Genomic DNA, 115,343 nt, shown 5'->3' on the forward strand with positions numbered 1-115,343 from the left:
CTGGGGGCGGCAGCCCCCAGAAGCGGGGTCGAAGGGGCGGCAGCCCCTGGGGACGGGACGGGTAGGGGCGGCGGGGGCGAGACCGGCTCACGGCGTGTCCGACGGCCCCGGCAAAGGCTCGGTCGGCAGGAAGTCGTACGGCTCGAACGTCCCGTCGCCCTGCTCACGCAGCGGCCCGTACACATCGTCGTCCTGGTCATAGGGCACGGCCGGCCCACCGACAGCCACCTCCGCCTCCCCTGGCGCCTCGGTCCCGCCCCCTCGCTGAATCCCCAGCCACGCCCCCACCGAGCCCACCAGCCCCCACCCCCGACGCCACCCACTCCCCACCCGGTCCGCCCCGGACGCCTCCGCCACGGACGCCCCCACCCCCGGCATCTCCGGCTCCGGCAGTTCGCCCCTCGGCTCCACAACCCGCACCCCGCGCCCACCCCGCCGCTCCCGGCACCGCCACCCCCGCACCCCCACCGCGACAGGCACCGCAGTCACCACGATCCACATCACCGCCGCACCCCCCACCTCCCACCACACCGGCCCGAACCGGGCCAGCGCCGCAACCCCGAGCCGCCCACCCGCCAACGCGGCCAGCACAGCAACCCCCACCGCACAGAACACCCCGGCCACCCCGGCCACACCAGCGGTCGCACCGTGAGACCAGCCTCCCCCCGCAGCCCCGTCCCCCTCACCGGCCGCACCCCCGAGCCCAACTCCCGACCGCCCCACAAACCACCCCACCGTCACCCCAGCCATCACCGGCACCACCCCCGCAGCCCAGTTGACCCACCCCTGGCTCCCGGCCTCCGGCACAGCCGCCAGCAGCGGAAACGGGGGCAGCAGGGGAGCCGGTGCCGAGGACAGCGGTGCCACCACATGCCCGGCCCCGAGCACGAACCCGGGCCCCAGCGCGTACGACGCCCCCCACACCGCCGCGTTCGGCACCAGCGCCACGCACAGCATCAGTACCGCGAACCGCCCCGACCACCCCTCCGTCAGCTGCAGAAAGGACCCCCGCGCCGCCCCGCCGTGCCACAGCAGCGAGGCCCCCACCAGTACCGCCCCACCCCCGACGAGCACCGCGACCCCGGCCCCCGCCGCCCGCGCGGCAACACCGATCCGGGCCTGCGGCTCCGCCCCGAGAGCCATCCGCCGCAGCCCCGCCGGCAGCAGCACCAGCACCCCGTCCAGGGCCTCGCGCGGACGCCCGTACGCCGTCCACACCCCCACCCCCGCCGCGCCCATGACCAGCACCGGCAGACACACCCCGGTCCACGCCCAGTCGGGCCGCAGCTCACCCCCGGACGCGTACAGCGCCGCGGCCGAGCCGACGCCGAGATAGCCGAGGACGACGCCCGTCCAGGCGGTCCACCCGGAAGCCCCCACCGGCTCCCCCTCCCCGCCCCCGTCCACCGCGTCCCGCGCCGCCCGATGCACCAGCCACACCGGAACCACCGGAAGCAGCAACGGCGTCACACCCACCGGCGCGGGGTGGCCGGACAACGTGTCGGTGCGGACCAGTTCGGCACCGTGCGCCAGCAGCCACAGGGCCGCCGCGACATGCAGCCCGCCCCCGGGCCCGCTGTCGGGATACGGCGAACTGATCCACAGCACCATCACGAGCACGGCGAACGACCCGAGCCCCAGCCCGGCGGCCACCGCGCCCCCCAGAAGGCCGGCAGCCAGTCCGGGCGAACGGTCGCGCAGACGGCTGAGCAGGGACGACAACGGCGGTCGACGAGCGGTCATCTGGATCACGCCCGTCATGCTCCCAACGACACACGCTTTCTCGTCGTAACAGGCGAACTTACGAAGTGTCGCCCAATATATGGTTATGTACTTTTTCGTACGAAGGGGCGACCAGTGACGCAGCCTCAGGAACGGGAGCAGTCGACACCCCTGACGCCCGCTCAGGCCTTCGACGCGCTCTACGCGTTCTGCGCCCCCGCCCTCGTACGGCAGACCTACCTGCTCACCGGCCGCCGCGAACTCGCCCGCGAGTCGGTCGAGCGGGCCTTCCAACTCGCCTGGCAGCGCTGGCCCGAGGTGGCCGTGGACCGCGACCCCGCCGGCTGGGTGCGGGCGACGGCGTACGACTGCGCCCTCTCCCCCTGGCACCGCTTCCGCCCCCGCTACCGCCGTCCCGAACCCCCGCCGGCCGACGCCCCCGACCGCGCCCTGCTCGCCGCCCTCCTCGGGCTCCCGCCGCCGTACCGCCGCACGGTCGTCCTCTACGACGGTGTGGGCCTCGGCCTGCCGGAGACCGCGGCGGAGACGGAGGCCAGCACCCCGGCCGCGGCGGGCCGCCTGCTGCACGCCCGTGAGGCCATCGTCGCGCGCGTCCCGGAGCTGGCCGATCCGGCCGAACTGCATCGGCGACTGGCGGCACTCGCCTCCGCGGAGCGGCTGCGGGCGGCGAGGCCGCCGGCCGTGCGGGTGGAGGGTGAGCGCAGGACGCGGTTCTGGACGCGGGCCGCCATCGCCTGCACGGTCGCGCTCATCGGGACGACGGCTGTCGCCGTGCGGATGGCTCCGACACACTACGAGCCGCCGGTGGCGCCCGGAGGGGCGGTCCAGGGGCTCCCGCCCCGGTTGGTGCGGGGGGCGCTGTCGGAGGCGGAGGCGGCGCTCCGGGCGAAGCTGCACCGGGAGGCCCAGCACGGTCCCGAGAGACTCGTGCCGCAGCTGCCGTAGAAGACAGCGGTGGCCCGCTCCCACCCAGGGGAACGGGCCACCAACTACCAGCTGGGAAGCCGCTGTTGCCGTTCAGCCGGCGAGGCTGTACTCAGTTGCCGAGAATGGCCCGGGCCAGCTTCGCCGTCTCGGTCGGGGTCTTGCCGACCTTGACGCCGGCGGCCTCGAGGGCCTCCTTCTTGGCGGCGGCCGTGCCGGAGGAGCCGGAGACGATGGCGCCGGCGTGGCCCATGGTCTTGCCCTCGGGCGCGGTGAAGCCCGCGACGTAGCCGACGACCGGCTTCTTCACGTTCTCCTTGATGAAGGCCGCGGCCCGCTCCTCGGCGTCGCCGCCGATCTCACCGATCATCACGATCAGGTCGGTGTCGGGGTCGGCCTCGAACGCGGCGAGCGCGTCGATGTGGGTGGTGCCGATGACCGGGTCGCCACCGATGCCGACGGCGGAGGAGAAGCCGATGTCACGCAGTTCGTACATCATCTGGTACGTCAGCGTGCCGGACTTCGAGACCAGGCCGATACGGCCCGGCTTGGTGATGTCGCCCGGGATGATGCCGGCGTTCGACTGGCCCGGGGTGATGAGACCGGGGCAGTTCGGGCCGATGATCCGGGTCTTGTTGCCCTGGGACACGGCGTACGCGTAGAACGCGGCCGAGTCGTGGACCGCGATGCCCTCGGTGATGACGACCGCGAGCGGGATCTCGGCGTCGATCGCCTCGACCACGGCGGCCTTGGCGAAGGCCGGCGGGACGAAGAGGACGGATACGTTCGCGCCCGTCTTCTCGATCGCCTCGGCGACCGTGCCGAAGACCGGGATCTCGTTGCCGTCGATGTCGACGGTCGTGCCCGCCTTGCGCGGGTTCACGCCACCGACGATGTTGGTGCCGTCGGCGAGCATGAGCTTGGTGTGCTTCATGCCCGTGGAGCCGGTCATGCCCTGGACGATGACCTTGCTGTCCTTGTTGAGGAAGATAGCCATGGCTGTCTGAGTCCCTCTTCCTTACTTCGCAGCCGCGAGCTCGGCGGCCTTGTCGGCCGCGCCGTCCATGGTGTCGACGCGCTGCACCAGCGGGTGGTTGGCGTCGGTGAGGATCTGGCGACCCAGTTCGGCGTTGTTGCCGTCGAGACGGACGACGAGCGGCTTGGTGACGTCCTCACCGCGGTCCGCCAGGAGCTTCAGCGCCTGCACGATGCCGTTGGCGACCTCGTCGCACGCGGTGATGCCGCCGAAGACGTTCACGAACACGGACTTGACGTCCGGGTCGCCCAGGATGATCTCCAGGCCGTTCGCCATGACCTGCGCGGAGGCGCCGCCGCCGATGTCGAGGAAGTTGGCGGGCTTGACGCCACCGTGCGCCTCACCTGCGTACGCGACGACGTCCAGGGTGCTCATGACGAGACCCGCGCCGTTGCCGATGATGCCGACCTCGCCGTCGAGCTTGACGTAGTTGAGGTTCTTCTCCTTGGCGGCGGCCTCGAGCGGGTTGGCCGCGTCCTTGTCCTGGAGGGCCTCGTGCCCCGGCTGACGGAACTCGGCGTTCTCGTCCAGGGAGACCTTGCCGTCCAGGGCGATGACGTCACCGGAGGCGACCTTGGCCAGCGGGTTGACCTCGACGAGGAGCGCGTCCTCTTCGATGAAGGTCTTCCACAGGGTGACCAGGACGTTCGCGACCTTGTCGGCGACCTCGGCCGGGAAGTTCGCGGCCTCGACGATCTCGCGGGCCTTCTCGGGGGTCACACCCTCGTTGGCGTCGATCGGCGTCTTGGCGACGGCCTCGGGGCGGGTCTCCGCCACCTCCTCGATCTCCATGCCGCCCTCGACGGACGCGATGGAGAGGAAGGTGCGGTTGGCACGGTCGAGGAGGAAGGAGACGTAGTACTCCTCCAGGATCTCCGGAGCCGTCTCGGCGATCATCACCTTGTGGACCGTGTGGCCCTTGATGTCCATGCCGAGGATGTCCGTCGCGCGGGCGACGGCCTCGTCCGGGGTGGCGGCGAGCTTCACGCCACCGGCCTTGCCACGGCCGCCGACCTTCACCTGAGCCTTGACGACAGACTTGCCACCGAGGCGCTCGGTGGCTGCGCGGGCCGCCTCAGGCGTGTCGATGACTTCACCGGCCAGCACCGGTACATCGTGCTTGGCGAAGAGGTCCCTCGCCTGGTACTCGAACAGGTCCACGCGCTTCCGTCCCTATCAGTGATCTCGCGGTTCGTTGGATGCGTGGGCGTGCCGCGAAGGGCAACGTGACGTCCGCCGGTCACAAGGGAGGCGCACACGGTGTCCGAGCGCGCGGCATGTCCGTCTCGCAGGTTATCGCTGGTTGTGGAGGGCCCCTAAATCGAGGGTCACACCTGAGCGGTGATACCTGTCACATGATGCCGCGCTCACTGGCACGGCGTGCCGGATGTGAGGCGCCGCCAGGTCGTCGGCGGGAGCCGGAGGAGCCGGGGAGAGGGCGAGGAGGAGGCGGGGAGACCCCGGGAAGGAGCCCCCGGAGCAGCCGGGAATCGGCCAAGGTGGACGGGAAGGCCGAGGCGGGCCTCACCGGGCTGGGGTTGGCCCGGTGAGGCCCCTTGTACGGCCCCGAAGCCCCTCGAAAGGGCCACACCACGGGGCCTGGCCGGGCGGTCCCCACCCCAATGGGGACCGCCCGGCCCGTTCCGTGGGACATCAGCCGGACGGACCGACGGCTTTCGGCCGTCCGGGTCCTGCGTCCTCACGGAGCCGGTCGTTCGCCGCGGACATCGGCGTCCGCATCCGCGTCCAGCCGTCGGGTGCACTCATTGCGTGCACCAGGCGGGTGCACTCAGTGCGTGCACCAGGCGGGTGCGTCGCCGCGGCGATCGGTCAGTGGGTCTGATCGGTCAGTGGGTCTGATCGGTCAGTGGGTCTGATCGGTCAGTGGGTCTGATCGGTCAGTGGGTCTGATCGGCCAGTCGGTCTGATCGGCCAGTCGGTCGTGGTACGGCGGCTCCGCCAGGGGGCCGTCGGACCGCACCGGGGCCGGCGGCGCGGTCAGGCGCTGTACGAGGTGGCGTACCGCACGTCCCGCACATAGCCCGGCGTGGTCGACTCGGCGACGCCCTCGACACCGGTGACGGCGTGTCCGGCGAGGGGGCCGGCCGTCGAGCGGACGGTGCCGGTCAGGTCACCGGCGAAGGGCTCGACCTGGCCGCCGACGCCGTACGCGAACGGGTCGACCTCGCCGACGACCCCGCCCGCGAAGCGGGTGACATCGCCCGTGACGCCGTACGCCGACGTCGTCGCGCTGCCGGCGACGCTCTGCACGACCGGCTCGACGAGATCGACGACGGGCTGCGCGGCCCCGGTCACCCCGTACGCGAACTGCGGCACCTCACCGGCGACGCCGTACGCGAGACCGGTCGCGTGACCACCGACGCCCTGCGCGAGCGGCGGTACGTCCCCGACGACGCCGCCGGCGAAGGGCGCGAGGTCACCGACGACGCCGTACGCCGGCCCGCCCGCGTCCGTGACGGCCTGCCCGGCGACGGGCAGCGCGCCGTGCACGGCGGTGCCCGCCACCGGCGGCAGCACGGTGCCCGCGACGTCCTGGCCGACCTGCCCGACGAGCCCGGTGGCGTAGGGCGGAACACCGGCGACGGCACCGCCGACGACGGGCTGCACGCCGGACACGACTCCGTGGGCCAGTGCCGTCGGGGCGTCGACCGCGTGTCCGGCGGTCTGCCGCACCCCGGCCACAGCGCCACCGGCGACCGGCACGACGCCGTCCACCGCCCCCGTGGCGACCGGCACCACACCGTCCACCAGGTGGCCGGCCGTGGGCAGGACCCCGGCCACGGTCTGTCCGGCGACCGGGACGACGCCCGTCACCGTCCGGTCGGCGATCGGGGTCACCCCGCGTACGGCGGAGGTCGCGAGCGGCGGGACGGTCGATGCGGCGGTCTCCTCGACGATGGGGGTGACCGTGCCGGGGACGTTCTTGACCGTGCCGACGACCTTCTGCCCGACTCCGCCGACCGTGCCGGTGACATGGCCCGGGACGGCGAAAACGGAGGTCTCGGCGGCGGATGTGACGGCGCCCGCCTCGCCCTGTGCCATGGCGGTCACGGCGGCGGTGCGGCCCTGCGCGGTGCCGGTCGCCGTCTGCACCGCGCCCGTGGCACCCGCCGCGGTGCGGCCCGCGCCGGCCACGGTCCGCTGCGCCTTCGTCCGTACGACGCCGTCGACGCCCTGCGTGCGGGAACGCGCCGCCGACTGCACACCCTGCAGCTTCGTCTGCGCGCCGGCGAGCGCCTCCTCGACCTCGGGAGCGAAGACGGAGAGCGGGCCGAAGAGGTAGTCGACCCCGCCCTGCGGGGAGTGGGTCGTGGCGTCGGAGACGGTCGCGGCCGCCTTGTCGGCGGTGGCCTGAGTCCGCGCCTGCGCGGCGCGGGCGGCCCTCGCTCCCTGGATGGCCGCGGCGCCCTTGATCTTGCCGGCCTTGGACGTCGCGGACGGCGTGGAGATCTTCGGCGTGGTGACCTCGCGGGTCTGCCCGGCCGTGTCGGTCGCCGTCCTCTGCGCGCCGGCGACGGTGTCCGTGGCGCCGGGCACGTCGGCCGTGGCCTTGGACGCCGCGCCGTCCACGGTCCCGGTCACGCCGGAGACGGTGTTCGTCACGCCGGTCACGACGCCGTCGACCGTGCCGGTGACGGTGTCGGTCAGGGTGCCGAGGGTGCTGTCGGTGTCGGTGGTGGTGTCCGAGGTGGAGAGCGAGGAGGAGGGCAGCTCGTCCGCGCTGGCGACGGCGGAACCGAGCGCCCATGCGCCGGTCACCCCGGCGGCTATGACGATCGAGCGGCGGATGTTCTTGTTCATGGTGTGCGACAGATCCTTTGGATCTCGGGAAGCGCGGTCACAGAACTTCCGGGAGTTCCGGGAGTTCCGGGAGTTCCGGGAGTTCCGGGGCTTCCGCGGAAGGCTTGAGGACATTTCCGGCGCCGGTTCCGGCCGTGGTCCTCGCAGTCGGGACCGGCGGAGCCGGCGGCCTGCGTCCGGAGCACGGAGGTGTCCGGACGAGGGGCAGACCTGTTCCACCCCCGCGCGACAGGTCTGCGGCGGGGGGTGGGTCTGTCCTAGGCGGGGGAAACCGGAATGTCCGGGTGCCTGTCCCGGGTCGCGTCCGCGTCGCTGCGCGCGGCGGCGCCGAGCAACAGGCTCAGCGGCACCCGCCAGCCGAGGGCGACCGCGTGCGCGTCACCGTGCCGGGGCGTGCCGTTGTCGACGGCGGAACGGTTGCCCAGCGCGCCGTTCGGGTCGCCGCCGGGCGCCTGCCGGGCCGGGGCGTACCCGGCACCGACGGCCCGGCGCTCGTCGCCCCGCGCCGAGGCGTGACCGGCGGCGCCGACCTCACCGAGCCGCGGGCCGTACGTCGCTCCGGTCGCCGCGCCGTCGGCAGCCGCCGCGGAACGCTTCTCGGCCGAGCCCCCGTCCGCGCCCGCCGACTGCCCCGGCGCGTCCGGCTGCGTCACGGGCAACGTCTGCCCCGGAACAGCGGGCAGGCCGGGCAGCGAGGGCACCGACGGCACACCGGGCAGGGTCGGCAACGACGACAGCGGCGGTATCTGCGCGGTCGCCTCGGCCAACTCGTCCGTCACCGTCTTCACCAGCCCACCGACCGGCGCCAGAACCCCGTGGTCCACGGACTGGACGACCTGCCCGACCAGCGGACCGAGGACGGGGTCGACCGTGTCCGGCGGCGAGAGGATCTCGGTGACCGGGTGGGTGCGGTGTTCCGTCGTACTGACGGGGGTGCCCGGGGCAGGGGTGCGGGCCGCAGGGCCGGCGGGGTCTGCTTCGGTGAGGGGTGGCTCGGCGGGGGCCGCCGGAGTGGGCTCGGTCGAGCCTGTCGGCTTCGGCTTGGCCGTGTCCGTCGGCCTGGCCGGGGTGGGCGACTGACCCTTGGCCGGGGCCTCGGGTCCGAGCTGGGCCGGAGGCGCCGCCCGGTCGCCGGCGGAGGCGGGCGGAGACTTCACGAGCCCACCGACCGTGTCCTTCACCAATGACCCGACGCCGTCCGCAGCAGCCGACACCGGAGCCACCGCCCCGACCACCGGCGAGGACGCCACCGGCGCCCCCTCCGCCGCATGCGCCTGCTCCCCGCAGAGGAACCCGAGCGCGAACAACCCGCCCACGAGCACCACCACCTGCAGCGCACGCCGACCGGCCGCCGTGCGCATCACGCGCAACGCGGCAGCGGGCAGGGCAGCGGGCCAGGTCAAGAGGGCTGGTTCCTCTCGTGCGGCGGAACGGTTCGGGCGAACTGCGCGTGACGAGCCGGGAGTTGGCACAACGCGGTCGGGGCGAGCGGAGCGACAGCACACCGCGGATGAGGCGTCGATCCTCGCACGCCCCTCCCGCGGTTGCGCAAGCCCTCCGTTACCGATGGGTAGCCATGTCCGTTTTGCTGGGCCAAGTCGGACGACGATGCATCGACAAATCGTCAGTGAACCCACCACACCTGACTCGCGTTCAAACCGCCTCCGGTATCGGCAGCGGCCGCTTCTCGATCGCCGCCGCCATCACCTCCGGGAACAGATCGGGCGTACAGGCGAAGGCCGGCGCCCCCAGCGCGGCGAGCGCGGCCGCGTGCTCCCGGTCGTACGCGGGCGCTCCTTCGTCCGACAGCGCGAGCAGCGCCACGAACTGCACCCCGGACGCCTTCATCGCGGCGACCCGCTTGAGCATCTCGTCGCGTATGCCGCCCTCGTAGAGGTCGCTGATCAGCACGACCACCGTCTCGGCGGGCCGGGTGATCTGCGACTGGCAGTAGGCGAGCGCCCGGTTGATGTCCGTACCGCCGCCGAGCTGGGTGCCGAACAGGACGTCGACCGGGTCGTCGAGCTGGTCGGTGAGGTCGACGACCGCGGTGTCGAAGACGACGAGCCGGGTGTCGATCGACCGCATGGACGCGAGCACCGCCCCGAACACCGAGGCGTAGACGACGGACGCCGCCATCGACCCCGACTGGTCGATGCAGAGCACGACCTCCTTCTTCACCGACTGGGACGCCCGCCCGTAACCGATGAGCCGCTCCGGCACGATCGTCCGGTACTCGGGCAGGTAGTGCTTGAGGTTGGCCGCGATGGTGCGGTTCCAGTCGATGTCGTGGTGGCGCGGCCGGTTGATACGGGCGCTGCGGTCGAGGGCGCCGGTGAGCGTGGCCCGGGTGCGGGTGGCGAGCCGCTTCTCGAGGTCCTCGACGACCTTGCGCACGACCGCGCGCGCCGTCTCCTTCGTGGTCTCCGGCATCGCCTTGTTGAGGGAGAGCAGCGTGCCGACGAGGTGCACGTCGGCCTCCACCGCCTCCAGCATCTCCGGCTCCAGGAGCAGCGTGGACAGCCCGAGCCGGTCGATGGCGTCCCGCTGCATGACCTGGACGACGGAGGAGGGGAAGTACGTCCGGATGTCCCCGAGCCAGCGCGCCACGGACGGCGCCGACGCCCCGAGCCCCGCCGAGCGGTCCTTCCCCTGCTGCCCCTGCCGCTCCGCCTTCCCGTACAGCGCGGCCAACGCCCCGTCCATCGCGGCGTCCTCCCCCGACAGCGCGCACCCGGTGCCGTCCGCCGCATCGCCCCCCAGCACCAGCCGCCAACGCCGCAGCCGCTCCCGCGCGGGGTCCGTCACGTCCGTCGTATCCGTCGTCATGGCTTCGGCTTTCATCGGCGCACCCCCGTACGGGGCCGCTCCCACAGCGGGACGACCACGACGGTCGCCTTCGGGCGATCGGCCACCGCGACGGCCGCCGCCGCGCCTCCCTGCGCCGAGCGTCCGTGCCCCAGCCGTCGGTCGTACCGGAGCCGCTGCCCGTGTCGGCCACGCATTCCTACGGCATCCAGCACGCCGCCCCCTTGCCTGGTTTCCCTCGTGTGCCCGTCAGTCCTCATCCCGCCACCCCCACAGGGTCGTTGTCGACGCCCTTCTCCACTCCGCCGGGGCCGCCCGGCCCCTCCAGCCCGAGCAGCAGCCGCACCACAGGCAGTACGGCGTCCGCACGCCCGTCGTCGAGCTCGGCCGCGAACCCGGGTATGCCGGAGCCGGCCGCCACCGCGCTCCCCCGCTGCCCCGGCCCCCGCCGGACCAGCTCGCCGAGCGTGCGCCGCACTCCGGGCTCGTACGCCGAGAACGTCCGCCGCAGCAGCGGCAGTACGTCGGTGAAGGCCTCGGCCGGCACTCCGGTCAGCCAGTCGTCGACCAGCCCGAGCAGCCGCTCGTCGTGCAGGAGCAGCATCCCGCCGCCCGAGCCACCGCCGACGAAGCCCTCGATCCACGCGGCCGCGTCCCCGGGTGGAGTCCCCGGCGACAGCACGAGCCCCATGAGCCGCTCGGCCTCGTCCTGCCCCAACTCCCCGTCGTCCAGCAGCAACCGCACGACCCGCCCACGGACCACACCGGGCACGGTGTCCCGCACGGACAGGGTGTGCAGCACGGAGTGCCAGCGGCCGCGCAGGTCGGGGTGGGCCGATGCGACAGCCGGGCCCGAGCGGTCTCTCGTGCCGAGCCCGGGCGCCGGGCCGTCGGCCGGGACGGGCTCCAGGCCGTCGCCCGGTGGAGGCGCGGAGCGGTCGCGCGGCGCCGCCTCCGCGAGGGTGTCGCCCGTGGACCGGCCCGTCCGGCGCGCAGGTCCGGTCACGTCGCCCAGCAGCCCCACCGCCCCGTGGACCGCGTCCACATGGCGTCGCATCTCCTCGGCCGCGTCGGCGTCCAGGGCGGCGCAGGCCGGGGGCAGACCGACGAATATCCGCTCGGCGAGACCCGCGGCGACATCCGCCAGCGCCCCGGTGTCCGTGCCCCGTACGTCGCCGTAGCGGAGGGAGCGGACCAGGGCCGGCAGGGCCTGGGCGAGATGGCCGACGTCCGCGTCGAGCGCGGCCCGGTCGGCGAGAACCTGCATCACCACCGGCAGCGCTTCCGGCAGTTCGGCCAGCAGGCAGTGCTCGGCGAGGCCGGTGACGTCGGCGAGCCCCCGCGCGGCGACGGCGTCCGCCTCCGCCTTGGCCGTCGCGGCGGCGAGCACGGTCGTGCCCCACACCCCGGCCTCCGCGACCCGCACCGCGAGCTCCGGCTCCCACCGCAGCCGCCATGTCTCCCGGAACGTGCCCGTGCTCCCCCGCGAGGCCACCGGCTCGCCCCACGCGACGCCGAGCAGCCGCAGCCGGTGCAGCAGCCTGCTGCGCCCGGCATCGGTCTCCTTGCGCAGGTCCAGCTCCAACTCCCGCTCCAGCGCCTCCGGTTTGAGCCGCAACCGGCGCTGGATCCGGTCCAGGTCCCGCTGCAACGGCACCGCCGGCGCCGACCGCGGCACCTCCCCCAACACGTCCCCGACGACCAGCCGGTCGTGCACCAGCGCCAGCGGCACGTCCGAGCCCTCGCACATCACCGCGCGTACGGCGTCGGTCGTCTCACCGAGCCCCGGCAGCGGACGGCCGCGCATCGCGGCGAGCGTCTCGGCCAGCCGTACCGCCTCGATGACGTGCGCGGAGGAGACGAGCCGGTCCTCTTCCCTCAGCAGCCCGGCGACCTTGGTCAGCCACCGTTCGACCGGCCGGTCCGGCGCGCTGAACAGATGCCCGTACCAGCCCGGCGAGTCGATCCCGGCCCCGTACCCGCTGACCCGGGCCAGCCGCCGGTGCGTCCACGGCACCCACGTCATGTCCGCCTTCACCTTGGGCAGCCCCTTCAGCAGCGCCCGGTCGGCGGCGACAGCCGTCTTCTGCCGCAACGCCGGCACATGCCAGGCACCGCAGACCACGGCCACCTCGTCCCCGAACTCCCGCTGCGCCGCCCGCACTTGGAGCCGCATGTACGCCTCCCGCACGAGATCCCGCTCATGTCCCCCGCTCCCGTACGCCTCCCGCAAGACCCCCATGGCCTCCTCGAGCACGCCGAACGGCGCGAACGCGTCCCCGTCCCCCACCCCCCGGTGCTCGACGACGTCCTCCCACCACCGCTCGGGATCGTCGTAACCGGCGGCTTCGGCGAGCACGGCGAGGGGGTCGATACGGACATCCGCTTCGACGGCCGGAGCGGAGGCGGGAACAGGGAGGTGAGGGGGCGTGGAACCCGGAGCGGGCGTGGAACCCGGAGCGGGCGCCGAACCTGGAGCAGGGGTGGTGGCGAGCACAGCCACGAGGTCCCCGCCTCCTGCTGCCGCGGGCCCGCCGACGCTCTCGGCCGCAGGCGCGCCGGCCTGCGTGTCCGACGACCGGTCGCCCGCGTCTCCAGCGGTCACGGCCCCCGTCCCGGCCTCGTCGCTCCCCGCCGGAACGGCCTCGCCCCTCCCCTCGCTCGTCGGCTCCTCGGCCCCGTCCCTCCCCCACGCCAGCGTGTGTGTCGCCGGCAGGTCGATGAAGCGGGCCGGGACTTCGTGCTCCAGCGCCCACCGGATCGCCACCCACTCCGGGGAGAACTCGGCGAGCGGCCAGAAGGCCGAGCGGCCGGGCTCGTCCACGGCGTGGGCGAGGAGCGCGACCGGCGGCCGCATGTCCTCCTCGGCGGCCAGCGGAATCAGTGTGTCGGCCTCGGGCGGCCCCTCGATCAGCACGACCCGCGGCCGGGCCGCGTCCAACGCCGCCCGCACGGCCTTGGCCGACCCGGGCCCGTGATGCCGCACGCCGAGCAGCAGCGGCCCGCCGTCGAAGGTCCGACTTCCGTCCCCTTCAAGCCTCGTCACACCGTCCCCCTCGTCATCGCGACCATCGACCCTCACCACACGACGCCCCGGCATCCGCCCCACCCCTGTACTCGCCCGCGCGGTCCGCCCCGCACCGCCGCCCCTCTCGTCACGTCGACTGCCGCTTGCCGCCGCCCGACGCCCCGTAGGTGCCCTCGCCACCACCGCCCCCGGCGATCAGGCCGCCTTCGTCCGTCAGGCTCGTCGAGCCACCCGAACTCCCGGTCCCGCCCGACCCCTTGGTGCCACCGTTCCCGCCCGGTCGCCCCCAGCCCAGATCGGTCACGCGCTGACCTCCCGGCAGGCCCGGTAGAAGTCCGTCCAGCCGTCGCGCTCCCGGACCACCGCCTCCAGGTACTCCTGCCAGATGACACGGTCGGCCGCCGGGTCGCGGACGACGGCGCCGAGGATGCCCGCGGCGACGTCGCCGGCCCCCAGGACGCCGTCGCCGAAGTGGGCTGCCAGGGCAAGGCCGTTGGTGACGACGGAGATGGCCTCGGCCGTCGACAGCGTGCCGCTCGGCGACTTGAGCTTCGTACGCCCGTCCGAGGTGACCCCGTCGCGGAGCTCGCGGAAGACCGTCACGACACGGCGGATCTCGTCGACGCCGTCGGGCACGGCCGGCAGCTCGAGCGAGCGGCCGATCTGGTCGACGCGCCGCGAGACGATGTCGACCTCGGCCTCCACGCTCTCCGGCAGCGGCAGCACCACCGTGTTGAAGCGGCGGCGCAGGGCGCTGGAGAGGTCGTTGACCCCGCGGTCGCGGTCGTTGGCCGTGGCGATCAGGTTGAAGCCGCGGACCGCCTGCACCTCCTGCCCCAACTCCGGTATCGGCAGCGTCTTTTCGGACAGGATGGTGATGAGGGTGTCCTGCACGTCGGCCGGGATGCGCGTCAGTTCCTCCACCCGCGCCGTCATCCCCTCCGCCATTGCCCGCATGACGGGGCTGGGCACCAGGGCGTCCCGGCTCGGGCCGTGCGCCAGCAGCTGCGCATAGTTCCAGCCGTATCGGATCGCCTCCTCCGGCGTGCCCGCCGTGCCCTGCACGAGCAGCGTCGAGTCACCGCTGACCGCCGCGGCCAGGTGCTCGGACACCCAGGTCTTGGCCGTACCCGGCACGCCGAGCAGCAGCAGGGCCCGGTCCGTGGCGAGGGTGGTGACGGCGACCTCGACGATGCGGCGCGGCCCCACGTACTTCGGCGTGATCACCGTCCCGTCCGGCAGGGTGCCGCCGAGCAGATACGTCGCCACCGCCCACGGCGACAGCTTCCAACGGGCCGGACGCGGACGGTCGTCCTGCGCGGCCAGCGCGGCGAGTTCACCGGCGAAGGCGTCCTCGGCATGCGGCCGCAACGCCTCGGCAGGCTCCTGCGCGAGTACTTCCACAGACGACGGTTCAACGGACACAGACATGGCTGAGGCCCCCTCCAGCTCGGCCGGTTCGGATCTGGCACCAACGTTGCACCACGCCACTGACAATGCGATGTGACCTGCGAAAACGTCCTCGCAGGGCCGCTCGCCGGACCGCAGCCCGGACCGATTGTCAGTGGTGGGATCTACCGTCGAGGACATGACTCAGCAGGGGGTGCGCTGGAGCGCGGACCAGGTGCTGGCGCTGGCGCCTGACGCCGCGTCACGCAAAGCGGGCAGCAAACTCGGCGCGGCGGGGCCGTGGTCCGAGGCGGGCAGTTCTGACGAGGGGACGGTGTGGGGACTGTGCAAGGGCAGTGGCAGCAAGCCGTATCAGACGGTCGTGGACATCGCGGACGCCGCGGGCCCGGCGTACAAGTGCAGTTGTCCGAGCCGCAAGTTCCCGTGCAAACACGCGCTCGGGCTACTGCTGCTGTGGGCGGGCGAGGACGGGGCGGTGCCGGCGGGCCAGGCGCCGGACTGGGCGGAGCAGTGGTTGGAGGGGAGAAGGAAGCGGACCGAGGAGAAGCGGGCCGCCACGGCTTCCCCGTCGGCCTCCGCTGATCCGGAAGGGGCCCGGCGGCGGGCCGAGCGCCGGGCCGAGCGGGTCACCGTGGGGGCGACCGAGCTGGAACAGCGCCTGGCGGACCTGCTGCGCGGCGGCCTCGCGGGCGCGGAACAGACGGGGTACGGGCTGTGGGAGGAGACGGCCGCCCGCATGGTCGACGCCCAGGCACCCGGACTGGCCGCGCGGGTGCGGGAGTTGGGGGCGATCCCGTCGTCCGGGCCCGGCTGGCCGGTGCGGCTGCTGGAGGAGTGCGCGCTGCTCCACCTCCTCGACCAGGGCTGGCTGCGCCGCGAGCAGCTGCCGGACGGCCTGGCGGCGACGGTCCGTTCCCGTATCGGACTGCCCGGCACGGCGGACGGCCCGCCGCAGCGCGACCGCTGGCTGGTCCTCGCCCAGTACGACACGGCGGACACCCGTCTGACGACCCGACGGATCTGGCTCCACGGCGCCGACTCGGACCGCACGGTGCTGCTCCTCTCCTACGGCGCGGCGGGCCGCGCCCCGGAGCTCGCGCTGCCCGTGGGACTGGCCCTGGACGCAGAGGTCTCGGCCCACCCCGGCGCCGGCCGGCTGCGGGCGTCCCTGGGCGAACAGTTCGCGCCCCCGGCGCCCGCGGCGATACGCCCACGAGGAACGACGACATCACAGGCCGCCGCCCGTTACGGCACGGCACTGCGGGACGACCCCTGGCTGGATTCGATCCCCGTGACGCTCGACCGGGTCGTCCCGACCCCGGACGGCGACTCCTGGCAACTCGCGGACGCCGACGAGGACACCGCGCTGCCGCTCACCCCGGCGGCCCGCTCCCGCCCCGGGCTCTGGCGCCTGGTCGCCCTCTCGGGCGGCGCCCCCGTCAAGGTCTTCGGCGAGTGCGGCCACCGCGGCTTCACCCCGCTGACTGCCTGGCCGGAGGGAGCGGGCGAGGCGGTGCAGCTGTGCTGAGCCGGACCGCCGGGATGCCCCGCCGGACAGCTCCGGGGCACTCACCACACGCTCCCTGCACGAGGCACGTCAGGAGCCTTCGGCAACTCCCCGGCGCCCCACGGAAGGGAACCGCATGAAGAACCGGACATCCACATCTGTGGACACTCCCGCGCCGGACGCCTGGGAGGAGCTCGTCACGGCGGCGCTGCTCGGCACGGAGCGCCGTACTCCGCCGGGCGCTGCTTCGGGACGGGAGGCGCCGGTGGCGTTGCTGGACGCGGCGGCCGTGCAGACCGTACGGCGGCGGGCCGGGCTGCGCCCCGCCCAGGCGGCGGGGCGGCCGGAACCGGCCGCCGAGGATCCGCGCCCGGCGCTGCCCGCCGCGGCGGCCCGCAGACTCGCGCTGCTGCTCGCGGACCGGCCCGGCACGGGCGGCGGTGGCCGCAGAGGCACGGCGCCGGACCTGATGGAGCTGCTGCCCCAGTGGCTCGCGACGGCGAACGCCCGCGGCTTCGCGGCACCTCCGCAGACGCTGCCCGCGCTGCTGGACGCGGCCCGTGGGCGTACGGACCTGCGGCCGGCGGCGCTGACGTTCGCGGGACCGCGCGCGGTGTGGCTCGCCCGGCTCAACCCGGACTGGCGGTTCGCCCTGCGTGCGACGCCGGGCGGGGGCGCGACGCTGCCGCACCCGGAGGACGAGGAGCAGACCCGCCGACTCTGGCAGGAGGGCCTGTTCGCGGAACGGGTCGCCCTCCTCGCCGCCCTGCGCGCCCGGGAACCCGCCGCCGCGCGGGAGCTGCTCACGACTACCTGGCCGACGGAGCGGGCCGAGGACCGTCTGATGTTCCTCGACTCGCTGCGGACGGGCCTCGGCCCTCAGGACGAGCCGTTCCTGGAACAGGCGCTGTCCGACCGCAGCCGCAATGTACGGGCGACGGCGGCGGAGCTGCTCTCCGCGCTGCCGGAATCCGCGCTCGCCGCCCGGATGGCGGCCAGAGCCGGTGCCTGCGTGGCCGTGGACCACGTTCACCGCACCCCGACGATCACCGTCGAGGCACCGCACGAGTGCGACTCGAGCATGGAGCGCGACGGTGTCGTGTCCAAGGCTCCGGCGGGACGGGGTGAACGGTCATGGTGGTTCGGCCAGTTGGCGGAGGCGACGCCGCTCGGGACATGGTCCGGCCGGCTCGGCGGGCGTACGCCCGAGGAGATCGTGGCCCTGCCGGTCGCCGACGACTGGCAGAGCGAACTGCACGCGGCGTGGTGCCGGGCCGCCGTGCGACAACGGGACCCCGAGTGGGCCCGGGCCCTGCTCGGCACCCCCTCGATCCCGGAGGCGGGCGGCCCCGGAGCGGTGTCCCTGGCCGAACGCGCCAAGCTCCTCGGCACCCTGGACGCCGTCGAACGGGCAGACTGGGTGGCCGGTTTCATAGCGGCGCACGGACTGTCGGAGGCGTTTCAGCTGCTCGGCGTATGCGCGGTCCCCTGGGCCGCACCGCTCGGCCGGGCTGTGGTCGACGCGCTCAACATCGCGCGGGACGCGGGGAGTTATCCATGGAGCTTCAGCGGAGTAATGGGCCTGGCCGAACGATGCCTCGCCCCCTCGGAGGCCGGCCGCCTCGACGGCCTGCTGGCCGTCCCGGACGAGCCGGAGGACGCGTCGCCGGGGGCGGGCGGGTACTGGGCGGAGGCGTTCCAGCGCCTGGTCACGACGTTGCGGTTGCGTGCGGCGATGGCGGAGGAACTGGGGGCGTAGAAGGGCACCTCTTCGGCCCGGGCCGGGCAATGTCAGCCTGTCCCGCGTTCGAGGACGAGGCCCTTCGGGCCGAACGGGGGTCCGGGGGTGGAGCCCCCAGGGCCGTCAGCCCCCACCCACCCGCACCGCACAACGGCCCGAGCGCCGCAGGCCTACGCCCCGGCCGGCTGCCTCACATTGGCCCGAACCCAGTCCACGATCGACTGAGTGGTCGCCCCCGGCGTAAAGATCTCCGCGACCCCATTCTCCTTCAGCGGAGGAATGTCCGCCTCAGGAATGATCCCGCCGCCGAACACCAGGATGTCCTCCGCCTCCCGCTGCTTCAGCAGCTCGATCACCGCGGCGAACAACGTGTTGTGGGCGCCGGACAGGATGGACAGCCCGATCGCGTCGGCGTCCTCCTGGATCGCCGTGTCGACGATCTGCTCGGGCGTCTGGTGGAGCCCCGTGTAGATGACCTCCATACCGGCGTCACGCAGCGCCCGCGCGATCACCTTGGCCCCTCGATCGTGACCGTCGAGCCCCGGCTTGGCCACCACCACGCGGATCGGACCGGCTGCCACACCCATCACTGCCTCCATGAAGCGACTGCGTCCATCCCCACCGACAAGTACACCGACAAGTACACCGAGATGCACTTCGGTACCCGGACCGGCCCGGGAAGTGAACGAACGTTATCGCCAGCATCCCGCAACCGGCAGTTTCGTGGTGCGCACCGAGGGGGAAATCACACGGTGGGACACGTTCGCAGCGCACCGTTCCGAGTCTTTGCGGCACAATGGCCGCAACGGGAGCAGGCGCAACGGGAGCCGCAACGAGGTCGCCGTACCACCGCGCCGCAGGCCGCGCGCCGTGGCGGTGCGGTGCGTCGATGGTGCCTGATGGGCGCCGTCGACCCCTTGGCCGCGACTTCCCACGAGGGCACACGGGGGACGGAGCCGTTCTCCTGCGTGCCGACAGGAGGTCGGCCATGAAGGTCACCTGGGCTGTGCAGCCCCTTCTTCCGCTCTGCCGACGACTGCTCCCCGTCAGGCTGGCGGGACTCTCCGTGGCTCTGGTGAAGGCGACCGCCCTGGAACTCGCGATCCTCGCGGGACACCTCCTCCTGTATCCCTCCGGTATCGCCCAGGAGCGCCGAGGACCGGCGCCGCTGCCCGCACCGGACGGCGCGGCCCAGCTGCCGACCGAGACGAAACCCCCGGTCGTGCTGTTGCACGGCTTCATCGACAACCGCTCGGTCTTCGTGCTGCTGCGCCGCAGTCTCGCCCAGCACGGCAGGCAGCAGGTCGAGTCACTCAACTACTCGCCGCTGACCTGCGACATCCGCACGGCCGCCGAGCTGCTCGGTCGGCACATAGAGGAGATCTGCGAGCGCACCGGCAGCCGGCAGGTCGATGTCGTCGGACACAGTCTCGGCGGACTGATAGCCCGCTACTACGTGCAGCGGCTCGGCGGCGACCTCCGCGTCCGCACACTGGTCACACTGGGCACCCCGCACTCCGGTACCCGCGTGGTGCCGCTGGCCAACGCCCACCCGATCGTCCGCCAGATGCGCCCCGGCTCGGAGCTGCTGAAGGAGCTGAGCCGGCCGGCACCAGGCTGCCGTACGCACTTCGTCAGCTTCTGGAGCGACCTCGACCACCTGATGGACCCGCTGGAGACCGCCTGTATCGACCACCCCGACCTGATGGTGCAGAACGTACAGGTGAGCGGGATCGGACATCTCGCCCTGCCCGTGCATCCGGCCGTCGCGACCGGCATATGCCAGGCACTCGACGCCCCACGGACAGGAGCCGAAGCCGCCACCCGCACCGACGGCCTGACAGTGGCCTGACGACGACGCACACAGTCGGCGTACGGCCCGCTGACAGCCGCACAACATCGAACACTCTTCGAACACAAAGCCAAACCCGCGCCCGCACTCCCCCGAAACACGGCCGAATGCCCGTTTCCCGTGGGCCCGAAACCAGTTGAAGATTGTCGCGCCCGCATACCGCCGGGTACAGTCACCGCACTGCTCTGGCAGCCCCTGTTGTCGAGGCGAAAGAGAAGTTGGTGAACGATCGTCACCCGTCGGGGACCATGACCACCCCGGCCGCGGCTTCCGACGCCGCCTCGGCGCACCACGCGTCGTACGGCACGCAGGAGGCCCAGTACGGCGACTTCACCACGTACGGCGTCTACGAGACCGGCGCTTTCGCGACCGGCGCGCACAGCACGACGACCTTCGCCGCCGACCCTCTCTTCGGCAGCCTCCCCGCCGACGCCACCGGCTCGTACGACAGCGGGTGGGGGTCCCCCCTCTGGGAGACGACCACCGGCGGCCAGCAGACCCTGAACTACGACGCGTACGCGGCCCAGCACCACGCCGCCTACGACACCGGCGCCTACGAGACGTCCGCCTGGAGCGCCGGCCACCAGCAGCTCTCCGCCATCCCTTCGCAGTCCACCGGGTACGACGCGTCCGGCCACTGGGACGCGAGCGCCTGGCTCCAGCCCGACCGGTCCGGCGGCACGGCCGACCAGACCCAGCACTGGGAATGGGGCACGCAGACCTTCGAAACCGGCACGTACGACGCCACGCAGTGGAACTCCGACGGCGACGCGGCCGTGGGAGGCGAACCGTTCGACCAGCAGGCGACCTCGGTCTTCGAGCAGGTCGACCAGGTCGAGCAGGATGTGTACGAGGAACATGCCGAGGGCGACGGCGAGTCGGCCGTCACCAGTGAGCTGCCTGCCGTGACGCCACTGCTGGACGAGCAGGAAGAGGTGACGCCGGCGCCGGCCTCACGCGCCGCCGCCCGCAACGCGTCCCGCTCCCGCCGCCGTACGCCCGCCAAGCGCTCCGCGCTGCTGACGATCGCCGTTCCCTCGGCCTGCGTCATGGGAGTCGCCGGTATCGCGGCGGCCTCCGTCGGCACCTTCTCCTCCGACGGCACCTCGACGACCGCCTCGGACGCGCAGTCGGTGAAACCGTCCGCCGCCAACAACAAGCTGGACACCCAGATCGAGAGTCTCTCCGCCGGCGCGGACGACTTCGCGGACCGGGCCAGCCGGACGCAGGAGCGCATCGACCTCAAGACCCAGCAGGAGGCCGAGAAGAAGAAGGCGGCGGCGGAGGCGGCCCGCAAGGAGCGGCTGCGTCCGAAGTACGTCCTGCCGGTAACCCAGAAGGGGCTCAGCGCCTACTTCGGCCAGGCCGGCGTCAACTGGATGTCCGTGCACACCGGCATCGACTTCCCGGTCTCGTACGGCACGACGGTGATGGCCGCGACCGACGGCACCGTGCGGACGCAGTGGAACAGCGCCTACGGCAACATGATGATCGTGACCGCGAAGGACGGCACGGAGACGTGGTACTGCCACCTCTCCAGCTACCGCGTCGCTTCCGGTACGACCGTGAAGGCCGGCACGCCGATCGCGTACTCCGGCAACTCGGGCAACTCGACCGGCCCGCACCTGCACTTCGAGGTCAGGCCGAACGGGGGGTCGGCCATCGACCCGCTGCCGTGGCTGCGCAGCCACGGGCTGGACCCGACGTAGGCCCCACGACTTGCTTGTTGTGAGCCCCCGCTGTTCAGCGGGGGCTCACTGACTCCGTCAGAGCTTCTCCACCGGCGCGTACCGCAGCAGCAACCGCTTCGGCTTCGCGTCCCCGAAGTCGATCGTCGCCTCCGCGTTCCCGCCCGTGCCCTTCACCGCCACGACCGTGCCGAGTCCGAACTGGTCGTGGGTGACCCGGTCGCCGACGGCCAGCGAGACCACCGGCTTCTCGGAGGTCCGGCGGGTGGCGAAGCCCGACGCGCCCGACGCCGAGGAGCGCGAGCGGGAGGACGACAGGGAGGCGGCCACGCCGGACACCGGGCCGGAGGAGACCGGGGCCGTGGCGCCCGTCCGCTTCCAGTCGACGTGGTGGGCCGGGATCTCCTCCAGGAAGCGGGAGGGCGGGTTGTACGACGGCTGGCCCCAGGCGCTGCGCAGCGAGGACCGGGTGAGATACAGGCGCTCACGCGCGCGCGTGATGCCGACGTACGCGAGCCTGCGCTCCTCCTCCAGCTCCTTGGCCTGGCCGAGGGCGCGCATGTGCGGGAAGACGCCGTCCTCCATGCCCGTGAGGAAGACGACCGGGAACTCCAGGCCCTTGGCGGTGTGCAGGGTCATCAGGGTGATAACCCCCGAGCCGTCCTCCTCCTCGTCCGGGATCTGGTCGGAGTCGGCGACCAGGGCGACCCGCTCCAGGAAGTCGGCGAGCCCGCCGGATGCCTCGCCCTCGCCGGTCTCCTGCTCGAACTCCAGCGCCACTGCGGCGAGTTCCTGGAGGTTCTCGATCCGGGTCTCGTCCTGCGGGTCGGTGGAGGCCTGCAACTCGGCCAGATAGCCGGTGCGTTCGAGCACCGCCTCCAGGACGGTCGCCGGGCCCGCGCCGGACTCGACGACCGTACGGAGGTCCTCCATCAGCGTGTTGAACTTCCTGACGGCGTTGGTGGAGCGCGCCGCCATGCCGTACGCCTCGTCGACGCGGCGCAGCGCCTGGGGGAAGCTGATCTTCTCGCGCTGGGAGAGGGCGTCGATCATCGCCTCCGCGCGCTCGCCGATGCCGCGCTTGGGCACGTTGAGGATGCGGCGCAGTGGCACCGAGTCCTCCGGGTTGGCCAGCACCCTCAGGTAGGCCAGGACGTCCCGGACCTCCTTGCGCTCGTAGAAGCGGACGCCACCGACGACCTTGTAGGGCAGGCCGACGCGGATGAAGACCTCTTCGAAGACACGGGACTGCGCGTTCGTACGGTAGAAGACGGCGACGTCGCCGGCCTTCGCCTCGCCCGCGTCCGTCAGTCGGTCTATCTCCTCGGCGACGAACTGCGCCTCGTCGTGCTCGGTGTCGGCGACATAGCCGGTGATGCGCGCGCCCGCGCCCGCGTTGGTCCACAGGTTCTTGGGGCGGCGGGACTCGTTGCGCTCGATGACCGCGTTGGCGGCGGAGAGGATCGTCTGGGTGGAGCGGTAGTTCTGCTCCAGGAGGATCGTCGTCGCCTCCGGGTAGTCCTCCTCGAACTGGAGGATGTTGCGGATCGTCGCGCCCCGGAAGGCGTAGATCGACTGGTCGGCGTCGCCGACGACACAGAGTTCGGCGGGCGGGACGTCGTACTCGTTCGGGGGTACGTCGACGGGGTGCTCGCTCGTCCCCACCAACTCGCGCACGAGCGCGTACTGGGCGTGGTTGGTGTCCTGGTACTCGTCGACCAGGACGTGCCGGAAACGGCGGCGGTAGTGCTCGGCGACGTCCGGGAAGGCGCGGAGCAGATTGACCGTGGTCATGATCAGGTCGTCGAAGTCGAGGGCGTTCGCCTCGCGCAGCCGCGACTGGTACATGGCGTAGGCCTGGGCGAGGGTCTTCTCGAAGCCGTCAGTGGCCTGGGCGGCGAAGTCCTCCTCGTCGATCAGCTCGTTCTTCAGGTTGCTGATCTTGGCGCTGAAGGACTTCGGCGGGAAGCGCTTGGGGTCGAGGTCCAGGTCGCGGCAGACGAGTGCCATCAGCCGCTTGGAGTCGGCGGCGTCGTAGATCGAGAAGGACGACGTGAACCCGAGCTTCTTGCTTTCCCTCCTCAGGATGCGCACGCACGCGCTGTGGAAGGTCATCACCCACATCGCGTTCGCGCGTGGGCCGACGAGTTGCTCGACTCGCTCCTTCATCTCGCCGGCGGCCTTGTTGGTGAAGGTGATCGCGAGGATCTGGCCCGGGTGCACGTTCCGCTCGGCCAGGAGGTGGGCGATGCGGTGGGTGAGGACGCGGGTCTTGCCGGAGCCGGCGCCGGCCACGATGAGCAGCGGGGTGCCGGCGTGGACGACGGCCGCGCGCTGGTTCTCGTTCAGCCCGTCCAGGAGCGCGGCCGCGTCGAGCACCGGGCGGGGCGCGCCGTCGCGGTAGTAGGCGTCCCGGTCCGGCGGCGCGTCGAACTTCCCGCCGAACAGATCGTCCGGAACGGGCTCCGGCACATGATCGTCCTCGGGCGGTGGCGGGGGTTCCTCCTCGTGCCCGCGAGGGGTCTGGAGGTCCGCCAGGAAGCTGTCGTCAAAGAGGCTGCTCATCGCTCTCCGAGTCTAGGCCGCCCCACTGACAGCCCGCCGCCGCCCTGAGAACATCCACCGAATCACCGTCCGCGGCCATCCCATCGCGCCACGTGACCAGCGCGGATGCTCTGACCACAGGTCACGAAAATGTATCGGGCATATCGAACATCAACCTTCACACGGGCCGCACGAGTTGGCTACCGTTCCGAGCAGGCCGTACGACCCCCACCGGCGAACCTCGCCGGGCCGTGCGGCCTCCGCCGAGTCCGGGGCGCCGCCGCGCAGCCGGAGCCGGGGACCCACACCGACCTTGGGGTGAATCGGCCCACCTCCCCTTCGGGGCACGGGCCGTAGGGCAACCCTTCCGAACCACCCGCCCGAACCCGACAGCTAACTCGGTAGGCGGAACATGGAAGGAGTCGCCTCCTTTGGCGTCGCACCGCAAGTCGCGCCCCGCGGGTACGCGCGTAGCAGGCATACGCACCCCCGCTCTCGCCACGGCCGCCCTCACCTCCGTGGCTCTGCTGTCCCAGACGGCCAACGCCACCCCCTCGACGGACGGCAACCCGAGCCTCGAGGAAGTCGAGAAGAAGGTCGACGACCTCTACCGACAGGCCGAGTCGGCCACCGAGAACTACAACGCGGCGAAGGAAAAGACCACCAAGCAGCGCAAGCGCGTCGACACCCTCCTCGACGACGTCGCCAAGCGCGCCCAGAAGCTCAACGAACAGCGGGAGCGGCTGGGTTCCTTCGCCGCCGCCCAGTATCGGACCGGTGCCGCGGAGCCGGACACGGCGACCTTCCTGCTCGCCGACTCCCCGCAGGACTACTTCGACCAGACGCAGCTGATGGGGCGGCTGACCTCCCGTCAGAAGAGCGCGGTCGACGACTACTTCGCCGAGCAGTCCGCGACGATGAAGAAGCGCGAGGAGGCGTCCAAGAGCCTCGAGACGCTCACCAAGTCGCAGAGCGACCTGCAGACCGCCAAGGCCACGGTGCAGAAGAAGCTCACCGACGCGCGCGAGTTGCTGTCGAAGCTGGACGCCGAGGAGAAGGCGCGGCTCGCGGAGATCGAGAAGCAGAAGCAGGAGGAGGCCAACCGCAAGGCCGCGGAGCTGGCGAAACAGCAGGCGGCGGAGCAGAAGGCCCAGGAGGCCGCGTCCCAGGAGAGCGGCTCCTCGTCCGGCACCGGCACCTCGGACTCCACCTACTCCACCAAGGCCGCCAAGGCCCTCGCCTTCGCCCGCGCGCAGATCGGCAAGCCGTACGTCTGGGGCGCCACCGGCCCCGGCTCCTACGACTGCTCAGGCCTCACCCAGGCCGCCTGGAAGGCCGCCGGCGTCACCCTCCCGCGCACCACCTACGACCAGGTGAACGCCGGCACGACCGTCTCCCTCGCCGACGCCCAGCCCGGCGACCTGATCTTCTTCTACGACGACATCAGCCACGTCGGCATCTACATCGGCAACGGCATGATGATCCACGCCCCCAAGCCGGGCGCGTACGTCCGCGAGGAGTCGATCTACTACGGCGGCGAGTCGATCATCCACAGCGTGGTGCGACCGGCCTGAGCCGCCGTCCTGCCCGTCGGGCAACGCCGCCCGACGGGGCCGTGGGGCACGCGCGCGTGGAAGGTGCAGGCGGGCATGAGTGTGTACCCGCCGCCTGTCTCCGGTGCACGCGCGCGGGGCGGAGCGGTTCGTGAGAGGCACGCACGCGTGGTGTCTGCCTCCGACAGCTCTGCGGCAGGGGCGCACTCTGTGCTCTGGCCGCGCTCGGTGGTGGATGGGCGCGGGCGCGTGTCCTGATGCGGTGGCGCGCGAAGCCGACCTCGCGCGGGGCGCGTGACAGCTGCCGCGCGCCCCACTCACGTGCCCTGCGCCCGCGCGAATTTCCTCGCGCCCGCGTGTATGCCCCGCCGCCACCCCGTCCCGCGCTTCTTGGCAACGGCGCATGTCCGGCCTCCCCCACTCGCCCGGACTCCCCCGCCCCGCGCCCTCCCCTCCTGGTGGGCGCAGTTGTCCGTCGCCGCCGCCCTCGACATCCCGTGGTGCGAGGGGCCCGGTCAGGCGCTGCTGTGGATCACGGTGGCGGCGTGGCCGGCCGTCGCCGCGGGGGCCGTGGCGGCGGCCCGGGCGGACATCAGGTCCACAGCACCGCGATGAAGATGTTCGCGGTGGTGAGCGCGCCGACCAGCCCGAACATGCTCTTGTCCACGGTCTCCTCGTCCCGCTTCACATAGACCAGTCCGAGGATCACGACCAGCAGAGCCAGCTTCACGCCGATCTTGATGTTGTTGACGTGATGGTCGTCGGCCTGGTTGAGGCCGACCAGGATCGCGCCGGTGACCAGCATGGTCAGCGCCCCGTGCAGCATCCCGGGGACGAAACGGGCCGTGCCCTGGCCCATCGCCTTCATCTGGGTGAGGAAGCCGCCGAGGAGCGCGGCGATGCCGACGATGTGCAGGCCGACGAAGAGATGGATGAGTACGTCCATGAGGCCGGAGCTTAGACAGGGGCGCCCGGGGCGTCCGACACCGGCCCACTCCTTACGCGTGGATCTTGCATATATGCGGCCCATAGCAGTCCATCACCCACACGCGCCCCCGAAACCGTCACTTCGGTCAGCGCACTACGCGAACCCGACGGCCCGGCGCCTGGATCACGGTCGTTTACGGTCACCCGGCGGTCTGCTCGCGGCACTTCCGTACATGGCGTCACCGAGCCGACACAGACAGGTTTAGCGTCCTCCACCAGGTGACCGGCTCCCCACCGCCGCCCGGGCCAGGGGCGGCAGCCGATCACCACCGCCGAGAAGGTCCGGCGGTGGCCCGCTCCCCCTGTGTGGGCCGCCGCCGGACGCGTAAGCCGCCTCGGACGGGGCGGTCGTACGAAAGGACGTGCAGTCCACGTGGCAGCGCACCGCAAGCCCGGTCGGCGAACAGCACTCGGCGGCAGCACCGCCCGTACCGCCTTCACGATCGCCCTGGCGGGCGCCGCGACCGCGACGGCCTTCGACGGGACCGGACAGGCCGAGCCGAATCTCACCCCGGCGCAGGTCAAGGCGCAGGTGGACAAGCTGTACCAGGAGGCGGAGGTCGCCACCGAGAAGTACGACGGTGCGAAGGAGAAGGCCGCCGCCGCCGAGCGACGGCTGTCGACGCTGCGGGACGAGGCGGCGCGCAAGACGGACAGGCTCAACTCGGCGCGGGACGCGCTGGGTTCGACGGCCGCCGCACAGTACCGCGGCGGCGGCGTCGACCCTGCGCTGCAGCTCGTCCTCTCCAGCAACCCCGACCAGTACCTGGACAGCGCCGAGTTCGTCGACCGCATCGGCACCCGGCAGGCCGCGGCGGTCGCCGACGTACGCCAACAGCTGCGCGGCATCGAGCAGTTGCGCGGCGCCGCACGCATCGAGCTGGCCTCGCTGCAGGCGCGGCAGGCGGAGCTGCAGCGGGAGAAGAAGACGATCACCGGAAAGCTGGACGCGGCACGGCAGTTGCTCTCCCGGCTGTCGCCCGAGGAGCGCGCGCGGCTCGGCGTGGACGAGGGCGACACGGGCCGCGCCTCACGCTCCGGCTCGGACGGGCGGGTCGGCCTGGAGGCCCCCGGCTCGGCCACGGACACGGCACCCGACACCCGTGCCGCCGCGGCCGTCTCGTACGCCTACTCCAAGCTCGGCAGCCCCTATGTGTGGGGCGCCACCGGCCCGAGCGCCTTCGACTGCTCCGGCCTCGTGCAGGCCGCCTACCGCTCCGTCGGCGTCTCCCTGCCCCGCACCACGTACGCGCAGATCGACGCCGGCCGCCGGGTCTCCCGATCCGAACTGCTCCCGGGCGACCTGGTGTTCTTCTACTCCGGCATCAGCCACGTCGGCATCTACATCGGCAACGGCCAGATGATCCACGCCCCGAACCCGTCGGCCCCGGTGCGGGTCGCACCGATCGACGAGATGCCCTTCGCCGGGGCGACACGGGTGGTGTGAACCACCCCTGGGACGGCTCCCCCCTGGTACGGCTCACCCCTGATACGGCTCTGGCGCGGTCACACCAGTCGTCGCGCCGTCGCCCACCGGGTCAGCTCGTGGCGGTTCGACAGCTGCAACTTCCGCAGCACCGCCGAGACATGGGACTCGACCGTCTTCACGGAGATGAACAGCTGCTTGGCGATCTCCTTGTACGCGTACCCCCGGGCGATCAGCCGCAGCACCTCGCGCTCGCGCTGGGTGAGCCGGTCCAGGTCCTCGTCGACCGGCGGGGCGTCGGTGGAGGCGAAGGCGTCCAGGACGAAGCCGGCCAGGCGCGGGGAGAAGACGGCGTCGCCCTCCTGGACACGGAAGACGGAGTTCACCAGGTCCGTGCCGGTGATCGTCTTGGTGACATAGCCGCGGGCGCCGCCGCGGATCACGCCGATCACGTCCTCCGCCGCGTCCGACACGGACAGGGCGAGGAAGCGGACCGGCTGCTCGGCGTCGGCCATCAACGCGGCGCAGCGGCGCAGGACTTCGACCCCGCCGCCACCCGGCAGGTGCACGTCGAGAAGAACCACTTCGGGTCGGGTCGCGGTGATGACCGTGACCGCCTGGTCGACGTCCGCGGCCTCGCCGACGACCTCGACACCGGTCTCGTCGGTCCGGCCGATCTCGGCCTGTACTCCCGTACGGAACATGCGGTGGTCGTCGACGAGGACCACGCGCACATGCCGCTCGCCGGCACTCCCGCCGGTCGACTCCACGGGCTCGTTCGCCTCGGTCGGGTCGCTCATGACGTCTTCTCCGCCCTCTCCATCTCCAGCTCGACCTCCGTGCCGCCGTCCGGCACCGCGCGCAGCCGCGCCGTGCCGCCGTGGCGCTCCATGCGGCCGATGATCGATTCTCTGACGCCCATGCGGTCGGCGGGTATCGAGTCGAGGTCGAAGCCGGGACCGCGGTCCCGCACCGACACGAAGACCGTCCTCCCCTCCACTTCGGCGTAGACCTGCACCGCGCCGCCCTCGCCACCGTACTTGGCCGCGTTGACCATCGCCTCGCGCGCGGCCTGCATCTGTGCGCCGATCTTCTCGTCGAGCGGGCAGTCGCCGACTATGACGACCTCTATGGGGACGCCGTGCTTGTCCTCCACCTCCGCGGCGCTCCGCCGCACCGCGTCGGCGAGGTCGGTGGGTTCGTCGGCCTCGTCCTTGCCGGTGCCCTCGGGTTTGTAGAGCCAGGTGCGCAGGTCGCGCTCCTGGGCGCGGGCGAGGCGGCGGACCTCGTTCGCGTTCTCCGCGTTGCGCTGGATCAGGGTCAGGGTGTGCAGCACGGAGTCGTGGACATGGGCGGCGACCTCGGCGCGCTCCTGGGCGCGGATGCGCATCAGGCGCTCCTCGGAGAGGTCCTGGGTCATACGGACGAGGTACGGCCCCGCGAGGAGCGTTATCCCGACGAGGACGGCGAGGGCCGCCTGCAGGACGGAGCCGAGGTGGGCGGCGGAGCCCTGCAGGACGAAGACGCCGGAGACACCGGCGGTGACGAGCAGGACACCGCCGGCGGCGCGCAGCAGGGTGAGGGTGCGCCGGCGGCTGCCGACCTCGACCCAGCGGGCCCGGCGGGCGTTGTCCGCCTGGCGCCAGACAAGGGCGACGCCCGCGCCGACGAGGACGACGGGCCAGAGGTAGGCCTTGGCACCGCCGCTCAGATTCACGTTGCCCACGAAGACCATGGCCAGCACGACCATGAGCAGCAGGGCGACGATCTGGCCCCGGTCCGGCCTGCGGGTCACCAGCCTGCGGCGGCCGTCCGGCGAGGTCTCGGTGCTGACGAAAGCCGGCGGCTTCTGTCCCCCTACACCACCGACGCCGAGCGGCACGAAGAACCAGAACGCGGCATACAGCAGCGCGCCCAGGCCGTCCGCCATGAACAGGCCGACGAAGACCAGCCGGACCCAGATGACGGGCAACCCGAGATGCCCGGCGAGCCCCCGCGCCACACCACCCAGCCAGCGACCGTCGCTGCTGCGGTAGAGCTTGCGCGGCGGCCGCGGTTCGACGAGGGGCGCTGCGGCGGCTTCCGGCATGCCACCGATACTCACACGGTCGGCGGGCACGGGCATCAGGGTCGACCCCCGAGACTCCCCTGATCTTCGACCGCCGGGCCCGTCGAACGCTTCCCCGGCCCCGGCTCAGGGGCGATATCAGGGTCCGGCCAGGGTCATGCCGACTCCCGCCGGGGCGGCCCGGCCGTCACCATGGACACATGACAGATCACGAGCGCGCCGCGACGGGTCCGGGACCCGGCTCCGGCCCACGCCCCGCCCAGGGCGCCGGGCCGCAGGACGCCGCGCCCGCCGCGGATGCCGCCGGGGCGGGAGCCGACGCGGGCTCCGGTGCGGCGGCAGGCGCCGGCGCCCAGGCCGACGCGGGCTCCCGCACACACGCGAGCGCGGGCGCGCACGGGCAGGCGGGCGCGCGGGGAGAAAGGGGTGAGGGGGCCGCCGCGGGCAGGCAGGGAGACAGCAGCGCGGAAGCCGGCAATGGCATGCGGGACGGAGGCCGCGCGGGCACCGCGACCGGCGTGCGGGAAGCACCCTCGGTCGGAGAGGCCGACGTCGACGAGGCCGCCGCGCCCCGCAAGTTCCGGCGGGACCGGCGGTACAAGATGCTCGCCGGGGTCTGCTCCGGGCTCGGGCGGCAGTGCGACATGGACCCGGTGATCTTCCGGATCACCCTGGTCGTGCTCTCCGCGACCGGCGGTATCGGTCTGATCTTCTACGGCTTCGTCTGGCTCCTGGTCCCCTTCGAGGACGACGAGGAGAACGAGGTCCGCAAGCTGCTGACGGGCCGTGTCGACGGCCAGGCGCTGACCGCGGTGCTGTTCGCGCTGGTCGGCTGCGGGGTGTTCCTGACGATGTTGAAGAACGGCAGCGTGCTGGCCTTCGCCGTCGTCCTCTCCCTCCTCCTCGCGGGCGCCGGGTACTGGTCGCGCCAGCGCGGCGCCCCCGACCCCGACCCGCTGGCCGCCCAGGCGGTCGCCGACGCCCCGCCGGAGGCCCAGGCACCGCCGGTCCCCGCCTCCTACCCCTCCTGGTGGCGCGACCCGATAGTCAAGGACGGCACCCACGTCGGCGGCACCGGCTATCTGTGGGGCCCCCAGGACTCCCGCGACCGGGACATCGCCGCTGCGGTCAACATCAGCCTGGGCAACTCCTGGATCAACCGCGTGGACGTCCGCGCCCAGCAGCACCGCCCGGCCCCGAGGCCGCGCGGCCCCCGCTGGATCGGCGGCTGGATCTTCCTGCTCGCCCTGCTGGCGGGCGGCGTCGGCACCGCCGCGACGTGGGGCGACCACACGCTCGGAACCAGCCTGCAGACCGGTCTGGCGGGTGCGCTGATCGTCTTCGGACTGGGTATCGCGGTCAGCTCGTTCCTGGGGCGTACGGGGGCGGGATCGATCTTCCTGGCCGTCGTCACGGCGGCGCTGCTCGCCTCGTCGGCCGCCCTGCCGAAGGACATCAGCACGCACTGGATACGCACGACCTGGCAGCCGGCCGCGATGGCGGACGTACAGGAGAAGTACGACCTCGGCAGCGGCGTCGGCACCCTGGACCTGAGTCTGCTGGACCTGAAGAAGGGGCAGACGGTGAGCGCGGGAGCCGAGGTCGGGGCGGGCCGGCTGAGGGTGATCGTGCCGAAGGACGTGACCGTGAGGCTGAGCATCGACGTGGGGGTGGGCGACATCCAGTTGCCGGGCGACAAGCAGAAGGACGTGGACGTGGAGCCGGGCAAGCACAAGGACGTGACCCTGACGCCGGTCGGCGGCGGCAAGAACACCGGCACGCTCGACCTCGACCTCCGGGTCGGCCTCGGGCAGGCGGAGGTGGACCGTGCTGCGTCATGAGTTCCAGCCCGGAAGGCTGGTAGCCGGGGGCTTCCTCGCCCTCGCGGGTGTCATCTACGTCGGGGACGCGGGCGGGGCGTGGGAGACGCCGTGGTTCGCGGTGATACCGGTCGTCCTCGTCGGGCTCTGCCTGGCCGGTGCGGTGGGGTTGGTGAGCCGGGGCATACGCCGGCGCCGGTCGGTGACGGCGCGGAAGGAGACGGCGACGGCGGAAGGCCGGTCGGACGCGTCGGGATGACGCCTCACGTACCGGCCCGATGACCTCGTGTCTGATGGATGGTGGCGGCTCTCCGGGGCACCCCGGCATCCGCCACCGGTAGCCCCCGCCGACCAGGAGCTACCGGTAACCTCCCGCCCGCCGGTTGCGCCGCGCGCGGAGGGCGGCGTCCAGGGAGAACATGGGGGCGCCCGCGAGGACGAGGGGGAGCCAGGCCATCAGGTAGGCGAGGTCGTTGCCGTAGTAGTACGGGCTGTTGGCCCAACTGACCGTCATCCAGAGGCTGAAGGAGATCAGCGCGCCGCCGAGCGCGGCGAGGCGGGCGAGCAGGCCGATCAGGGTGCCGATGCCGACGGCCAGTTCACCGAAGGCGATGGCGTAGCCGAAGCCGACGGGGTTCTTCAGGGCCAGGTCGACCAGGGCCGGGATGGCCGAGGAGTTGCGGACGGCGTGCATCGTCTCGCCGATCGAGCCCGCGCCGGAGGACTTCATGAAGGTGCTGCTCGTGATCTTGTCCAGGCCGGCGTAGATGAAGGTGACGCCGAGGAAGACGCGGAGCGGAAGGAGGGCGTAGCGGGCGAGGTTGTCGCGCCAGCCACGGTCGTTGTCGAGGTGGGGGGTGTACGTGTCCGTGCGCATGCCGTGAGTCATCACTGTCGCCTCTCGCCCGCCGTGCCGGGACCCCTTGACAGACCATACGTACGAGAGGGAGGGACCGCTCAATGTGTTCGTGCCGTTTTCCGTCCAGGACGGACCGAGTCGGCCGAACCCTCCGGAGTGAACCTCTCCCCACTAATCCATCACATCAATCGCATAGCGGTTCGTCTCAACCCCCGCCGCTGTCACCACCTGCACCTCCACCCGCCCCGGCTCCACATCCGCCGGTACCGGCACGGTCAGCACCGCGTCGGTCGGATTACTGAAGCCGCCCGTCACCGGAACGAGGGGAACGTGGACGTTCACCGCACCGATCCGCACGACCATCCGGGAGAGCCGGTCGGCGCCCTGTGCCCCCGATGGGACGAAGCCCGCGCCGCGGATCTCGATGTCGTCGCCGGTGCGGATGGGTCCGTCGAGGTCGCCTGCCTCTCGGGCGCGGACCACCGAGAGGATGACCGGGCGGCCGCCCTCGGCGTACTTGCCGGCCAGGTAGGTCGCCGCCGAGACCAGGACCACCACCGCGAGCCCCCAGGGCAGGTCGGGGAGTTGGTCCGGGCGGCGGGCCAGGCGTACCGCCGAGAAGAGAAGGGCGACGGCGCTGATCGCGACGTACTGGATGTCGGCGAAGGTGCCCCGGCCCGAGTCGTCGGTCAGCAGGTCGGCCGCCCTGGGCCGGTCCGCCCGTACCTTCTGCAGCCGTTGGCCGAGGACCCGCAGTCCGACCACGCGCCGGACCAGCACGGCGATGCCGCACACCACGGCGAGGACGGTCACCACGCCCGCGCCCCGGGCGAGTTCGAGGCCGGAGATCAGGGCGTCGCGCTCGGCGTGGTCGGAGGCGGCGGCCAGACGGCCGACCAGGACGAGGGCCGCGTAGGCGACGAAGAGGACCCAGGCCGCGGCGACCGTGCGCGAGGTGGAGAGGCGGTTGTCGTCGCCGATCACCGGGGCGAGCGCGCCACCGCGGGCCCGGTGGAACCAGGAGGCGGCCGTCAGCGCGCCGCCCACCAGCAGGGCGGCCAGGAGTCCGGCGGTGCGCGCGGAGGTCCAGCCCGCGCCGATCGCCGTCAGGGACTGCGCCAGGAGCAGCACGACGACCAGTGCCCCCACGGCGATCGCCGTACGGCGCCACAGGCGGGCCAGCCAGGCCTCGCCCTCGGCGCGGCCGCGCTCGGCGACGAGTTCCGCCGACTGGGTGAGTTCCTCCGAGACCCACTGGCGGGACGCCTGGGCCGAGTGGGCCACCGCCGCCGGTACGCCCTCTCCGGCCGCGAACCCGTCGCGCAGGAGCAGGAACTCGGCGACCGCCCGCCGATGTCCCTCGCGCGCCCCGTGCGGGCAGTCCCCGCAGGTGCAGCCACCCGCGTGCGCCCCACCACCGGGCGCACCTGTCTCCGCGCCCCCTCTCGCCTCCTGCACCGCCACGCCCGACGCCTGCCTTCCCCACGACCCATCGACTACCGACGGTCGACTGTCGACCACCGACCGGCGCCCCTGCCCAGCAGTCGTCCGCCGCCCCGCGACTCCCGCGTGATGACAGCGAATTGTGCCCTACGCCACCGCACTCCCGTCCGCCAGGTCTGGTCAGCGCGGGTGAGGAGGGGGCCGCCGTGTTGACCCGGCTGCGAGAATTTCCCTATGGCCGAGATCATCCAGCGGGACGGGACCTGGGCCTTCGACGGCACCACGGTCAGGATCACGCCGGGCCTGCACCGCTCCGTGCCGCTGTTCCGGCAGACGTACGGGGAGGTCGCCGTCCCCCTCGAAGCGATCGCCGGTGTGGTCTTCGAGCCCGAGCGGAAGCGGGGGCGGCTGCGGATGCGGCTGCGTGAGGGTGCCGATCCGCTGCTGCAGGCGACCGGCGGGAGACTGCCCGATCCGGCGGATCCGTACCGGCTGGTGGTGGACGTGGACCGGGCGGGGGTCGCCGAGTACGTCGCCGAGGAGATCCGGCGGGCCCTGCTGCTGGACCAGGTCCCCAAGGAGCCGACGAAGGCGTATCTGCTGCCGGGGCCGCCGGTGCCGGTCTCGGTCCGGTCCTCCGACGGCACCGTCTCCTTCGACGGCACCCAGGTGCGGATCGACTGGGCGGACACCTCGGACCGGGTCAAGCGGGCGACCGGGCCGCGGATCATCGCCGTAGGGGATCTGATGCAGGTGGAGTGGCTGCCCAACTCCGGTTACGAGGACGGGTTCCTGCGGTTCGTGACGCGGGAGGGGGTGTTCTCCAAACTGCCGCCGGAGAAGGACCCGTACGCCCTGGATCTGTGGGGCAGTTCCCGGCGCGATCTGCTCACCGCGCTGGTCGCCACCGCGGTCACCGCACGTCTGCCGCACCCGTCCACCCGCGACGGCGAGAAGTACGCGGACCGGCGCGCGCCCACCGGTGCGGTGCCGCCGTCGGCCGACCATCACGACGTACTCCTGCGCAGGCTGCGGGAGTTGGGCGACCTGCATCGGGACGGGGTGCTGACGGACGAGGAGTTCGCGATGACGAAGGCGGCCGTGCTGAGGGGGTTCTGAAAACCGTCAGCTCAGCAGATCCGGTTCGCTGCGGCTGATGTCCTGCCACATGGGCTGGTAGTTGATCCACGCCACCAGGTCGCCGCCGAGCTGTTCGCGGGTCGCCACCGCGAGCTTGTGGTCGATCAGGAGGGGGCGGCCGGCCGCCTTGGCGGTCAGCTGGACCTGGGCGGAGCGTTCCATGGACAGGAACCACCAGGCCGCCGCGTCCACCGAGTCGCCGACGGTCAGCAGGCCGTGGTTGCGCAGGACGAGCGCCTTGCGGGTGCCGAGCGCGGTGGCGATACGGCGGCCCTCATCGGCGTCGACCGCGACGCCGGTGTAGGCGTCGTAGAGGGCGTGGTCCTCGTAGAAGGCGCAGCTCTCCTGGGTGAGGGGGTCCAGGAGGTCGCCCAGCGCGGACAGCGCGCGGCCGTGCACCGAGTGGCAGTGGGCGACGGCGACGACGTCCGGGCGGGCGGCGTGGACCTGGACGTGGACGGTGAAGGCGGCCTGGTTGACGTGGTAGCGGCCCTCGATGACCTGGCCGTCGGAGTTGGCGAGCACCAGGTCGCTCACGGTGACGTGCTTGAAGGGCATCCCGAAGGGGTTCACCCAGAAGCAGTCGGAGTACTCGGGATCGCGTGCCGTGATGTGCCCCGAGACCCCGTCCTCGAAGCCCAGCCGTCCGAAGATCCGCAACGCGCCCGCGAGCCGCTCCTTGCGATGCCGGCGCTCCTCGTCGACCGAGTCGTGCATCGGCGGCATGGCGAACTGCAGCCGGTCGGTGGGCAGGGGCATCGGCGGAGTCGGCCCGTGCATGTGTTCCTCCAGCACTGGGTTTGCTGTACGAGGCGGAAGTTACCGTCGGTCAGCACAAGAGAACAGAGGTGTTTTGTAAAGATGACGCACGTAGTCGATACACGACAGAAGATGTCCGGTATCGGCACGAGACTCGACGTATGGCATGGAACTGGGCGGCCTTCGGCGCCGCCGAACCCGAACTGGCGAAGACGGTCGAGGAGCGCTTCGGCGCCTTCACCCATCATGTGCTGGCCACCCTCCGCAAGGACGGCTCCCCGCGCACCACGGGCCTGGAGGTCCGTTTCCTGAACGGCGAGCTGTGGCTGGGCATGATGCCGGACTCGCTCAAGGCCCTCGACCTGCGGCGCGACCCGCGGTTCGCGTTGCAGGCGAACCCCGGGGAGGGACAGAGCATGGGCGGCGGGGATGTGCGGATCGCCGGGCGGGCGGTCGAGGTCGAGGACGCCGGGATGAAGGGCGCGTACGGGGAAGAGGTGGAACCGCCGGAGCCGTTCCACCTCTTCCGCACCGAGCTGACGGAGGTCGTGCGGATCCACGTCGAGGACGAGACGTACCTGGTCGCCCAGGTCTGGAAGCCCGGAGAGCCGGTGCGGACCCTCAAACGGACCTGACCATCAGGAGGGGATGCCTACTCCCACTCGATCGTGCCCGGGGGCTTCGAGGTGACGTCCAGGACGACGCGGTTGACGTCCCGCACCTCGTTGGTGATCCGGGTGGAGATCTTCGCAAGCACCTCGTACGGGAGACGGGACCAGTCGGCCGTCATCGCGTCCTCGCTCGACACCGGGCGCAGGACGATCGGGTGGCCGTAGGTGCGGCCGTCGCCCTGGACGCCGACGGAGCGGACGTCCGCGAGCAGGACCACCGGGCACTGCCAGATGTCCCGGTCGAGGCCGGCCGCGGTCAGCTCCTCGCGGGCGATGGCGTCGGCCTCGCGGAGCAGGTCGAGACGGTCCTTGGTGACCTCGCCGACGATCCGGATGCCGAGACCCGGGCCCGGGAAGGGCTGGCGCTGGACGATCTCGTCCGGCAGGCCGAGCTCCTGGCCGACCATCCGGACCTCGTCCTTGAACAGCTTGCGGAGGGGCTCGATCAGCTGGAACTCGAGGTCCTCGGGGAGGCCGCCGACGTTGTGGTGGGACTTGATGTTGGCGGTGCCGGTGCCGCCACCGGACTCGACCACGTCCGGATAGAGCGTGCCCTGTACGAGGAACTCCACCGCCGGACCCTCGTCCGCGATGATCTCCGCCTGCGCCTGCTCGAAGACCCGGATGAACTCGCGGCCGATGATCTTCCGCTTCTGCTCCGGGTCGGAGACACCGGCAAGGGCGTCGAGGAAGCGGGCCTCCGCGTCCACGACCTTCAACTGCACGCCGGTCGCGGCCACGAAGTCCTTCTCGACCTGCTCGGTCTCGCCCTTGCGCATCAGGCCGTGGTCGACGTACACGCAGGTCAGCTGGGAGCCGATGGCCTTCTGGACCAGGGCCGCCGCCACCGCGGAGTCGACGCCGCCGGACAGGCCGCAGATGGCGCGCCTGTCGCCGACCTGCTCGCGGATCGCCGCGACCTGCTCCTCGATCACGTTCCCGGTGGTCCAGGAGGGGGTCAGGCCCGCGCCCCGGTACAGGAAGTGCTCCAGGACCTGCTGGCCGTGCGTCGAGTGCATGACCTCCGGGTGGTACTGGACGCCGTAGAGCTTCTTCTCGTCGTTCTCGAAGGCGGCGACCGGGACGACGTCCGTGGAGGCCGTGACGGAGAAGCCCTCGGGGGCGGCGGAGCAGGCGTCGCCGTGGGACATCCACACGTGCTGCTCGGCAGGGGTGCCCTCGAAGAGGGTGGAGGACGACTTCGACACGTGCAGATCCGTACGGCCGTACTCGCGGGCGCCGGTGTTGTCGACCGTGCCGCCGAGGGACTGGGCCATCAGCTGGAAGCCGTAGCACATGCCGAAGACGGGGACGCCGGCGTCGAAGAGCGCGCGGTCGATACGGGGGGCGCCCTCCTCGTACACGGACGAGGGGCCGCCGGAGAGGATGATCGCCGCCGGGTTCTTGGCGAGCATCTCCGTGACCGGCATGGTGCTCGGCACGATCTCGCTGTAGACCCGGGCCTCACGGACGCGACGGGCGATGAGCTGGGCGTACTGCGCGCCGAAGTCGACGACCAGGACGGTGTCGGGGGCGGAGGCTTGTGACACGGGGGCCTTCCGGCGGTTGGGCGGGGGTCAGTGGTGCCGATTCTACCGGGGTGGCCGCGGGGCCGGTCCCGCCTGCTGGCGGCTGCCGCCCCCGGACCCCCGCTCCGGCCCTGAGCGGGCCTCGTCCTCGAACGCCGGACGGGCTGGTTTATAGTGTCCGCATGCTTGAGAAGGCGACCTTCCTCTTTACCTATGGCAACCGGCCCACCGGCTGCCATGGTCGTGCTGCTTGAGCAACTGACAAGCGACTTCCCAGGCGCCCCGGGCCGACAAGGTCCGGGGCGCCTGGTGTTTCTCCGGATCCTGTCGCTTCGGGGCGCCGCCTCACCGAGGAGCCCGACATGACCACTACACCGGAAGCGACCATCGCGGACGCCCGCGAACGCATCGACGCGCTCGACGACCGGATCATCGGTCTCATCCAGGAACGGATGGCCGTCTCCGCCGTCGTGCAGCAGACCCGTATCGCCTCCGGCGGCAGGCGTGTGCACCTCTCCCGCGAGATGGAGATCCTCGACCGCTACCGGGAGGCCCTGGGCAAGCCGGGTACGTCCCTCGCGATGACGCTGCTCGAACTGTCCCGCGGTCGCATCTGAGTTCGGCCCCCTTCTCACCCGTACGGCGCGTGACCGCCCCGCGAACCGTCTCGTTGGTGGGGTGTCCGTGCCAGCCAGGGGCGGGCCCGAAAGAACCACGCGTGGCTTGCTGGAGCGATGAGGCGTACGGGTCGTGCCGTGCGTCGTGGGACCTCGTTCCAGGGTTGTGACCGGACGGCAGGGGACAGCAGCCCGGTCACCCAAGTAAACGGTCGGCTCCGGGGACGCTCGGGGCCGACCGGCGGAAAATGCAAAAATGCACAACCCTGGGTCAAACGGTTGCGGAGGCCGCGCCCATCCAGCACGATGCGTAGAAAGCCCCCAAGTCCCGTCGCAGACAACTGCATTGTCGGCCTTCCGTAGTGCCAGAGGTCCAGACCATCCGCGCGCCCCCAGTGCGCCGGGGCGGCGACCCACGGCACACAGAGAGCACACGAGACCAGCGGCGCAACCCCCCGGCGCCGCTACCAGGCACCGGCGCTGCCCTGACGTCGGTGCTGACGGAGAAGGGCCCCGCGGCCAAGTCCCGCGGGGCCCTTCGCATGCCTGCAGACCGACGGGTCAGACTCGGGACACCGTCCCGCAGCCCTTCGTACGGTCGTCGTCGATGCCCTTGCTGCGGTCGTACGGGTCCGTCGTCGGGCCGGTCGGGGGCGCGCTGGTCGGGGCGTCGGCGTTGAACTGCGGGTGCAGATAACCGTCGTAGACGTCGCAGGCGGTGTTGCCGACCTCCTGGTCGTAGCGGACGACGGCGATCTTGCCCCGGGTGACGGTGTACTTGGCCGGGTCGGACATCTCGATGTCGAGGACGCGGCGCACGATGGTGCGGGTGACCTCCTTCGAGTCGCCGGTCCTGACCACCGGGTAGACGAAGGTGTAGTCGGCGTGGATGGCGACGGAGGCCTGCTCGCCGGCCTTGAAGGTCATACGGCCACGGGTCTTGACCACGTCACCGACCAGCTCGACCTCGGAGGGGTCGAAGCGGCTGAACATCGCCAGCGGGTCGTGCTTCTTGTCCGGCTTCCTCAACGACGTGTTCAGCCGGGCCAGCAGGTCCTTCTGCTGAGGCTCGATCACCCCCAGGGCGGTGGCGGGGCGTTCGCCGCGCAGGGTGGCCGCGTTGAGGTTCGCGTCGGTCAGGAGCGTACGGGTCAGCTGCAGGGCCTGCTCGACCTGCGCCTTGGTGAGGCTGCCGACAGGGGTCGCCTTCGGCAGGACGATGCCCGCCTCGCCGTCGGCCCACTGCGCGGCCGGGGAGCCCGCGAACGGGTGGGCCCGCGTGGGGGTTCGGGGGTCCGCGGAAGAGGGCGGGGCCGTGGGGGCGGCGGTCTCGACGGGGAGGGGGGAGGCCGCGGCCGGGTCGGACGTGCCGGTGCCGAAGGGGTCGCCCGGAAGCAGCGACGGCTTCATGGCCACGACGGCCACCGCGCCGGCGACGAGTACACCGAGCACCGCCCACACCTTGCGGCGCCGGCCCGCACGCCCGTTCGTCTCCTGCCAGGCGGGGCCGGTGCGCCAGCCCTCCGGCTCCTTGCCCTTCGCGTCCTGCTGCCGCAGCCGCTCGGTGACCATCCGGGCGCGCGCGGAAGGCTCCTTGGGCGGCGCGGAGCCGTGGTCCTCGAGGAACTTCTTCCATACGTCGTCGGGTATGGACGGTTCCTCGCCGGAACCGGGTCTCGGCTCTTCGGACGGTTTGTCGGCCACGGCGCCGGCACCTTTCTGCGTCACTCGAATTTCTGCGTCACTCGAACTGTGGGACGTCTGTCGAGCAGCAGAGCGTACGTGATGCAGGGCACATAAAAAATCTGTGAGGCCCAGTACAACCCTTCACAGGTTTCACTGATCCAACCAGGCGAACCAAGGGCCACACCCGCGCCCCACACGCGGAGCCCTCCACACTGGACTCCCTTGAGGTTTTTCAATGAAGCTTCGCCGTGCCATGGGTGTGGCAGCCGCGACCGCGGTCCTCGCTCCCCTCACGCTGATGTCCGCGCCGGCCGCGTTCGCCGACGACACGACCACGACGTCGGCCACACCCTCGGACACCACGAGCGAGACGACGTCCGCGTCGCCGTCGGACACGACGTCCTCCACCCCGACCGACACCGGCGTGCCGACCGACACCGCGCCCGCGCCGACCGACTCGACGCCGGCGACCTCGACGCCGAGCGGCACCCCGAGCGAGTCGACCACGCCCGAGCCCTCCGAGTCGGCCGACCCGAGCGAGGACCCGAGCGACCCGGACGTGCCCTTCTGCGAGGACGTCGACAAGGACTACGCCGGCGCCAAGGTCTCCGCGGACATCAAGGGCCTGCCGGGCAAGATCGTCGCGGGCGACGGGTTCCACAAGTTCAAGCTGACCGTCACCAACGACGCGAAGACCACCGTCGAGGGCGTCGCCTTCTACGCCGAGGTGGAGAACTACGAGCTCGACGAGGCCAAGTTCCTGAGCCCGTACGTCGACCTGGAGTTCAAGAACCCCGAGTCCGGCTCCTGGGACCGCATCGGCTCCGACGACTGGGCCGGTGACTACTTCTTCTACGTCGACAAGCTGAAGGCCGGCCAGAGCGAGACCGTCGACCTGCGCGTCAGCATCAGCTCCAAGGCCCCGGCCGGCGACGCCTACTCCTTCGGCTCCGGCGCCTACCTCGACAACGTCGACGGGCAGGACTGCATCGCCGAGGGATGGGCACAGTACGACTTCGAGGTGCTGAAGGCCGGTTCGGCCAACCCCGACCCGGGCTCCGCCACCCCGAGCGACAACGGCAGCAAGGAGTCGGTGAAGAAGCCGCAGGGCGAGGTCTCCGACCTGCCGACCGGCAACCTCGCCGAGACCGGCTCCAGCTCCGCGCTCCCGGTGATCGGCCTCGTCGGTGGTGTCGCCGTCGTCGCCGGTGCGGGTGCGGTGTTCGCGGTGCGGCGGCGCAGGGCCGGCTCGAACGCGTAACGCTCCGCGGCCGTAAGGCTCGTAGAAGAGACATCACGCAAGAAGGAGAAGGACCCGCACTCGGAGGGGGGTGCGGGTCCTTCTCGTACGTTCAGGGGGCGGGGTCACTTCTTCGGCGGCACCGTCGGCATCCCCAGGAACGGCAGCTTCAGCGCGCCGAACGCCTCCGCGGGGACGGCCGGGGTCTTCGGCTCGACGGGAGCGAGGCGTTCGTAGGCCGCTCCCTGCGCCGGACGCGGGTCCTCCTCGCCCTTGTTGGGCCAGAACGACATCGCCCGCTCGGCCTGGGCGGTGATCGTGAGGGACGGGTTCACGCCCAGGTTGGCCGAGACCGCGGCGCCGTCGACGACCGAGATGCCGGGGTGGCCGTAGAGACGGTGGTACGGGTCGATGACGCCGGTCTCGCGGGAGGCGCCGATGGGGCAGCCGCCGAGGAAGTGGGCGGTGAGGGGCGTGCCCATGAGTTCGCCGACGTTGGAGCCGGCGAAGCCGTTGATGTCGGCGGCGATGGCCGACGCGCTCTCCGAAGCGGCCCTGATCTGTTTGGGGTTGGGGGCACCGTGGCCCTGGCGGGCCGTGAGCAGGCCCTTGCCGACACCGTCCGGTTTCAGGTACGTCGTCAGGGAGTTGTCCAGCGACTGCATCACCAGGCCGATGATGGTCCGCTCCGACCAGCGGCGGTTGGAGAGGGAGCGGAGCACGAGGGTGGGGTGGCGGGCGGCGTTGGCCAGCCACCCCATGACCCTCGACGAGCCCTCCGCGTACGGCACTTGCAGGATCGACAGGCCGCCCATCGAGTTGGACCCCTTGCCGTAGCGGACCGGCTCGATGTGGGTGTTCTCGTCCGGGTGGATCGAGGACGTGATGGCGACTCCGCGCGTGAAGTCGACCTTCGCCTCACCGGTGGCCTTGCGGTAGCGCCGGTCGTTGGTCTGGGCGCCGACCAGGGCCTCCGAGTTGGTGCGGGTCAGTTCGCCCAGCTTGTCGGAGACGTGCGGGAGTTGACCGTTCGCCTTCATGCGGTGCAGCAGGGTCTGGGTGCCGTAGGTGCCGGCGGCCAGGACCACCTTGCGGGCCTTGAAGGTGCGGCCCGTCGAGGACTTGCGGCGGTCGTCGGTGGGGAGGGTGGCGACGGCGTAGCCGCCCTGGGAGTCGTCCGTGACCGAGACGACCGTCGTCATCGGGTGGACGACCGCGCCCGCCTTCTCGGCGAGGTGGAGGTAGTTCTCGTTGAGGGTGTTCTTGGCGCCGTGGCGGCAGCCGGTCATGCACTCGCCGCACTCGGTGCAGGCCTTGCGGGACGGGCCCGCGCCGCCGAAGTAGGGGTCGGCGACCTCGGCGCCGGGTGACGCCTTCGCCGTCCCCCCGGCGTCCTTGCCGTCGCCGAAGAAGACGCCGACCGGGGCCATGTGGAAGGTGTCGCCCACGCCCATCTTCTCGGCCGCCGACTTCAGGTGGACGTCGGACGGGGTCATCGTCGGGTTGAGCCGTACGCCGAGCATGCGCTGCGCCTGGTCGTAGTACGGCTTCAACTCCTCCTGCCAGTCCGTGATGTCACGCCACTGAGGGTCGTCGAAGAACGGCTTCGGCGGTACGTAGAGGGTGTTGGCGTAGTTGAGGGAGCCGCCGCCGACTCCCGCGCCGGCCAGGACCATGACGTTGCCCAGCAGGTGGATGCGCTGGATGCCGAACAGGCCGAGCCTGGGGGCCCAGAGGTAGTTCTTCAGGTCCCAGGAGTTCTTGGGGAGGGAGTCGCGGGTGAAGCGGCGACCGGCTTCCAGGACACCGACTTTGTAGCCTTTTTCCGTCAGGCGGAGGGCGGTTACGGAGCCGCCGAAGCCTGAGCCGACGACTAGTACGTCGTAATCGTAGGTGTCCTGGGGCACGGGTGCTCCTCGTCGAGTTTCGCGTGCAGGTGCGTTGTGGCTGGTCGCGCGGTTCCCCGCGCCCCGTGGGCCTCTATCGGAACCGGAATGCCTTCATGAGCCGCAGGCTTCGGCTCATGAAGGCGGCGTACTTCTCGTCGTCCATCCCCAGCGACGGCGCCATCGGCAGCAGCCGCTGCTGGGCCACCGTCTGGGCCTCCGTGTACTTGAGGATGCCCTCCGAGCCGTGGCGGCGGCCGAGGCCGGAGTCCTTCATGCCGCCCATCGGGGACTGGACGCTGCCGTAGGCGGGGGCGTAGCCCTCGTTGACGTTGACCGTGCCGGTGCGCAGGCGGGCGGCGACCGCGCGGCCGCGGGCGCCGTTCTTCGTCCAGACCGAGGAATTGAGGCCGTAGGCCGTGGAGTTGGCCTGCTCGATCGCCTCGTCCTCGGTCTTGAAACGGTAGATGGAGACGACCGGGCCGAAGGTCTCCTCGGCGCAGACCGCCATGGGCTCGGTGACACCGTCGAGGATCGTGGGCTCGAAGAAGTACGGGCCGATGTCGGGTCGGGCGACACCGCCGGCGACGAGCGTGGCGCCCTTGGCGACCGCCTCGTCGACATGCCGGGTGACCGTCTCCAGTTGGCGCTCCCCCACCAGCGAGCCCATGTCGGCGCCGTAGGCGAGGGACGTGCCGAGCCGCATCGACTTCGTACGGGCGGCGAAGCGCTCCAGGAAGGCGTCGGCGATGGACTCGTGGACGTACAACCGCTCGATGGAGATGCAGAGTTGGCCCGCGGAGGAGAAGCAGGCGCGGACCGCGCCCGCCGCCGCCTTCTCGATGTCGGCGTCCTCCAGGACCACCATGGCGTTCTTGCCACCGAGTTCGAGGGAGACGCCGACGAGACGGGCGGCGGCGCCCTGGGCGACCTCGCGACCGGTGCGGGTCGAGCCGGTGAAGGAGACGTAGTCGGCATGCCGGACGACCTCGGGACCGACCACGGGACCGTCGCCGAGGACGACCTGGAAGACGTCGGCGGGGAGGCCCGCCTCGATGAGGAGGTCGCGGGCCCAGAGGGCGGTGAGGCAGGTCTCCGTGTCCGGCTTCATGACGACGGCGTTGCCCGCCACGAAAGCCGGCAGCGCGTCGCCGACCGACAGCTCCAACGGGTAGTTCCAGGGGGCGATCTGGCCGACCACACCGCGCGGATGGCGCAGCTCGGTGACCTTGGTCAGGGTCGGGACGGCGCCGGTGTGCCCCTTCGGCTTCAGATAGGAGGGGGCCTTGCGGCCGTAGTGACGGGCCGCGACGGCGACGGCCTGGACCTCCTCGTGCGCGTGCAGCCGGGCCTTGCCGGTCTCCAGCTGGATGAGGTCCAGGACCTCGGCCTGGCGCTCCAGGATCAGGTCGTGGAAGCGGAGCAGGACCGCCGCCCGCTGCCGTACCGGCGTCTGCGCCCACACCGCCTGTGCCCTGCGGGCCGCCTCGTAGGCCTTCGCCACGTCCTCGGGCGTCGACTCCGGCAGATCGGCCAGCTTCTCGCCGGTGAACGGCGTGTGGTTGGCGGTGCGGCCGGAGCCCACCACACCCTTGGTCAGCTGGGCGACCAGCTCGGGGGTGACCACGTCCGCGGCGGTACGGGCGCCCTCCGGGGCGGGGGCGAGGGGGTTGGTGCCGGTCTTGGCCTGGGCATGCGCTTCCGTCATGAGGCGCAGGGTATGCCGGAGCGGAGCCTTTGGGTACCCGTCGGTAACGCGGCTTCACCGACTGCACACACGCCGCCAGTGGTCACTGGCAAGGTTTGCGCTGATCAGGGGGTTGGGCGGGGACGGGTCGGGGTGGTTCAGCTTTTTCCGATCACCAGGCGGTCACGCGCGCCCTTGAAGAGGGCGGTCCCCCGCTTCTCGTCCGGGGTGCCCTTGGGCATCTGCACCTGGAGCTGGTACATCCGGTCGTCGGAGGTGCGCACGACGAGTTGGAGCACACGGACCGGCTTGTCGTGCGGGTCGTAGGTGACGTCGGACAAGACGGCCTTGTCGCCGTCGAAGGTGGTGGCGGTGTACTGGCCCTTGGTCCGCTTGTGCCCCTCCATACCGATCACGTTCTCCTTCGCCTCGGCCAGCGGAGCGGAAGGGGCCTTGCCCCACCCGATGAACGTGACCGCGATGGTCTCGTCGGTGCCGTCGTTGTAGACGCTCAGGCCGGTGGCGTTGCTGGACCCGTCCGTCTGGTAGAGCATCCGGTACCGCCTGGGCAGATAGAGAACGGCGTCCATGCCTGGCTGCCGGTGCGCGGTCCAGCCCGCGGTGCTGGGAGTGGCGCTCCCTTCGCGGGCCGGCGCCTCCGTGAGGGTGGCCGTCTGCTCGGTGGCCGCGCTGTTCTCGGTGTCGCCGAAGTAGGAGGCGGCGAACCAGGTACCGCCGACGAGGAGGACGGCGGTCGCGGCCAGGGCGGCGCGGCGGCGGAGGGCGGGGCGCCTGGGGGTCGGGGCCGGGTGGGGCGCGGTGGTGGCGGCGGGTTCGGCCGACGGCTCCGCCTCGGATTCCCGTACGACCCCGGAGGCCGCCCCCAGCCGAACAGTCCCCGCGTCGTCGCCGAACTCCCGCAGATGTGACACATCCTGAGGTTCTGTCCCACTCCCGCGGGCGGCGACCTCCGGCACCGGCCACCCCTCGGCCACCGCCTCCAGTACGGCCTCCACCTCCTCCGCACCCGGCCGTTGTTCGGGATCCTTCGCCAACAGCGCGGAGATCAACGGCCCGAGGGGTCCCGCCTGTCGGGGCTCGGGCGGATCGGAGGCGATGACCGCGGCGAGGGTGGACTCCACCGTCGTACGGCGAAACGGCGAAGCCCCTTCCACGGCCGCGTACAAGAGGACGCCCAGGGACCACAGGTCGGAGGACGGCCCGGCACCGCGCCCCGACATCCGCTCCGGCGCGACGAACTCCAGTGAGCCGACGAACTCCCCGCTCATGGTGAGGGATTCCTCGCCCTGGACATGGGCGATGCCGAAGTCGGTGAGGACCACGCGGTCGTGGGCGCCCAGCAGGACGTTGGCGGGCTTGACGTCCCGGTGGACGATCCCGACGGCGTGCGCGGCGCGCAGGGCGCCGAGGACGGCGTGGCCGATACGGGCGGCTTCCCGGGCCTCCAGCGGACCGCGCCGGAGCACCTCGTGCAGGGACTCACCGCGGATCAACTCCATGACGATCCACGGGAGTCCGTCCTCCTCCACCACCACGTCATGGATGGAGACGGCGGCCGGATGGTCGACGCGGGCGGCGGCGCGGGCCTCGCGGTAGAGGCGGTGGGCGGCCCGCTGCCGGTGCTCGTCCTCCGGATCGCCGGGCAGCCGGGGCTCCTTGACGGCGACGTCCCGCTCCACGAGCTCGTCGTAGGCCTGCCACACGGTGCCCATGCCGCCGGAGCCGATGCGCTCGGTCAGCCGGTAGCGCCCGCCGAGCAACCGACCTACGCGCGTATGTTCGCCGCCTTCGCTCATGCCCCATGCCTACCGTGCGGGGCGTCGCCTTGTCGACGCGGGGCGGGTGTTGCGGGGGTTACGGCGCCGTCAGAGCTTGTCGAACTCGATGTTCCCGATCGCCGCCTTCGCCACCTCGCGCCCGCGTGCCAGGAAGTCGCCCTTGCCCGGATAGACGACCGTCAGCTTGTACATGTCGCCCGCCCCGGACTTGTAGTAGAAGATCTTCACCTCGCGCGGGAGCGGGTTCTGGGAGTCGTCGGTGTCGTAGGTGACCGTGGTCTCGGCGGCCTTCCTGCCGTGGTACGGGACGGTGGGTTCCGTGTCGGTCTTCGCACCCTCGGGCATCTGGAGGGCGTAGTCGCCGGACTGTTTGAACGTGCCGTTGTCGTCGTACATCTGCGCCGCGGCCGAGTCCTTGATGGTGTCCGAGGTGTCCTCGGCCTTGCGCGTCACCGTCAGGCCGATGGAGATGGCACCGCTCGGGTCGGTGAACGCCACCCAGTGGGCGTTGTCCGTCTTCCGGTCCGGCACGGTTCTGCGGTACTCGGGCGGGACGGCGAGGGTCGCGGTGACATCCTGCTCATGCCGCTTCTTCCAGCCGTCGGGCAACGGGCCCGCGAACGGGTTCGCGATCAGCACATACGCCAGCGCGGCCGCGACCACCGCGGCCACACCTCCGCCGAACAGCGTCCTGCGGCCGAGTCTGAGCGTGATGCCGCCCTGGGCACCGCCGTTCACGTACCGCATGGGCTGTGTCGGCTCCGGGACGGGCGGGTTCGCGGCCGCCTCCAGCAGGGCGCGGACCCTCGCGGCGTTCGGCCGACGCGCCGGGTCCTTCTCCAACAGGCCCGTGATCAGCTCGGCGAGCGGGCCGGACGCCGTGGCCGGCGCGGCCGGGGTCGCGTTGAGGACCGACTGAAGCGTGGCCGGTGTGTTGCTGCGGCGGAACGGGGAGACGCCCTCGGTCGCCGCGTACAACACCACGCCCAGCGACCAGAGGTCCGACGCCGGGCCCGGACGCTGACCCAACACCCGTTCCGGCGCGATGTATTCGGGCGAGCCGACGAAGCCGCCGGTGTCCGTCAGGTTGGTCTCGCCCTCGATCTGGGCGATGCCGAAGTCGGTGAGGACGACGCGGTCGTAGCGGCCGAGAAGGACGTTGTCCGGTTTGACGTCACGGTGCAGGATGCCCGCCGCGTGCGCGGCCTCCAGCGCGCCGAGCACCTCCAGGCCGATCCGGGCCGCCTCGCGCGCGTCGAGCGTGCCCTCCTGCAGCGCGCTGCCCAGCGAACGGCCCTGCACCAGCTCCATCACGATCCACGGCCGGCCGTCCACGACGGCGACATCGTGCACATTGACCACGGCCGGGTGGTCGAGGCGGGCCGCGGCGCGTGCCTCCCGCCGCATGCGCTCGAAGGCGTTGGCGCGTTCCCGCTCGGGAAGGTGGTCGGGGACGCGGGGTTCCTTGACGGCGACCTCCCGGTCGACCGTCTCGTCCTTCGCCCGCCACACCGTGCCCATACCGCCGTGCCCGAGCTTGCTCAACAGGCGGTAGCGGCCTGCGATCAGCCGTCCGACGCCGGCGTCCTCGGCCGGGGCCGCCGGGGCGGGCACCGCATAAGGGTTGCCGGGCACCGGACCGGCCGCAGGCGGGCTCGGCGGTTGCAGAACGAAACTCGTCGGCTCGTCGGACCCGTGCGGGGCTCCCCCGTTGCTGCTCATGGGTCCATCCATATCGCGCCAACCGCTCCCGTATCCACAGGGAACGCTTTCCGGTCACAGACCCGTGACCATCGTGACCGTCCCTAGGTGGCCACGAACGTGTCCAGCGCCACGTCGAAGTACTCCTTCGCCTCCCGCACCTTCCCGACCGGCGCCGACACCCACACGTCGTACATCCGCCCGCCCTCCTCCCAGCACAGGTCGTAGGTGTGCCGGGGACCCTCCGCCGTGCTGAAGCCGTTCCAGCTGAACTCCCAGAGGGCGGCGGGGTGTCCGTCGTGCGTGGTGGAGGTGACCTTGCCGTCGTGGTAGCCGGGGTTGGTGTCCGGGCCCTCGGCGGCCGAGCGTTTCATCACCGCGAGCGGGCCGTCCGGATCCGGGTCGACGACCTTGATGCCGAGGCGGAAGGTCCCGCCCGGCGACAGGTAGAAGACGCGCTCGCCCTGGGGCTTGCGGCTGAAGTCCTGCGGTACGGCGAGGGAGAAACCGGCGGGGTCGTCGGCGACGCGGTAGCCGGAGGGCGCCGAGGGGCCGGTCGGGGTGGAGGCGGGCGGCGCCGAGGTCGCCGTACCGGACGGGCTGGATGGACCGGATGTTCCGGACGGGCCGGATGTTCCGGATGCCGTCGTGCTCACCGACGTCCGCGGCGCCGAGCTCCCCGGCGTACCACCGCCGTCGCCCCCGTCCCGGTTCATCAGCAGCGCGGCCGCCGACACACCCGCCCCGGCCATCGCGGCGACCAGCAGCGCGGACACCAGCACGCCCCGGGTGGAGCGCCGGGTCTCGACGGTCGGGGCCGGAGCGGGAGTTGGAGTTGGGGCCGGAGCCGGAGGAGGAGGCGGACGGGGCACGTTCCGCTGGGTCGGTGTGTAGCCGGACGGCGGCACCTTTGGGGTGACACCCGTCTCACGGAAGGCACGCAGCATCCGCTCGGCCTGCTCCGCGTCCAGCCGCCGGTCCGGATCGCGCTCCAACAGGCCCCGTACGACGGGCAGGAGGGGCTCGGCCTGTGCGGGCGGCCGGATCTCGTCGAAGACGACGGCGTGCAGGATGCCGCCCAACGAGTCGCGCCGGAAAGGGGACTCACCGCTCAGGACCGTGCACAGCAGCGCGCCGAGCGACCACAGGTCGGACTCCGGGCCGGTCCGGGCACCGGACATCCGCTCCGGGGCCGTGTACTCGGGCGAGCCGACGAAGGAGCCGGTCTCGGTGAGCGTCGTGGCGCCCGCGACCTGCGCGATGCCGAAGTCGGTGAGGACGACCCGGTCGGTGCCGGACTCCAGCAGGACGTTGGCCGGCTTGATGTCCCGGTGCAGTACGCCGGCCGCGTGGGCGGTACGCAGCGCGCTCAGCAGGCCGACGCCGATCCGGGCGGTCTCGCGCGCGTCGAGCGGGCCGCGTGCCGAGATGCGGTCGGCGAGCGAGCCGCCGTCGATCAACTCCATGACGATGTACGGGCGTTCGTCGTGCTCGACCACGTCGTGGACGACGATGATGTGCGGGTGGCGCAGCTGGGCCACGGCACGCGCCTCACGCAGGGTGCGGTCGCGCTGGCGCCGGGCCTCCTCCTCGGAGAGCGTGTCGTCGAGGTCGAGCGGTATCTCCTTGACGGCGACCTGCCGGCCGAGCAGCTTGTCGGTCGCCCGCCACACCACGCCCATACCGCCGCGCCCGAGCCGTGCCTCGAGCCGATACCGGCCCGCGATGACACGGACGCCTGCCCCCTCGGTCCCCATGCGCCCCATCATGCCGCACCGGACGCCCCGGCTCCGGGGCGCCGACCGGCCAACCCGGCCGGATCCCGGCCCGTTACCGCGTGGTCTTCTCCTGCCAGCCCTGCAGCACCGACTTGAACTGCTTGCTGGTCTTCGCCCAGTCGTCGGCCGGCGAGGCCATGTACAGCGCGTACTCGGTGCCCTCCGGCGAGAAGTACGTCTCCTCGATCGCGCGCCACGGCCCGGGGAACTTGGTGCCGTTGGCCGGCGCGGTCCAGGTGGCGTCCCACAGGGAGCCGGGGCGGTCGCGGTAGGTGTTCTCCTCCATCCGCACGGTCTTGAAGTCGGCGAACCGCTGCTTGAGCTGCTGCTCCAGGCTCTTCTGGTGGTCGTAGGCGTTGGTGAAGTCGGGTGAGGTGTCGATGGCGATGCGGAGGAAGTGCTTCTCGTTGTCCGGCGTGTAGTCGACCTGCCGCAGGTCGCCGTCGATACCGACGACCCTCCGCGTCCACCCCTTGGGCAGGTAGACGGTGAAGCCCCAGGGGTCGTCGTACGCCTGCCAGTTGGCGGGAAGGGTTCCGTGGGCACTCCCGGTCGGCGAGCCGCTCGGCGACGGACTCCCCGACGCGGAGGAGGTCCCGGTGCCACCGTCCGACCTGCTGTTCTGGTCCCACTGCTGCAGCGCCACGGCTCCGCCACCGCCGACGATCGCCGCGAGAGCCACCACCAGGAGGAAGGTGCGCAGGCGCCGGCGCTTGCGGGCGGGCTGCGGTGCGGCGACAGGTCCGGTGCCTCCCGGCTGCCCCGGGCCCATGCCGGTCGGGCCGATCGAGGTCGGCCCGGTGACCGGCGGATACGGCGTGTTGCCGAACGTCTGCGGGCCCGTTCCGGTGGCCCCCGTGTCGTAGCCCACGGCGCCATGCCGGGTGTGCACATACGCCTGGGCCGCGTTCGAGCGCCGCCCCTCCACCACCTCGGCGAGCATCTGCTCGGCCTCGGCCGCGGAGGGCCGTGCGGCGGGGTCCTTGGCCAGCAGCGCGGCCATGACGGGCCCGAGCGGACCGGCGTACTGCGGCTCGGCGGCGTCCTCCTCGACGACCGCCTGCATCGTGCCGAGCGGTGAGGTGCGGCGGAACGGCGACCTGCCCTCCACCGCCGTGTACAGCGTCGCGCCGAGGGCCCACAGGTCGGAGGCGGGGCCCGGGTCATGGCCGCGGACGCGCTCGGGGGCGAGGTAGTCGACGGAGCCGACGACCTCGCCGGTGCGGGTGATCGTCGTGTCGCCCTCGATCTGGGCGATGCCGAAGTCGGTGAGCAGGACGCGCCCGTCGTGTCCGATGAGGACGTTGCCCGGCTTCACATCGCGGTGCAGGACGCCGGCGGAGTGCGCGGCGTGCAGCGCCCGCAGCACCCACAGCCCGATCCGCGCGGCCTCGGCGGGCTCGACGCGCCCGCGTTCCTTCACCGCGTCGGCGAGCGAGTACCCCTCGACGAGCTCCATGACGATCCACGGCCGACCGTCGTGTTCGAGCACATCATGGACGGTGACGACGGCGGAGTGGTTGATCCGGGCAGCCGCCCGCGCCTCGGCGCGCGTACGCGCGAGCAACCGCTCCTGATCGCTCTCGGACACATAGAGCGCCGCGGTCAGCTCCTTGATCGCGACGGCCCGGTGCAGCACTTCGTCGTGCGCACGCCACACGCGGCCCATGCCGCCGCTGCCGATCGAGTCGGCGAGCCGGTAGCGGCCCGCGACAAGCTGGCCCTGCATCTGATTCACGTTGCCCCGCAATGCTCTTGACAGGGTCAGACTAAGGACTGGACCACCCTCAGGGAACAAGCGGGGTCCCAAGGACACAGCACTGTGACGGTTGTCGCTTCGGACGCCGACCGGGAACTGTTCGAGGGACGGCACTCAGCGTGAGGGGAAGGTCTCAGCCGGTACAGGGGATCGTCTCAGCCGGTATAGGTGTAGGTCGAGGACGCCTGCTCGTAGAGCCTGGTCACCTCGTCCCGCTGGGACTCGGGCCCCCGCACCTGTACGACGTGATAGCGCCCGTTGATGAGGATCGCGAGGTTGCGTACGTACAGGTCGCGCCCGCTGCCGTCCGTCCAGGTGAACTGTCCCTCGGCCATGACCCGCGTCCCCACCGTGATGGTCCGCAGGCCGGTCGCGGTGGCCCAGCTGGAGCTGCGGTACGGCTGCAGCTCGTGCTCCTCGTCGCGCTGGTACGCCATGGGGTCGCTGCCGTAGGTGACGGCGCCGTCCCGCCCGGCGACAATGATCAGCTGGTAGTCACCCTTCGAGAAAACCACCTGGTTCCAGGCGTTCTTGCCCGCCCGCGACCACCCCTTGGCCACGGCGACCTGGAACCCCTCGGGGTCCTTGCGCAGGGTGAACCCCGAGGCGGGGTCGGTGGTCTGCGTCTCGGTGGCCCCGGCGGACGAGGAGGGGCTCTCCGTGGGACTGGGCGAGGACTGCCCGTGCGACGGCTTACTGCTGGCACTCCCCTTGTCGGACTGCACGGGCGCGGGACTCACGGCCCCGTTGGCCCCGGTCCGCTCACTGCTGCCGGCCGCGCCGTCCTCCCCCGCCTTCGGCATGAACAGCATGGCGTACGCGATCGCGCCGCCCAGCAGGAGCAGGATCAGCAGAAGCAGGGTCCGGCCGAGCCGGCGCGGCGAACCCGCCTGCTCCTTGGCCCGCTTGTGCCGCCCGTGCGGGGTGGTGGCGGGCAGCCCGGCCCGTCGCCGACGTACGAGTTCCCCACGCCGCCGGACGATGGGCAGCCGGCTGGGGTCGGCGGGCGGCGCGGCGACGACATGCGCGCCGGCCTCCGGCTCGGGCGCCGACCGCACGAGCGACCGCAGCCACCCTCGCAACTCCTCGAAGTCGAGCCGCTCGGTGGGGTCCTGGCGCAACAAGGACTCGACCACAGGCCGCAACGGCCCGCACTCCTCGGCGAAGGCGGGCGGCTCGGCACACACCATCTGCACAAGCTCGGCGGTCGACTCCTCGGGATACGGCGCATGCCCCTGCACGGCCCGGAACAACAACGCCCCGAGTGCCCACAGATCCGTCGCGGGCCCGATCGGCGCCGCCAACTGCCAGTTCTCATGCACCGGACCGGCCTGCTCAGGTGCCCACCGCTCGGTCACGGGCCCGACGACAGCCATACGCGCCTGCCGGGCCCGCTCGGCGGCGAGCGCGGTGGCGGGGCCACGGGGTGGACCGGGGGTACCGGCCACCAAGTCGGTCCAGCGGGTGGGGGGTTGGGGGGTGGGGGCGGATTGGCGAGAGCCGGGGTAGGGGGTTGCGGAGGCGCCGGGCGCGGGGGCCGGGGCAATGGGTGCGCCGGGGTGAGAGGGCGCGGGGGCGCCCGCGTATGGGGTCGCGGAGGCGCCGGGCGCGGGGGCCGGGGCGCCAGGGTACGGGTGGGCGGAGGCGGGTGGGCCAGGCGCGGGCGCGTCCAAGGCAGGGGCGTTGGAGGCAGGTGGGAGGGAGGCGGAAGGGTGGGAGTCGGAAGGGTGGGACGCGCCGAGATCCGGGGCCGGCACACCGCCCGCGGGGCGAGCGCCGAAGCCTGAGGCCGAACCGCCGGGTGCCGACGGCGCCCCCTGGGAGGCCGAACCGCCGGGTGTCGGAGAGGCGCCGAAGCCTGAGGCCGACCCACGGCTTTCCGGCGCCGCGCCGAACCCCGGGGCGTTCGGCAGCCCCGCCGGGGGAGCCGTGCCGAGACCGGGTGCGGGGACGCCGGACGTGGCCGGGTCGCCCATGTCCTGCGGGATGCCGGGGTGCGCGAAATCGGCGCCGGCGCCGCCTCGGCCGCCGAAGCTGTCGCTGCCGGGAGGCAGTGCTGTCGGACCGCCTTGCCGCCCGGGAACACCTTGCCCTGCGGGACTCTGTCCTGCCGGGCCACCCTGCGCTGCGGGACCGTGTCCTGCGGTTTCGCTCTGCGCCGCAGCCCCGTCGCCCACACCGCCTCGCGGCGTCGCCCCGTGCCAGGAGGCACCGCCCACGCCATAGGGGTCGGCTATTCGGCCCGGCGGCGCGGTGGTACCGGGCATGCTCTCGACGCCCTCGCCGGAGGCATACGGCTGTGCTGTGCCGTTGGGGTGCACTGCGGGCCCGCTGCCGTCGGCGGGGTACGGCTGGGCCGCGCCCACGCCACCGTCGCCCGGGTACGGCTGTGCCGACCCGTTGGCCAGGGCGGCCGGGTCGTCGCCCGGGTACGACTGCCCCGCACCCCCGGGATGCGTCGCCTCCAGATCCCCGCCCGCCGGGTACGGCTGTGCCGACCCGTTCGCCAACGCGGCCGGGCCGTCGGGTGTCGGGCGGGCCCCGGGGAGCGCTGCCCTGCCGTTCTGTGCCTCCTGGACCCGGGCGGCGGCGCGGGCGCCCGCCCGATACGCGGCGATCGCCCCGGCCCGCGCGGCCCTGACGTCCCCGCCGCTCTCGAGCGCCTTGGGCGCGAACGCCCCGCTCCCGTCACTGCCGTTGGCGGTGTCCGCCTCGGTCCCGGGCAGCCCTCCGGCTGTACGCGCCCTGATGGCCGCACTCCGCGCGGCCACGGGATCGACAGCACCGACGCCGCTCTGCGCGACCAGGCCACCGGGCGAGCCGGACCCGCCCTGCCCTCCGGCCGCACCGAGACCGCCGGCGCCGACAGGCCCGCCGCCGGCGCCTCCTTGGGGCCCCTGGCCCCCGCGAGTCCCCGGCCCGCCCTGCACACCGGGCGCGCCAACCCCACCCTGACCACTCCGAGTTACATGCCCGCCCTGGAAACCCGGCCCACCCGGGCCCCCGCTCGCACCGATCCCCCCGTCACCGTCCTCCACCGGCACCGGGTCATACCCGCACAGCGCCTCCTCCGCCGCCCCCACCGCGAGGCCGGTCAGCATCACGCGGCCGTCGTCGCAGACGAGCACCGTACGGGCGGTGATGTTCCGGTGGACCCAGCCGTGGGCGTGCAGCACGCGCAACGCCATGAGGACGTCGGAGGCGACCTCGGCCGCGCGATACGGCGTCAGCGGCTTGTCGGCGAGCAGCGTCGCGAGCGACCGCGCGGCCACCACCTCGCTCACGATCCACAGCGACCCGCCCTCGGCGAACACGTCGAAGACCTGGTCGAGCCGCGGATGGTCGGGTATTCGAGCGGCGGCCTGGGCGGCCTCGACCGCCCGCCGCACGGCAGGATCGGTCGGCCGCCGTGTCCCCGGCCGTGCCGCAGGCCTGCGTGCCGTGAACCCGTCGGGCAGCCCCTCCGCGTCGAGCACCTCCGCCTCGACGACCTCCGGCAACGGCACCTGCCGGACCAGGACTTCCTGCCCGCTGTACGTGTCGAAGGCGCGGGTCTCGGTGAGTTCGTACTCGTCGGAGGGCGGCAGCGGCAGGCGGTAGCGGTCGGCGAGAACCCGACCCGCATAGTCGTCCACGTTGCCTCCCTCAGCCGCCCGGTTGGTCAATTCCGTTCGCCTTGCGCACCGTTGTGAACGCATACCCGGATGCGTACGGTCCGCAAGCCTTCACGATACGTGCCGGAGGCAACTGGCAAAGTGGGCTTGCCGGATCTCAGGGTCCCAACACGGGAACAGTCTCTTTACGACTTCGGTTCGAACGTCTTCGCGAGCGTCTTCCACGTGTCCTTACGCAGGCCACTGTCCCAATTGTCAGCCTTCGCGGTGTACATCAGCGCATACCCGAGATGGCCGTTCACGACGAACCCCCGGTCGATCGTCCGGTACTTCGTCCCGCTCTCCACATAGGTGAATTCCCAGTCGGCCGTGTTCCAGCCGCGGTAGTCCACCGACTCTATTCTGATCTTCGTGTACTGGGAGCGCGTCATGTAGCGCTCCTGGTTCTTCCAGTCGGCCACCGGGTCACCCTTGGGCGTGGATGTCCAGGCGACGAGCAGCTTCTGCCCGTCGGGCCCGGTGAACCGGTCCCCCGCGGCCCCCGTCGACTGATAGCTCCAGCCCTTGGGCAACCCGATCGAGTACCCCTGGCTCCCCTTGTACGTCTTCGCCACCGCGCCGTCGCCCCCGGACGAACCGCCCGCCTCGGCACCGCTGCCGCCGGACGCGCTCGGGCTGTTGCTGGGCGTGCCCTCGTCCGCGGAGGCCGCCGAGGACTGCGTCGAACCCCCGCCCGTCCGGGTGCCGCCGCTCTTGTCCTCCTTGGTGTCGGCACCCGAGGACGAACTCGCCACGACCTTGCCGCCACCGCTCTTGGCACCGTTGTCGGAACTGCCGTCGTCGCCCAGCGTCAGCGCCAGCACGATGCCGAGCACCACGACCAGGACACCCACCACGATGATCACCAGCGTGCGCTTCGGCACCACATCGGTGATCGGCGCCCGGGGCACGGGCCGCGGCGGCAGATCCGGCGGCGTCATCACGGGCCACCCCGAACTCGGCTTGCCCGCCTGCGCGTTCGCCCCCGGCGTCGTGCGTTCCTGCCCCGCGGAGCCGCCAGGAACAGAACCCGAAGAAGCCGAGGCGGCCGAGGAACCCGAGGAGGCCTCGGCCCCCGAAGCGGCCCTCCCGCCGGACGAAGCCGCCGCTGAGGACGAGGACGACGCCGAGGACGACGGCGACGAAACGGACGGCGCAGAAGGCCGAGGCCCAGCAGAGGAAGCCGGGGGAGCCGGGGGAGCCGGGGGAGCCGGGGGAACAGGAGGAGCGGCAGAAGCAGACGGAGTCGGAGTCGCCGTACCCGACGCCCCGCCGGACCCGGCCTTGTCCGACGCGGACGTGGAACCCGCGGTCCCCGAACCCGCCGTACCACTCCCCGGCTTGCCACGGGACGCGGACGCCGATCCGGCCGCCACAGCCTTCTTCCGCACGGAGCGCAGCGCCCCGCGCAGTTTCTCCGCCGCCTCCTCGCCGCGCTTGCCGCCGGAACCGCCCTTGCCCGACGACCGGTCGGGCTGCACCGGGATCGGCACGACCTTCGTCGCGTCCGTCGGCTCCGGCTCGCTCTCCTTATGGTCGGGCGCGTGGATCACGGCGTTGAACATGGCCCGCGCACCGGCGTCGTCGAGCCGCTTCGCCGGGTCCTTGGTGAGCAGCCCGTAGATGACGTCCTTCAGCGGCCCGGCGTTCTTCGGCTCCTCCAACGGCTCCGTCATCACCGCGGTCAGCGTCGCGATCGCGGAACCCTTGTCGTACGGCGGCACACCCTCGACCGCCGCGTACAGCAGCCCGCCGAGCGACCACAGGTCGGCCGCGGGACCCGGCTTGTGCCCGCGGGCCCGCTCCGGGGAGATGTAGGAGGGCGCGCCGACGAGCATGCCGGTCGAGGTGATGGACGGGTCGCCCTCGACCTGGGCGATACCGAAGTCGGTGAGCACGACCCGCTCGGTGTCGTGCTCCAGCAGGACGTTGGACGGCTTCACATCACGGTGCAGGATGCCCTCGCGGTGCGCCGAACGCAGCACGTCGAGAATGGCCAGCCCCACCTCGGCCGCCCGCTTCGGCTCCAGCAGACCGTCCTCCCGGATGACCTCGGCGAGCGACTTGCCCTCGACGAGCTCCATCACGATCCACGGCCGGTCGTCCTCCTCGACGACGTCGAAGACCGTCACCGCACTGTTGTTGCGGATCCGCGCGATCGCCTTGGCCTCGCGCAGCGTCCGCGTGATCAGCCGGCGCTTCTCCTCCTCGTCGATGTTCGACGGGAACCGCAGCTCCTTGACGGCGACCGTCCGGCCCAGGGTCTCGTCCTCGGCCCGCCACACCGTGCCCATGCCGCCTCGGCCGAGCACTCCTCCCAGCCGGTACCGCCCGGCGAGGAGACGCTCGCTCTTGTCCTGACGAGTGTCCTGACGAGATGTGCCCGCCCGCTCCGCCTCCGACATGCGTCCCCTCATGCAACCTGCCCTGACAGAGCCTCCATTGTCCCTCACCCGACAAGTGCCCGACGCCCAGGGTGCCCCTGGCCCCGCGCCGGGCCCCGTACGCCGGTTCGACGGCTCCGCTGCCTCCCGTCCGACCCGACGGATCCCGCACAACTGCCTCAAAGCCCCCGCTCAGCATCCGGACCCGGATGAACCGCCCCTCCTTGCGCCCTGCATGATGGCCCGCGACAAGGAAGGACCCCCGCGATGCCGCCACTGACGACACTGCTGGCCCTGCCCGTGTCCCTCGCGCTGCTCGCCCTGGCCCCGGCCTCCTCCGCACCCGCGGCACCGACCCCCGACACACTCCTCCCCCTGCTGGTCACCCACGGTGGCGCGCCTGCCGCCGCGTTGCTCGCCCGCGACGGTTCCGGCACCCACTACGCCCAGGCCGGCCACGGCATCGCCCGCTCCGACCACTTCCGCGCCGGCAGCGTCACGAAGACCTTCATCGCGACCCTCGTCCTCCAACTGGCCGCCGAGCACCGGCTGTCACTGTCCGACACGGTCGAGCAGTACCTGCCCGGCCTGGTGCGCGGCGCGGGCAACGACGGCCGCACGATGACCCTGCGCTCGCTGCTCACCCACACCAGCGGCCTGAACGACTTCACCCTGGACACCAGGGGCATGGTCCCCGTCACCCCGCTTCAGGCCGTACGCATCGCACTCACCCACCCTCCGGCCGACCCCGGCCGCTTCTCCTACTCGAACACCGACTACGTGCTGCTCGGCATGGTCATCCAGCAGGTCACCGGCGACTCCTACGCCGCCGAGGCCGAGCGGCGCATCATCGCTCCACTGGGGCTGACGGGCACCTCCTTCCCCGGCTCGCGCACATCCCTCCCCTCCCCGCACGGCCGCGCCTACACCGCCGACGGAACCGATGTCACCGAGCTCGACCCGCGGGTGGCCGGAGCCGCGGGCGAGCTGGTGACCACGCTCGCCGACCTGGACCGCTTCTACGCGGCGCTGCTCGGCGGGCGACTGCTCCCCTCGCGCTGGCTGCGCGAGATGCGCGACACCCGTACCGCACACGGCCTGTACGGCATGGGCCTGTTTCCCGAGAAGCTGTCGTGCGGGATCACGGTGTGGGGGCACAACGGCCGCATCATCGGCAGCTACGTGCGCACCGCAGCCACCGTCGACGGCCGACGCGTCCTCACCTTCCGTGTGAACACGACGGCGATCACAGACCCCGACCTCGAACCGGCCTTGCTCGCCGCCGAGTTCTGCCCTCGCACTCCGTAGAACGGCCGGGTTCCGAACGAAGATCCCGGTTCACGACACTCGTTCGGGTGATCTCGGGACCACCGCCCGAAAATGCCTCACAGCGGCACGATGTCCGGCGCCCCAAGCCTCGCCGCGTCCGCCGTCAGATCGTCGGGCTGCCGCTGCGACTCCCGCTCGGCCTCCACCCGCTTCTCGTAGTGCTCGACCTCGCGCTCGATCTGGTCCTTGTCCCAGCCCAGCACGGGCGCCATCAGCTCGGCCGCCTCCCGCGCACTGCGCGTCCCCCGGTCGAAGGTCTCGATGGAGATACGCGTCCGCCGGGTCAGGACGTCGTCCAGGTGCCGGGCGCCCTCGTGCGAGGCGGCGTAGACGATCTCGGCGCGCAGATAGTCGTCGGCCGCCGGCATGGGCTCACCGAGCGACGAGTCGGCGACGATGAGGTCCAGAACTTCTTCCGCCATCGCGCCGTATCGATTCAGCAGGTGCTCCACGCGCACCGTGTGCAGGCCGGTCCGCGCCGCGATCCGCGCCCGCGCGTTCCACAGCGCCCGGTACCCCTCGGCGCCGAGCAGCGGTACGTCCTCCGTCACGCACTCGGCGACCCGCATGTCGAGCCCGTGCACGGCCTCGTCCACCGCGTCCTTGGCCATCACCCGGTACGTCGTGTACTTGCCGCCAGCCACGACCACCAGCCCCGGCACCGGATGCGCCACGGTGTGCTCGCGCGACAGCTTGCTGGTCGCGTCCGACTCGCCCGCCAGCAGGGGCCGCAGCCCCGCGTACACGCCCTGCACGTCGTCCCGGGTGAGCGGCACCGCGAGGACCGAGTTCACGTGCTCCAGCAGATAGTCGATGTCCGCGCTGGACGCGGCCGGGTGCGCCTTGTCGAGGTCCCAGTCGGTGTCGGTCGTGCCGATGATCCAGTGCCGGCCCCAGGGGATGACGAAGAGGACGGACTTCTCGGTGCGCAGGATCAGGCCGCTCGAGGAGGTGATGCGGTCCTTGGGCACGACCAGGTGGATGCCCTTGGAGGCGCGGACATGGAACTGCCCGCGCTCGCCCACCATCCCCTGCGTGTCGTCGGTCCACACACCCGTCGCGTTGACGATCTGCTTCGCGCGGATCTCGTACTCGCCGCCCCCCTCGACGTCCTGCACACGCGCGCCGACGACCCGCTCGCCCTCGCGCAGGAATCCCGTCACGCGCGCACGGTTGGCGACCTTCGCGCCGTACGAGGAGGCCGTGCGCACCAACGTCGCCACGTAACGGGCGTCGTCCATCTGGGCGTCGTAGTACTGCAGGGCCCCGACCAGGGCGTCCTTCTTCAAGGCGGGCGCCACGCGCAGGGCGTGACGGCGGGTCAGATGACGGTGTGTCGGCAACCCGCGCCCGTGTCGGCGGGCCATCGACATCCCGTCGTAGAGCGCGACGCCCGAACCGGCGTACAACCGCTCCCAGCCCTTGTGCTGCAGCGGGTACAGAAACGGCACCGGCTTCACCAGATGCGGGGCGAGCCGCTCCAGCAGCAGCCCGCGCTCCTTCAGCGCCTCCCGTACGAGGGCGAAGTCGAGCATCTCCAGATAGCGCAGCCCGCCGTGGATCAGCTTGCTGGACCTGCTGGAGGTGCCCGACGCCCAGTCTCGCGCCTCCACCAGCCCCGTCGACAGGCCGCGTGTCACGGCGTCGAGGGCGGTGCCGGCACCGACCACGCCGCCGCCCACCACCAGCACGTCCAGCTCGCGCTCGGCCATTCCCGCCAGTGACTCGGCACGCTGCGCCGGCCCCAGTGTCGCTGTCCTCACCGCTGCCTCCCGCTATCGGTAGCGTCGGCCGCACCCGTCGGGCGAAGCCCGGTTCCTATCCCCCATGCCCAAATTCTGACCGGCTTGCCCGGCTTCAGCCACCACTCGCCTCCACCCTGTGGACAACTTTCCCGGGACCGCCGGAAAACACAGTCGACCAATCCCGCATAACGGTCATATTTACTCCTAGTCTGACATTGCGCTCGCTCATCCAGTCCACCGGGCTTGCGCACCTGCCCCGCTTCGGTTACTGGGAAGGACGGCCCACGCCATGCCCGCAGATCTCGCCGTCATCGGACTCGGCCCGTTCGGCCTGCCCCTGGCCCAGGCCGCCGTGGCCGCAGGCATCCCCACGGTCGGCTACAAGACGGGCCCCGAGCCCGGCTCGCTCAGCGCGGCCGATCTGCGCCGGATGCTCTCGGAGGGCTTCCGGCACGCCACCGGCCCCGCCGAGCTCGGCCGTGTCCGCACCGCCGTCATCTGCGCGCCCACCCCGCGCGGCGCCGACGGCGGCCTCGACCTCACCCAGCTGGAGTCGGCCGCCCGCACCCTCGCGGCCCAGCTGCGCCCGCACACCACGGTCATCCTGGAGTCGCCGGTCCCGCCCGGCACCACCGAGGAGCTGCTCCGCCCGCTCCTCGAAGAGGGCTCAGGCCTCCGCGCGGGCCGTGACTTCCACCTCGCCTACTCCCCCAGCCGGGTGGATCCCGGCAACCGCGACTTCACCCCGGCCAACACCCCGAAGGTGATCGGCGGCCTGACCCCCGCCTGCACCGAGTCGGCCGCCGCCTTCTACGGCCGCCTCACCGACAAGGTGGTACGCGCGCGTGGGCTGCGCGAAGCCGAAACCGTGCAGCTCCTGGAGACCAACTTCCGGCACGTCAACATCGCCCTCGTCAACGAGATGGCCGTCCTCTGCCACGACCTCGGCGTCGACCTCTGGGACGTCATTCGCTGCGCGGAGACCAAGCCGTTCGGCTTCCACGCCTTCCGCCCCGGCCCCGGCGTCGGCGGCCACGCCGTCCCCCAGGACCTGACCGGGCCCGCCGGCCGCACCCTGCGCATGGTCGAACTGGCCCAGCAGGTCAACAGCCAGATGCCCCGTTACGTCGTCCAGCGCGCCGCCACCCTCCTCAACGAGCACGGCAAGTCGGCGCGGGGCGCCCGCGTCCTGCTCCTCGGCGTGACGTACAAGCCGGACCTCGCCGACCAACAGGGCACGCCCGCGCGCGAGATCGCGACCCGCCTGATGGAACTCGGCGCCTCCGTCAGCTACCACGACCCGTACGTCCCGTCCTGGAACGTCCTCGACCGCCCGGTCCCGCGCGCGGACAGCCTCTACGAGGCGGCGGCCGACGCCGACCTGACGATCCTGCTCCAGCAGCACCGCACGTACGACCTCCAGGGCCTGTCGGTGAAGGCCCAACTGCTCCTGGACACAAGGGGAGCGGCGCCGACAGGGGCGGCACACCGCCTCTGAGGGCAAAGCGGGGGCCAAATTCGCTGGTCGTACTGTCAGTCCCTCCTGTTAGTCTCCCTCCACCGTTGCCGCACAGTCGTGCGCGCGCTTCTCCGCGTCACCATCCGTTCGTTCCATCCCGTGGGGGGATCTCTGTCATGACCCAGCCAACTCCGCCGCCGCAGCCCCAGTCGGACACCGCCGTACCGCCGCCTCCGGCGCCGGGTGTCCCCTACGCGCCCCCGCCCGCCCCGGTGAAGAACAACATCGGCCTCGGCCTGCTGGCCGCGTTCGGCGCGGCCGTGGTCGCGGCCGGTGTCTACGGCGCGATCATCGGCGCGACCAAGCACGAGATCGGCTGGGCGGCGGTCGGCGTCGGCTTCCTGATCGGCCTCGCGGCGGGGCGCCTCGGTGGGCGCAACCCCGTGCTGCCGGTGGCGAGCGCGGTGCTGTCGCTGGGTGCCGTCTACGTCGGCCAGCTGGTCGGCGAGGCCGTGATCGGCGCCAAGGAGACCTCGCTCAGCTTCAACGAGGTCATCTTCCAGCACTTCGGCGTCGTCCAGCAGGCATGGAAGGCGGACGCGGACCCGCTGACGTTCCTGTTCTTCGCGATCGCCGCGTACGTCGCGTTCACGGGCGCCAAGAAGGCGGCGCACTGAGTCCGGCGGTGTGCGGCGGGCGGCGCGTCGGTGGTGAAGGGGGGCGCGCGGGTGTGACGGGCTCCGGGGCTGGTGGCATGCGCGGCGCGGCGCGGGTACCTTACGGAGACAGGTGGGGTCGGCCGCAGGGACCACTGCGGCAGGCTCCTGGATGGATCACGGAGTGTCCGCCCCTAGTTGTCGTGGGGCCGGCCGCTCACCATCACACCCAAGAGGTGGAGCCCACCGCAGCGGCCACTGCGGCAGGCTCCTGGATGGATCACGGAGTGTCCGCCCCTAGTTGCCTTGGGGGCGGCCGCTCACCATCCGAAAATCCGCAAGATCCACCTCCTCCGGCACTTCACCATCCACCGACGGATCCGATCCCAGCGGGTGGGCTTGCGGTGACGTCCCATGGACGCCCCCTTCCACGACACCGCCCAGTAGCCCGGTGAACGGTCCGTCGGAAATCGGGCCGGGCCCCGAGGAGCGGGGTCCGGAACCATGTCCTTGGAAGGGGGCGCTCCAGCAACCTGGGGCGCCGACACGGACGTTATCGCCCTGGACCCAGCTGACCAGCCCGTTTCCGTCCCGAACGCGACCGCGCGCCCCCGCACCACACCACGCGCCCCACGACAGCCCCGAAGCACACGGAAGGGGCCGGTCACCCCACCAGGTGACCGGCCCCTTCCAACCGCCGTAAGCCCTACCGCATGTGCTGCGAGTCGGCCACCGTCACCTCGACCCGCTGGAACTCCTTCAGCTCGCTGTACCCGGTCGTGGCCATGGCCCGACGCAGCGCACCGAAGAAGTTCATGGAGCCGTCCGGGGTGTGGGAGGGGCCCGTCAGGACCTCCTCGATGGTGCCGACCGTGCCGAGGTCGACCTTCTTGCCGCGGGGCAGCTCCTCGTTGACGGCCTCCATGCCCCAGTGGTGGCCCTTGCCCGGCGCGTCCGTGGCGCGCGCGAGCGGGGAGCCCATCATCACCGCGTCCGCGCCGCAGGCGATCGCCTTGGGGAGGTCGCCGGACCAGCCGACCCCGCCGTCGGCGATGACGTGCACGTACCGGCCGCCGGACTCGTCCATGTAGTCGCGGCGGGCGGCCGCGACGTCCGCCACCGCGGTGGCCATCGGGACCCGGATGCCCAGCACGTTGCGTGTGGTGTGCGCCGCGCCGCCGCCGAAGCCGACCAGGACGCCCGCCGCGCCGGTGCGCATCAGGTGCAGGGCGGCGGTGTAGGTGGCACAGCCGCCGACGATCACCGGGACGTCGAGCTCGTAGATGAACTGCTTCAGGTTCAGTGGCTCGTGCGAGCCGGAGACGTGCTCCGCCGAGACCGTCGTACCGCGGATGACGAAGATGTCCACGCCCGCGTCGACGACCGCCTTGGAGAACTGCGCCGTGCGCTGCGGGGAGAGCGCGGCCGCCGTGACCACGCCGGAGTCGCGCACCTCCTTGATGCGCGCGCCGATCAGCTCCTCCTTGATGGGGGCGGCGTAGACCTCCTGGAGGCGGCGCGTCGCGGCCTCCGTGGGCAGCTCGGCGATCTCGTCCAGAAGCGGCTGCGGGTCCTCGTAACGGGTCCACAGGCCTTCGAGGTTCAGCACGCCGAGGCCGCCGAGCTCGCCGATGCGGATCGCGGTGGCCGGGGAGACGACCGAGTCCATGGGAGCGGCCAGGAAGGGCAGCTCGAAGCGGTAGGCGTCGATCTGCCAGGCGATCGAGACCTCCTTCGGGTCCCGCGTACGGCGGCTGGGGACGACGGCGATGTCGTCGAAGGCGTACGCCCGGCGGCCGCGCTTGCCGCGCCCGATCTCGATCTCAGTCACGTTGGTGGCCTTTCCCTGATGCGTTTCAGCGTCTACCAGTATCGCCGACGGGTACGACAAGGGCGGCCCCGGTGCACCCGGGGCCGCCCTTGGACGTGCGCTACGCGCGCGTGCGCGTCACTTGCCGCTGTAGTTCGGCGCCTCGACCGTCATCTGGATGTCGTGCGGGTGGCTCTCCTTGAGGCCCGCGGAGGTGATCCGCACGAAGCGGCCCTTGGACTCCATCTCGTCGATGCTCGCCGCGCCCACATAGCCCATGGTCTGGCGCAGGCCGCCGACGAGCTGGTGCAGGACGTTGGCCAGCGGGCCGCGGTAGGGCACCTGGCCCTCGATGCCCTCGGGGACGAGCTTGTCGTCGGAGGAGACCTCCGCCTGGAAGTAGCGGTCCTTCGAGTACGACCGGCCCTGGCCGCGGGACTGCATGGCACCGAGCGAGCCCATGCCGCGGTACGACTTGAACTGCTTGCCGTTGATGAAGAGCAGCTCGCCCGGGGACTCCTCGCAGCCGGCGAGGAGGGAGCCCAGCATCACCGTGTCGGCGCCTGCTGCCAGCGCCTTGCCGATGTCGCCGGAGTACTGGAGGCCGCCGTCGCCGATCAGCGGGATGCCGGCCGGGCGGGCGGCGAGGGAGGCCTCGTAGATCGCGGTGACCTGCGGGACGCCGATGCCGGCGACGACACGGGTCGTGCAGATGGAGCCGGGGCCCACGCCCACCTTGATGCCGTCGACGCCGGCGTCGATGAGGGCCTGCGCGCCGTCGCGGGTGGCGACGTTGCCGCCGATCACGTCGACGGACACGCTGGACTTGATCTTCGACATCCAGCTGAGGGCGTTGCTGTTGTGGCCGTGCGAGGTGTCGACGACCAGGAAGTCCACGCCGGCCTCGGCGAGCGCCTGGGCGCGCTCCAGGGCCTCGGGGCTGGCGCCCACGGCGGCACCGACGAGCAGGCGGCCCTCGGCGTCCTTCGCGGCGTTCGGGTACTTCTCGGCCTTGACGAAGTCCTTGACCGTGATCAGACCCTTGAGGACGCCACTGTCGTCGACCAGGGGAAGCTTCTCGATCTTGTGCTTGCGCAGCAGCTCCATGGCCTCGACGCCGGAGATGCCGACCTTGCCGGTGACCAGCGGCATCGGCGTCATGACCTCGCGCACCTCACGGCTGCGGTCGGACTCGAAGGCCATGTCGCGGTTGGTGACGATGCCGAGCAGCTTGCCGGCCGGGTCCGTGACCGGCACACCGCTGATGCGGAACTTGGCGCACAGCGCGTCCGCATCGGCGAGTGTCGCCTCCGGGCGCACCGTGATGGGGTCGGTGACCATGCCGGACTCGGACCGCTTGACCAGGTCGACCTGGTTGACCTGGTCCTCGACGGAGAGGTTGCGGTGCAGGACGCCGACGCCGCCGAGGCGGGCCATCGCGATCGCCATGCGGGACTCGGTCACCTTGTCCATCGCCGCCGAGAGCAGCGGGATGTTGACCTTGACGTTGCGGGAGATGCGGGACGAGGTGTCGACCGCGTTCGGGAGCACCTCGGATGCGCCCGGCAGCAGCAGCACGTCGTCGTAGGTCAGCCCGAGCGTCGCGAATTTTCCGGGCACTCCGTCGACGTTTGCAGTCATGACACCTTCCCCAAATGGCCTTGATCGGTGCGGATGTCCATGCTAACGGGAAGCAGGGGGCGCACATTCCACGGTTCGAACTGCCTCCGGGCTTCGTATGTTCGTACGGAAACGCCAGACCGGCCGTTCAACGCGGAAACCAGGCGGGAACTACTGCTCGGCCAGGGCCCGCAGCCTGCTCAGCGCCCGGTGCTGCGCCACACGGACCGCCCCGGGTGACATTCCCAACATCTGACCCGTCTCCTCCGCGGTCAACCCCACGGCGATCCGCAGCAGCAAGAGCTCGCGCTGATTCTCCGGCAGGTTGGCCAGCAGTTTCTTGGCCCATTCGGCGTCGCTGCTGAGCAGCGCGCGCTCCTCCGGGCCCAGCGAGTCGTCCGGGCGCTCCGGCATCTCGTCCGACGGGACCGCCGTCGAACCCGGGTGCCGCATCGCCGCCCGCTGCAGGTCGGCGACCTTGTGCGCGGCGATGGCGAACACGAACGCCTCGAAGGGGCGGCCGGTGTCCCGGTAGCGCGGCAGGGCGAGGAGGACGGCCACACAGACCTCCTGCGCGAGGTCCTCCACGAAGTGCCGGGCGTCGCCCGGAAGGCGGGACAGACGGGTGCGGCAGTAGCGCAGCGCCAGGGGGTGAACATGGGCGAGCAGGTCGTGCGTGGCCTGCTCGTCCCCGTCGACGGCGCGATGGACGAGTGCACCGATCGCCCCTGCGGCCCCGGCCGCCTCGTCGTCGCGCATCGGTCCATGGTGCCTTGCGGCCGTCCGATCCGTGGCACCACGCCCGTTGTTGTGCACCGAAGCGTTATGAGCAGGTGCGCCGGCACTCATCCCCTGCGCCCTCCCCTTCCGCTCGACCGACTCGTCCCCGAGAGACTCCACACCTCAAGGATGCGGCATCCGCGCCGAAACGAGCAGCGGGCGCCGGCAGAGCCGCTTGGCCAACCTCGCAAACCGCGCCCCAAAGGGGCGCGGGGCGAGACATTGTGCGGCTCCGCCTTGTGGGCGCGACCAGCCACGAACGAGCCCGCACCCGGCCGACGGCCGACACGACCGAGCTCCTAGCGAACCAGACCCCATCGGAACCCGAGAGCCACGGCATGCGCCCGGTCGGACGCACCCAGCTTCTTGAACAACCGCCGGGCATGCGTCTTGACGGTGTCCTCGGAGAGAAAGAGCTCACGCCCGATCTCCGCGTTGGACCGACCGTGGCTCATCCCTTCGAGCACCTGGATCTCGCGCGCCGTAAGCGTGGGCGCCGCCCCCATCTCGGCGGACCGCAGCCGCCGCGGGGCCAGCCGCCAGGTCGGGTCGGCGAGCGCCTGGGTGACGGTCGCCCGCAGCTCCGCACGCGACGCGTCCTTGTGGAGGTAGCCCCGGGCACCGGCGGCGACCGCGAGAGCGACCCCGTCCAGGTCCTCGGCGACGGTCAGCATGATGATGCGCGCACCGGGGTCGGCGGACAGCAGCCGCCGCACGGTCTCGACGCCGCCCAGTCCGGGCATGCGTACGTCCATCAGAATCAGGTCCGAACGGTCCGCACCCCAGCGGCGGAGGACTTCCTCGCCGTTGGCCGCGGTCGTCACGCGCTCGACACCGGGCACGGTCGCGACCGCGCGGCGGAGCGCCTCTCGGGCAAGCGGGGAGTCGTCGCAGACGAGGACGGATGTCATGGCCGCCCTCCGCAGCTGATGCACGTCACCTTGAGCCTCCAGGCTGGTACGAAATCGTCACCTGTGCGGTCGACCGTCCCGGACGCCCGCCCGAGCTTCTGTTGCGTCAACCGCCTCCGCACTCTCAACGACGGTCACTCGAAAGAGTTACGGGGCTGTGTGCCATCTTCGGCACTCTACGTGAGGGGGCGGACACGATGCAGACATGCGGGGCGGACCCACAACGTTTCATCACAACCGGTGCCCCATTTAGCCCCTTTTCTTCCCATCTGCTGATGTCTGAGACTAGATTCGCAATGAGTCATATTTTCATCTCCTTAGATCGTAGATATACGGTCGTGGGCACCGGATCCGCTCAGAACGGCAACAAGGGGTCACGTAATGGCAGATTTCTCCCGCCTTCCCGGACCGAACGCGGACCTGTGGGACTGGCAGCTTCTGGCCGCCTGTCGCGGGGTGGACAGCTCGCTCTTCTTTCATCCGGAGGGCGAGCGGGGCGCGGCCCGGAGCGCTCGCGAGAACTCGGCCAAGGAGGTCTGCATGAGGTGCCCGGTGCGCGCGCAGTGCGCGGCACACGCGCTGGCGGTGAGAGAGCCGTACGGCGTGTGGGGTGGCCTGACCGAGGACGAGCGCGAGGAACTGATGGGTCGTGCGCGGAACCGGCTGGTGTCGGCGGGGATCGCCGACGGGGACGGCGTATCGAACACTTGAAGGAACGTTTCTTCGTTCCGGGTTCCTGAACTCCCGGCCCCCGAGTTCCCGAACTCCGAACTCCCGACGAGAAGGGCACGCACGCGTGCCCTTCTTCCTCGCTATCGCCCGGCCGCGCGCCCGAGTTGCTCCAGCGTCGCCGCGACCGCCGGCACCCGGGCCAGGTCGGGCAGGGCCAGCGCCACGATCTCCCGCCGCACGGCCGGCTCCAGTGTCAGCACGCGCGCGTGGCGCGGCCGTACGGACTCCAGGGCGAGCTGCGGAAGTACGGCCACACCGAGACCGGCGCCGACGAGGCCGACCACCGCCGGGTAGTCGTCGGTGGCGAAGTCGATGCGGGGCGTGAACCCGGCGCCCTCGCACACCTCCACCAACTGCCCCCGGCAGCGTGGGCATCCGGCGATCCACGGCTCCCGCGCGAGCTCGCCGATGGCCACGGACCCGGCCCCCGCCAGCCGGTGCCGCTCCGGCACCAGCCCGACGAGACGGTCGGTCAGCAGCGGCCGTACGACGAGGTCGTCCCACTCCTCCGCGCCCGCCGCTCCCTCGTACCGGAAGGCGAGCGCCACATCGCACTCCCCCTCGCGCAGCATCTCGACGGACGCGGGCGGTTCGGCCTCCTCCAGCGACACGCGGGTGCCGGGGTGCGCGGCACGCAGGGCGGCGAGGGCGGTCGGTACGAGCGTGGAGCTGCCGCTGGGGAAGGAGACCAGCCGGACCCGCCCGGCGCGGAGCCCCGCGATGGCGGCGACCTCCTCCTCTGCGGCGGTGAGTCCCGCCAGGATCCCGTTGGCGTGCCGGACGAGCGCCTCGCCGGCCTGCGTCAGCCGCATCTCGCGCCCGCTGCGGACGAGCAGCGGGGTGCCCGCCGACGCCTCCAGGGCCTTCATCTGCTGGCTCACGGCGGGCTGGGTGCAGCCCAGTTCGCGCCCCGCCGCCGAGAAGGAACCGGTGGTGGCGACGGCGCGCAGGACCCGCAGATGGCGTGCTTCGATCACAGACCAAGGATAAGAGATCCTTTGATACGACGCCCGATAACGCGTCGACACTTTGAGTCGCGGTCACTTACCGTGGCGAACACGAAGCTTCTGTCGGTCAACCTCGGCCACGCCGGGCCCGTGCCGTACACGGATCAGCCGCAGGGCCTGACCGGCATCGACAAGCGGCCGGTGGACGGGCCGGTGCGGGTGGCGGCGCCCGGGCCCAAGGGGGTCGGCGCGAGCGGGCCGGCCGGGGACACCGTGAGGGACCTGGGCCACCACGGCGGTGACGACCAGGCCGTGTACGCCGTCGCGCGCGAGGACCTCGACGGCTGGGAGCGCGAGCTGGGCCGCCCCCTGCCGAACGGCTCCTTCGGCGAGAACCTCACCACCGAGGGCCTCGACATCACCGGCGCGCTGATCGGCGAGCGCTGGCGGATCGGGACGGAGGTGGTGCTGGAGGTGACGTGCGGGCGGATTCCGTGCCGGACCTTCCAGGGCCATGTGGGTGAGAAAGGGTGGGTGAAGCGGTTCACGCGCAAGGGTGCGCCGGGGGCGTATCTGCGGGTGATCGAGCCGGGCGAGATCCGTGCCGGGGACCCGGTGGAGGTGGTGCACCGGCCGTCCCACGACGTGACGGTGGGGCTGCAGTTCCTGGCCGTCACGACCGAACGGGAGCTGCTGCCAAGGCTGTTGGCGGCCGGCGAGGCACCGCATCCTGAGGGGCGGGAACAGGCACGGAAGTACCTGGAGAAGTACCGGTCCTGACGGCCTGTCCACAGAGCGGACCCGCACAGTCCGGGTAACTACGCTTGGGCCATGACAACGGCTCTGATTACGGGATCGACCGCGGGCATCGGCGCCGCGTTCGCGCGGCGGCTGGCGGCCGACGGGCACAATCTGGTGCTCGTCGCGCGTGACACCAAGCGGCTCGGGGAACAGGCGACCGAGTTGCACGACCGGCACGGCATCGAGGCGGAGGTGCTGACGGCGGACCTGGCCGAGGACGACGGCATCGAAGCGGTCGCGGCCCGGCTCGCCGACCGCAGGAACCCCGTCGACCTGCTGATCAACAACGCCGGCTTCGGCAACAAGGGCCGCTACCTCGACGTCTCCATGGCCGATGAGCTGAAGATGCTCAAGGTCCACTGCGAGGCGGTGCTGCGGCTGACGACCGCGGCGACGGAGGCGATGCGCGAGCGCGGCCGGGGCGGTGTCGTCAACGTCGCGTCCGTCGCCGCCTTCGTGCCGCGGGGGACGTACGGCGCCTCGAAGGCGTGGGTCGTGCAGTTCACGCAGGGCGCGGCGAAGGACCTGGCCGGCAGCGGGGTGCGGCTGATGGCGCTGTGCCCGGGGTTCGTCCGCACCGAGTTCCACCAGCGGGCCGGGATGGGGACCGACAACATCCCCGGCTGGATGTGGCTGGACGCGGACAAGCTGGTGGCGGCGGCGCTGGGCGATCTGGCCCGCGGCAAGTCGCTGTCGATCCCGGATCCGCGCTACAAGGCGCTGATGGGGATCGTGAAGGTGACGCCCCGGGCGCTGCTGGGCGGGATCACCTCGCGGACCGGGCGGAAGTACGGCCCTCAGTAGGGCACGGTCGTCCCTCGCGGGGGAAAATGGTGCCGTACGACCGGACCCCGGCGGACCGGAGGCACCAGCATGACCTTTGTACAGATCATCGACTGCAGGACCAGCCGTTTCGACGACATCAACCGGCTGATGGACACATGGGTCGAGCAGACCAAGGGGAAGCGGACGGCGACGCACGCGTTGGTCGGCAAGGACCACTCCGACGCGTCGCACTTCATCGAGATCGTGGAGTTCCCGTCGTACGAGGAGGCGATGCGGAACTCCAACCTGCCCGAGACGGACAAGATCTTCCGGGAGATGGTGGCTCTCTGCGACGAGATGCCGACCTTCACGGACCTGGACGTCGTACGGGACGAGGGGTTGAACGCGGACACGGCGCGGCGGTTCTTCAGGACGATCGCGGTGTCGGGCGAGCTGCCGGCGCTCGACGACCTGGTCGCGGAGAACTACCACGACCACGACCCGGCGAACGACCAGGACACCATGGGGATGGACGCCCTGCGGCGCGAGGTCGGGATGTGGCGCGGCGGCTTCGACTTCGAGTTCGAGATCGGGGACCAGATCGCGCAGGGGGACCGCGTGTGCACGCGGTGGACCTGGCGCGGGACGCACAAGGGCGACTTCATGGGGCTGCCGGGCAGTGGCACCAAGGTCGCCATGACCGGCAGCACGATTCACCGGTTCGGTGAGCACGGGAAGATCGTCGAGGCGTGGTGGGAGTACGACCGGCTGGGGCTGATGGGCCAGCTGGGCATGCTCGACGCGCTGGAACAGTAAGGGGATGCGCCGAGGCCCGGCACCCCTTGTCTGCAGGGTGCCGGGCCTCTCTACGCCTTACCGACCTCGTACGTCAGTGGGAGTGCCCGTGGCCGTGACCGGCGGCGGCCGGCTCCTCCTCTTCCTTCTTCTCGACGACCAGGGTCTCGGTCGTGAGCAGGAGGGAGGCGATGGAGGCGGCGTTCTCCAGCGCGGAGCGGGTGACCTTCACCGGGTCGATGACGCCGGCCTTGACCAGGTCGCCGTACTCGCCGGTGGCGGCGTTGAAGCCCTGGCCCTTGTCGAGCTCGGCGACCTTGGAGGTGATGACGTAGCCCTCCAGACCGGCGTTCTCGGCGATCCAGCGCAGCGGCTCGACGGCGGCCTTGCGGACCACGGCGACACCGGTGGCCTCGTCGCCGGTGCGGCCGAGGTTGTCGTCCAGGACCTTCACGGCGTGGACGAGCGCGGAGCCACCACCGGAGACGATGCCCTCCTCGACCGCGGCGCGGGTCGCGGAGATGGCGTCCTCCAGACGGTGCTTCTTCTCCTTCAGCTCCACCTCGGTGGCGGCGCCGACCTTGATCACGCACACGCCGCCGGCCAGCTTCGCGAGGCGCTCCTGGAGCTTCTCGCGGTCCCAGTCGGAGTCGGTGTTCTCGATCTCGGCCTTGATCTGGGCGACGCGGCCCACGACGTCCTCGGAGTTGCCGGCGCCGTCGACGATGGTCGTGTCGTCCTTGGTGATCGTCACGCGGCGGGCGGAGCCCAGCACGTCCAGACCGACCTGGTCGAGCTTGAGGCCGACCTCCTCGGAGATGACCGTGGCGCCGGTGAGGACCGCCATGTCCTGCAGCATCGCCTTGCGGCGGTCGCCGAAGCCGGGGGCCTTGACCGCGACCGCGTTGAAGGTGCCGCGGATCTTGTTGACGACCAGGGTGGAGAGGGCCTCGCCCTCGACGTCCTCGGCGATGATCAGCAGCGGCTTGGAGGCGCCGGCCTGGATGACCTTCTCGAGGAGCGGCAGCAGGTCGGCGATCGAGCCGATCTTGCCCTGGTTGATCAGGATGTACGGGTCGTCGAGGACGGCCTCCATACGCTCCTGGTCGGTGACGAAGTACGGGGACAGGTAGCCCTTGTCGAAGGCCATGCCCTCGGTGAAGTCCAGCTCCAGACCGAAGGTGTTGGACTCCTCGACGGTGATGACACCGTCCTTGCCGACCTTGTCCATCGCCTCGGCGATGAGCTCGCCGACCTGGCTGTCCTGCGCGGACAGGCCGGCCACGGCGGCGATGTCGGACTTCTCGTCGATCGGGCGGGCGGTCGCGAGGAGCTCCTCGGAGACCGCGGCCACGGCCGCGTCGATGCCCTTCTTCAGCAGCGCCGGGGAGGCACCCGCGGCGACGTTCTTCAGGCCCTCGCGCACCAGCGCCTGGGCGAGCACGGTGGCGGTGGTGGTGCCGTCACCCGCGATGTCGTTGGTCTTGGTCGCCACCTCCTTCACCAGCTGGGCGCCGAGGTTCTCGAACGGGTCCTCGACCTCCACCTCACGGGCGATGGTGACGCCGTCGTTGGTGATGGTGGGCGCGCCGAACTTCTTGTCGATGACGACGTTGCGGCCCTTGGGGCCGATCGTCACCTTGACCGTGTCGGCCAGCTTGTTGACGCCGCGCTCGAGGGCGCGACGGGCGTCCTCGTCGAACTTCAGGATCTTCGCCATGGGAGCGGTTCAGCCCTCTCGGAAAACGTGAGTGAAACGAACTGCGCCCCGGACGCCCGGCTTCATAAGGTCGCGGGAACCCGGGGCGCAGCTCACAAGCAGTAAATGCTCGAGGTGAATTACTTCTCGATGATCGCGAGCACGTCGCGAGCCGAGAGGACGAGGTACTCCTCGCCGTTGTACTTCACCTCGGTGCCGCCGTACTTGCTGTACAGCACGATGTCGCCGGTCTTGACGTCGAGCGGCAGGCGCTCGCCGTTCTCGAAGCGGCCCGGGCCCACGGCCAGGACGACGCCCTCCTGGGGCTTCTCCTTGGCGGTGTCCGGGATGACCAGGCCAGAGGCGGTGGTCTGCTCGGCGTCGAGCGGCTGGACCACGATGCGGTCCTCGAGCGGCTTGATGGCAACCTTGGAGCTGGTGGTCGTCACGATCCGACCTCCCCCTTCGGAGATCTCACGGGGTTAACTGTCTGAGGTGGCGACCAGGTGGATCCGTCGTCGCGGGTGCCGGACCTGCCCGTCGCGTAGTTGGCACTCTCCAGTGGGGAGTGCCAGAGCCGAGACTATGACTGCGATTAGCACTCGGTCAAGCGGACTGCTAATCCCCGCGGCGCGTCGGTACCGAACAGACCGGGATCAGGCACGGTTCTCCGGGCTCAGAGGTAGTCCTCCAGCCGCCCCACCGTCAGCCCCCGCCCCTCCGCCTCTCTCAGCAGGCGCCGGGTTCGATCGATCAGGGTCGGTTCCGTCGACTCGCCCGACGCCACCGAGACGATGTCCCCCGCCCGCAGGTGTCGCTCCCCCGTCGTGAACGTCGGCTCGCCGGCCTCCATCGACGCGCGCCACAGGACCAGCGCCGAGACGCCGCAGTCGGTGGCGGCGCGCAGTGTCGTCCTGTCGTACGCGCCGTACGGCGGGCGGAAGAGGCGGGGGCGGATGCCGAAGCGGGCGTGGAGCTTCTCCTGCTGGCCGCAGATCTCGGCGCGCTGGCCGGCGTAGGGCAGGCCGCGCAGGGCGGAGTGGTCGAGGGTGTGGTTCTGGATCGTCGCGCCCACCGACTGCAGGCGCGCGAAGTGGCCGTAGCCCGGTCCGACCACGCTGTTGGTGAGGAACATGCTGACCGGGAGCCGGAGTTCGCGGACCATGTCGACGAAGCGGGGGTCCCGCTCGGCTCCGTCGTCGTAGGTCAGGAAGACCACCTTGTCGTGGGTGGGGACCCGGGAGATCACCGGGATCGTGCCCGGGTGGGCCGAAGCGTCCCCCAGGCCCGGCACCCGCCTCGGTCTCGGCGCGGGGGCCAACGGGGCCGCAAGGCCCCAACGACGGTACGGCGGCCGTGCCGTGCCCCTCGGGTCGTACGGGTGCACCCGCTGCGCCGCCTTCATGCCCAGCCGTTCGATGGGGTCGACGGACTGGGCGCAGCCGGTGAGGAGCACGGCCAGCGCCAGGGCACCGGCCGGGAGGCCCCCGCGCCTCACAGGTAGTCCTCCAGGCGGGCCACCGCGTACCCCTCGGCCGTGACCCTGTTCAGGAACCGGCGCATGTCGTCGACCATCGTGCCCTTCCACTCGCCCCGGCCGCGGAAGTGGGTGAGCACGATGTCGCCGGGGTGCAGGTCCTGGTCGCCCTCGCGGTACTCCCAGTGGTCGACGAAGACCTCCTCGTCCCAGATCGGCGCGTACTTGATGCCGCAGGACCTGGCGGCGCGGAGCGTGTCCTGGTTGTAGTTGCCGAAGGGCGGACGGAAGACGGTCGGACGCCTGCCGAACTGCTTCTTCATGATCACCTGCATGCCGCAGATCTCGCGCTTCTGCTGCTCGTACGAGAGCCCCGGCAGGTAGGGATGGGTGAGGGTGTGGTTGTTGAGGGTGACGCCCTGGGACTGCATCCTGCGGAAGTAGGCGTAGTCGTCCTTGATCAGGAAATTACTGAGGAAGGCGGTGTACGGGATCTTCAGCTGGCTCATCATCCGCAGGAACGCCGGGTCCTTCTCGATGCCGTCGTCGATGGTGAGAAAGACGACCTTCTGCCTGGTCGGGACGGTGGTGAAGACCGGCGGGAGGTTCAGCTCCTCCTGGTCGTCGACCTCGAAGCCCCTGCGTGCCCCGATCCTCGGCTTGTGCGCCGGGGGCGCGGGCGCCATCAGTGGCACCTGCTTCAGACCCCAGCGTTTCGCCGCCGCCGCGCGGGCCAGGTACGTCGCGCGCAGCTTCGTCGCGTACGACCGCAGGGCGCGGGCCGGGGCCGCCTTGAGGGGCTGCTGGCCCTGCGCCGGGGGCACCTCGCGGTCCGGACCCTGGGCACAACCGGAGGTCACGGCGGCGACGGCGAGCACGGCGATCCCGCCGCGCACCCGCAGCCTCCAGGACACCCCGTTTTTGTCATTTTGTCCTACTGCTCGCATGGTGCCGGATCCTCGCAGACCCCGTCCCCGCCCCTCGTACAACACCTCGGCGACAGGCGCACCGTCCCCCGCCTGGCCCACAATGACCCGGTGAACGACCTCGCCCCCCTCCTCACCCCCGAAGGCCGCGCCCTCCTCGACGAGGTCCGCGGCACGGCCCCCGCCGACGAACTCGCCGTCGCGACCCGGCTGCGCCGCGAGCACCCCGCCGAACTGGTCTCGGCGGCCCTCGGCCAGGCCCGGCTGCGGCAGCGTGCGGAGGCGAAGTTCGGGGCGGAGGACGCCGGGCGGATGTTCTTCACGCCCAACGGGGTCGAGCAGTCGACGCGGGCGAGTGTCGCCTCGTATCGGGCCCGGCGGCTGAGTTCCCTGGGTGTGACCTCCCTCGCCGACCTGTGCTGCGGGATCGGTGGTGACGCCATCGCGCTGGCCCGGGCGGGAATCCGGGTCCTCGCCGTCGACCGCGATCCGGTGACGGTGGCCGCGGCGCGCGCGAACGCCGAGGCGCTGGGGCTCGGCGACCTCATCGAGGTCCGTGAGGCCGATGTCATGGAGGTGGACACGGCCGGCTACGACGCCGTGTTCGTGGACCCCGCCCGGCGCGGCGGACGCGGCCGCATCTTCGACCCGGAGGCCTACTCGCCGCCCCTCTCCTGGGCCGTGGAGGCCGCCCGCAAGGCGTCCCGCGCCGCCGCCCTCAAGGTCGCGCCCGGCATCCCGCACGAGGCCGTGCCGGACGACGCCGAGGCCGAGTGGATCTCGGACGGCGGGGACGTGAAGGAGGCGGTGCTGTGGTTCGGGACGGGAGCGGAGGCGGGGGCGGTGCGCGCCACGCTGCTGCCCGGACCGCGCACGCTGCTCTCTCGCGGGCTGCCAGACCCCCAAGTCCGTTCCGTCGGACGGTACTTGTACGAGCCTGACGGTGCCGTCATCCGCGCCCATCTGGTCGCCGAGGTCGCCGGGGAAGTGGGCGGCGGCCTGATCGACGCCACCATCGCCTATGTCACCTCGGACGAGCGGCACGAGTCGCCGTATGCCACCGCCTATGAGATCAGCGACCAACTCCCCTTCAACGTCAAGAAGCTGAAGGCACTGCTGCGAGAGCGGGAGGTCGGGATCCTGACCGTGAAGAAGCGGGGGTCGGCGGTGGAGCCGGAGGAGTTGCGCAAGAAGGTGAAGCCTGTTGGCCGCAACTCGGCGACGGTTTTCCTGACACGGGTCGCGGGGGCGCCCTCCATGCTGATCGGGCGCCCGGTGTAGCGGTCAGGGCAGCGGCACGACCGTGTGGTCGCGAAGGACGCGGACGCGGGCGCGGCGGCCGACGGTGGAGGCGGCGTCATGAGCGACAACCCCGACCACACGGCGCCGAGCCGTGCGGCGACCTGCCCGGACACCGTCCGGTCTGGAGCGACAGCACCGTCCAGGATCGCGGTCCGAACGACCCCGAGTCCGGCCGGCGTGGCCCGTGACGCCAGTGTGGCGGATGCCGCCACGGACACGTGTACGTCCACCGGCGAGCCTGCCAGGGCAGCCGGTCGTCATGGGTGTCGCCACCCCCTGACCGCCTGCCGTGCCCGGACAGGCGGTGGCCACGTCGCGGCGCTCGAGAACCAGTGGTCATCTCGCCCGACGAGTTCCAGCAGCCCTGCCCGTGCGACGCGGCCCTTGATGTCCAGCAGCGCGCTGCACCCCCTCGGCCGCCCGGCGCAGCAGCAGTTCCCGCTCCCGCTCGTTCCGTGCCAGCCCCGCCGCCCGCGCGAACTCCTCGCGCGCCTCCGCCGTACGCCCGAGGCGCGCGAGCAGGTCGCCGCGGACGCTAGGGAGCAAGTGGTAGTCGTGCAAGGCCGGTTCGGAGGCAAGGGCGTCGACGATGGCCAGCCCCTCGGCCGGTCCCTCCGCCATCGACACGGCCACCGCACGGTTGAGTTCGACGACCGGGGACGGGGCCCGGGCCGCGAGCAGTCCGTACAGGGCGGCGATGCCGGCCCAGTCCGTCTCCTCGTAGGTGTACGCGTGCGCATGGCAGGCGGCGATGGCGGCCTGGAGGGCGTACGGGCCCGGGGCGCCGGTGGCCGTGGCGTCGGCGCGGTGGAGGGCGGTGATGCCGCGGGCGATGAGCATGCGGTTCCAGCGGCGGCGGTTCTGGTCCTTGAGGAGGACGGGTTCGCCGTTCGGGCCGGTGCGGGCCGCGGAACGGGAGGCCTGGAACTCCAGGAGCGAGGTCAGACCGTGGACCTCGGGCTCCTTGGGCATGAGGGAGGACAGGACGCGGGCCAGGCGCAGGGCGTCCTCGCAGAGGGACGGGCGCAGCCAGTCGTCGCCCGCGGTGGCGGCGTACCCCTCGTTGAAGATGAGGTAGATGACGTCGAGGACGGAGCCGAGACGAGCCTGGCGCTCGGGGCCGTACGGCACCTCGAAGGCGACGTTCTCGGTGGCCAGCGTCCGCTTCGCGCGGACGATGCGCTGGGCGACCGTCGGTTCGGGGGTGAGGAAGGCGCGGGCGATCTCCGTCGTCGTCAGGCCGCCGAGGAGGCGGAGGGTGAGGGCGATACGCGCCTCGGGGGACAGGACCGGATGGCAGGCGGTGAAGACGAGGCGGAGGAGGTCGTCGTCGATGTCGTCGGGGTCGGCGGGCTCCTCGGGGGGCGCGGTGGTGTCGAGGGTGCGGCCGATCTCCTGGAGCTTGCGTGCGTAGTTGTCCCGGCGGCGGATCAGGTCGACGGCACGGTGACGGGCGGTGGCCATGAGCCAGGCGCCCGGATTGTCGGGGAGGCCGTCGCGGGGCCACTGCTCGAGGGCGGCGACGAGGGCGTCCTGGGCGAGCTCCTCGGCGATGCCGATGTCGCGGACGATGCGGGTGAGGGCGGCGATGATGCGGGGGGATTCGAGGCGGTAGACGGTTTCGACGGTGCGGCGGGGGTCGGCATCGGCAGCGGTGTTGTCGGCGCCGTCGTGGGAGGGCTGTGAGCTCACAGCCCTCCATTCGACACCCGTACCGCCGTACGGCCAAGGAACCAGGAGGCTCAGCCCTCCGCGATCTCCCGGACCTCACAGGTGACGGTCCAGTAGTCCTCGTGCACCTTCAGGAACTTCTTGGCCCACTCCAGGGCCTCGGCCCGGTCCTTGCACTGCATGATCGCGTAGCCGCCGACGACCTCCTTCGACTCGGTGAAGGGGCCGTCGGTCACGGAGATCTCGCCGCCCTTCCAGTGGACACGGGTGCCCTGCGCGGACGGGGTGAGGCCGGCGGTGTCGAGCATGACGCCGGCCTTGGTGACCTCCTCGATCAGCTCGCCCATGCGCTGCATCAGCTCGGGGCTGGGGCCTTCGGCGGGCATGGTGGACTCGTCGATCTGGACGAGGGAAAGGTAGCGGGGCATCGGGGCTCCTCGGGTCGGTTCGGGGCCGGGGCTTTTCCGGCCTCTCACCCTGTGCGTCGATCGGGGGGCGGGGGGATCGACACGCTCGCGGAAATTCTTCCGAGATTTTTTCGGGGGTACGGGGAGGCGGTACGGGGCTACGGGTTCCGGACGTCCCAGATGCGGACCGTGCCGTCGGCGGAGCCGGTGGCGAGCCAGTTGCCGTCGGCGCTGAAGTCGAGGGCCTGTACGGGTTCGGCGTGGCCGGTGAGCTTGCGGGCCTTGCGGGGGTCGTCGGTGTGCCAGAGCTGGACGTCGCCGCCGTAGCGGTCGGCCACGGCGAGGAGGGCGAGCGTCGGGTGGAAGGCGCCGGTGACCGCTGTCGCGCCGAGGTCGACGGAGGCGGAGGACCAGCCGGTGCCGTCGCCCTGCCACAACTCGCCGCCGCCCGGTCCGAACAGGGCGAGGGAGTCGTCGCGGCCCACGGCGAGCTGGACGATGCCGTCCGAGGTGTCGTCGGGGTACGCCGAGGCGACGTTCGCCCGCCACAGCCTCGTGTACGGCGGGCTGGGCACTCCCTCGGCGTACGAGGGCGCGCTGAACCGCCACAGGCCGCCGCTGTCGCCCATGACGAGCAGGCTGCCGTCGGAGAGGAAACCCAGGTCCACGAACGCGTTGTCGTTCCCCTGGCCGGACGAGACTTCGACGAAACCCCTCGTCGCCACCCACGTGCACCTGCCGTTCGCCGACAGTCTCCACACAACGACGGTCGAGCCGTTGTGCCAGGCCAGGAGATCGCCGTGGACGGCGATGTGCGAGGCCGCGGTGGCGTCTCCGGCGGAGCGCCTGACGGGTCGCGGCCGCCCGCCTCGCACATCCTGGACCTCCGGTCCCCCGGCGCCGTACGGCGCCGTCAGCAGGAACCGGCCGTTCGCCGAAAAGGCGAGGGCCGGCGCCCCGTTGCCGGTCCATTTGGCGAGGACCGGACTGACGAGCTCCGTCGAGTGGTCCGCGGTGTCCCCGCTCCACCGCCGCACCGAGCCGTCATCGAAGGCGAAGTAGACCTGCCGTCCCGCCCTGGGCCGCATCGCCAGCGACACCACCAGCTCCCTGCCCGGCAGGGCCAACCTGGCCACGCTCTCGTCCCGGCGTTCGCCGATCACCCACGCCGTCCCGGCGACCAGCACACCCGCGCCCGCCGCCAGCACCGTCCGCCGTCGCACCCTCGCATGCCGTGCGGCCTCCTCCCGCGCTCGCGCGCTCTCCTCGAACGTCGGTTCGCCGGCCAGCGTCTCCTGCAGTCGGATGTGCCGGAACTGGTAGACCCCGCCGGCCTGCCGCAACAGCTCCCGGTGGCGGGCATCCGCCAGGAACGCCATCAGACGCCAGGGCAGCCTGCCGCGGACGGCGAGATAGCAGCGGGCGACGACGAAGCGGGGCCAGGCGCGGCCCATCAGCACGAGCAGGGCGATGAACACGCCGGGGAGCAGCATGGCGACCCCCAGGAGCATGTTCGCGTCGCCGAAGACATGGCTGACCGTGTGCCAGCGGTCCGCGGCGAGTGTCCCGACGTCGGGGCGGCCCGGCCAGCCCGCCCAGTTGGTCAGCACCCGCAGCAGGACGTCTCCCGACAGCGTCCCGGCGTACCAGCCCAGCAGCCCCGTCGAGGCCACCACAAGGCCCGCCACCAGGGCACTGAGCAGAGACGAACGGCGGTCCTGGCTCAGCGAGTTGAGCGGACTGACGTGGGTCGCCCGGGACGGCGGCGCGTCCAGCCAGTTGTGTGCGGCCAGGGCCAGGCCCACGACCACCGCGAGTGCGGCCGAAGTGGTCACGGCCTCGACGTACAGCTCGACGGCTCGGGGCGTTCCCCGGCCGCCCGGATCACGGATGACGCGGATGACCGCGAAGGCCAGCACCAGTGGGCTGACGCCGGCCAGCGCCACCGCGGCCCCACCGCGGAACCCGCGCAGCAGCCGGCCCGCCGACCCGCGCACCGACCAGGCGAGCCGTCCGGGCGGCCTGGCCTCGGAGGCGTACCAGACAAGGGAGTTGAACAGGGCGAAGACACAGCCGACGACCCACACGATGCCGACGGTCACGTCCCGGGTCTCCGGTGCGATGCTCTCGGTCGCCGTCATCCACATGACGCCCGCCACGGCCAGCGCGGCCCCGATCCCCAGCCCCGTGACCGGCCCCGCCCACCGCGACAACAACCGCCCGCTCAGCAACCACCAAGCCAGGTCGCGCTCCCGATGGTCATGCAGATACGTGGCGAGAAACGTCAGCCACCGCCGAGCCTGCCCGGCACTCCACCGGTCCCGCCCCACCACCCCCTCCGGCGCATCCGGATCCGGCGCGTACGCCGCGTCCACCAGCCCATGGATCAGGTGGTCCTCCACCGCGTACGCCGAGTCGAACCGCTCCCCGTCCAGCAGTTCGGCCGGATCTCCTCCGCCCCGCTCGTACACCAGCCGCGCCGACGTGACCATCAACGGAGTGGAGAGCGCCCGCGCCAGCGGCCCGTCCCGGTCGGATCGCAGGCGGGTGAAGACGGGCCGCCAGTCGGCGTCCGCCCGCCAGTCCACCTCGCCCAGGTACCCGATGACGTCCTCCGGCGGCACCGGCGAGATCTCCACCACCGCCGCCCGCCGCAGGGTCGGAGCACCGCCGCGGATCAGCTCCTCGTACTCGACCGCCCGGCACGTCACCACGATCGGCCGCTCGCCGCCGATCGCGTGGTTGATGCCCCGGATCGCGCTGCGGCGCGCGGACTCGGGGATCTCGTCGAGGCCGTCCAGGACGGGGAGGAGGAGGCCGTGGGTGAGGAGGGTACGGGGGATGTCGGCGCGGCCGTTGTAGTACGGCTGCGCGAGGCTGCGCACGATCCAGTCGTCGAGGCGTTCGCGCACCGGGTCCCAGGAGGAGACCGGCAGCAACACCGGTACGGGGGCGCCCTGTTCGCGTGCGCCCAGCAGGCCCAGTGTGAGGAGCATCGCCAGTACCGTCTTGCCCGAGCCGGGTTCGCCGATGGCTACCAGGCGGTGTCCGGGGACCTGGGCCCAGCCCTCGGCGAGGCCGGCGATCACGTCGTCGAAGCGGCCTTCGAGTCGCCCGTCCAGGCGGGCGCGGAGCACCCGGGCCCCCACCGCTCCCAGTTCGTCGGCGACCTCCCGGTCCGTCGTCCGCCACGCCAGCGGCAGCACCTTCGGGTCCCGCAACTGCCGTGCCTCCGCCTCCTCCAGCCACTGTTCGCGCAGCCGGAGCGCGAGGTCGTCGGCGAGGTCCGCGGGGTCGGGGCGGGGCGGCTCCGGGCGGAAGTCGGCGATGGACATGAGGGTGGAGATCAGGCCGCCGAAAAGGCCGACCACGGTGCCCAGTTGGCCGGCCACGGGCGGGTCCACCGCCAGCCAGACGGCGCAGCCGAGGGAGAACGCGGCGATCACGGCGAGGGCGGTGCCGCGCACCACCCGTCGCCTGGAGCGTCGTAACGGCCCTAGAAGCACAACCGCATCGTTCCCAGAGCTAGTTGACCTCGAACCCGAACGCGGCCTTCGCGTACGGCGCCCCGATCGCCTTCGGCCCGAACAGCAGTGCCGCGTCCGTCACGATCCCCGTCGGGCGGGCGCGCAGCGACCACACCGCGCCCTTGCCTCCGTCCTCCCCCACGGCCGCGGCCGCGAGGTCGGCGTAGCCGTTGCCGTTGATGTCGAGCAGCTCGACCGCCGAACCGAAGTCGTCGCTCAGTTCGGCCGTGCCCGGGACGCCCTTGGTGTTCTGGGTGAAGGACTGGGCGCCGTGGCCGGTCAGGCCGGACCCGGTGCCGTACAGGAGGTCGACGGTGCCCGCGTTGTCGTCGTAGCCGAGTTCCTTGCCGGGGACGCCGACGGCCAGGTCGGCGATGCCGTCGCCGTTGATGTCGCCCGCGGAGAGGGACGCGCCGAAGCCGTCGACGTCGTCGCGCGCCCCCGGCACGCCCGGCGTGTCCTCGCTGTACGTCTTCCAGGTGTCGCGCGGGCCGACACCGGAGGCCGAGCCATAGGCCACCGTGACCGACGCGTCCAAAGCCGCGCCGACGGCGATGTCGTCGTGGCCGTCGCCGTCGAGGTCGGCGACGACGATGCCGCCGTCGGTGTCCGGGACGGCGTCGGGGGTGGGGGCGGGGGTCAGGCCGGAGGAGGAGCCCGTGTACAGGCGGGTGCCGTACGCACCGTCGCCCTCGTAGATGCTCAGCACCAGCTCGTCGCGGCCGTCGCCGTCGACGTCACCCGTCGCACCGTCCCGGACGTCGTAGTACGTGAGGTGGTCGGCGTCGAGGGAGGTCTCCGTGCCGTGCCTGCCGGAGCGGGTGAAGGGGCCGTTCCAGACCGATGCCGTGCTGCCCTCCGGGTCGTCGCCGACCGCGGGCTGGGTGCGGAAGAGGGTCAGGTCCAGCCTGCCGTCGCCGTTGAAGTCGCCGGTCTGGGTGTTGGTGGCGGGAACCGGCCTCGCCCCCGCACCCGACAGGCCCTTCGGGCCGCCCCAGACGATCACCGCGTCGGTCTTGCCCGCGCGGTTGCCGATCACCAGGTCGGCATGGCCGTCGCCGTCGAGGTCCCCGCGGGAGAGCTGGGCGCCGAAGCCCTCACCGGTGGCGGCGCTGCCCGGAATGCCGCTCGTGGAACGGGAGATGACGGTCCGTCGGCCGGTGGACAGGCCGTGCGGGCCGCCGTACATGACCGTCACGTACCCGGCCTTGGCGTGTCCGGCGACGGTGCCTCCCGGAGCGCCGATCGCGAGGTCCGCGTAACCGTCGCCGTTGAAGTCGAAACGGACGGGCACACGGGTCGCGGCCTCGGCTCGGGTGAGGTCCTGTGGCGGGGCGACCCCGAGCGCGACCAGGCCCGCGACGATCGGTACGGCCCACCGGCGGGGCAAAGACAGGGAAAACACCGGGATACCCCCTAGTTACGGTGACACCACTCAAGACTCGTCGCCCGTCCCTCGGGTTGTAGCCGACCTCAGCCCAACGACTCCCAGAGCTTGTTCGCCGCCGGCTCCTTCGCCACCACCCGGTTGGCGTCCGACGGTGCCGTCACGACCGGCATCATCACCGTCTTCACGCTGTCCGACGACAGACCCTTGAGGCTCTCCCCCAACTCCACCAGCTCGCTCAGCGAGTCCAGCCCCGTGTCCGTCGTCAGGCTGCCCGTCACCGCGTCGGCGACCTCATAGAGCTTGGCGGGGCTCGTCAGCAGGCTCGTCGAGGCGATCTGCTCCAACAGGGCCTTCACCAGCTTCTGTTGCAGGCCTATACGGCCCAGGTCACTGCCGTCGCCTATGCCGTGCCGGGTCCGGGCGAGGGCCAGGGCCTGCTTGCCGTTCAGGTGGTGCGTGCCGGCCGTCAGGTGGAGGTGGCTGTCGTTGTCGTCGATGTCCTCCGTCGTGGTCACGGTGACCCCGCCCAGCGCGTTCACCAGCTTCGCGAAGCCCGAGAAGTCGATCTCGAGGTAGTGATCCATGCGGACGCCGGTGATCGACTCGACGGTCTTCACGGCACAGACCGGGCCGCCCACCGAATACGCGCTGTTGAACATCGAGTTGTACGCCACCGCTGTGGAGCCCCCCGACTTCAGCGGGCACGACGGCCGCGTGACCAGCGTGTCCCGCGGGATGCTCACGATCGTCGCCTTCTTACGGCCCGCGTCGATGTGCACGACCATCGCCGTGTCGGACCGGGCCCCCGAACTGCTGCCCCCGCCGAGCGCCTGGTTCGCCTTGCCGCTGCGCGAGTCCGACCCCAGGACGAGGATGTTCAGGGAGCCGGTGGGGAGCGGGGACGCGGAGGCCGATGCGCTCGCCGACGGGGTGGTCACCGCCTTCGCCGGGCGGTCGTCACCCAGCGCCTGGTTGATGTCGACGCTCTTGATGTTGTGGTCGAGGTGCCAGTACGCGAAGCCCGCCGCTCCCACGCCCAGCACCAACAGGCCCGCCATGGTGAGGCCGGCGATCTTCAGTACGGTCGACCGCCGGCCCTTGGGTCTGGCCGCGTCACCGCTCTCCGCTTGTCCCGACTCATGTCCCGTCACGGGCAGGAACGTAAGTGTGAATTATTAGGAGATTGTTAGCGGAGACCGCGAGAGGCCCGTTTCTTCGGAGAATCTCATGCTTCTCAGTCGACGATCAGCCCAGTGTCACCGTCGGTACCGGATTGCTCCCGCTCCACGACCCGTTGAACCCGAAGGTCACCGAGGACCCGTCCGGCACCGAGCCGTTGTAGGAGGCGTTGGCGCAGCTGACCGCCGCCCCGCTCTGCGTGCACGTCGCGTTCCAGGCCTGCGTGACCTGCTGGCCCGCGCCGAACGTCCAGTTCGCCTTCCAGGAGGACAGGGAGGCGCCGGAACAACTGATCGTCACCTGACCCGTGAACCCGGTGTTCCACTGGCTCTGCACGCTGTACGACGCCGAGCACGCGCCCGTGGAGGGCGGCGGCGTGGTCGTCGTACCGCCGAGGGCCTCCGCGATCGCGGAGTACGCCGGTTTCGGCGCGTAGTTCTCGTCGTACGGCGTCGCCGCCCCGTACCCCGGGAAGGTGCTCGGCACCCAGGAGTCGGAGTCGGTGAAGCCCCAGACGGTGACGCCGGCACAGCGGGTCACGGCCACGCAGGCGGCGACGACCGACTTGTAGTCGGCGGCCTGCTGGGCGAGCTTCGTGCTGTCGGACGGCAGCGCCATCCGCACGTCCAGCTCGGTGATCGCGACGTCCACGCCCAGGTCGGCGAAGCGCTGGATGTTCTGCTGCAACGTCGACGGCACCTGGCCGAGGATCAGATGGGCCTGGAGGCCGACCCCGTCGATCGGGACGCCTCGGCTCTTGAGGTCCTTGACCAGGTTGTAGAGGGCCGTGGACTTCGCGTTGACGCCCTCCACGTTGTAGTCGTTGATGTACAGCTTCGCCGCCGGGTCGGCCGCGTGGGCCCAGGTCAGGGCGCTGGCGATGTAGTCCGCGCCGAGGCCGTTGTACCAGAGGGTGGAGCGGTAGGTGCCGTCCTCGTTGAAGGGCTCGTTGACCACGTCCCAGGCGGTGATCTTCCCTTTGTAGCGGCCGACCTCGGTGGTGATGTGGTTCTGGAGCAGGCTGCTGAGCTGGGCGGCCGTCCAGCTGCCGTTCGTCAGCCAGCTCGGGTTCTGGCTGTGCCAGACCAGGGTGTGGCCGCGCACCTGCTGGTTGTGGGCCTGCGCGAAGGCGACGATCTGGTCGGCCTCGGTCCAGTTGAAGGTCCCCTGGGTCGGCTCGACCGTGCCCCACTTCATGGCGTTGCCGGGGGTGAGCGAGTTGAACTGCGCCCCCGCGATGTCGCCGTATGTCCCGGTGAGCTTGGAGCCGGTGACCGCCGTACCGATGACCTTGCCCTTGGCGGCGGCGAGGTCGCGGAGCGGGGTGTCGGCGGCATGCGCCGCGGGCGCCGTGAACAGCATCGCCGCACCGGTGACAAGTGCTGCCAGGGACAAGCCGGTTCTCAGAGATCTCATGGCGGGTGCCTCCGAAAGTTTCGGTCGTACAACCGATTGGCTTCGGAGGAGTGTGGAGCGGCTCACCCCACCCGTCAATACGTCAACTTCCGGCCACCCGCGTCACGCGGACGGCGCTGCCGTACTCGCCCTGACCACCAGACTGGTCGCCAGCTCCACCCGCGTGGCCACCGGAGGTTGGTCCTCCCGCCCCAGGTCCAGCACCAGCTTGGCCGCCGCCTCGGCCATCTCCGTCAGCGGCTGCCGTACGGTCGTCAGCGGCGGCCCCACCCACGGGGCGACCGGCAGATCGTCGAAGCCGACCACGCTCAGGTCCTCCGGGATGCGCAGACCCAGCTCGCGCGCGGCCTCGTAGAGGCCCAGCGCCTGAAGGTCGTTGAGGGCGAAGACGGCGGTGGGCCGGTCCGGGCGGCGCAGCAGCTCCAGGCCCTGGCGGTAACCGGCCTCGTGGTGGAAGTCGCCGGTGACGATGAGGGCCGGGTCGACCGGGAGGCCGGCGGTTTCGAGCGCGGCACGGTATCCGTCGACGCGGGCGCGGCTGCACATCATGCGGGTCGGACCCGTTATGGCACCGATGCGGGTGTGGCCGAGTTCGATCAGGTGCCGGGTGGCGGCGAGCCCGCCCTGCCAGTTGGTCGCGCCGATGGACGGGACGTCGACGCCCGGGTCGCCCGCCGGGTCCATGACCACGAACGGGATGGAACGGCTGGTCAGCAGCGCCCGCTGGGACTCGTCGAGGCCGGACAGGACGAGGATCACGCCGTGCGGGCGACGGGCGGCGACCTGGTCGGCCCAGGTCCGCCCCGGCGTCAGCCGCCCGGCGCTCTCGCTCAGCACCACGCTCAGCCCGGCGTCCCGCGCCACGTTCTCCACACCCCGGATGACCTCCATCGCCCACGCGCTCTCCAGTTCGTGGAAGACCAGGTCGATCAGGGGCGAACGGCTGGCCTCGGCGCGTCGGCGCCGATAGCCGTGCGCACGCAGCAGCTCCTCCACGCGGCTGCGCGTCGCCGGCGCCACGTCCGCACGTCCATTCAGGACCTTCGAAACAGTCGGCGCGGACACGCCGGCCTCGCGGGCGATCTCGGCGAGGGTCGCGGTCTGCGCCGACCGGCCTGTCGTCGGGGTTGTCGTCCGGGTTTCCAGGGGCTCCGGGGGTGTCATGGCGGCGATCGTATCCCTGCACGACCTCTTGACGAACCTTTCTCACCGCCCTAGGTTCCCGGAACATTCGAGGTAAATATCGAAACATTCGCGAGAGGGCTCGCCCCAACTCGGCCAGAGAACTGGAAAGAGCACTGGAAAGAGCACTCGACAAGAGCAGGAGTTTCATGACCACCGCTCCCTGGCGTGACCCCGCCCTGCCCGCCACCGCCCGCGTCGACGACCTCCTCTCCCGGATGACCCTCGAGGAGAAGACCGCCCAGCTGTACGGCGTGTGGGTGGGCGCCGCCACGGACGGCGACGGAGTCGCCCCTCTGCAGTCGGAGATGACGGCCGATGACGACTGGGACGAGCTGATCACCCACGGCCTCGGCCAGCTCACCCGCCCCTTCGGCACCGCCCCCGTGGACCCGGCGCTGGGCGCGCAGGCGCTGGCCCGCGCCCAGCGCCGAATCGCCGCGGCGGGCCGTTTCGGCATCCCGGCGCTGGCGCACGAGGAGTGCCTGGCCGGCTTCACCACCTGGCAGGCCACCGCCTACCCGGTGCCGCTCGCCTGGGGCGCGAGCTTCGATCCCGCGCTGGTCGAGGAGATGGCGGCCGCCATCGGCCGCGACCTGCGCTCGGTCGGCGTCCACCAGGGCCTCGCTCCCGTCCTGGACGTCGTACGCGATCCGCGCTGGGGCCGGGTCGAGGAGACCGTCGGCGAGGACCCGTACCTGGTCGGCACGGTCGCCACCGCGTATGTCCGGGGCCTGGAGTCGGCCGGGATCGTCTCCACGCTCAAGCACTTCGCCGGGTACGCGTCCTCGGCCGGCGCCCGCAACCTCGCGCCCGTGCGGGCCGGTGTCCGTGAGTTCGCGGACATCACCCTGCCGCCGTTCGAGATGGCGCTGCGCGAGGCCGGGGCGCGCTCGGTGATGGCCGCGTACACGGACACGGACGGCGTCCCGGCCTCGGCGGACCCGGGCCTGCTGACCGAACTCCTGCGCGAGCAATGGGGGTTCACCGGCACGGTGGTCGCCGACTACTTCGGCGTCGGATTCCTGCAGAGCCAGCACCGGGTGGCCGGCACCGAGGCGGAGGCGGCCCACGCGGCGCTCGCGGCGGGCCTGGACGTCGAGCTGCCCACCCTGAAGTGCTACGGCAAACCGCTGATCGAGGCCGTACGAGCGGGCCGGATCCCCGAGTCCCTGATCGACCGGGCGACCCGCCGAGTCCTGCTCCAGAAGTGCGAGTTGGGGCTGTTGGACGAGGGATGGAGCCCCGAGCCGACCGCCCCGATCAACCTCGACTCGGCGTCGAACCGCGCGATCGCCCGCCGCCTCGCCGAGGAGTCGGTGGTCCTCCTGGACAACCCGGACGGGCTCCTCCCCCTGGCCCCCGACACCCGTGTCGCGGTCGTCGGCCCCCGCGCCGCCGACGCCCTCGCCATGCTCGGCTGCTACTCCTTCCCGTCCCACGTCCTCACGCACCACCCCGAGGTCCCGATGGGCATCGAGATCCCGACGGTCCTGGAGGCCCTGCGCACCGAACTGCCCGACGCCAAGGTGACGTTCGCGGACGGCTGCGGAGTCGACGACCCCGACACGTCCGGCTTCGAGGAGGCGGTGGCGCGGGCGTCGGAGGCGGACGTGTGCGTGGCGGTGCTGGGCGACCGGGCGGGCCTGTTCGGGCGCGGCACGTCGGGCGAGGGCTGCGACGTCACGGATCTCCGACTGCCGGGCGTACAGGCCGACTTGCTGGACACCCTCGTGTCGACGGGCGTCCCGGTGATCCTGGTCCTGCTCACCGGCCGCCCGTACGCGCTGGGCCGCTGGCACGGTCGCCTGGGCGCCGTCGTCCAGGCCTTCTTCCCGGGGGAGGAAGGCGGCCCGGCGGTGGCGGGCGTGCTGTCGGGCCGCGTGAACCCGTCGGGCCGCCTGCCGGTGAGCGTCCCCCGAGTACCCGGCGGCCAGCCGTGGACCTACCTCCAGCCCCCTCTGGGCCTCGCGGGCGAGGTGAGCAACCTCGACCCCACCCCGCTGTACGCCTTCGGCCACGGCCGCACCTACACGACCTTCACCTGGGAGTCGGATGCGGCGGGGGCCGAGATCGGCACGGACGGCTCGTACGACATCGCTGTCACCGTCCGCAACACCGGCGACCGCGCGGGCGCGGAGGTCGTCCAGCTGTATCTGCACGACCCGGTGGCCTCGGTGACCCGGCCGGACGTACGGCTGATCGGTTACCGGCGGCTGGAGTTGGAGCCGGGAGAGGCCTCCCGCGTCACCTTCCACTTCCATGCCGACCTGTCGGCCTTCACGGACCGCTCACAAGTGAGGGTGGTCGAACCGGGCGCGCTGGAACTACGGTTGTCGGCATCCAGCGCGGAGGTCCGGCACACGGCACGGCTGAGTCTCACCGGCCCGGTCCGGGTGCTCGGCACCGACCGGCGGCTGCTGTGCGAGACGGAGGTGTCGAGGGCGGGGTGACCCCGGACCTCGGATGTGGGGGGACGATGGTCCGGTACGTGCATCACGAGCTGTGGGCCGCGGCGCTGATACTCGCCGGCGTCGCCGTCGGCTGGGCGGCGGCGGTCGGCACGGGCCAGAGTTCGCCGGTGCGGGGCGAAGCCGTCGCGGTGCTGATCACCTGCGCGCTCGGCTTCCTCGTCCTGTCGACGGTGCTCAGGGCGTCCCGGCTCAAGTGGGTCGGCCGGCTGCGGGAGTTCGAGGACGCGACCTCTCTGCCGGACACCGACCGGCATGGTCACCGCGCCGCCTTCGCCCCCCGCATGCTCGGCCTGTTGCTGCTGCCGGCCCTGTGCGTGTTCGTCATCAGGGACACCGGAATCGTCGCGGTCCTCCTGGCCGTGGGGCTGGACTGGCTCGGCGGGGCGGTGGCGGGCGCCGGCTGGGAGCGGGTGAGCGGCCGGCGCCTGTGGCTGGCCCCGGACCCCGACGAACCATGGAGGCTCTCCTACTCCCCCGCCCGGCCGGTGCCCGGCGCCCACTGAGGGCTCCTCCCCGGAAGAGCATCCGCAACCGCCCGCCACGGAAGACGGTGGGCCATCAGTCGGACGCCACCGGCTCGAACCGCCACCGGTGCACCGCGCGGGTCACCAACTCCCCGGCAGGTTCCGGGAGTTCGGGCAGCTCGGCGTCGTAGGCCGCGTCCCACCAGGTGATGACGAGGACGCGGTCCTGTGGGGCGCGGAAGGTCTCCCGGCGCAGTGGCTGCGACGGCAGCTTCTGCGCCCGTGCCCAGGCGAGCAGTTCGGCTCCCCGCCCCTCGACCGCCCGCGCCTCCCACATCAACGCGACGGTCACGAGTAGAGGTTCCCCGTGCCGACCTCGTGGACGTGGTCGCGTCCGGGTACGTGCGGGTCGGTCACCGGCAGCGAGGAGTCCGCCGACAGGTCCCAGCTGGAGGCGGCCCGGCCCCGGGCCACCATCTCCGCGCCCAGTGCCGCCACCATCGCCCCGTTGTCCGTGCACAACTTCGGCCGCGGCACCCGGAGTTGGATCCCCGCCTTCTCGCACCGCTCCTGGGCGAGGGCCCGCAGCCGCGAGTTGGCGGCCACACCACCGCCGATCATCAGGTGGTCGACGCCCTCGTCCTTGCAGGCCCGTACGGCCTTCCGGGTCAGGACGTCCACGACCGCCTCCTGGAAGGAGGCCGACACGTCACGCACCGGCACCTCCTCCCCCGCCGCCCGCTTGGCCTCGATCCAGCGGGCGACCGCCGTCTTCAGACCGGAGAAGGAGAAGTCGTACGCCGGATCGCGCGGCCCCGTCAGACCCCGCGGGAACGCGATGGCCGTGGGGTCGCCCTCGCGCGCATAGCGGTCGATGACCGGGCCCCCCGGGAAGCCGAGGTTCAGCACGCGGGCGATCTTGTCGAAGGCCTCGCCGGCCGCGTCGTCGATGGTCGAGCCGAGCGGTCGTACATCCGAGGTGATGTCCGTCGACAGCAGCAGGGACGAGTGGCCGCCGGACACCAGCAGCGCCATCGTCGGCTCGGGCAGGGCCCCGTGCTCCAGCTGGTCCACGCAGATGTGCGAGGCGAGGTGGTTGACGCCGTACAGCGGCTTGCCCAGCGCGTAGGCGTACGCCTTCGCCGCCGAGACGCCGACCAGCAGGGCGCCGGCGAGGCCGGGACCGGCGGTGACCGCGATGCCGTCCAGGTCGCGGGCGCTCACCCCCGCCTCCTTCAGCGCGCGGTCGATCGTCGGGACCATCGCCTCCAGGTGGGCGCGGCTCGCCACCTCGGGCACGACTCCGCCGAAGCGCGCGTGCTCGTCGACGCTGGACGCGATCGCGTCCGCCAGCAGGGTGGTCCCGCGGACGATGCCGACGCCGGTCTCGTCGCAGGAGGTCTCGATGCCGAGGACGAGAGGTTCGTCAGCCATGGATCCCGGTTCCTTGTACGGATGTGGATGGGTCGGTCAGTCGCATCACCAGGGCGTCCACGTTGCCCGGCTGGTAGTAGCCGCGTCTGAAGCCGATGCTCTCGAAGCCGAAGCGCTCGTAGAGCTTCTGGGCGCGGAGGTTGTCGATCCGGCACTCCAGCATCACTTCGGCGCACTCGAAGTCGGTGGCGGCCCGGAGGAGTTCGGTCAGGAGCACACCGCCGAGGCCGGTGCCCCAGTGGTCGCGGGCGACGGCGATGGTCTGGATGTCGGCGACCGCGGCGAAGCCGCTGTCGGATGCGGTCCCGGAGGCGGTCCCGGAGGCGGTCCCGGAGGCGGTCCCGGAGGCGGCGAGGCCCGCGTACCCCACGAGCCGGTCGCCCTCCTCGGCGACGACGTACCGTCGCGTCGCCTCGGGGCCGCGCGCATGCGCCAGCTCGGACCAGAACATGCCCCGGGACCAGGTGTCCTCGGGGAAGAGGTCCTTCTCCAGCTCCAGCACGGGATCGATGTCCCACCAGCGCATCTCGCGCAGTCGAGCAGTCACGGCGTCGGTCACTTGGGGGTGACCACCTTGTAGTTCTTGGGGACCTGGGCGTCGGGCCGGCGCAGGTAGAGCGGCCGGGGGGCGGGGAGCTCCTCGCCGGCGGCGAGCCGCTCGGCGGCCAGGGAGGCCAGCGCCGCCGCCGACACATGCTCCGGCTCGTGTGCCTCCGGGAAGGTGTCCGGGTACAGGAGCGCGCCCGCACCGACGGCCGGCAGCCCGGCGACCCGGTCGGCGATGTCGACGGGGCGGTCGACCGCCGGGTCGGTCAGCCGGGTCCGCGAGTCCGCGTACCGCGCCCAGTAGACCTCCTTGCGCCGGGCGTCGGTCGCCACCACGAAGGGGCCCTTCCGGATGTCGGCCGCGTACGCCAGCCCGTCCAGCGTGCACACACCGTGCACCGGGACGCCCAGGGCGAGCCCGAAGGTGTCGGCGGTCATCAGGCCGACGCGCAGCCCGGTGTAGGGGCCGGGGCCGATGCCGACGACGATGCCGGTGACGGCGTCCAGCTTGAGGCCCGCCTCGGCGAGGACGCGGTCCACGGCAGGCAGCAGCAGCTCCCCGTGCCGGCGCGCGTCCACCTGGCTGGACGAGGCGATGACGTCCGTGCCGTCGTGCAGGGCGACGGTGACGGCGGGGGTGGCGGTATCCAGAGCGAGCAAGAGCACGCAAACAGCGTACGGCGGTTTGGGGCACGGCATTGCCGTCCGGGTGGGGCGCGTGGGGACTGCTACGGTCGCCGGGAAGCACGACGTACGAGGCGATGGGTCAGGTGGGCGACGGTGGCGAACGGCAGCTCGGGGTTCGTGTTCGGGCTCACCACGGCGGCCCTCGCGACGGTCGGCGTCCTCGCCTACCAGGCCTCGGCGGCGGTTCCGGTCGGCCTGGGCAGGCCACAGGCGAGCGCCTCCTCGACGGCCGCCGCCTCGAAGGCGTCCCGCGACACGAAGGGCCCCGCGGCGCTGCCCGGTGTGTCCGGTTCGGGTAAACGGGTCGTGTACGCGCTGGACGTCGACCGGGTGTGGCTGGTTGACGCGCACAACAGGGTCACCCGTACGTTCACGGTCACGCCCGGCAGCCTCGACCCGGTCCCCGGCACCTACCCGGTCACCTCCCGCGCCAACTCGGTCACCGGCACCGACGGCACCCCCATCGAGCACGTCGTCCGCTTCACGGCCGTGGACGACGTGGCCATCGGCTTCAGCGCGGCGGTGGGCAGGGCGAAGTCCACGGACGACATCGAGGTGCGCACCGGCGGCATCCGCGAGTCCCGCGCGGACGGCGCCGCGATGTGGGAGTTCGCGACGATCGGCGTGAAGGTGGTCGTGATCCCCTGACCCGGTGATCACGGCGACGCGGTGATCACGGCCGGGCCGTACGAGCCGCGGCAGCGTCACGGCATCGCGTACGAGCCGTCCTCGGTGCTCGATCGTCGCTCGGTCAGCCACTTGGACGCGTACGCCACCGCAGGGGCCAGGGCGAAGAGGCGGCAGTCGGCCCGGCCCACCCGGCCCCGGGCCACCGGCCGCTCCGCCAGCGACTCGTAGGACTCGCCCAGCTCCGCGAAGACCGAGGCGTCGAAGTCCACGTCCCGGTAGCGGTGCCAGCGCCGCCCTCCCGAACCGTCGGCCACCGCACAGCCGTAGTCCCGCGTGCCCTGCCCCGGCACCCGGTACTCCGCCAGGTGGAAGGCCGTGCAGACGGAGTAGCCCACGCCCAGCAGCAGGATCCGTGCCTCCAGTTCCTCCAGCCGGGCGAGCGGGGAGTCCTCGCCCAGGTGACAGTCCAGGGCGTGCCCGGCGGTGATCCGCGCGGCGGCCGGCCCGAGGGCGGCGAACGAACTCTGCGGGTGGCCGCTGCGCAGCGCCCCGGGACGGGTGCGGACCTCCTCGGGCAGGACGCCGACGCCGAAGCTCGGGGTCCGCGCGGGGTCGAACGCGGGCAGGGAGGCACGCAGCCGGGGCCACTCCCCGGCCGGCACGGCATAGCCCCGTGTGACGGGCCAGCGGGACGGGTCGGAGTTGTCGGGGGTCTGTGTGTAGACGACGAGGGTGCCCTCCTCGCCCAGCACGTCCAGCAGGGAGTCGGCAACCGCCCGGGCTCCACCGCGTACCGTCCCGAGGGCGCTCAGGGACGCGTGCACGAGCAGGGTGTCACCGGGCCGGATCCCCAACGCCCGCCACCGGGCGAGGAGTTCCTCGCGGCCGAGCGGACCGGGCGAGCCGGCGGGGCGGACGGGACCAGTGGTCATCGCAGCGCTTCCTGCCGGACTCCGACGACTTCGCGCAGCTCGTCCGGCGGCAGCACGGTCCACAGCAGCCGCAGGTCGTGGCGGACCGCGGAGGCCAGCGGTCTGCCCTGCGTGCCGGTCCCGTCCAGGAACTCGCGCAGTCCCACGTCCCCGCCCCTGGCCATGGTGTACGGCGGCACCGAGTGCCGGGACAGCACCAGCGCCCCGGGACCGGTGCCGTCCGCCGCTCCGGCTGCGAACAGGCGTCGTACGTCGTGGAAGTGGCGCTCCTCCAGACTGCCGATGTCGATCACCCTGGCGTTCTCCGGCACCGGACTGCCCTGCTCCAGGACGAGCGGGACGGCGGCGCGGTCGTGCACCAGGACGTGGGCGGCCGCGTACAGCAGGGTCTGCTCGTCGGCGGTGGCGCCGCCCTTGCCGCCGAGCCGCTCGACGACCTCGGCCCGCCGGGCCGGGGTCAGGCTCCGCACCAGGTCGCTCAGCGCGTCGAGGACATCGGCCGACGGCAGCGTGCCGTACACCCCGTAACGCCCGGGAGCCAGCGACGACAGAAGCCGGTCGAGCCGGCGGGCGAGCAGGTCCGTCTCCGCGGCCACGACGGGCCCGGACAGTCCGTTGACCCGGCAGCCGAGGGCACCGGCGAGCACGATCTGGAGGTGGGCGGCGCGGTGGCCGGCCTCGGTCAGCCGTGCCGCCATCCGGACGGCCGGGAGGACATAGCTGAGCGCACGGAGCGGCACCTCGGTACTGGCGCCGTACACGACCCGCAGGACCAGGGGGGCGCGGACGGCCTCGCCGACGGTCCGCAGCAGCGGCTCGACGCCATGGCGGGGCAGGCCCCGGACGTAGCCCGTGCGTCTGGCCTCGGCCCCGATGATCGCGTTCAGCAGCCGCGGACGCGCTCGATTGACCTCGCCGGTCTCCTGCGCGTCGGTGCCCGGCGGAAGGGTGCCGAGAGCGCTGCGGACGTCCCCGTCGGTCAGCACATGGGGCTCCTTGCCGAGTCCCAGGACAGGCACCCCCCGCATGATCGCAGTGAGCAGGTTCGCCTGCTTCTTCCCCAGGGGCTGCTCCCCGACGCACACGTTCGGCATAGTACCTGACAATTCGCCAATAAACCCTGAATGGTTACGAGTTGATGGCGGGGATTCTGCCACGGCCGGTCGCCCGGCTCGTGAGAAACTGGAAAGCAGGTACGCAAGCCGCATTACCGCCGGGGGATGGGATGGTGCCCGTGTACCGCTACGCCGTCAGCTACGTGCGCGGCAGGGACGAAGCCTGGGTCGCGAGATTCCTGGACGAGCTGAGACGGCGCCTGGACGCCGTGGACGGCCCGGTCTTCCACCGCCTCGTCCCGCCACCGGACCCCTCGGGCGCAGCGGACGGGCGGGGCGGACAGGACCGGACGTACGGCGTCGAGACCGCGGACATCGTGCTGGCCCTGTGCAGCCCGGCGTACTTCAACGAGGGTCCGGCCCACCAGGACTGGGCGGTCCTGACGCTGCGCCGCAATCTGGGGCAGGCCCGGACCGGGACCGCCCCGCAGCCGGCCCTGCCGCTGGTCTGGGAGCCGGTCGAGCGGCGGCTGCCGGGGCCGGTCGCCGCGGCCGACACGTTCTCCGCGGGCCAGCCGCCCGAGTACCGCTCGCTGGGGCTGGCCCTGATGACGATGCAGGCCCCGCGCTACCGCGGGGCGCTGGACCGGGTCCTCGACGGGATCGTGGCCCGTATGACCGCGCTGGCCGAGGGCACGGCCCCGGCACCCGAGCTGGACGACCGTTCCGCCGGGAGTCCGCCCGACGCGCTGGCGGCGGACGACACCGCCTTCACGGAGCGGTTCCGCAAGGAGGTGGCACCGGTCCTGCCCGCGATGCCGGTCGCCCGCACCCTGAGGGACCGCGGCAGCGGGGACGCGCAGGAACCACCTCCGGCGGAGCCCGGCACGGCCACCGAGCGGCTGCCGGAGCTGGGACGGCGCATCCTTCTCGTCGGTCCCACCGGGGCCGGGCACAGCACCGAACTCGCGCGGCTCGCCGGACAGGCGCTGGACGACCCGGGACGGGGACCGGCCGGCGCGGGCCGGGCGCCCTGGGGCTGCCGGATACCGTTCCTGCTGTCGGCGCGTTCGGGGGCGCTGCCCCGGCTGAACGGGATGGTGCCGACGCTCGCTCCGCTGGCGGCCCCGCAGGAACCGGCGGGCTGGGCCGCCCGCCAACTGCGGTCCGGACGCGCCTTCCTGGCCGTCGACGACCTGGACGCGGTGCCCGAAGGCAACCGCGCCGCCGTGTGGAACCAGCTCCTGCGTCTGCTCGACGCCCACCCCCAGGCGCCGTGCGTCATCGCCACGAACGGAACCGGAGTGCCCTGGGCCCGGCTCGGGGACGCCTTCCGGGTCGTCGGGCTGAGTCCGCTGTCCCCGGACGGCGTCCGCACCCTGCTCGCCTCCCTGACGGCGGCCACCGCCGAGGACCGGCAGGCCCGCGCCCTCCTCACCCGGCAGCTCGACATGGACCCGCTGCTCGTCGGCGTGTCCACGCGCCCGGCCGCCGTGGCGGCGCTGGTGCGGGCGGCGAGCGGCCCCGGCCGACCGGGGCCGGTTCCCCGGCACAGGCTGCTGCGGGCCGGCGTCTCGGCGGTCTGGCGGCGGAGCCGTGAGGCACAGCCCGGGCCGGCCGGTCCTCCCGTACCCGGTCTCACCGCGGACCAGGTGCCCGACAGCGTCCTGCGGGCGGCCTCCGGCCGGCTGGCCGTCGCCACGCTCGGACTGGACAGCTCCCGCATCCCGCTGCGGACCGCGCTGGGCGCCCTGCGCGACCCCGGTGCATCCGACGCCGCGTCGCCGGAGCGGCTGCTGGCCGCACTCGCGGACCGGGCCGGCGTGGTGTTCCGTCCCGGCCCCGACACCGTGGCCTTCCCGGGCCCCGAGGTCAGGACCTTCCTGGCGGCCTACCACCTGGCGCACGCGCCCGGCACCAACACCGACGAGCTGCTCCTACGGCACCCCTCCCCCGGGCTCCGCAAGCTGCTGGACCAGCTGCGGGCGGCCGAGTCCGACAACGGCACCTCGCGCAGTGTCCTGGCGCCGCCCGGCCGCCCGCCCCGGCGGCTGCCGGCCATGAGCCCGCGCCCTCGTGCGTCCGTGCGGCGGGTGCGCGTACGGTCGTCCGCCGAGGTGCGCGCCCTGCTCCGGGCCGGCACCCCCGTGCCGGAACTCTGCTGCTCGGGCCCCGTGGAGGGGCTGGCCGAGGCGCTGCCACGGCTGCCCGGGCTGCGCTCGCTGGTCCTCACGGACGATCCGGCGCTCGTCGCACTGCCCGAGCTGGACGCCTGCCGGTCACTTCGGTCGGTGCGGATACTGCGCTGCCCGAACCTGCGGGATCTGACCGCACTCGAGACCTCGGCGGTCATGTTCCTCGGCATCGACCCGTGGCCGGACCTGCCGGTGCCGGACGCCCTGCGCCGGGCGCCCTGGCTGAGCGGGGTGGACCTGGTGGCCCACGGCCCGGGGCCCGGCCCGTCCGGCCCGACCGTTCCGGCGGCCCGGCCTGGCACCGGGTTCCCTGAGGTCCGCATACGGCGCCGGCCCCAGGACTGACGGCTTCACCGACGGAGCGCGGCCGCGTGTGCGGTGGGTGCCATGGGGAAGAGAGCAACCGGACGCGCTGCGCCGGAGCCACACGCTGACGATGGGGGACAGTAGGCTTGATCAAGCTTTTCGACCCTGCCGGGGAGTCCGAGCGGCCCACGGAGGTCGGCCGCATACCCGTGCGCGACACGGCCCGCCTCGACGACCAGGTGTATCTCTTCGACGACCGGACCGTCCTGGCCGTCAACGTCGCCCTGGCGTCCGGCCGCCCGTTGCTCGTGCTCGGCCCGCCCGGCTCGGGCAAGTCGGCGCTCGCACCGAACGTGGCGCGGCTCATGCGCTTCCGCTACTACGCGGAGGTGGTCACCGCCCGCACCGAACCACACGACCTGCTGTGGCGCGAGGAGGCGTTCCGCCGGCTCAACGACGCCACACGCGGCCGGCTCAGGCATCCCGGTTCCCGGGCCTACTTCCGGCCGGGCCCCCTGTGGAAGGCGCTCGATCCGGCCGTGGACGAAGGAGGCGTGCCCGCGTTGCGCGACCGTCCGGCGGTGGTCCTCATCGACGAGATCGACAAGGCCGACCCCGATGTCCCGGACGCCCTTCTCGACCCGCTCAACAACCTCCGCTTCGTGGGACCGGACCGCCGGACGGTGACGGCACCCGAGGGCATGGGCGCGCCCCTCGTGGTGATCACGAGCAACCAGGAGCGGGAGCTGTCCGCCGCGTTCCTGCGCCGCTGCATCCAGCTGCAGCTGGAGCCACCGGACCGCGAACACCTCCTGGAGGTCGCCCGGTTGCACATGGGCGACGACTACGACGACGCGCTCGCCGTGGAGTTGGCCGAGATGTTCGAGAACGGGTCGGTGGCGACCCGGCCGACGGCGAGCACCGCCGAGTTCCTCGACACCCTGCGGGCCTGTCGCCAGATGGGCCTGACGGCCGACTCCGGTGAGTGGCGGGCCGTCGCGGACCTCGCCATGGTGAAGGGCTCCCCCGACACCTCCGCCTACGCATGAGCACAGGCCCGGCCCACCTGGGGGACCTGCTGCGGTCGGCCCGCGTCCTGGGGGTGTCCGATCCGGACGAACTGGCCACGCTGGCGGCGGCCATGGGACTCACGCTGTCCTTCGGCAGCCCCTCCGCCTCCGCCCGTCCGTCCGACGCGTCGAGCGACCGAGGCCCTCGCGCCACGGACCCTGCGCGGCCCTCCCCGGACGGCGGTGCGGCCCCGGAGGGCCCTGACGCCACGGACCCCGCACGGCGGTCCCGCGACGGGGGTACGGTCTCGGAGGACCCCGGCGCCGCGGACCCCGCGAGGCGGTCCCGCGACGACGGTACGGCCGCCCGCACGGGCCCGGCCGGTACGGACGCGTCGTCGGCGCACACCGCGCCCTCGGCGCCCGGCGGGGGCGGCACCTCCACAGGGCCGAACCACCCGAGTCCGGGGACACCGGGCTCCCCCGACAGCCCTCCGGAGCAGCCACCCGACCCGGACACCACGCCGCCCACCGGCGGTTCGCTCCTCCTGATCCGCGCCGCGCGCCCGGCGCCGGACCTGGAGGCAGGACACCCGCTGTGGCGCGAGAGCGTTGCGACCGACCCCCGCGACGACGGCGCCGAGGCACTCCTCGGCCACGCCGAGGCGTTCGACGTGCCCTGGGCGACGGCTCCGCCGCGGCCCGCGCCGCCGTGGAACCCGCGGACCGAGCGGGCCATCTTCCTCGCGCTGGCCGCCACCCGCCGGACCGGCCGGGCGGTCGACCACCTCCGGCTGGTGGACATGGCCGTACGGAGCCTGGCGGGTGGCCGGGGCGCCCGGCCGCGTGTGCCCTACCGGCAGCGGTCCACCACCCGTGCCGGGGTGCTGCTGCTGATCGACCGAGGCGAGTCGATGCGTCCCTTCCGGCACGACCAGGAGTGGGCCGCCCGGCTCGCGGCCCGCATCCTGCCACCGGGCGGGCTGCGCGTTCTGGACCTGCGCATCGCCCAGGGGGTCAGCCGCGACCGGGGGCGCACCTGGGACCCCCATCCGGTGCCGCCGCACGGACAGCCGGTGCTCCTGCTGTCCGACCTCGGGCACCTGCAGCCACCGCTGCCCGGCCGCCACCACTCCTCGCCGGCGCGCTGGCTGCCGTATCTGCGGCGGCTGCGCGAGGCGGGCAGCCCCGTCGTCTGTCTGACCCCCTATCCGGCGGAGGAGTACCCGGTGGCCGTCCGTCAGGCGGTCGGGCTGGTCCCGCTGGATCGCCGGGTGTCCGTACGGTTCGCCCAGACCGCGGCCCGCCAGGACCCGCGCCGGGCCGGGCGGCCGCGATGACGGCCGCGCCCGAGCGCAGCGGCGCGTCCCGGCTGATCGCGGAGCAGCGCCGGTTCCAGCCCGACGTGGTCCGGCTGGCCCGGTCGCTGTGCCTGGCCGCCCAGGCGGAGCCGTACTTCCTCAGAGGCGCCCGGCTCCGGTTCGCTCCGGACAGCGGCACCGGCCTGGAGGCCCGGCTGTGCTTCTCACCGCTGGTGGAGGCCGCCGACAGCCGCGCCCTGGTGCTGTATCCGGAGGTGAGCGCCGCGCTGCGGCGGGAACTGTACGTCCACGATCCGGTGCTGCTCGGCTCGGTCCGCGACTTCACCCTGTCCGCCCATCGCTGCGCACCGCCCCTCGTCCGCGGTTTCGAGGAACTGCTGTGGTCGGCGACCATCGGCCCGCCGCCCGCCGAGGCCGACGTCGAACGTGCCCTGACCCCGCTCTTCCGGCAGGTGCTCGCCCAGGGCCCGGCGGCCGCCGAGGCCGGCCGCTGGATCCTGCACTTCCTGCCCCGGCTGCCGGAGGCCGTACGGGATTCGCTGCCGGCCTGGCGGCTGCAGATGATGGCGGCGGAGCGGCTGGGCATGGAACCGCCGCCCGGTCTGGTGACCCGGGCCGACGCCGACGAGGTACGGACGGTGCGGGCGCTGGTCCACACCGAGGTGGACATCGGGGTCCGGGTCGAGCCGGACGGCCTGGCTCTGAGCCGCCCTCCGGAACGCGGCGCCCTGGTCTGCGGGGCGAGCGGGGCGGGCCGGGTCCGGCTGCGGCTGCGCGGCGCGCTGCCCGGCGCCGAATGGCACGAACTGGACCTCCACGACGGCGAGCACACCGCCCTCAGCCTGAGCGTGGCCGCCGAGGCCCGCGCGGACGGAACCGTCCTGACCGCGCAGGCGGAGCTGGGCGGCACCCTGCTGTGTGCGCGGGCCGGCCACCGCGCGGCGGTCGCGACGACCGCGGACGGCCGGACCGTGCTGCGCGTCGACGACGGCGAGTCCGTGCTCTCGGTCGCCCTGCCCGCCGAGCCACGGCTGCTCGCGGTCGCCGACGCCGGCCCGGCGTCCACGGCGGTCGTCGACGACGACGGGCTGCACGTGGTGACGACTGCCGTGGACGGCACGGTCGACGCCGTACGGCATCCGCTGCCGACGCGGCCGACGGCCGTGGGCTGGTCCCGCACGGCACAACGCGGCGTGCTGTGCCTGGCCACGGGCACGGACGTACTCCTCGTCGACGACGGCGCCCCCGCCCGGACACTGGGCACACTGTCGCATCCGGCCCCGGTGGTACGGCTGTGGTGCTCGGTGCGGGCCGGCCTGGTGGCCGCGGCGGACGCGCACGGCGGTGTGACACTCCACTACCTGACCGCACCCGCGGAGACCGAACCCATCCGCCGGCAGCCGGGGCCGAAGGTCACCGCCCTGTGCGGCGACCCGTGGTCCGGTGCGGTGGTGTGGGCCACGGCGGACGGACGGGTGCACGGGGTGAGGGGTGCCGCGGTCGGGGGCCGTACGGCCGACGCCACGACGGGCCTCGCGGCCGGGGGCGGTCCAGCCGACGCCACGACGGCCCCCTCGGCTCGGGAAGGTCCATTCGGCGCTACGACAGACCTCGCGGCCGACGGCGATGCAGCCGACGGCACGACAGCCCCCGCGCCCGGTGCGGCCGGCGCGACGCCCGGTCCCCCCACTGTGCTGGGCACGCTGCCGGCGTCCGCCTCCTCGCTGGCGCTGCTTCCCGAAGCCGGTCTGGTCGTCGCCGCGGACGGTGGTGGCCGGCTGCTGCGGCTGGCCTGGCCTGACGGCGGCGCGGTCACCGCGGCCCCAACGCCCTTCCGGGTACGGGAGGTTCATCCGGCGGCGGGCGGGCTGCTCCTGCTGTCGGGGCACGGCGGCGAGGTGGAGATCCGCGCGGAGAACGGCCAGACCCATCTGCTCACACCGGGGCCGGTGCCCATCCCGCCGGACGAGTCGGGGCCCGGCTGGCTCCGGGACAGCGTCGGGATCGTGCTGTCGGCGCGGAACACCACGCTGCCGTCCGGCATCAGGCACGGGGGCATCGGACACATCACACTGCCCGCCTCCCTGCCCCCGGGCTCGGAGGAGTTCACCGGGCTGCTGGCGCGGGCCCACGAGGAGGGGCTGCGCGTGCTGGCGGAACTGGCGCCCCCGGACGAGTACTCCCCCGACAGCGAGGTGCTCAGGCGGGCCTACGAGCTACTGGAGGCGCCGATCGACGGGCTCCGGCTCCCAGACGCCGGCCGGTGGCCCACGCCCCTGCTCACCCGCCTGCGCCATCTGCTGGACGCCTACCCGGAGTCGGCGGTCGTCACGACGGGCGGCGCTGCCGACGCGCTCGGCGCCGGGCACCTCGCCCTGGACCCGCCTCCGGAGCCGGCCGACCCCGCCACCCCCCTCTCGTCGTACGGCACCTGGGTCCTCCCGGACGGCCTCCCGAGACCGCGGGCCTGTCTGCTCCTGGCACTCTCGGGATGCCATGAGGTCCCCGCCTCGTTCCCGGCCGATCCGGCGCTACGGCCCCTGCTCGCGGCCCGCGCCGGACAGCTCGCCCTGCGCCACGGCGGGGTCGAGTGGGTGCCCACCCGTGCGACAGGGGTGACCGCCGTCCGCCGGGACCATGCCGGACAGAGCGTCCTCTGCCTGACCAGCACGGCTGCCGCCCCGGTCACCGCCTGGGTGTCCCTGCCGGACACGACCGCGCGGACCGAGCTGATCGAGATCGCCCGTGACGGCCCGGACGACCCGCCCGACGGGCCGCCGGTGCTGTGGCCGTCGGCCGACGGTCCACCGGTCCTACGCCCGTCCACCGACGGCCTGGTCACCGTCCGGCTCGGCGTCGGCCGCACCCGCTGGTTCCGGATCCGCGCGGACGCGCACCCATCACCGACCGGGCCCGACCCCTTCGCCCCGCCCGCCCGCTGACATGCCCCGGTCCCGTACGAGGAGTCCCATGCCCGCCCCCCATGTCTTCCTCAGCCGCAGCGAACCGCAGGGCTGTACGTGCAACTGCTGGCCGGCCCGCCGTGCCATGGAGGAGCTGCTGTATCAGGAGGGCTGCGAGCCGGTCGTGGTGGACCGGGAGTCTCTGGTGCCGGGACAGGACTGGATGGAGGCCATATCCGACGGCATGGGCAGCGCGCACGGCATGCTCCTGATCGTCTCGAACCACGCCCTGCGATCCGAGCACGTACAGAACGAGCTGGCCATGGCGGAACTGCGCAACCGGCACGACGGATTCCCGGTGATCCTGCTGATGCTGCCGGACGTGACCCTCGACGCGCTGGAGAGGAGCGGGCTCGGATCGCTCAACCCGAACAGACGCCAGATGGTGGAGTGGCCCGGCGGCGCAGACATCGAGTCCGTACGACGCGGCATAAGGCCCCAACTGGAGCTGATGCGGGCGGAGTTGAGCGGAGCCAAGGTGCATCACCGGGTCGTCCACCATCTGCGCGAGGTGGACGCGGAGAGCCTGAGCCGGGCCGGTGCGCTGCTGGGGGTCCCCGTCGAGATGCTGTCCCTGCTGATGCGCCATCGGCTCGCCTCGGGCCTGCTGACCGAACGGCCGAGCGAGCCCGAGGCCGACCCGCTGCGCGCGGCTCTCACCGAGCTGCTGCCGCTGTCCGGTCCGGAGGCCTCACGGGAACTGATCCAGCTGAGCGTGACCCATGCCCGGGTGCCCGCGATGGAGGCGGACCGCATCCGCCGGGTGGCCGGCGACGGTTCTCCCCGGGTCGCGGTGCTGCCCGCGCGGTCCACGGAGACGGCACGCCGATACGTCCACCGGGCCAGTGAACAGCCGCTGCCCTGGGACCACTTCGTCGTCACGCTCAGCGCGGGCGCCGGCGTCCTGGGGGATCTGGTCCAGCACATCGGGGAGGAACTGTTCGAGGAGTTCGACATCCACGACGAGGAGACGCTGCGCGAGCACGAACAGGACTTCGGCCCGGTGGTCGTGATCGTCCCGCACGCCCCGGACACGGACCTGGTCAGAGCTCTCGATGCGGCGTACCCGGTGGGGCTGCTGTTCCTCTTCGTGGTGGACGGCGAACTCCTCGGCGCAACCGGCGCGCACACCCGGTTGGAGGGTCTTCCCGCCTGGCGGGAGGAGGAGATGAACCGCACGGTGCGGCGGTTCGTCCGCAAGTACGGGACGTCCCTGAACAACTGACCGCCCCGGCGCAGGACCGGGGCGGTTGCCGTACGTGCATCGGATCAGGTCGGCGGCATCTCCAGATCGAAGTCGATCCGCATCCGCTCACTCATCATCCGCACCACGGGATGCTCGGCCCCGAACTCCTGCTCGGCGGCCCGCGCCGCCCTGCTCAGGTCCCGCAGGGCGTCCTCGTCACCCATGAGGCTGTGGTCCAGCGCAACGTTGTGCTCCGCGCAGAGCACCCGTGGATGATGGTCGCGGTAGAGGGCGCGGTACGCCTCGTGGGCCACCTCGTCCTCGGCCAGCGCCTCCTCGTGCCGACCCATGTCGGACAGCACTCCGGCCCGGTTGGCCCGGCAGGCGACCGTGGCCGGGTGGGGGGCGCCCAGCCTCTCCACGAGGCGCGGGAGCGTCTCGTCGGCGAGTTCCAGGGCGTGCTCGGTCTCATCCCGGCGCCTGAGGATGGCGACCAGGTTGGTCGCGGCCGCCAGGGTGAACGGGTGGTCGGGGCCGAGCCGCCCGCGATAGCGCTCGAAGTTCTGCTTCCCGAGGTCCACCGCCTCGGATCCCCGGACCGGATCCGTCGTGGACAGGGCGAGCAGATCGCAGGCGAGGTTGGCCGTGCACGACATCGTTTCAGGATGCGCCTCGCCGTAGCGCTGCCGGTACGCGTTCAGGGTGGAGCGGGTCAGCGCTTCCGCCGCCGCGTAGTTGCCGAGACGACGTTGGGTCACCGCGAGGGACGCGTCCGTGCGCAGGACGTCGTCGGCCTGCTCGTCGTTCAGGATGCCGACGAACCGTTTGCGGATCTCGACCAGCAGATCCAGGGAGCCCTGGTAGTCGCCGGTCTCCCGGCGGTCCAACGCCACCCGGCCCGCGAAGGCCCAGGTGAGCCGGTCCCGCACGCCCAGGACCTGCCGGGACCGCTGGTATGCCTCGGTCGCACGCTCCAGGGCCTCCCCGGGCCTGCCGGCCAGGATGAGCGAGACACCGAGATTGTGCGCGGCCCGGAGGGTGTCCTCGTGGTCAGGACCGAAGTGCGGGCTGTTCAGATAGAGCTCGTAGGTCTGGCGGTCCTCGTCGTACGCCTCCTGGTACCGCCCGAGACCTCGCAGGTCACCGCCGTAGTTGCGGGCGGTCACCAGGGTGTAGCCGTCGTCCGACCCCAACTGCTCGCGCTGCCGCTTCAGGGTGTCGGCGTCCAGTTGGTGGGCCTCCTTGTAACGGCCCAGGGAGCGCAGCGGGTTGGCCACCTGGGCGGCCAGCCGCAGCTTGAGGTGATGGTCCGCGCCCAGGGACTCGTTCCAGATGTCGAGCGCCTTCAGCCCCAGCGCGGCGGCGGCCCGGTGGTCGCCGATCCGCCACTGGTTGCGGACCTGACGGATGACCCACTCGCACACACGTGCGTCGGCGTTGTACAGCGCTCCGGAGGGTTCCAAGTGAGGCAGCAGTTCCGCGAACCGCTGCCGCACCGGCGAGCTGTCCTCGGGGTTGGCGGCCGAGGGCAGCGCTCCCGCCAGCACGAGCTGCGCCTGGTGCCGGGTCCGGTCCAGGCGTGCGCCGTCCTCCCCGAGCCATTCGCGCACGGCGGCCTGGACGAGTCGATGAACCTGGATGAACTGGCTCTGCCGGTCCACCGTGGCCAGCGCGTACCGCCCGAGGTCCCTGACCACCTGCCCCATCACCATGGCGTCGAGCACCGACTCGTCCCCGGTCTCCTCGGCGAGGCGGTTACGCATGGCGTCGCTGTAGAGCAGGGACTGCGCGATGGGCTCCGGGGAGAGGAAGGAGCACAGTTCCAGGAGCCGGACCGCCGCGGGCCGCTCGTTGCCGAGCCGGTCGACGGTCAGCCGCCAGACCGCGAGCAGGGACTCCTGCTGACTGTCCCCACTGCCGCCCGACCCGCTCAGCACCGCGCTGACCTGGTGGTTGACCCGCTCGAGGTAGGTGTCCAGGGGCATGGCCGTCTGGCGCAGCCAAGCCGCCGCGATCTCCATGGCCATCGGGAAGTCCCCGAGTGTCTCGGCGATCCGGTCGGCGTCCTCGACCGACAGGCCGTCCACCCGGCGCCGCAGCAACGCGATGCTTTCGGGCCTGCTGAAGGCGTCGACCTCCAGGGCGGGCTGGTTCTCGTCATGGGGCGAACGCCGGGCGGTGAGGATGACGTGTCCCGGCCCCTCGGCGGGAAGGTACCGTTCCACCGTCGTGTCTCCCTCGTGCCTGTTCTGGATCTCACCGTCTGCGTCCTGGCTGTCGGTGACATTGTCGAAAACCAGCAGCCAACGACCATAATCGCCATTTTTCAGCGCCGTCATGGTCGCTTGGGCACGTTCGTCGACCGTGTCGCCCGGAATTCCCAGCTCGAGGCCGAGCTCCGCGAGAAGCTGCGGAATCCGGTTCGGCTGTTCGGCCGGGACCCAGTGCACGAGGTCGTACTGGGAACCGTACCGGTGGACGTACTCCTGCGCGATCTGGGTTTTGCCGATGCCACCGAGGCCGTACAGGACCACCTTGCCCACCGGCGTGTCCGGACGCAGCGACTCGGTGCTCAACTCGGACCGCAGCCGGTCCAGTTGTACGTCGCGGCCGGTGAAGGAGTTGTTGCGGCGCGGCACGTTGAAGATCCTGGGGACCTGACCCGGATAGGTGATGCCCTCACTGACCACGGAGCCCGAGGCCTCGAGTTCGAGCAGGGCGAACACCTTGGCGAGAACCTGATCGGCGGACGTGTCCACCAGCGTGAATCCCGGCAGTCCGCGCAGCGCCGGCTCCGGTTGGTGCTCCCGGGTACGCAGGCCGATGATCTTGGGCCCTTCGGGGGCATCCACCAGCGCACGCACCTCGTCGGCGACCGGGGTGGTGGCGAAGTCGGGTGACAGCAGCGCGATGACCACGTCGGTTCCATCGCCCGAACCGCCGGACAGCGGCATGGACGGACTGCTTCCGCGCAGCGACACGGCGATCCCCGCGGACTGCAGCTGGGCCGCGATCCACTCCGCCCAGGCGCCGTCGCGCAGCGCGAAGTCGACCCGGACCCGGGGCACGAGGCGCCTTCCGGGCACCGGCACCCGCTGGAAGCGCGCGAGCATCTGCCGACGCACCGGCTCCTTGACCGGCTGCAGAGCCGTGACCTGCCCGTCCGTGATCACCGAGGTGAGGCGTTCGTAGGCACCGAGCAGGGAGGCGGGCTGACGGGGGGTGTCGGCCACGGTGGCCAGGACCTCTTCATAGGCGAAGAAGGGCTTGTACGGGATCTCCACCGCGCCCCAGTAGGCATCGGGGTCGGCCGCCCGCGGAGTGTCCTTCAGGAATTCCTGGAAGCGCTGCCGGGCATGGCCCCGGCTCACCGCGAGCTTCTCCTGCTCCGCGTCCTCCACCCGCATGGGTACCGGGAGGATCCTGACATGCGGGGCCGCCCGCCGTACGTCCCCGGCCACGCTGGCGCTGCCGTCCACCGACTGGGTGTTCAGCGTGAAACAGTTCACCAACACGTCCGGCATCAGCACGGTGGTGATTCCTGAGGTGTCGCTCCAGCCGGTCCGGCTGTCGATCAGGGCGTAGTCGTAGTTGCCCCGCATGTCCTCGCGCAGGGCGCGCAGGAACGCGGCGCCGTCGCGCTGTTCGTAGAAGCCCTTCCAGTCGTAGGTGTTGATCATCTCGGAGTACTCGGGGGTCTTGCGTCCCGGCGAGATGAAGTCGACGTAGCCGCCGCTGTCGAAGGTCAGCGCCAGGGTCGAGGCGAACCGCTCCACCCGGGCCTGCCGGCTGTAGTCACCGCCCGCCGGCCTGGGCCTGGCGGCCATGTCGAACCCGCGGATCAGATCGATGACACCGGGCGTGGAGTCGAGCTCCGGATCTCCGAGGAAGGGCGCGAAGTAACGGTGCAGCCCCGGTGCCTCCAGGTCCCAGTCCATGGCGAGCACACGCTTGCCGTTGCTGGCCAGGATCCACGCCACGTTCGCCAGCGCCATGGTGCGGCCCGTTCCGCCCTTGAACGAGTAGAACGTGACGATCGTGCCGGACTCGCGGGTGTCGGCGTCACCCGAGTCGAACGTCATGACGAGTACCTTCCGAGCAGGGGAAACGTATGCGGAACGTCGGCCGACGGTGCCGGGGGCTGGACGGCTTCCACTGACTTGAGCGCCTCGTTCTGGAGGCGGACGAGCACCTTGCGCAGGGAGGAGACGAAGCTCTCCGCGTCCGCCAGGCCCCAGCGGTCGTACTCGCTGTGCCGTCGGCGCATCAGAGGGAGCGTGCGGTCCAGGAGTTCGTCGAGGGTGACGGCCCGCTCGGCCGACTCGGTGTCGTCACGGGCCCTCGGTTCAAGTGCCGTGGTCGCCTCGGGATTCCGCTCGTCGACGGCCGCGAGGAGCCGCCGCTTCTCACCCAGGCCGGCCACCCACGCGTCCACCAGGAGCACGACGAGCTGTTCCGGTTCCCCTTCCCGGCTGATGCGGTCGACGGTCTCGTCGTCCAGGGGCAGCACGGTCGCCGTGAAGTCGAGTGTGGTGGCGGTGTTCTTCACGAGCGAGACCAGCGCCCCGTGCTCCCCGGGGGCGTAGGGGGACCATTGCAGGGGGGTCTTGCCGTAGTACTGACGCGCCTGCCGTTCGTTGGGCAGTTCGTCCTCCGCCGCGGACGCCAACACGAAGCTGACCGTCTGACCGCCGGCGGGTACGGGACCGCCGACGGGCGACTGGCTGCCGGCGACGTCGAATCCGTGGACCTGGGGGAGCTCTTCCGTGGCCGCGACGATCCGCTCGGCGACCGCCCGCAGCACCTCCTCGTAGGCGGACCGGTAGCGCGCCTTCAGCCGTAGCAGGTGCAGCAGGCCGTCCCGGCGGTACGCCTCGGAGGCCACCTGCAGGGGCGGGTACGGGACGACGGTGTCCAGCCCCTGGGCCGGATCGGGTTCCCACATCAGGGGCACCACGGCGTCGGCCCGGCGACCGGTCCTGGACCAGTGCAGGTTGAGCCGCCGCTGGAAGTAGGACCACTCCGCCAGGCAGTACGACTGGCTGAAATAGCGCGGTGAGTGCAGCACGACGAGGGCGGTGGACCGGTCCAGCAGATCCACCGAGACGTCCGACGACTGTGGTTCTCCCCGCACACCCACGCTGTCCGGCGGCCGTCCGGTGCGCCGGCCGACGGCCTGGCACAGGTCGTGAAAGAACGACGCGACCCACTCCTCGTCGACGGTGCGAACGTGACTCAAGTAGAAGTGGCTCACGATGGCTCCATGGGGGCGACGCGGTCCCGGGGCGAGCCGGATCGGCCGACGCGTCGATGTTTGTTCCGAACATGGCGAAAATCTGGTGGCAGGCCTGTCGGCCTCGGCCGTGCCGTCGCGTCCCCGAACCAACGCACCCTCATCAACCCGCCCCCGGTGTCGTCTCGTCAGTCTTCCGTCCGCACGCGGCCGTACGGCATGCCAGGCCCGCGCCTCCGTGTGCGCCGGAGGTCGATGCACGCTTCCGGGTGAAGGGCTGCGTCTCCCGAGATCCCACCCGAACGTGTGACGGAGCGTCGGGGCGAGCGGAGGGCAGCGGGCGTACGGGAAAGCCGCACCGTGCCGCCTCGTCCGCCATGAGCGTCACGAAGCGTGCTCCCATGGGTGTCAGGGCCGGATGGGCGTGCAGGATCCGCAGGGCGGCGGCCACCTGACGGCCGTAGTGGTGCAACCGCGCCCCCGCGGCACGGGCCTGACCACCGGTCAGTTCCTGCCACCGGCGCCGCCAGAACTCCAGGAGCGCCAGATGGGCATGGGTTCCGGTGAGTACGGAGCCGACGGGGCGGGCGTCCTCCCGCCAGCCGACCTGGTGCAGGGTGCGGTCCGCCGGATCCGTGAGGTCGGCCAGGTCCGCGAGGGCTCCGAAGGCGATGTGCGCGCTCTCGTGCACCACGGTCTCGGCCAGTCGCACCGGGTCGGCGGTGAAGGAGGCGGCGATCGCCCCGTACGCCTCCCGTGCCGAGGAGCTCACGCTCTGCCCGGTCCACGAAGGGCGCAGCGGCACCAGTGCCGTCCACAGAGCGGCACAGGCCGCGGCGCGTTCCGGGACCAGGCGGGTCACCACGTCCCAGGCCGATGCCACCGACGCCTGCCAGGCGTGCAGTTGCCCGGCCGTCTGGCGGGGCAGCACCGGATGGCCGTGCGCGTCCCGGTAGGGGTCGGTGTCTTCCAGCACGACCGACAACGGCGGTGCACCCTGGAGGGAGTCGACGGTCAGGCGGCGCGGGGCGCACCGGGCCGTGTCATCGTCGGAGAGTCGGACCAGCCGGCCGCCCAGCTCCAGTACGTCGCCGCGCAGGCGCACCTCGCCCGTGCTCCCGGACAGCCGGACGTCCCCCAACGTGGGCAGCCAGAGCAGCGAGTCCGGTGCCGGGAGAGCGAGGTCCGGCCGCAGTCCCGCACGTAACGCGGCGGCGGCCGCCAGGCCTCCCAGCCGGGCGAGGTCCGCGTCAGCGCCGACGGTCGGGCGTGGACCCTCCAGCGCCCGCAGGCAGCGGCCCAGCCAGACACCGACATGGGGGTGCAGCAGCACGTCCTCGAAGGCCCGTACATCCGCTCGACGGGCCCGGGCACACAGTTCCCAGGCGGCCGCTCCCCGGGTCGCCCAGAACCGCGGCGCGCTGTCGCGGGCCGCCTCGGCCACACCCATCAGCATCAGCAGGCGCCGGGAGACCTGCCCGTCCCGCAGGACCCGCAGGGCGTCGGAGGACGGCTGACAGGCCGCCAGGCTCGCGAAGTCCTCGGCGGTCATCCGCAGGATCGCCGGGGCCGTCACGACGCGCTCCCGAGCAGGGCGGCGGCATCGGCCACGACGCGGTCCCGGATACGGGTGGTCAGCACGCGCAGGTCGGCGCAGTAGACGCTGGGGTTGGCGAAGCCGGTGCGCGGGTGGTAGCGGTGGGCGCGGATGCCGCCGCCGCACAGGCGCACCACCTCACAGCCGCGGCAGACGTCGGCGAGTGCGGCCAGGCCTCCGCGGCGGGCCTCGGCCACGGCAGGAAGCCGTGCGACGGTGTCGAAGTCATGCGCGAAGATGTCGAGTCCGGTCGCGGCACCGCCGTCCCGGGTGACCTTCAGCGAGTCGGAGAGTTCGATCGTCCCGTCACTCTCGACCACGAGGAAGTCCGCTTCGGCCAACCCCACACTCTCCGACCGGACGTCACCGCCCAGCGCGAGGTCCATGATGTCCTCGAACAGCCGGATCCCGGTCTCCTGGTGCGGCGCCGTGTACCACCGTTCGAATACGGCCAACAGCCAGTTCGCATACGGCGTGCGATTCGGGTCGTGGCCGGGCGGCGGGTGTTCCCAAGTGGCATGCGGTAACAGGAAGTTGACGGCCGGTGGCTCATGGGCCAGGAGCGCCTCGTAGACCTTCAGCGGTGGATTGGCGAGGTCGACCGTGCACAACAGGCCCGCGAACAGCGCCTTGTTCTCGGGCCTGCGCAAGAGTTCCAACCCCCTCTGGACGGAGTCATAGCTGCTCCGTCCGTTCCTGGCGAGCCTGTGACGGTCGTTGGCGTCGCGACCGCCATCAAGACTGACGCCAACCGAGACGCCGTGTCGCCGGAACAGGTCCATCCATAAGGGATTGAGAAGAGTCGCATTGCTCTGCACCGAGATATCACAAACGGCCGCACCACGCAGCTCCCGTCTCAGAACCACCAGGAGATGTTCTATTCGTGACGGTCCTGCGAGCAGCGGCTCACCCCCGTGCAAGGTCACCCGGACGCGGGGCAGCGCGTGACTCCGGGCGTGCTCGGCTATGCGGGAGGCCAGTTGATCCGCGGTCCCGGTCGCCATGACGGACGGCTTGTGCCGCCACGTATGGTCCTGCAACTCATAGACATAGCAATGATCGCAGGCCAGATTGCACGGCTGGGCAACCTTGACGACCCACTCGACGAAAGGGTTCGCGTCCCGCACGTGCCACCTCCTGCCCACGCACCCATCAGAGCGCCGATTCGAACATGGCTGCGTTCACCGCGCGATGGTCCAGTGCATCCCGCCGAACCCTCTTCATGGCCCGGCCCAGCGCGCTGTCGGGCAGGTCGTCCAGTTCTACGGCCGCGGAACCGCTGAGGTTCACCACGTCGAACTCCACGTCAGTCGCCGGCGTCTCCATGGACCCCCCGTGCTCGCTCGCCCCGCGAAACCCCGGGCGTGGTCCCGGACCCGCGGATGTGGACCTGTGGCAGGCCACAACTCAGCCCTCCGTATGCTGAGTTGCGGACGGAGTGGTGCTGTTCAGTTCTCATCTCAGGGAAGCACATAGATCAACGAAGAACCAGAACGCGAAGGGCAGGGCGTTCCTCTGCGGTCCGATCTCGCCAGCACCCCAAGCCCTCCCGTACTACGCGGTGTTGGCACCCGTGCGACTCCAAGTCACCATGAGTCTTCCCCCCTTCATGGCGAGGTGACCCCCATGACGGCGACGACTCCTGGACACAACATTCCGGGGCCAAGCGCGAAGATAGGCCACGAAGACCTGCCGCCCTTGTTCCGCACCAACGACCAGTGGGCGCTCAACCGTCAGAGCGAGTCCTTCCGTGCCACCAAGGCCCAACTGGCGCTGCTGCTCGTGGCGACCGGCTGCGCCACGCTGGCCGACCGCTTCAACAGCCATGTGCTCACGGCGCTGTCCGCCCTGCTGTACGGGCTCACCGTGGCCACCGGTGTCGTCATCCAGCGACGCCGGGCAAAGGCCCACTGGCAGGCGCACCGCGACGCCGCCGAGATCGTCAAGTCGCTGGCCTGGCAGTACATGGTGCACGGCGGGCCGTTCCACACCGGGGTTCCCGATCCCGAGGGACTCTTCCACCAACAGTTGGAGGAGCATCTGCGCCCTTTACGCCGGATCGGCTGGCAGGAGCCCTCCGCCGATCGCGGCGACCGCAGCGACCGCAGCGACCGCAGCGACCGCAACCGTCAGCAGCCGGGCGATCCGCGCTACCCCGAGATCACCCGCGCCATGCGGACGGTGCGCGTCCAGCCGTTCGCCACCCGGAAGGACATCTACCTGCGCGACCGTGTC

General features: G+C 71.9%; 86 protein-coding genes and 1 riboswitch (1 of these 87 running past the window's edge). Of the genes, 30 read left to right on the forward strand and 56 right to left on the reverse strand.

The window, feature by feature from the left end; genetic code table 11:
- Window positions 1–87: 87 nt before the first annotated feature.
- Window positions 88–1,701 (reverse strand): cell division protein PerM, encoded by a 1,614-nt coding sequence (locus ACWC09_RS08725; RefSeq protein ID WP_450849953.1) that lies wholly within the window; start codon window positions 1,699–1,701, stop codon window positions 88–90.
- Between ACWC09_RS08725 and ACWC09_RS08730 the strand changes: the two genes are divergently transcribed.
- On the forward strand, window positions 1,585–2,688 hold the full coding sequence (locus tag ACWC09_RS08730; RefSeq protein ID WP_450849954.1) for an RNA polymerase subunit sigma-70: 1,104 nt from the start codon (window positions 1,585–1,587) through the stop codon (window positions 2,686–2,688). The two genes, ACWC09_RS08725 and ACWC09_RS08730, sit on opposite strands and share 117 nt — an antisense overlap.
- A gap of 91 nt (window positions 2,689–2,779) precedes the next feature.
- Here the strand turns inward: ACWC09_RS08730 and sucD are convergent, their stop codons facing one another.
- The 9 genes from sucD to ACWC09_RS08775 form a co-directional block, all read right to left on the reverse strand.
- Window positions 2,780–3,664 carry a succinate--CoA ligase subunit alpha gene (gene sucD / locus ACWC09_RS08735; protein WP_450849825.1) on the reverse strand — a complete coding sequence of 295 codons (885 nt, stop codon included), beginning with the start codon at window positions 3,662–3,664 and terminating at the stop codon, window positions 2,780–2,782.
- Window positions 3,665–3,685: 21 nt separating this feature from the next.
- The gene (gene sucC, locus ACWC09_RS08740) at window positions 3,686–4,864 is read right to left on the reverse strand and encodes an ADP-forming succinate--CoA ligase subunit beta (protein WP_450849826.1); all 1,179 of its coding nucleotides are present in this window, start codon (window positions 4,862–4,864) and stop codon (window positions 3,686–3,688) included.
- 837 nt (window positions 4,865–5,701) lie between these two features.
- Window positions 5,702–7,525: a hypothetical protein gene (locus ACWC09_RS08745; RefSeq protein WP_450849827.1), complete on the reverse strand. Its 1,824-nt coding sequence runs from the start codon at window positions 7,523–7,525 to the stop codon at window positions 5,702–5,704.
- Window positions 7,526–7,782: 257 nt separating this feature from the next.
- Window positions 7,783–8,928: a hypothetical protein gene (locus ACWC09_RS08750; protein WP_450849828.1), complete on the reverse strand. Its 1,146-nt coding sequence runs from the start codon at window positions 8,926–8,928 to the stop codon at window positions 7,783–7,785.
- Between the two features lie 250 nt (window positions 8,929–9,178).
- Complete coding sequence (locus ACWC09_RS08755; protein WP_450849829.1) at window positions 9,179–10,369, reverse strand: VWA domain-containing protein; 1,191 nt, start codon at window positions 10,367–10,369, stop codon at window positions 9,179–9,181.
- Window positions 10,366–10,548, reverse strand: a complete 183-nt coding sequence (locus tag ACWC09_RS08760; RefSeq protein WP_450849830.1) for a hypothetical protein — start codon at window positions 10,546–10,548, stop codon at window positions 10,366–10,368. The genes ACWC09_RS08755 and ACWC09_RS08760 overlap by 4 nt, the downstream gene beginning before the upstream one ends.
- Window positions 10,549–10,589: 41 nt before the next feature.
- Window positions 10,590–13,433, reverse strand: coding sequence for a DUF5682 family protein (locus ACWC09_RS08765; protein WP_450849831.1), 2,844 nt, complete (start codon window positions 13,431–13,433; stop codon window positions 10,590–10,592).
- A gap of 55 nt (window positions 13,434–13,488) precedes the next feature.
- Window positions 13,489–13,665 carry a hypothetical protein gene (locus ACWC09_RS08770; protein ID WP_450849832.1) on the reverse strand — a complete coding sequence of 59 codons (177 nt, stop codon included), beginning with the start codon at window positions 13,663–13,665 and terminating at the stop codon, window positions 13,489–13,491.
- Window positions 13,662–14,792: an ATP-binding protein gene (locus ACWC09_RS08775; protein ID WP_450849833.1), complete on the reverse strand. Its 1,131-nt coding sequence runs from the start codon at window positions 14,790–14,792 to the stop codon at window positions 13,662–13,664. The genes ACWC09_RS08770 and ACWC09_RS08775 overlap by 4 nt, the downstream gene beginning before the upstream one ends.
- 157 nt (window positions 14,793–14,949) lie before the next feature.
- On the opposite strand from ACWC09_RS08775, the gene ACWC09_RS08780 reads away from it, so the two are divergent.
- Complete coding sequence (locus ACWC09_RS08780; protein ID WP_450849834.1) at window positions 14,950–16,299, forward strand: SWIM zinc finger family protein; 1,350 nt, start codon at window positions 14,950–14,952, stop codon at window positions 16,297–16,299.
- Window positions 16,300–16,414: 115 nt separating this feature from the next.
- The gene (locus ACWC09_RS08785; protein ID WP_450849835.1) at window positions 16,415–18,037 is read left to right on the forward strand and encodes a DUF5691 domain-containing protein; all 1,623 of its coding nucleotides are present in this window, start codon (window positions 16,415–16,417) and stop codon (window positions 18,035–18,037) included.
- Between the two features lie 152 nt (window positions 18,038–18,189).
- On the opposite strand, the gene ACWC09_RS08790 is transcribed toward ACWC09_RS08785, so the two are convergent.
- Window positions 18,190–18,606 carry a cobalamin B12-binding domain-containing protein gene (locus ACWC09_RS08790; protein WP_450849836.1) on the reverse strand — a complete coding sequence of 139 codons (417 nt, stop codon included), beginning with the start codon at window positions 18,604–18,606 and terminating at the stop codon, window positions 18,190–18,192.
- A gap of 401 nt (window positions 18,607–19,007) precedes the next feature.
- Between ACWC09_RS08790 and ACWC09_RS08795 the strand changes: the two genes are divergently transcribed.
- Together ACWC09_RS08795 and ACWC09_RS08800 are read left to right on the forward strand one after the other, a co-directional pair.
- Window positions 19,008–19,871, forward strand: a complete 864-nt coding sequence (locus ACWC09_RS08795; protein ID WP_450849837.1) for a lipase family alpha/beta hydrolase — start codon at window positions 19,008–19,010, stop codon at window positions 19,869–19,871.
- Between the two features lie 221 nt (window positions 19,872–20,092).
- Entirely contained in the window at window positions 20,093–21,580 is a 1,488-nt protein-coding gene (locus tag ACWC09_RS08800) for a M23 family metallopeptidase (protein WP_450849838.1), read from the forward strand.
- A 57-nt stretch (window positions 21,581–21,637) separates the two neighbouring features.
- Here ACWC09_RS08800 and pcrA read toward each other — a convergent pair whose 3' ends face one another.
- Window positions 21,638–24,124 (reverse strand): DNA helicase PcrA, encoded by a 2,487-nt coding sequence (gene pcrA, locus ACWC09_RS08805; protein ID WP_450849839.1) that lies wholly within the window; start codon window positions 24,122–24,124, stop codon window positions 21,638–21,640.
- 230 nt (window positions 24,125–24,354) lie between these two features.
- A riboswitch (cyclic di-AMP (ydaO/yuaA leader) is annotated at window positions 24,355–24,526 on the forward strand.
- Window positions 24,527–24,534: 8 nt separating this feature from the next.
- Here pcrA and ACWC09_RS08810 point away from each other — a divergent pair.
- Complete coding sequence (locus ACWC09_RS08810; RefSeq protein ID WP_450849840.1) at window positions 24,535–25,677, forward strand: NlpC/P60 family protein; 1,143 nt, start codon at window positions 24,535–24,537, stop codon at window positions 25,675–25,677.
- A gap of 571 nt (window positions 25,678–26,248) precedes the next feature.
- On the opposite strand, the gene ACWC09_RS08815 is transcribed toward ACWC09_RS08810, so the two are convergent.
- Window positions 26,249–26,602, reverse strand: a complete 354-nt coding sequence (locus tag ACWC09_RS08815) for a hypothetical protein (RefSeq protein WP_450849841.1) — start codon at window positions 26,600–26,602, stop codon at window positions 26,249–26,251.
- A gap of 414 nt (window positions 26,603–27,016) precedes the next feature.
- Between ACWC09_RS08815 and ACWC09_RS08820 the strand changes: the two genes are divergently transcribed.
- Complete coding sequence (locus ACWC09_RS08820; RefSeq protein ID WP_450849842.1) at window positions 27,017–28,090, forward strand: NlpC/P60 family protein; 1,074 nt, start codon at window positions 27,017–27,019, stop codon at window positions 28,088–28,090.
- Between the two features lie 59 nt (window positions 28,091–28,149).
- Here the strand turns inward: ACWC09_RS08820 and ACWC09_RS08825 are convergent, their stop codons facing one another.
- Together ACWC09_RS08825 and ACWC09_RS08830 are read right to left on the reverse strand one after the other, a co-directional pair.
- Window positions 28,150–28,869 (reverse strand): response regulator transcription factor, encoded by a 720-nt coding sequence (locus tag ACWC09_RS08825; RefSeq protein WP_361266736.1) that lies wholly within the window; start codon window positions 28,867–28,869, stop codon window positions 28,150–28,152.
- Entirely contained in the window at window positions 28,866–30,194 is a 1,329-nt protein-coding gene (locus ACWC09_RS08830; RefSeq protein WP_450849843.1) for an ATP-binding protein, read from the reverse strand. The genes ACWC09_RS08825 and ACWC09_RS08830 overlap by 4 nt, the downstream gene beginning before the upstream one ends.
- Window positions 30,195–30,337: 143 nt before the next feature.
- Here ACWC09_RS08830 and ACWC09_RS08835 point away from each other — a divergent pair, with 143 nt between their 5' ends.
- Together ACWC09_RS08835 and ACWC09_RS08840 are read left to right on the forward strand one after the other, a co-directional pair.
- Complete coding sequence (locus ACWC09_RS08835; protein WP_450849844.1) at window positions 30,338–31,978, forward strand: PspC domain-containing protein; 1,641 nt, start codon at window positions 30,338–30,340, stop codon at window positions 31,976–31,978.
- Entirely contained in the window at window positions 31,965–32,216 is a 252-nt protein-coding gene (locus ACWC09_RS08840) for a hypothetical protein (RefSeq protein WP_450849845.1), read from the forward strand. The genes ACWC09_RS08835 and ACWC09_RS08840 overlap by 14 nt, the downstream gene beginning before the upstream one ends.
- Window positions 32,217–32,315: 99 nt before the next feature.
- On the opposite strand, the gene ACWC09_RS08845 is transcribed toward ACWC09_RS08840, so the two are convergent.
- Both ACWC09_RS08845 and ACWC09_RS08850 read right to left on the reverse strand, forming a co-directional pair.
- On the reverse strand, window positions 32,316–32,846 hold the full coding sequence (locus tag ACWC09_RS08845; RefSeq protein WP_450849846.1) for a DoxX family protein: 531 nt from the start codon (window positions 32,844–32,846) through the stop codon (window positions 32,316–32,318).
- 141 nt (window positions 32,847–32,987) lie between these two features.
- Window positions 32,988–34,280, reverse strand: a complete 1,293-nt coding sequence (locus ACWC09_RS08850; protein ID WP_450849847.1) for a hypothetical protein — start codon at window positions 34,278–34,280, stop codon at window positions 32,988–32,990.
- A gap of 213 nt (window positions 34,281–34,493) precedes the next feature.
- Here ACWC09_RS08850 and ACWC09_RS08855 point away from each other — a divergent pair, with 213 nt between their 5' ends.
- Window positions 34,494–35,378, forward strand: coding sequence for a DUF4429 domain-containing protein (locus ACWC09_RS08855; RefSeq protein WP_450849848.1), 885 nt, complete (start codon window positions 34,494–34,496; stop codon window positions 35,376–35,378).
- A 6-nt stretch (window positions 35,379–35,384) separates the two neighbouring features.
- Here ACWC09_RS08855 and ACWC09_RS08860 read toward each other — a convergent pair whose 3' ends face one another.
- Complete coding sequence (locus tag ACWC09_RS08860; RefSeq protein ID WP_450849849.1) at window positions 35,385–36,179, reverse strand: class II aldolase/adducin family protein; 795 nt, start codon at window positions 36,177–36,179, stop codon at window positions 35,385–35,387.
- Between the two features lie 140 nt (window positions 36,180–36,319).
- Between ACWC09_RS08860 and ACWC09_RS08865 the strand changes: the two genes are divergently transcribed.
- Window positions 36,320–36,793, forward strand: a complete 474-nt coding sequence (locus tag ACWC09_RS08865) for a pyridoxamine 5'-phosphate oxidase family protein (protein ID WP_450849850.1) — start codon at window positions 36,320–36,322, stop codon at window positions 36,791–36,793.
- A gap of 17 nt (window positions 36,794–36,810) precedes the next feature.
- On the opposite strand, the gene guaA is transcribed toward ACWC09_RS08865, so the two are convergent.
- On the reverse strand, window positions 36,811–38,379 hold the full coding sequence (guaA, locus tag ACWC09_RS08870; RefSeq protein ID WP_450849851.1) for a glutamine-hydrolyzing GMP synthase: 1,569 nt from the start codon (window positions 38,377–38,379) through the stop codon (window positions 36,811–36,813).
- Window positions 38,380–38,720: 341 nt separating this feature from the next.
- Here guaA and ACWC09_RS08875 point away from each other — a divergent pair, with 341 nt between their 5' ends.
- The gene (locus ACWC09_RS08875; RefSeq protein WP_450849852.1) at window positions 38,721–38,975 is read left to right on the forward strand and encodes a chorismate mutase; all 255 of its coding nucleotides are present in this window, start codon (window positions 38,721–38,723) and stop codon (window positions 38,973–38,975) included.
- 561 nt (window positions 38,976–39,536) lie between these two features.
- On the opposite strand, the gene ACWC09_RS08880 is transcribed toward ACWC09_RS08875, so the two are convergent.
- Window positions 39,537–40,679, reverse strand: a complete 1,143-nt coding sequence (locus ACWC09_RS08880; protein ID WP_450849853.1) for a hypothetical protein — start codon at window positions 40,677–40,679, stop codon at window positions 39,537–39,539.
- A 217-nt stretch (window positions 40,680–40,896) separates the two neighbouring features.
- Between ACWC09_RS08880 and ACWC09_RS08885 the strand changes: the two genes are divergently transcribed.
- The gene (locus tag ACWC09_RS08885; protein WP_450849854.1) at window positions 40,897–41,922 is read left to right on the forward strand and encodes an LAETG motif-containing sortase-dependent surface protein; all 1,026 of its coding nucleotides are present in this window, start codon (window positions 40,897–40,899) and stop codon (window positions 41,920–41,922) included.
- Window positions 41,923–42,026: 104 nt separating this feature from the next.
- Here the strand turns inward: ACWC09_RS08885 and ACWC09_RS08890 are convergent, their stop codons facing one another.
- From ACWC09_RS08890 to ACWC09_RS08925, 8 genes are all read right to left on the reverse strand, one after another.
- On the reverse strand, window positions 42,027–43,808 hold the full coding sequence (locus ACWC09_RS08890) for a GMC family oxidoreductase N-terminal domain-containing protein (RefSeq protein WP_450849855.1): 1,782 nt from the start codon (window positions 43,806–43,808) through the stop codon (window positions 42,027–42,029).
- A 73-nt stretch (window positions 43,809–43,881) separates the two neighbouring features.
- The gene (locus ACWC09_RS08895) at window positions 43,882–45,495 is read right to left on the reverse strand and encodes a succinic semialdehyde dehydrogenase (protein WP_450849856.1); all 1,614 of its coding nucleotides are present in this window, start codon (window positions 45,493–45,495) and stop codon (window positions 43,882–43,884) included.
- 137 nt (window positions 45,496–45,632) lie between these two features.
- The gene (locus tag ACWC09_RS08900) at window positions 45,633–47,291 is read right to left on the reverse strand and encodes a serine/threonine-protein kinase (protein WP_450849857.1); all 1,659 of its coding nucleotides are present in this window, start codon (window positions 47,289–47,291) and stop codon (window positions 45,633–45,635) included.
- A gap of 69 nt (window positions 47,292–47,360) precedes the next feature.
- Window positions 47,361–48,995: a serine/threonine-protein kinase gene (locus ACWC09_RS08905; protein WP_450849858.1), complete on the reverse strand. Its 1,635-nt coding sequence runs from the start codon at window positions 48,993–48,995 to the stop codon at window positions 47,361–47,363.
- An 83-nt stretch (window positions 48,996–49,078) separates the two neighbouring features.
- Window positions 49,079–50,731, reverse strand: a complete 1,653-nt coding sequence (locus ACWC09_RS08910) for a serine/threonine-protein kinase (protein WP_450849859.1) — start codon at window positions 50,729–50,731, stop codon at window positions 49,079–49,081.
- Between the two features lie 73 nt (window positions 50,732–50,804).
- Window positions 50,805–52,481: a serine/threonine-protein kinase gene (locus tag ACWC09_RS08915; protein ID WP_450849860.1), complete on the reverse strand. Its 1,677-nt coding sequence runs from the start codon at window positions 52,479–52,481 to the stop codon at window positions 50,805–50,807.
- 185 nt (window positions 52,482–52,666) lie between these two features.
- On the reverse strand, window positions 52,667–56,146 hold the full coding sequence (locus tag ACWC09_RS08920; protein ID WP_450849861.1) for a protein kinase: 3,480 nt from the start codon (window positions 56,144–56,146) through the stop codon (window positions 52,667–52,669).
- 164 nt (window positions 56,147–56,310) lie between these two features.
- Window positions 56,311–58,569 carry a serine/threonine-protein kinase gene (locus ACWC09_RS08925; RefSeq protein WP_450849862.1) on the reverse strand — a complete coding sequence of 753 codons (2,259 nt, stop codon included), beginning with the start codon at window positions 58,567–58,569 and terminating at the stop codon, window positions 56,311–56,313.
- Window positions 58,570–58,815: 246 nt separating this feature from the next.
- Between ACWC09_RS08925 and ACWC09_RS08930 the strand changes: the two genes are divergently transcribed.
- Window positions 58,816–59,856, forward strand: coding sequence for a serine hydrolase domain-containing protein (locus ACWC09_RS08930; RefSeq protein ID WP_450849863.1), 1,041 nt, complete (start codon window positions 58,816–58,818; stop codon window positions 59,854–59,856).
- Window positions 59,857–59,933: 77 nt separating this feature from the next.
- Here ACWC09_RS08930 and ACWC09_RS08935 read toward each other — a convergent pair whose 3' ends face one another.
- Window positions 59,934–61,640, reverse strand: a complete 1,707-nt coding sequence (locus ACWC09_RS08935) for a glycerol-3-phosphate dehydrogenase/oxidase (RefSeq protein ID WP_450849864.1) — start codon at window positions 61,638–61,640, stop codon at window positions 59,934–59,936.
- 271 nt (window positions 61,641–61,911) lie between these two features.
- Between ACWC09_RS08935 and ACWC09_RS08940 the strand changes: the two genes are divergently transcribed.
- Window positions 61,912–63,120 carry a nucleotide sugar dehydrogenase gene (locus ACWC09_RS08940; RefSeq protein ID WP_450849865.1) on the forward strand — a complete coding sequence of 403 codons (1,209 nt, stop codon included), beginning with the start codon at window positions 61,912–61,914 and terminating at the stop codon, window positions 63,118–63,120.
- A 137-nt stretch (window positions 63,121–63,257) separates the two neighbouring features.
- Entirely contained in the window at window positions 63,258–63,758 is a 501-nt protein-coding gene (locus tag ACWC09_RS08945; protein ID WP_450849866.1) for a hypothetical protein, read from the forward strand.
- Between the two features lie 685 nt (window positions 63,759–64,443).
- Here ACWC09_RS08945 and ACWC09_RS08950 read toward each other — a convergent pair.
- The 4 genes from ACWC09_RS08950 to ACWC09_RS08965 form a co-directional block, all read right to left on the reverse strand.
- Window positions 64,444–65,568, reverse strand: coding sequence for a GuaB3 family IMP dehydrogenase-related protein (locus ACWC09_RS08950; protein ID WP_450849867.1), 1,125 nt, complete (start codon window positions 65,566–65,568; stop codon window positions 64,444–64,446).
- 117 nt (window positions 65,569–65,685) lie between these two features.
- Window positions 65,686–67,188 carry an IMP dehydrogenase gene (gene guaB / locus ACWC09_RS08955; RefSeq protein WP_450849868.1) on the reverse strand — a complete coding sequence of 501 codons (1,503 nt, stop codon included), beginning with the start codon at window positions 67,186–67,188 and terminating at the stop codon, window positions 65,686–65,688.
- A 150-nt stretch (window positions 67,189–67,338) separates the two neighbouring features.
- A complete protein-coding gene (locus ACWC09_RS08960) occupies window positions 67,339–67,926 on the reverse strand; it encodes a sigma-70 family RNA polymerase sigma factor (protein WP_356342397.1) in 588 nt (195 codons plus the stop codon).
- Window positions 67,927–68,246: 320 nt separating this feature from the next.
- Window positions 68,247–68,858: a response regulator transcription factor gene (locus ACWC09_RS08965; RefSeq protein ID WP_003948568.1), complete on the reverse strand. Its 612-nt coding sequence runs from the start codon at window positions 68,856–68,858 to the stop codon at window positions 68,247–68,249.
- 381 nt (window positions 68,859–69,239) lie between these two features.
- Between ACWC09_RS08965 and ACWC09_RS08970 the strand changes: the two genes are divergently transcribed.
- On the forward strand, window positions 69,240–69,569 hold the full coding sequence (locus ACWC09_RS08970) for a WhiB family transcriptional regulator (protein WP_450849869.1): 330 nt from the start codon (window positions 69,240–69,242) through the stop codon (window positions 69,567–69,569).
- Window positions 69,570–69,670: 101 nt separating this feature from the next.
- Here ACWC09_RS08970 and ACWC09_RS08975 read toward each other — a convergent pair whose 3' ends face one another.
- On the reverse strand, window positions 69,671–70,567 hold the full coding sequence (locus ACWC09_RS08975; RefSeq protein ID WP_450849870.1) for a LysR family transcriptional regulator: 897 nt from the start codon (window positions 70,565–70,567) through the stop codon (window positions 69,671–69,673).
- Window positions 70,568–70,639: 72 nt separating this feature from the next.
- Here ACWC09_RS08975 and ACWC09_RS08980 point away from each other — a divergent pair, with 72 nt between their 5' ends.
- The 3 genes from ACWC09_RS08980 to ACWC09_RS08990 all read left to right on the forward strand — a co-directional run bounded on the left by ACWC09_RS08980 (window position 70,640) and on the right by ACWC09_RS08990 (window position 72,919).
- A complete protein-coding gene (locus tag ACWC09_RS08980) occupies window positions 70,640–71,317 on the forward strand; it encodes an MOSC domain-containing protein (RefSeq protein WP_450849871.1) in 678 nt (225 codons plus the stop codon).
- Between the two features lie 51 nt (window positions 71,318–71,368).
- Window positions 71,369–72,142: an SDR family NAD(P)-dependent oxidoreductase gene (locus ACWC09_RS08985; protein WP_450849872.1), complete on the forward strand. Its 774-nt coding sequence runs from the start codon at window positions 71,369–71,371 to the stop codon at window positions 72,140–72,142.
- Between the two features lie 69 nt (window positions 72,143–72,211).
- Window positions 72,212–72,919, forward strand: coding sequence for an ester cyclase (locus ACWC09_RS08990; protein ID WP_450849873.1), 708 nt, complete (start codon window positions 72,212–72,214; stop codon window positions 72,917–72,919).
- 73 nt (window positions 72,920–72,992) lie between these two features.
- Here ACWC09_RS08990 and groL read toward each other — a convergent pair whose 3' ends face one another.
- From groL to ACWC09_RS09010, 4 genes are all read right to left on the reverse strand, one after another.
- On the reverse strand, window positions 72,993–74,618 hold the full coding sequence (gene groL / locus ACWC09_RS08995; protein WP_450849874.1) for a chaperonin GroEL: 1,626 nt from the start codon (window positions 74,616–74,618) through the stop codon (window positions 72,993–72,995).
- A 119-nt stretch (window positions 74,619–74,737) separates the two neighbouring features.
- Window positions 74,738–75,046: a co-chaperone GroES gene (gene groES / locus ACWC09_RS09000; RefSeq protein WP_003998759.1), complete on the reverse strand. Its 309-nt coding sequence runs from the start codon at window positions 75,044–75,046 to the stop codon at window positions 74,738–74,740.
- Window positions 75,047–75,273: 227 nt separating this feature from the next.
- Window positions 75,274–76,095: a polysaccharide deacetylase family protein gene (locus ACWC09_RS09005; RefSeq protein ID WP_450849875.1), complete on the reverse strand. Its 822-nt coding sequence runs from the start codon at window positions 76,093–76,095 to the stop codon at window positions 75,274–75,276.
- Window positions 76,092–77,021 carry a polysaccharide deacetylase family protein gene (locus tag ACWC09_RS09010; protein ID WP_450849876.1) on the reverse strand — a complete coding sequence of 310 codons (930 nt, stop codon included), beginning with the start codon at window positions 77,019–77,021 and terminating at the stop codon, window positions 76,092–76,094. Before ACWC09_RS09010 ends, ACWC09_RS09005 begins: the two co-directional genes overlap by 4 nt.
- 90 nt (window positions 77,022–77,111) lie before the next feature.
- Between ACWC09_RS09010 and ACWC09_RS09015 the strand changes: the two genes are divergently transcribed.
- A complete protein-coding gene (locus tag ACWC09_RS09015; protein ID WP_450849877.1) occupies window positions 77,112–78,281 on the forward strand; it encodes a THUMP-like domain-containing protein in 1,170 nt (389 codons plus the stop codon).
- Between the two features lie 357 nt (window positions 78,282–78,638).
- On the opposite strand, the gene ACWC09_RS09020 is transcribed toward ACWC09_RS09015, so the two are convergent.
- The 7 genes from ACWC09_RS09020 to ACWC09_RS09050 form a co-directional block, all read right to left on the reverse strand.
- A complete protein-coding gene (locus tag ACWC09_RS09020; protein ID WP_450849878.1) occupies window positions 78,639–79,994 on the reverse strand; it encodes an RNA polymerase sigma factor in 1,356 nt (451 codons plus the stop codon).
- Window positions 79,995–80,044: 50 nt separating this feature from the next.
- Window positions 80,045–80,401 carry a YciI family protein gene (locus ACWC09_RS09025; RefSeq protein WP_450849879.1) on the reverse strand — a complete coding sequence of 119 codons (357 nt, stop codon included), beginning with the start codon at window positions 80,399–80,401 and terminating at the stop codon, window positions 80,045–80,047.
- Between the two features lie 137 nt (window positions 80,402–80,538).
- Window positions 80,539–83,847 carry an NACHT domain-containing protein gene (locus tag ACWC09_RS09030; protein WP_450849880.1) on the reverse strand — a complete coding sequence of 1,103 codons (3,309 nt, stop codon included), beginning with the start codon at window positions 83,845–83,847 and terminating at the stop codon, window positions 80,539–80,541.
- 58 nt (window positions 83,848–83,905) lie between these two features.
- A complete protein-coding gene (locus tag ACWC09_RS09035) occupies window positions 83,906–85,312 on the reverse strand; it encodes an FG-GAP-like repeat-containing protein (protein ID WP_450849881.1) in 1,407 nt (468 codons plus the stop codon).
- A gap of 68 nt (window positions 85,313–85,380) precedes the next feature.
- Window positions 85,381–86,355 carry an LCP family protein gene (locus tag ACWC09_RS09040; RefSeq protein ID WP_450849955.1) on the reverse strand — a complete coding sequence of 325 codons (975 nt, stop codon included), beginning with the start codon at window positions 86,353–86,355 and terminating at the stop codon, window positions 85,381–85,383.
- A gap of 187 nt (window positions 86,356–86,542) precedes the next feature.
- Window positions 86,543–87,892 carry an endo-1,4-beta-xylanase gene (locus tag ACWC09_RS09045; protein WP_450849882.1) on the reverse strand — a complete coding sequence of 450 codons (1,350 nt, stop codon included), beginning with the start codon at window positions 87,890–87,892 and terminating at the stop codon, window positions 86,543–86,545.
- A gap of 102 nt (window positions 87,893–87,994) precedes the next feature.
- Complete coding sequence (locus ACWC09_RS09050; RefSeq protein ID WP_450849883.1) at window positions 87,995–89,056, reverse strand: LacI family DNA-binding transcriptional regulator; 1,062 nt, start codon at window positions 89,054–89,056, stop codon at window positions 87,995–87,997.
- A 167-nt stretch (window positions 89,057–89,223) separates the two neighbouring features.
- Between ACWC09_RS09050 and ACWC09_RS09055 the strand changes: the two genes are divergently transcribed.
- Window positions 89,224–91,527, forward strand: coding sequence for a beta-xylosidase/alpha-l-arabinosidase (locus tag ACWC09_RS09055; protein WP_450849884.1), 2,304 nt, complete (start codon window positions 89,224–89,226; stop codon window positions 91,525–91,527).
- A gap of 38 nt (window positions 91,528–91,565) precedes the next feature.
- Entirely contained in the window at window positions 91,566–92,051 is a 486-nt protein-coding gene (locus ACWC09_RS09060; protein ID WP_450849885.1) for a hypothetical protein, read from the forward strand.
- Between the two features lie 55 nt (window positions 92,052–92,106).
- Here ACWC09_RS09060 and ACWC09_RS09065 read toward each other — a convergent pair whose 3' ends face one another.
- Genes ACWC09_RS09065 through tsaB form a run of 4 tightly spaced genes read right to left on the reverse strand, consistent with a single transcriptional unit; the run spans window position 92,107 to window position 94,658 of the window.
- The gene (locus tag ACWC09_RS09065; RefSeq protein ID WP_450849886.1) at window positions 92,107–92,364 is read right to left on the reverse strand and encodes a hypothetical protein; all 258 of its coding nucleotides are present in this window, start codon (window positions 92,362–92,364) and stop codon (window positions 92,107–92,109) included.
- A complete protein-coding gene (gene tsaD, locus ACWC09_RS09070; protein ID WP_450849887.1) occupies window positions 92,361–93,446 on the reverse strand; it encodes a tRNA (adenosine(37)-N6)-threonylcarbamoyltransferase complex transferase subunit TsaD in 1,086 nt (361 codons plus the stop codon). The genes ACWC09_RS09065 and tsaD overlap by 4 nt, the downstream gene beginning before the upstream one ends.
- Complete coding sequence (locus tag ACWC09_RS09075) at window positions 93,439–93,972, reverse strand: GNAT family N-acetyltransferase (protein ID WP_450849956.1); 534 nt, start codon at window positions 93,970–93,972, stop codon at window positions 93,439–93,441. The genes tsaD and ACWC09_RS09075 overlap by 8 nt, the downstream gene beginning before the upstream one ends.
- A gap of 29 nt (window positions 93,973–94,001) precedes the next feature.
- Window positions 94,002–94,658 (reverse strand): tRNA (adenosine(37)-N6)-threonylcarbamoyltransferase complex dimerization subunit type 1 TsaB, encoded by a 657-nt coding sequence (gene tsaB, locus ACWC09_RS09080; RefSeq protein WP_450849888.1) that lies wholly within the window; start codon window positions 94,656–94,658, stop codon window positions 94,002–94,004.
- Between the two features lie 114 nt (window positions 94,659–94,772).
- On the opposite strand from tsaB, the gene ACWC09_RS09085 reads away from it, so the two are divergent.
- On the forward strand, window positions 94,773–95,327 hold the full coding sequence (locus tag ACWC09_RS09085; protein WP_450849889.1) for a hypothetical protein: 555 nt from the start codon (window positions 94,773–94,775) through the stop codon (window positions 95,325–95,327).
- Between the two features lie 56 nt (window positions 95,328–95,383).
- Here the strand turns inward: ACWC09_RS09085 and ACWC09_RS09090 are convergent, their stop codons facing one another.
- Together ACWC09_RS09090 and ACWC09_RS09095 are read right to left on the reverse strand one after the other, a co-directional pair.
- The gene (locus ACWC09_RS09090; protein WP_450849890.1) at window positions 95,384–96,241 is read right to left on the reverse strand and encodes an aminoglycoside N(3)-acetyltransferase; all 858 of its coding nucleotides are present in this window, start codon (window positions 96,239–96,241) and stop codon (window positions 95,384–95,386) included.
- Window positions 96,238–97,335, reverse strand: a complete 1,098-nt coding sequence (locus tag ACWC09_RS09095) for a hypothetical protein (RefSeq protein ID WP_450849891.1) — start codon at window positions 97,333–97,335, stop codon at window positions 96,238–96,240. Before ACWC09_RS09095 ends, ACWC09_RS09090 begins: the two co-directional genes overlap by 4 nt.
- 131 nt (window positions 97,336–97,466) lie before the next feature.
- On the opposite strand from ACWC09_RS09095, the gene ACWC09_RS09100 reads away from it, so the two are divergent.
- From ACWC09_RS09100 to ACWC09_RS09120, 5 genes are all read left to right on the forward strand, one after another.
- Window positions 97,467–99,836: a large ATP-binding protein gene (locus tag ACWC09_RS09100; RefSeq protein ID WP_450849892.1), complete on the forward strand. Its 2,370-nt coding sequence runs from the start codon at window positions 97,467–97,469 to the stop codon at window positions 99,834–99,836.
- Window positions 99,837–99,943: 107 nt separating this feature from the next.
- Window positions 99,944–100,846: an AAA family ATPase gene (locus ACWC09_RS09105; protein WP_450849893.1), complete on the forward strand. Its 903-nt coding sequence runs from the start codon at window positions 99,944–99,946 to the stop codon at window positions 100,844–100,846.
- A complete protein-coding gene (locus tag ACWC09_RS09110) occupies window positions 100,843–102,147 on the forward strand; it encodes a hypothetical protein (RefSeq protein WP_450849894.1) in 1,305 nt (434 codons plus the stop codon). Before ACWC09_RS09105 ends, ACWC09_RS09110 begins: the two co-directional genes overlap by 4 nt.
- The gene (locus ACWC09_RS09115; protein WP_450849895.1) at window positions 102,144–105,071 is read left to right on the forward strand and encodes a hypothetical protein; all 2,928 of its coding nucleotides are present in this window, start codon (window positions 102,144–102,146) and stop codon (window positions 105,069–105,071) included. Before ACWC09_RS09110 ends, ACWC09_RS09115 begins: the two co-directional genes overlap by 4 nt.
- A gap of 28 nt (window positions 105,072–105,099) precedes the next feature.
- A complete protein-coding gene (locus ACWC09_RS09120; RefSeq protein ID WP_450849896.1) occupies window positions 105,100–106,317 on the forward strand; it encodes a toll/interleukin-1 receptor domain-containing protein in 1,218 nt (405 codons plus the stop codon).
- Between the two features lie 44 nt (window positions 106,318–106,361).
- Here the strand turns inward: ACWC09_RS09120 and fxsT are convergent, their stop codons facing one another.
- From fxsT to fxsA, 5 genes are all read right to left on the reverse strand, one after another.
- Window positions 106,362–110,360 (reverse strand): FxSxx-COOH system tetratricopeptide repeat protein, encoded by a 3,999-nt coding sequence (fxsT, locus tag ACWC09_RS09125; protein ID WP_450849897.1) that lies wholly within the window; start codon window positions 110,358–110,360, stop codon window positions 106,362–106,364.
- Entirely contained in the window at window positions 110,357–111,532 is a 1,176-nt protein-coding gene (gene fsxC / locus ACWC09_RS09130; RefSeq protein ID WP_450849898.1) for an FxsC protein, read from the reverse strand. Before fsxC ends, fxsT begins: the two co-directional genes overlap by 4 nt.
- A 142-nt stretch (window positions 111,533–111,674) precedes the next feature.
- The gene (locus ACWC09_RS09135; protein WP_450849899.1) at window positions 111,675–113,087 is read right to left on the reverse strand and encodes an aKG-HExxH-type peptide beta-hydroxylase; all 1,413 of its coding nucleotides are present in this window, start codon (window positions 113,085–113,087) and stop codon (window positions 111,675–111,677) included.
- Window positions 113,084–114,235 (reverse strand): FxsB family cyclophane-forming radical SAM/SPASM peptide maturase, encoded by a 1,152-nt coding sequence (locus ACWC09_RS09140; protein ID WP_450849900.1) that lies wholly within the window; start codon window positions 114,233–114,235, stop codon window positions 113,084–113,086. The genes ACWC09_RS09135 and ACWC09_RS09140 overlap by 4 nt, the downstream gene beginning before the upstream one ends.
- Before the next feature lie 25 nt (window positions 114,236–114,260).
- Complete coding sequence (fxsA, locus tag ACWC09_RS09145; RefSeq protein WP_450849901.1) at window positions 114,261–114,434, reverse strand: FxSxx-COOH cyclophane-containing RiPP peptide; 174 nt, start codon at window positions 114,432–114,434, stop codon at window positions 114,261–114,263.
- Between the two features lie 372 nt (window positions 114,435–114,806).
- Here fxsA and ACWC09_RS09150 point away from each other — a divergent pair, with 372 nt between their 5' ends.
- Window positions 114,807–115,343 carry the 5' portion of a DUF4231 domain-containing protein gene (locus ACWC09_RS09150; RefSeq protein ID WP_450849957.1) on the forward strand. Its footprint extends 372 nt past the window's final position, so the window shows 537 of its 909 coding nt (coding positions 1–537); its start codon is at window positions 114,807–114,809; the stop codon falls past the right edge of the window.

The organism is Streptomyces sp. NPDC001617 (genome assembly GCF_053596855.1).

Bases quoted from the DNA above. Each gene is read 5' to 3' on its own strand.
- sucD (WP_450849825.1), bottom strand. From the start codon at position 3,664: ATGGCTATCTTCCTCAACAAGGACAGCAAGGTCATCGTCCAGGGCATG.
- pcrA (WP_450849839.1), bottom strand. From the start codon at position 24,124: ATGAGCAGCCTCTTTGACGACAGCTTCCTGGCGGACCTCCAGACCCCT.
- ACWC09_RS08885 (WP_450849854.1), top strand. From the start codon at position 40,897: ATGAAGCTTCGCCGTGCCATGGGTGTGGCAGCCGCGACCGCGGTCCTC.
- ACWC09_RS08785 (WP_450849835.1), top strand. From the start codon at position 16,415: ATGAAGAACCGGACATCCACATCTGTGGACACTCCCGCGCCGGACGCC.
- ACWC09_RS09075 (WP_450849956.1), bottom strand. From the start codon at position 93,972: ATGCGCTGGTGGGACATCGATCCCGTGCTGGAGCTGGAGAAGGACCTC.
- ACWC09_RS08755 (WP_450849829.1), bottom strand. From the start codon at position 10,369: ATGAAAGCCGAAGCCATGACGACGGATACGACGGACGTGACGGACCCC.
- ACWC09_RS09025 (WP_450849879.1), bottom strand. From the start codon at position 80,401: ATGCCCCGCTACCTTTCCCTCGTCCAGATCGACGAGTCCACCATGCCC.
- tsaD (WP_450849887.1), bottom strand. From the start codon at position 93,446: ATGGCTGACGAACCTCTCGTCCTCGGCATCGAGACCTCCTGCGACGAG.
- ACWC09_RS09110 (WP_450849894.1), top strand. From the start codon at position 100,843: ATGAGCACAGGCCCGGCCCACCTGGGGGACCTGCTGCGGTCGGCCCGC.
- fxsA (WP_450849901.1), bottom strand. From the start codon at position 114,434: ATGGAGACGCCGGCGACTGACGTGGAGTTCGACGTGGTGAACCTCAGC.
- ACWC09_RS09120 (WP_450849896.1), top strand. From the start codon at position 105,100: ATGCCCGCCCCCCATGTCTTCCTCAGCCGCAGCGAACCGCAGGGCTGT.
- ACWC09_RS09100 (WP_450849892.1), top strand. From the start codon at position 97,467: ATGGTGCCCGTGTACCGCTACGCCGTCAGCTACGTGCGCGGCAGGGAC.
- ACWC09_RS08905 (WP_450849858.1), bottom strand. From the start codon at position 48,995: ATGAGCAGCAACGGGGGAGCCCCGCACGGGTCCGACGAGCCGACGAGT.
- ACWC09_RS09050 (WP_450849883.1), bottom strand. From the start codon at position 89,056: ATGACACCCCCGGAGCCCCTGGAAACCCGGACGACAACCCCGACGACA.
- ACWC09_RS08900 (WP_450849857.1), bottom strand. From the start codon at position 47,291: ATGAGCGAAGGCGGCGAACATACGCGCGTAGGTCGGTTGCTCGGCGGG.
- ACWC09_RS08780 (WP_450849834.1), top strand. From the start codon at position 14,950: ATGACTCAGCAGGGGGTGCGCTGGAGCGCGGACCAGGTGCTGGCGCTG.
- ACWC09_RS08930 (WP_450849863.1), top strand. From the start codon at position 58,816: ATGCCGCCACTGACGACACTGCTGGCCCTGCCCGTGTCCCTCGCGCTG.
- ACWC09_RS09055 (WP_450849884.1), top strand. From the start codon at position 89,224: ATGACCACCGCTCCCTGGCGTGACCCCGCCCTGCCCGCCACCGCCCGC.
- ACWC09_RS08875 (WP_450849852.1), top strand. From the start codon at position 38,721: ATGACCACTACACCGGAAGCGACCATCGCGGACGCCCGCGAACGCATC.
- ACWC09_RS09095 (WP_450849891.1), bottom strand. From the start codon at position 97,335: ATGCCGAACGTGTGCGTCGGGGAGCAGCCCCTGGGGAAGAAGCAGGCG.
- fxsT (WP_450849897.1), bottom strand. From the start codon at position 110,360: ATGACGTTCGACTCGGGTGACGCCGACACCCGCGAGTCCGGCACGATC.
- ACWC09_RS08765 (WP_450849831.1), bottom strand. From the start codon at position 13,433: ATGCCGGGGCGTCGTGTGGTGAGGGTCGATGGTCGCGATGACGAGGGG.
- guaB (WP_450849868.1), bottom strand. From the start codon at position 67,188: ATGACTGCAAACGTCGACGGAGTGCCCGGAAAATTCGCGACGCTCGGG.
- ACWC09_RS09040 (WP_450849955.1), bottom strand. From the start codon at position 86,355: ATGGCGGGCCTGTTGGTGCTGGGCGTGGGAGCGGCGGGCTTCGCGTAC.
- ACWC09_RS08940 (WP_450849865.1), top strand. From the start codon at position 61,912: ATGCCCGCAGATCTCGCCGTCATCGGACTCGGCCCGTTCGGCCTGCCC.
- ACWC09_RS09010 (WP_450849876.1), bottom strand. From the start codon at position 77,021: ATGCGAGCAGTAGGACAAAATGACAAAAACGGGGTGTCCTGGAGGCTG.
- ACWC09_RS08910 (WP_450849859.1), bottom strand. From the start codon at position 50,731: ATGGGGACCGAGGGGGCAGGCGTCCGTGTCATCGCGGGCCGGTATCGG.
- ACWC09_RS08945 (WP_450849866.1), top strand. From the start codon at position 63,258: ATGACCCAGCCAACTCCGCCGCCGCAGCCCCAGTCGGACACCGCCGTA.
- ACWC09_RS08925 (WP_450849862.1), bottom strand. From the start codon at position 58,569: ATGTCGGAGGCGGAGCGGGCGGGCACATCTCGTCAGGACACTCGTCAG.
- ACWC09_RS08895 (WP_450849856.1), bottom strand. From the start codon at position 45,495: ATGACGGAAGCGCATGCCCAGGCCAAGACCGGCACCAACCCCCTCGCC.
- ACWC09_RS08835 (WP_450849844.1), top strand. From the start codon at position 30,338: ATGACAGATCACGAGCGCGCCGCGACGGGTCCGGGACCCGGCTCCGGC.
- ACWC09_RS08745 (WP_450849827.1), bottom strand. From the start codon at position 7,525: ATGAACAAGAACATCCGCCGCTCGATCGTCATAGCCGCCGGGGTGACC.
- ACWC09_RS08825 (WP_361266736.1), bottom strand. From the start codon at position 28,869: ATGAGCGACCCGACCGAGGCGAACGAGCCCGTGGAGTCGACCGGCGGG.
- ACWC09_RS08815 (WP_450849841.1), bottom strand. From the start codon at position 26,602: ATGGACGTACTCATCCATCTCTTCGTCGGCCTGCACATCGTCGGCATC.
- ACWC09_RS08970 (WP_450849869.1), top strand. From the start codon at position 69,240: ATGGCAGATTTCTCCCGCCTTCCCGGACCGAACGCGGACCTGTGGGAC.
- ACWC09_RS08845 (WP_450849846.1), bottom strand. From the start codon at position 32,846: ATGACTCACGGCATGCGCACGGACACGTACACCCCCCACCTCGACAAC.
- ACWC09_RS08915 (WP_450849860.1), bottom strand. From the start codon at position 52,481: ATGCAGGGCCAGCTTGTCGCGGGCCGCTACCGGCTCGCCGACTCGATC.
- ACWC09_RS08790 (WP_450849836.1), bottom strand. From the start codon at position 18,606: ATGGGTGTGGCAGCCGGTCCGATCCGCGTGGTGGTGGCCAAGCCGGGG.
- ACWC09_RS08795 (WP_450849837.1), top strand. From the start codon at position 19,008: ATGAAGGTCACCTGGGCTGTGCAGCCCCTTCTTCCGCTCTGCCGACGA.
- ACWC09_RS09090 (WP_450849890.1), bottom strand. From the start codon at position 96,241: ATGACCACTGGTCCCGTCCGCCCCGCCGGCTCGCCCGGTCCGCTCGGC.
- ACWC09_RS08960 (WP_356342397.1), bottom strand. From the start codon at position 67,926: ATGCGCGACGACGAGGCGGCCGGGGCCGCAGGGGCGATCGGTGCACTC.
- groL (WP_450849874.1), bottom strand. From the start codon at position 74,618: ATGGCGAAGATCCTGAAGTTCGACGAGGACGCCCGTCGCGCCCTCGAG.
- ACWC09_RS08965 (WP_003948568.1), bottom strand. From the start codon at position 68,858: ATGACATCCGTCCTCGTCTGCGACGACTCCCCGCTTGCCCGAGAGGCG.
- ACWC09_RS08990 (WP_450849873.1), top strand. From the start codon at position 72,212: ATGACCTTTGTACAGATCATCGACTGCAGGACCAGCCGTTTCGACGAC.
- ACWC09_RS08830 (WP_450849843.1), bottom strand. From the start codon at position 30,194: ATGCCCGTGCCCGCCGACCGTGTGAGTATCGGTGGCATGCCGGAAGCC.
- ACWC09_RS08775 (WP_450849833.1), bottom strand. From the start codon at position 14,792: ATGTCTGTGTCCGTTGAACCGTCGTCTGTGGAAGTACTCGCGCAGGAG.
- ACWC09_RS08985 (WP_450849872.1), top strand. From the start codon at position 71,369: ATGACAACGGCTCTGATTACGGGATCGACCGCGGGCATCGGCGCCGCG.
- ACWC09_RS08855 (WP_450849848.1), top strand. From the start codon at position 34,494: ATGGCCGAGATCATCCAGCGGGACGGGACCTGGGCCTTCGACGGCACC.
- ACWC09_RS08865 (WP_450849850.1), top strand. From the start codon at position 36,320: ATGGCATGGAACTGGGCGGCCTTCGGCGCCGCCGAACCCGAACTGGCG.
- ACWC09_RS08860 (WP_450849849.1), bottom strand. From the start codon at position 36,179: ATGCACGGGCCGACTCCGCCGATGCCCCTGCCCACCGACCGGCTGCAG.
- ACWC09_RS09045 (WP_450849882.1), bottom strand. From the start codon at position 87,892: ATGAGATCTCTGAGAACCGGCTTGTCCCTGGCAGCACTTGTCACCGGT.
- ACWC09_RS09115 (WP_450849895.1), top strand. From the start codon at position 102,144: ATGACGGCCGCGCCCGAGCGCAGCGGCGCGTCCCGGCTGATCGCGGAG.